The sequence below is a fragment of the Nocardioides caldifontis genome, assembly GCF_008087345.1.
In the GTDB taxonomy this organism is placed as follows: domain Bacteria; phylum Actinomycetota; class Actinomycetes; order Propionibacteriales; family Nocardioidaceae; genus Marmoricola_A; species Marmoricola_A caldifontis.
Genome location: NZ_VHIB01000017.1, coordinates 1 through 85,995 on the forward strand (window position 1 = coordinate 1; position 85,995 = coordinate 85,995).

The following is an 85,995-nucleotide window of genomic DNA, read 5'->3' on the forward strand; positions in this document are numbered from 1 at the left end:
GCCGTCACAATCAAGGCCTCGGAGAACCCGGCGACTACAGCGCCGGCGGCCATCCATGCCCCGGCCGCAGATCCGACCCGGACGTCGCACTCAACGACTCAACCCACAGCCAAAAGAAAGTTCGAGGTTAGTTCTCGGAGCCGCTCCTTGCGCGCACGCCGTCGTGCAGCGCGCAGTTCTCGTTTACGCGCGTCGGGATCCCCTGCAGCCGATGGCGTCGCATCTGCCATGACAGGAAGGGTAGTCGAGGAGCATTGCATCGGCCGTTGAGCCGGGGCGTCTCGTGAGGTTGCGACGCTCCTTCCGCCGCTTGTCAGCGCGGGGTACTGGCGCGTTGTCTTCGGAGGAGCCTTCAGCCGGGGCCAGCTAGGAGACTCTTTCGCCCTGCTGATGCCGAGGCGTCTGTGTCGCGTTCATGTCCCTCAGATCTGAGGAGTTGAGGCCGATTGGACGCCGACAGTCCCCCCAATCGCCGTAGTTGAGGATGTGCCATGTCGAAAAGGTTTCGGGCCCGCGCTGTCACGACCCTTTTCGCGCTTGCGGTGAGCTCGATGTGGGCGTTGACCGGCGCGGATGCAGCCGAGCCCGCTTCCTCGTTCAACGTGAGCGCCAAGCCCTCCTCGATGGCGGCTTCGCGCGGGGTGACCCTGACCGCTTCGGCGAAACAAGTCGAGGAGGGTGACCGATTCGCCCTGACCGCCGTCATCAAGTCCCCAGCCAAGGCTGCAACCGTGACGCTTCAGAGGTGGCATGTTCCCCCCTACTTTGGCGAGCCGTCGTGGCAGTCCGTGAAGACCCTTCGGGCAAAGCGCAAGAGCAAGGTGACCTTCAGAGCCGTCGCCACCGACCTCAACGACGCGCGGTACCGCGTCTCTCTTCAGTACAGGGACAACAGAAAGCGCTTCGTGTCGAACGCCACCGCCGTTACGATCTGGCGCTGGATCCCGCTCTCCGAGTACGACCCGTACTACGAGACCAGCGGGCTTCTCTTTGGTGAGGCCGCGATCAACGGCATCCGCTACGTCGGCTGGGGTGCTGCCTACTTCTCCCACGCCGGCACCTGGGAAGCCAGGTTCACCCCCGGGCGCCACTGCAAGGCCTTCAGCGGTGTCCTCGGCGTCGCTGATGTCTCCGACGACGGCTCGAGCGGCACCGTCAAGCTCACCGCAGACGACCAGGTCATCTACGAGTCGACCCCGCTGACGCCCGGGATGGACCTGCCTGTGCACATCCCGCTCTCCAAGCCCTACCGGATTGGGATCCAGCTGTTCGACACGTCACCGGATGCGATCGAGTCCTGGCCCGTCATCGGAGAACCCGAACTACTCTGCACCGGCGTCTAGAGGTCGCGCGCCCATACCCGTCCCGGATGAGCAGAACGCCTCGGCACGAGGCGGAACAGCATTGCGTCTAACCGCCGCCAGTCGGGCGCGCTCGCATTGCGCCTAAGCGACGATGCCGTTCGCAGCGGTGCCTGGGCGGACGCTCGCAGCGAGCAGCGCCGAGGCCGTGTAGCTGCGTTGAACGGGGGACCGTCGGAGCCGTCCGTAACGATGACACCGTGAGAGACGAGGAGTTCATCGCCCGCGTGCGCCGGCACAAGCCAAGCGCTCTACTGCCCTTGATCGCGCGCTTCGCCTCGACGCGAATGCAACCGGACGACTGGATGAAGGAAGGGCAACGCGGCCTCGGCTCGCCCTGGGCCCTCGCAGAGATTGCTCGGGTTTGCCTGGCCTACGGCAATCAGCACCGGAAGGACGCGACGTTCGCTGACCTGGTCGCGTGCAACGACGCCTACAACGAACTTGACGACCCGGAGATGGTTGAGGGGTTCAACGGTCTCGTGGCTGGGTTCTTCCTGCGGATCTCCGAGCAACTCGAGTATCAACTTCCGCTCCGCCACGAGATGACGCGCGCTATCGCACTCTTCAACTACACGGAGCCAAAGCGGCCCCTGCGGGTGATCCGCAACGGGTGGGACACCGAGCTCCTCGGAGCCGACCTAGTCACCTTCATCGCCGCCGGGGAGATGCTGCATATCGCGGCGAAGCCAAACCAGGGCCGGTTCAATCCCAAGTGGCTCGACCAGCCGAACTTCAGTTTTCTCCGCGACGTCACCGACCCCGATCTCTTGCGGGCCGCTTGGACCCGTAGCTACGTCATCGACGCTTCCGAGTTCGCCGCTCAGAACGGTCGGCCACGCCCATCAGTGTGGCGCCGTTACGGACACAACCCGCTGCTGAGCCGGCCCGCAGTGAGCGGACTTCACGAGGACTGGCTCATCCCCGTTCCCGCCCTCGTCGTGCGCCGTCTGAGCCCACTCGGCCTCTACTACGCCGGCATCAAACGATGGGACAAGGCCTTCGCGGATGATCTCGGCGACCTATTCGAGCCATACATCGGCTCACACCTGCGCCTCCTCGGACCCGATGTGGTCGAGCCCGGGTTTCGCTACGGTCGCGACAACCACGAGACAGTGGACTTCATCGCCACCCTGCCCGAGGTGGTCGTCCTGGTCGAGGTGAAATCGGTTCGACCCACGGCTCCCGTCCGGGCAGGCAACGAGCATGCGCAAGCAGAGCTAAAGCGGATGCTCAACAAGGGCGTCGAGCAACTCGAGCGAGCCGACCGGCTGATCGACGAGCACCACCCCGCCTTCGCCCACATTCCTCGAGACCGCCCTCGCGTCGGGCTGCTGGTGACCCTCGAGGACTTCCACGTCCTCAACAGCGCGTTCCACCGACCGCTGCTCGACCGCGAGCGCCCAGATTTTCCGATCGGGGTGACCTCAGCTGGTGAGGTCGAGCATTGGGTGACAGTGAAAGATTTGGCGCCTGGTCAAGTCATCCTCGATGCCCGCGCCGAGCAAGAGGAATACCCCTGGCCGATGGGCGCCGGCGTCGCGCTGAAGCAGCAACTGTACGGGCGCAAGCATCGACGGAACCCGATCATCGACCACGCGTGGTCAGTCGGTCCGTGGCAGCAGCTCGCGGCATTGCGATCGAGGGACGGCTAGCTCCTGACGTCTCGTCCGCCACGGCGAGAACCTGCTGGCGGGGCGTGGAGACGTCTGCCGCACATGTCGCTAGCGCCTGCCCCTTTCCGCTGGCTGAGACCGACGCTTCCTCCGAATTGGTCGCCCGATGCACGCGGGCGCGCTCGCCACGCTGCTCCCATCGCTGGCAGGCAGCTGAGCGCGGCCCTGAAGCCTTTGACTCGGGCGACGGTGCCTTCACCGTGCTGTCGCGTCACTGTTGCGTCGTGCTAGTACGCGCTGAGCCCGGTTGGCGTTCCGCATCGGGCGGGATCGGGCACGTGCGTCGCTGCGACTAGTCGCCCTTGACTTCAACGTCGTGCGGAGGTGGAGGCGGAGGCGGCTGGTTCTCGCGGATGTCCGGAATCACAGGATTGGGCAGGGGCTCCGGCCGCTCGGGCGGTGGCGGAGGAGCTTGATCTTCGTCGGCCACAAGGTCATTTCAACACGAGTCGAGCCAACAGAGCCAGAGACTCGACGGCCAAGGCCGCTACACCTATCGCAATGCTTGTCTGCATGCGGGCCAGCTTGGCGTAGTTATACGTGTGGTTGGCTTGGTGGCTCATCGCTGTGGAGTAGAGCATGTGATCGGGCCCTAGCCTCTGAGTGTGGCGATCGTCGAACCAAGCGTCGATTCGCGTAGCGCTGAGCTCGAAGTGAAACTTGCGCGGGAACAGTACGAAGAGTGCCGCCCCCGCTACAAGCACGAAGGCTAGCGCGGCCACGTAGCCGGTCGTATCGAGCGCCCGATCCCCCACGAATCCGAAAGACGCCGCTACGATCGATCCGAACCCAACAAGCCCAATAGCCCGGTCCCGGACATTGTGCACGCGCTCACTCTGTCGGTCGATCGATCGACGGGCTTCCTCGAGCATCAACTCGAAACCGGGTGTCCAGTACTCGTTCGTCATGGTCAAGACCGTAGGCCGGACTCGCCCGCCCGCTTGTGGCCCCTCATGAAGCCGACGTGCCGCGGCACCCGTCTCGGCGGCCGCCTGGTCCCGTGACCCCGGCGAACACCGTTGCGGGCGGGTCGCTGCGCGCGAACGGTGCGACCGCCGAGCTCGATCGTCATTCCTCGGCGGTCGTCGCCAGCACGGATCGTCGCAAGCGTTGGTCACGATATTCAAATGAGGGACGAGCACTTCATCTCCCGCGTGCGCCGGCCGACCGTCGATAAGGCGTGGTCAGCGGACCGTTCCACCAGCTGGCGCAGGCCATGGAGACAGCGGCTAGCTCCTGACCGACTAGTCGGCGAGGGCGCGGCCGTGCTGACTGGGCGTTACAAGTGCCGCAGGTGGTCGGTGCGGTCGTCCCCGATCACTGCGCTGGGACATGATTTGGGGGTAGGCCTGCCAGAGCAGCCCTGCCATTACGCCTCCGCATAGCGTGCCGAGCCACGGTTGGGTCTTTACCTCGCGCCTCCGCAACTGCGACCAGCTGGCGCAACCGACGTCCGGAGCCGACGCCCGCATCGTAAGTCCGGCCGTTCAGTGGAGGGTCACGCGCCGCCCGACGAAGTGCTGGGGTCGTAGGCGGCGACCGCATCGTACGTGGCTTCGTCCGACAGTTTGCGAACGAGAAAACTCACCCATGCCTCGGTATAGACGTACTGCTCGAAGGCCGGGTTCCACCTGCAGAAGTCGGCTCGTGTCGCCGCTTTATCCGCTGCACCGCTCGGTGGACGGGCTTTGAAGAAGCGCCAGGATTGTGTGTGCATGTGCATCGTGAACGGGCGAGCGATGGCCTCGGCGACCTTCGTCACCACCTGCGCGGGGCGGAGATTCCCGAGATCCGCGACCGGCACCTGCTTCTCACGGATGATGGTGCGCACCTGGTCCACCACCGCGTTCTGCTCATCGGTCAGATCGCCGGCGTTCACGTAGGTCATCGCCGCGTCGGCTTCGGTCTTCGGCCCCTTGTGCGGTATGAGGTAGATCCGAAAGTCGAAAGCCTGGTCCTCGGCGATGCTCGGCTCGATCGTGGCGTCGAAGTCCTGGATCCATTCGAGCACCGCCACCGGCACGTGACTGCGCACGCGTTTCACGGCCGCGACGGCGTCCTGCGTGATCGAGGAAACAAAGAGGGGAAAGCGCAGCTCGGATGCCAAGGCCTCGTCGGCACCGAACCACTCGACGAGGGTTCGCTCGAAGTTCAGGAGGTGCGCCTGGGTGCGTCCGGCGACCAGAGCGGCGATGTTGTTCTCGTGGCGGTGCTCCACACGGTTCCTTAGACCGGTGAAGAACTCGATGTTGACTTTGCGGGCGTCGTTGTCGGCGAAGTGCTCCTTGAGCAGTTGATTCGACGCCTTGTACCGCCAGTCCCCGTCCTCGTGCCGGACGCGCCGACCGGACTTGTCGCGGATGAACAGATCGCCGCCGGTTCTCTGAGTGTGTGCCTGCATCAGCTTGAGCCAAGCCATCGCCATATGGACGAGGAACGCCTCCAACTGCCGCTCGTTGCCCTGACGGTTGTAGAGATCGACGGCCAACCGAGCTTCATTCTTCGCGGCTTGCAGCATGTGCCACCAGCGTGGGCGGGGCGGCATCCGACGCTCCTTCCCCAGTCGTGGCCCGCCGAGCCCGGGCTCTCCCCGTGAGATTACGTGACGCTGGAACACGGGCGGGACGAGTCGCGGCGGCCTGCCCCAGAGCCGGTCACGTCCGAGCCCAAACAGCTTCAATATGAGCCGAGTGGTCCGGGGCGAGCCGGCTCTTGTGGATGTAATGACTCTCGGCGATCTCACGTGTGTTGCCCATCTGGGCAGCGGCTGCCTCCGCGCCGGCAGCGTTGGCGACGACGGTTCCGGTCGCGGACCGCAGCAGTCGGAGCTCGAACCACGTGCCGACCTCAGTGTCCTTCAAGATGCGGTCCCGCAGCCGCGTGTTGATGTTGTTGAGCGACATCCAGTTCCCGGTCCGGGTGGCGAAGACGGCGTCGTTCTCGTTCGGCGGGGCAGCCATTAGCCGCTCTCGCAGCATCGAGGCCACGAAGGACGGGACAACCAGGGTGCGGTCGCCGGCGCCGCTCCCCTTCGTGTGCGGCTGGCGGGTCAGCTTGCCGGTCGCATCGTCAACCACGACGGTTCCGGTGATGTGAACGACCGGCCTGGTCACGCCGGGTTCTACTGGATAGGCGAAGTCGACGTCCTCATGTCGCACGGCGAGCGCCTCACCGGGACGGCAGGCGGTACCAGCGATGAACAGGACGAGGTCGCGGTACACCGTGCTGGGTCGCGGCCCTGGCCGTTCCGCCGTCATCCACGCCTCTATTGCTTCCAACACGGCGGTCAGGTCGGAAGCCGTCACTTCTCGATCCTTGGACCGCCGCTGCACGTCCTTTCGCTGGTAGCTCTGGATGTTCGCAAGGGGGTCGGTTCGTAGCGCCCCTTGGACCACGAGCCATCCGAGGAAGCCGTGGAGGACCTTGCGGACGTCGGGGTAGCGGCTTGGGGGCACGTCCCTGCGGAAGTACCCGTCGAGCCGCCCCGGGGTCAGGTGGCGGACCTGAAGCTCCCCCAGGATCGGAACGATCCAGTTGGTCGCTACCGAGCGATAGATCTTGATGCTGCGCGGGTTCGCCCGGCCCACGCCGTTCCGGGCATCTTCCAGTCGGCGCTCGAGGTACGTCTCGATCGCGAGACGCACAGAGGTGCTCGGCCCGACCTCACCGGCGGAAGTCTCGGCCTCGAGCCGTTCTCTCAGCTCATCCATCAGTGCCTGTCGTGCTGCAGCCGCGGTGCGCCCCTTCTTGCGGCACCTGGCCCGCACGCCCGCGTGGTCGCGGTAGACGGCACCGGCCTCCCATCGGCCGGGTCCGAGCTGCGTGGCGGTGATCTTCCCGATCTCGCCGGGGTAGAGAGACGTTCGTGCCATGCGGTGGTCCTTGGATCACGGGCGCCGGCTGGGCGGCAACCGTTCGGATGCCGCCGTCAGGGCGCTGCTTGGTCTGTATGAGAGCGCTGGCGAGCGATCTGAGCTGGTCGACGCTGTCGAGTCAGGCTCGGCAGCTCGGCCGGGGAGCCCTTGCCGCGCTTGGACGCCTCCACCCCATCGGGAAGGTGGCCGTCGTCGGTCTCCGTGTGGTCGTCGATCCACGCAAGGAGGTCGACCAACCGGTAGCGGACGCTGCCGCCGACCTGGACGGCTCGCGGGCCGTAGCCGCGGCGTCGGGAGCGCCACATCCGGAGGGTGGCGACCGGGACGCAGAGGACAAGGGCCGCCTCGTCAGAGGTGAGCAGACGGTAGGCGGCGAGGTCCTCCGGGAGGCCGCTGGCGGAAGGAGCGATGTGGCTGGACATGGCGCAAGCCAGGTACGCCTGAGACCCCTGTGACGGCGCTCCGTCAGGGCCCTACGCAGCCCCAAAGTTGTCGCAAAGTTGTCATTAGCGGGGCTTTGGGTCGAAACAGAAGAACCCCGCCTGACGCGTTTCCGCAGGCCAGGCGGGGTTCCGTGGCTCCCCCGGTTGGACTCGAACCAACAACCCTCCGGTTAACAGCCGAATGCTCTGCCAATTGAGCTACAGGGGATCGGCCGCGGCTCGAAGCCGCAGCCCCGACAGGTTAGCAACTGCCCCGGAACGACGCACATCGAAGGGGTGACACGTGATCGGGGTAACCGTGACGCACCTGGTAGGTCAAGGGCTCCCCGAACTCTGGTCACAACAGCCCGAGGGACTCCTGGGCGTCGCGCAGCGCCTCCTCCGCGGCGGCGGCCACGTCGGGATCGGCGGTATCGATGCCGCGGTCGAACTGGTACGCCCACGTCACCGTGCCGCCCGCCGGTGGCCGGCGGGCGATGACGATCAGGCCGCGCTTCTTCTCGATCGGCACCCGCCGCTGGAGCAGCACGGAGGCGCTTACCCGCTCCCGGAGCAACGGCACGAGACCACCCGGTTCCGGCAGCACGAAGGACCACGCGGTGGTCGGCTCGCCGTACTCCTCGACACGTTCGACGGTCAGCGTCGAGGTGTCCTGGTCCCAGTCCCCACGGAGCACCCGCTCCCAGCGCAGGCACACCGGGTCGTCCCCGACCACGAAGAGGGCGTCCCGGGTGCCGACCAGCCAGGTCCCGTCCTCCGCCCGCGCCGACGCCAGCGGCCGACCACGCACGGCGGCCCGCACCTCGGCCGGCAGCTCCGCGCCACGTCCGAAGAGCCGCATCAGCCCGCGGCCCCGATCGCCTTCTCCCGCAGCGTCCGCCGGTGGCTCTCGAGGGCGACGAGCTCGCCGAACATCCGGTTGTACTCGGTCGCCTCGTCCACCGGGTTGGTCCGCTGCAGCTTCGACTTCAAGTCGTTGATCCGGCGCATCGCGGTCAGCTCGAGGAGCCGGTAGACGTTCGCCGCGGCGTAGGTCGGATCGGGGTCCCGGGCGCTCAGCACCGGTTCCACCGCCAATGCGTTGAGCACCTGCGCCGCGGAGGGGTCCTGGCCCGCACCGGACAGCGCGTCGCGCAGCTTGCCGACCCAGACCTCCGGCTCCGGCGCGCCGGCGGGGCCTCCGTGCGCGGCGACCGCGTCCCACACCGCGCGGTAGCTGGGATGCGTGAAGTCGTTGCCGCCGAGGTCGGCCGAGATCGGCGCCACCAGCTGCGGGTGCTGGACGACGAGCTTCAGCGTCTCCCGTTCGAGGGCGAACCGGGGGTCGCGGAGGTCGGGCAGGTCGGTCCGCCTGGGCGCGGCGGCTGCGGGTGCGGCGGGCTCACGTCCCGACGGCGCCCGCCCGGACGCTCGGCGTACCTCCGCGCGCGCCTCCTCGATGTCCACGCCGACCATGCCGGCGAGCTCGCGCGCGAACGCGTCGACCTTCGACCGGTCCCGGATGCTCGAGACCAGCTTCGCGGCCTCGCGGAGCGCGTCGATCCGCCCGTCGGCGCGATCGAGGTCGTAGCGCTGCACCACGTTGCCGAGCACGAACCGGTAGAGCGGGATCCGCCGGGCGACCAGCTCGCGGACGGCCGCGTCCCCGGACTTCAGCCGCAGGTCGCAGGGGTCGAGCCCGTCCGGCTCCACCGCGACGTACGTCTGGCCGACGAACTGCTGGTCGCCGCCGAACGCCCGCAGCGCGGCCTTCTGCCCCGCCTCGTCGCCGTCGAAGGTGAAGATCACCTCGCCACGGAACTCCTCGTGGTCGTGGAGGAGCCGCCGCAGCACCCGGCCGTGGTCCTCGCCGAACGCCGTCCCGCAGGTCGCGACCGCCGTGCCGACGCCGGAGAGGTGGCAGGCCATCACGTCGGTGTAGCCCTCGACGACCACCGCCTGCGACGACCTGGCGATCTCCCGGCGCGCGAGGTCGATGCCGTAGAGGACCTGGCTCTTCTTGTAGATCGGCGTCTCGGGGGTGTTGAGGTACTTCGCCTCGATCCGGTCGTCGTCGAAGATCCGCCGGGCCCCGAACCCGATCGTCTCCCCCGAGGTCTCCCGGATCGGCCAGAGCAGCCGGCCGCGGAACCGGTCGTAGTGGCCTCGCTGGCCCTGGGCGACGAGCCCGGCGGTGACCAGCTCGGCGTCGCTGAACCGCTTCTGCCGCAAGTGCTTGTAGAGCGCCTCGCCGTCCCGTGGCGCGAAGCCGAGGCCGAAGGTGAGCGCTGCCTGCTGGTCGAACCCGCGCTCGGAGAGGAACTGGCGGGCGGCCACCGCGTCCGGGCCGCCGAGCTGGTCGGCGTAGAACTCCTGGGCGAGCTTGTGCGCCTCGACGAGCCGCTGGCGGCCGGGCCCCTTCGGCCGCGGCGTGTGGTCGTCCTCCTCCGTACGACGCAGCTGCACGCCGGTGCGGTCCGCGAGGTACTCCACCGCCTGGGCGAACGCCAGCCCGTCGTGCTTCATCAGGAACGAGATGACGTCGCCCCCCTCGCCGCAGCCGAAACAGTTACCCGTGAGGATGTTGTCCTCGAGGACGAAGGCGTGCCCCTCCTCGACCTCCGCACAGAAGACCTCTTCCTCGCGTTCGGTCTCCTCTACCGACTGCACCACCCATCCCCGTCGCGCAAACTTCTTCTGAGCAGCGACGAAGCGCTCGCGGTGCTCGGGGATGAGGAAGAAGTCCGGTGGGAGGTCGTCGTTGACGAAGTGGATCCTGTGGAGGTCGCTCGGCTCGCGCCCCTCGAACCCGACCCGCGACTGCGTTGTGACCCCGTAAGTGGCGATGCCCAGGCGTGTGCACAGGAGTCGCACGAACTCGAGGTCCTCGCGCGACGCCGAGTTGAGGATGACCGTCCCGTCCTTGGCCACACAACCGTCCGCCGCGAAGTAGCCGGCGAGCCATCCGAGGAGGTAGGACGCCGACTCGTCGAGCGGCGGGCGCTCCTTGAAGAACCCCGGCAGGTGGTGGACCAGGAGGTTGGGCCCGGATGCCGACGTGACGCTGTTGGGGAAGTACTTGAGGATCGCCTCGTCCTTCGGAGGGCAGATCAACGCCATCGAGCCGCGGTGCCGAGTCCTGGTGCCGTCTCCGAAGGTGAACCCGTGGGCGACGCCGAAGGGCGATGCGACGGTCTGCGAGATGCGGGAGCCAGGGAAGACGTAGCAGAGCCGGTCGCCCGCCTTCAGCCCCGTGGTCACGACCTCACGCCGCGATGACTGGTCTTTGCCCGCCCGGACGAACCAACGGTGGCCGTCGGTCGCGTAGATCTCCTTGACCTGTCGGTTCCGGGTCAGGGTGAGCTTCCACAATCGCTGGACGCCGTACGACTTGAAGGGCGCCCAGTGCCACCGTGCGTCCACACCGAGGATCCGGTGGACGCCTCCGGCAAGCTCGCGGATCGGCTTGGTGCCCTCCCAGGTCATCACCCGCGTCTCACCAGCCAGGCAGTGGAAGCCGCGACCGGGACGGACGTGGAAGGACGGACTCTTCTCGTCGTGGAAGGGGCAGAGCCCCTTGAACGCTCCCCCGCCGGCGGGCTTGAGGGTGACGTACTGCCGGACGATCTCGACGAGGTCGGCGCGCTCGCGCACCAGCGCGATGTCCTCCTCGCGGATCAGCCCAGCCACGGGCCGCAGTCTATGTCGCGCCGGGGAGCGGCTCGCCGCCCCTCAACAGGGCGTGCGGTCCGGGCGTTCAGCCCGCTGGTCGACACAGCCGCGCGTGCCATTCCCAGGCGCTGGCGTCGGTGAGGCTGGCCACCTGGTCGACGACGACCCGGAGCCGGGCCGCCTCGTCCGGAGCCTCCTCGAGGTCAGGGCGGAACCGCGGCTCGAGCAGCTCCGGCCCGCCGCCGACGAGCGCCTCGACGAGCTGCCGGACGACCTCCTGCTGGCGGGCGAGGAGCTTCATCCGGTCCTCGGCGCGCATCACCAGGTGTGCGGCGACGCCCTTGAGGACGGTGATCTCCAGCAGCGTCTCGTGGGGCACGACGAGGTCCGCGGCGTACCTCGTCAGCGGGTCGCCCCCGAACTGCTCGTGGGTGGCCTCGGTCGTCGCCCGGCAGAACCGGCCGATGAGGTCGGAGGTGAGGTTCTTCAGCGCGGCCAGGTCGCCGCGGCTCCCGTCGTACGCCGAGGTGGGCCAGCCGGGCTCGGAGGCGAGCCGGTCGAGGGCGGCGTCGAGGGCGGCGGGCTCGGCGGACGGGAGATACCACTCCTGGACGGTCCGCCAGACGTCGCGCCGCAGCCCGGGATCGCCGAGGGCGAGCAGGTCGACGCGGCCGGCGACCACACCGTCCTCGACGTCGTGCACCGAGTAGGCGACGTCGTCGGCAAGGTCCATGACCTGGGCCTCGAGGCAGCGCCTCCGAGGCGGCACGCCCTCGCGCAGCCAGGCGAAGACCTCCACGTCGTCGTCGTACACCCCGAACTTGGCGACCGAGCGCGGGGTGCCGTCGGCATGCGCCCCGACCGGGGGTGCCGCGTCGCGGCGCGGCCAGGGGTACTTCGTCGCCGCGTCGAGGCTGGCCCGGGTCAGGTTGAGCCCTGCGCTGCGGCCGTCCGGCGTGGTGCTCTTCGCCTCGAGCCGCGTGAGCAGCCGCAGCGTCTGGGCGTTGCCCTCGAACCCGCCGGCCGGGCCGGAGACCTCGTCGAGCGCCCGCTCCCCGTTGTGGCCGAACGGCGGGTGGCCGAGGTCGTGGGCGAGCGCGGCGGTCTCCACGACGTCGGCGTCGCAGCCGAGCTGGCGGGCCAGGTCGCGGGCGACCTGCGCGACCTCGAGGGTGTGGGTGAGCCGGTTGCGGACGAAGTCGTCGCTCTGCGGGCCGACCACCTGGGTCTTCGCAGCGAGCCGGCGGAGGGCGGCGCTGTGCACCACCCGGGCGCGGTCACGCTCGAAGGGGGTGCGCGTCGAGTGCTTGCGCGGCTCGTCGACGAAGCGGGCGCGCGCCGCGTCGTCGTACCTCTCCGTCGACCCCATCGGGAGCGACCCTAGCCACCAGGACCGACGAACCGCCCCTCGTGAGCGGCACGAGGGGCGGTTCGGTGCGGCACGAGGGGCGGCTCGACGCAGGCGCTGGGCGCCGGGAGCGTCAGTAGACCGCCACGTGGACGTGGTCGTAGTGGTTGGCGGTGACCGACCCACGGTCGGACATGTAGCGCCACCCCTCCGACGCCCGGTCCGGGGTCCAGATCCTCTGCGAGTAGATGATGTCGCGGATCTGCAGCCGGGAGGCGTTGGCACGGAGCCACTCGGCGATCTGCCAGCCGACCTCGCCGGAGATCATGATGTCGATCGCCCGCCCGTCGACGTGCTCGCCGTGCGGGTCCAAGCCGCCGTACGTGGTCGGCTGCGGGAAGGCCGCGCAGACCGCGCGGTAGACCACCGTCGCCGTCGAGGTCAGGCCGCCCTCGATCTCGGAGCCGTCGGGGCACGGCGCACTGGAGACGCCGGCCTCCGGTCCGGTCTCGGGCTTCGGCTTCTCGTCGGCGAGGTACTCCGCGTTGACCCAGCGGACGAGCTCCTTGCCCTTCGGCCCCGTCAGCAGCACCTCGGCCCACCCACCGACGACCTGCCCGGTCACCGCGACCTTGGTGCGCTCCTCGAGGACCCCCACCTTGGGCCCCTTCTCCCGGGGCTGCTTCCAGATGTTGAGGGGCTCGCTCGCGAACTTGTGGTCCACCGGCTTCGGTGCCAGGGCGACCCGTCCGGCGGTGCGCTGGGCGGAGCGCGAGACGCGCTGCTCCTCGCGCGACGCCTGGAGCGCCTCGATGGCGCCCGCGGAGGCCGCGGCGTTCGTCGCCGTGTCGCCCGACGGGGCGAGGTCCTTGTCCGAGGCTCCGGTCGCCAGCCCCACCGTCACGACCATGGCGGTGACCACGGAGGCGATCCCGGTGACCCGGGCGAGGCTGGTCCTGCGGAGGAGCGCGGCGGGTCGGGCCGTGGCCCGGTGTCGCGCTGAAGGCATAGGGGTGCTCCTACGTGTCGACTTCAGGACTTCAGTCCGGCAGTGAAACACACGAGGCCACTCTGAGCCGCATTCAGGTCCAGCCCTGTGGACAGCGTCACAGCGCCTTACCACGTATCCGCAGGAACGTCCGTTTTGCGCTACCGGATCGGTAGCGATCGGCCGGTCAGCCGCCGGAACCCGACCAGACGTCCTCGGGTGCGCTGCACCCCACGCCGTCGCGGTCCGCGAGCCACCCCTCCGGCAGCACCACCCGCCGCGGGCTCCCCTGCCGGCCGCGCGGTGTCCCGAGCTCGGCGACCGGGAACGGCGCCGTCGGGTCGAGCTGCGCGAGCAGCCGGTCGAGGGTCTCCAGGGTGTCGACGAGGGCGAGCTCGCGACGGAGGTCACCGCCGGCGGCGAACCCCTTGAGGTACCAGGCCACGTGCTTGCGGAACTCCTTGCACCCCCGCTCCTCCCCCATGTGGTGGACGAGCAGCTCCGCGTGGCGCCGCATCATCGCGGCCACCTCGCCGAGGTCCGGCAGGGTCGCCACCTGCTCGCCGGCGAACGCGGCGGCGAGGTCGCGGAAGAGCCACGGGCGGCCGAGGCAGCCGCGGCCGACCACGACCCCTGCGGCGCCGGTCTCCCCGACCATCCGGAGCGCGTCGCGCGCCTCCCAGATGTCGCCGTTGCCGAGCACCGGGATCGAGACGTGGGCGACGAGCTCGCCGATCGCGGTCCAGTCGGCGGTGCCCGAGTAGGCCTGGGCGACGGTCCGGCCGTGCAGCGCGATCGCCGCGACGCCGGTCTCCTCCGCGATCCGGCCGGCGTCGAGGTAGGTCAGGTGGTCGTCGTCGATCCCCTTGCGGGTCTTCATCGTCACCGGCACGCCGTACGGCTCGGCGGCCTGCACCGCGGCAGTGAGCACGGCGGCGAGCAGGCTGCGCTTCCAGGGCAGTGCCCCGCCCCCGCCCTTGCGGGTCACCTTGGGCACCGGGCACCCGAAGTTGAGGTCGATGTGGTCGACGCCGTGCTCGGCGCAGAGGAGCTCGGCGGCCTTCCCGACGTACGCCGGGTCGGTGCCGTAGAGCTGCACCGACCGGGTGGTCTCCCGCTCGTCGAAGACGAGCATCTGCAACGTCGTGGCGTCACCCTCGACCAGCCCGCGGCTGGTGATCATCTCGCAGACGTAGAGCCCGGCGCCCTGCTCGCTGCAGAGCCGCCGGTACGCCGCGTTGGTGATCCCGGCCATCGGGGCCAGCACCACGGGTGTGGCCACCCGGAGGTCGCCGAGCCGCAGCCCCGGGTGCGGGAGAGCGGGCGTCGCGCTCATCCGGAGGCGGCCCGGCCCTTCCCGCCGCGCTTGCCCTTCTTCTCCTTCGGCGTCGTGACCTCACCGCGCCACTCGATCGGGACGAAGTCCTCGGTGGGACGGTAGGAGACGCCCTCGAGCGACCCCTTGTTCGGCGACAGGAAGACCAGGCAGGTCTTGAAGGTGTCGCCCGGCTTGAAGGCGGCCGGGAGGTTCTCGGTCGGGCACTTGTTGAACGCCGAGGTGAACTGCACCGCCTGGAGCAGGGTGTTCTCCCCGCTGATCCCCCACAGCGGCACGGCGACGTCGCCGAACGGCTCCTCGCCGGCGTTCCTCACCGTCACGCGGACGTAGAAGTAGTTGCCGCGCTTCTTGTACGGGTCGTCGAGCTCGAACCCGGCGAAGTCCTTGATCGTCCCCTGGACCGCGGAGTCGACCCGCATCCGGAGCACCCCGCCCTGGCGGCCGGCCTCGTGGGCGACCGTGGCCGGCTGGCGGAACTGCAGCTGGGTGCCAGGCTCGGTCAGCTCGACGTCGTCGGGCACGTCCACGGTCGTCGTGGGGCTGGGCGACGCGCTCGCCGCGTCGGCCTCGGCGCCGTCGCCGCCGTCCTCACCGCCGGCATCGTCGGAGCAGCCGGCCAGCGCCAGCGCGGCGGTGGCGACGGCAGGGACGACGAGGCGACGGAAGCGGGGCATCTCGGACACCGCTCCATTGTGCCGTGCGGAGCCACGGGAGCCCGGCAATCGGCACGGCATCCTGCTCAGCAACCCGGCAGCCTCTCGGCGATCCAGCCGCGCACGGAGTCCAGCGAGACCCGCTCCTGCTGCATGGTGTCGCGGTCGCGGACCGTCACGGCCTGGTCCTCGAGGGTGTCGAAGTCCACGGTCAGGCAGTACGGCGTGCCGATCTCGTCCTGGCGGCGGTAGCGGCGGCCGATCGCACCGGCGTCGTCGAACTCGACGTTCCAGTACTTCCGCAGCTCGGTGGCGAGGTCCTTGGCCCGCGGGGTGAGGTCGGCGTTGCGCGACAGCGGCAGCACCGCGACCTTGACCGGGGCCAGCCGCGGGTCGAGCCGGAGCACGGTCCGCTTGTCCACGCCGCCCTTGGTGTTCGGCGCCTCGTCCTCGGCGTACGCGTCGACCAGGAAGGTCATCAGGCTCCGGGACAGCCCGGCCGCCGGCTCGATGACGTAGGGCGTGTAGCGCTCGTTCTTGGCCTGGTCGAAGTACGACAGGTCCTGCCCGGAGTGCTTGCTGTGGGTCGAGAGGTCGAAGTCGGTGCGGTTCGCGATGCCCTCGAGCTCGCCCCACTCGGTGCCGGCGAACTCGAAGCGGTACTCGATGTCGACGGTCCGCTTGGAGTAGTGCGACAGCTTCTCCTGCGGGTGCTCGTAGTGGCGCAGGTTCGCCGGGTCGATCCCGAGGTCGACGTACCACTGCGTCCGCACGTCGATCCAGTGCTGGTGCCACTCCTCGTCGGTGCCGGGCACGACGAAGAACTCCATCTCCATCTGCTCGAACTCGCGGGTGCGGAAGATGAAGTTGCCCGGGGTGATCTCGTTGCGGAAGCTCTTGCCGATCTGGGCGATGCCGAACGGCGGCTTCCTGCGGGCGCTGGTCACCACGTTGTTGAAGTTGAGGAAGATCCCCTGCGCGGTCTCCGGGCGCAGGTAGTGCAGCCCCGACTCGTCCTCGACCACGCCGAGGTAGGTCTTGAGCAGCCCGGAGAACTGGCGCGGCTCGGTCCACGCGCCGCGCGTGCCGCAGTTCGGGCAGGCCACCGTGGTCAGGTCGACGTCGTCGGGGTTGTCACGGTGCCCACTCTTCTTGGCCTTCTTCTCCGCTTCCTGCTCCTGCAGGTGGTCGGCGCGGAACCGCTTGTGGCACGACTGGCACTCGGTCAGCGGGTCGGTGAAGGTGTCGACGTGGCCGCTGGCCTCCCAGGTCTGCCGCGGGAGGATCACGCTGGAGTCGAGACCGACGACGTCGTCGCGCTGCTGCACCATCGAGCGCCACCACTGGCGCTTGATGTTCTCCTTCAGCTCGACACCGAGCGGCCCGTAGTCCCAGGCGGACCGGGTGCCGCCGTAGATCTCGCCGCACGGGTAGACGAAGCCTCGACGCTTCGCGAGGCTGACGACGTTGTCGACCTTGGCCCCTGGCTTGGTGGTCACGATCTCTCCCTTGATCTGCACACGGTCCACCGACTGGCTGGCGGCGGAAGGGTCAAGACTATCCGGGGGTCGTCAGCCGTTCTGCCGCGGCTCTGACCGGTTGAGCTCCTCCCCGGGACGCACCACCTCGTAGGCGCTGGGCTCGTCGATCGCCTGCCCCAGCAGGCTCCACGCCCGCATCTTCACGTCGTACGACGAGAGGGCGCGACGGTAGGCACCGGGCCCCACCCACTCGGTCTGCAGGACCCACAGGGTCGGGTCGTCGACGTTGCGGCCCACCACTCCGCGGACGTAGCCGCGCTGGGTGGAGAGCACTTGGAGCGCCTCGGCGAGCTGCTCGCCGAGGGCGAGGTCGCCGACGTCACCACGGAACCGCGTCACCACCAGCACCCCGACAGGCTAGCCCGCACCTTTTGACAACGGTTCTCATTCCGGCTGAGAATCGTTCTCATCATGACGCGACGACTCCTGCTCCCCCTCGCCTTGCTCGCCCTCCCCCTCACCGCGTGCGGCGACGACGGCACGTCCGGGGACGGCGGCGTCTCGGTGGTGACCTCGATCTACCCCGTCCAGTTCGTCGTCGAGCGGGTCGCCGGCGAGCACGCGACGGTCACCAACCTCACCTCCCCCGGCCAGGAGGCGCACGACCTCGAGCTCGGCATCGAGCAGACCGCCGAGCTCACCGACGCCGACCTTGTGGTGCACGGCAGCGGGTTCCAGCCGGCCGTCGACGAGGCGGCCGAGCAGAACGCCGAGGGCACGGTGGTCGACGCGATGGAGCTGCTCGAGACCCAGGGCATCGCCCTCCCCGACGGGGCGCCCACCGAGGTCGCCCCCGACGACCCGCACTTCTGGCTCGACCCCAACGCGATGGCGCTGCTCGCCCGGGCGGTCCAGGACGAGCTGAGCAGGCTCGACCCCGACCACGCCACGGACTACGGGACGAACGCGGACGCGCTCGTCGACGACCTCGCCGCGCTCGACGAGGAGACCTCCGCCGCCCTGGCCGACTGCGAGCGACGCACGGTCGTGGTGAGCCACGACGCGTTCGGCTACCTCGGCCGCCGCTACGACCTCGAGCTGGCGCCGATCGCCGGGCTCTCCCCCGACGCCGAGCCCTCCCCGGCGCACCTCGCCGAGCTCCAGGAGCTGATCGAGGAGGAAGGGATCACCACCGTCTTCTCCGAGACGCTCGCCAGCCCGAAGATGGCCGAGACGCTCGCCGACGACCTCGGCCTCGCCACCGCGGTGCTCGACCCCGTCGAGGGGCTGACCGAGGACACCGAGGACGAGGACTACCTGTCGCTGATGCGTCGCAACGTCGAGGCGCTGCAGGAGGCGAACGGATGCAGGTGAACCCGGTGATGGCCACGGAGGTGGACCCGGTGGTCCTCCGCGTCACCGACGGCTGCGTCGAGCTCGGCGGCCGGCCGGTGCTCCGTGGCGTCGACCTCACCGTGACGGCCGGCGAGGTGGTCGCCGTCCTCGGCGCGAACGGCTCCGGCAAGTCGACCCTGGTGCGCACCGTCCTGGGGCTGGCGCCGCTGCGTCGGGGCAGCGTCGAGCTCTTCGGCGCTCCCGTCGACCGGTTCCGCGACTGGCGCCGGGTCGGGTTCGTCCCGCAGCGGGTGACCGCGACCGCCGGCGTGCCTGCGTCGGTGTGGGAGGTGGTCGCGTCGGGGCGGCTGGCGCACCGCCCGCTCGTCGGCCCGATGCGGCGCCGGGACCGCGAGGCCACCCGCGACGCCCTGGAGGCGGTGGGGCTGGCCGACCGTGCCCGCGACGGCGTCGCGACCCTCTCCGGCGGCCAGCAGCAGCGGGTGCTCATCGCCCGCGCGCTCGCCGGCCGTCCGGAGCTGCTGGTCCTCGACGAGCCGACCGCCGGCGTCGACCTGGCCCAGCAGGACGCCTTCGCCGGCATCCTCGGGCGGCTGGTCGAGCGGGGCACCACCATCGTGCTCGTCGCCCACGAGATGGGGCCGATGGAGCCGCTGGTCGGCCGGACGGTCGTGATGCGCGACGGCCGCATCGCCTACGACGGCGCACCGCTGGAGTCCTTCGAGGACGTCCCCCACGCGCACGCCCACCACCCGCCGAGGCCGGCGGTCGACTACTCCCCCGCGCTCGCCGTGCCGCTCGACCGCGCCACCTCTCCCGACGAGGAGCACCCGTCGTGAGCTACCTCGCCTACGACTTCGTCCAGCGCGCGCTCATCGCGGCGTTCGTCACCGGGCTCGCCGCCCCCGCGGTGGGCACCTACCTGGTGCAGCGGCGCCAGGCCCTGATGGGCGACGGCATCGGCCACGTGGCGGTGACCGGCGTCGCCCTCGGCCTCGTGACGAACACCTCACCCACCGTGACCGCGGTCGTCGTGGCCATCGCAGGTGCCCTGGTGATCGAGGTGGTCCGCCAACGTGGCGGCGCGAGCGGCGACATCGCCCTCGCGCTGCTGTTCTACGGCGGGATCGCGGGAGGGGTGTTCCTCACCGGGCTCGCCGACCAGAGCGCGACGACGCTCAACACCTACCTGTTCGGCTCGATCACCACCGTCGACATCGGCGACCTGTGGGTGACCGGGGGGCTCGCGGTCGTCGTGGTCGCCGTCGCCGTCGGGCTGGCGCCGCGGCTCTTCGCGGTGGCGCAGGACCCGGAGTTCGCCAAGGTCGCCGGGATCCGGGTGACCGCCTACAACGTGCTCGTCTCCGTGCTGGCCGCCGTCACCGTGACCGTGGCGATGCGCACCGTCGGGCTGCTGCTGGTCAGCGCGCTGATGGTGGTGCCGGTCGCGACCGCGCAGCAGCTCACCCGCGCGTTCCGCGACACGTTGCTGCTCGCGATGGCGCTGGGCACCGCCGCCTCGGTGGGCGGGCTGCTGGTCTCGGCCGAGATCGACGTCGCGCCCGGCGCCACGATCGTGCTGCTCGCCCTCGCCGGGTTCGCCGCGGCCTGGCCGGTGGGCGCGTGGCTGCGGAGGAGACGCCGGGTCACCGCGCCGTTCGCGGCACCGGTGCTGGCGCGCGAGGAGCCCCACACCGTCGTACCCGAGGAGCACGAGCACGCGCACGGCCCCGACTGCGGCCACCCCGCGATCGTGCACGGGGACCACGTCGACTACGTCCACGACGGGCACCGGCACGCACCGCACGGAGGTCACTATGACGAGCACTGACGCCGGCGCCGCACGGACGGCGCGGCCCACACGGCAGCGCCGGGCGGTCGCCGAGTGCCTGCGCCGGTTCGACGACTTCCGCTCCGCGCAGGAGATCCACGACCTGTTGCGCCAGGGCGGCGACAACGTCGGGCTGTCGACGGTCTACCGCACCCTCCAGGCAATGGCCGACGCCGACGAGGTGGACGTGCTCCGCGCCGAGGACGGCGAGGCCCGCTACCGCCGGTGCAGCGACACCCACCACCACCACCTGGTCTGCCGCGGCTGCGGGCACACGGTCGAGGTGGAGGGGCCAGCGGTCGAGCGGTGGGCCACCAAGGTGGCCGAGGAGCACGGCTTCGCCGAGGTCAGCCACACCCTGGAGATCTTCGGGCACTGCCCGGACTGCGCCTGACCGCCCGGGGCCGGCTCCCCGGGACCACCTGCCAGGATTCGGCCCATGGATCTCGCGTTCTTCACCGTCGAGGGCGACGGCCTGGTGCCCACCCCGATCGCTCGCAGCATGTGGAAGGACGACCAGATGCACGGCGTCGCGCTCTCCGGCGCGCTGGCGCGGACCGCCGAGCGGTGCGCGCACGACGCCGGGCGTGACGACCTGAGCCCGGCGCGGTGGACCGTCGACCTCTTCCGGCCCGCGTCGATGGTCCGGTGCGACCTCTCCGCCGAGGTGGTCCGCGACGGTCCGCGGATCTGCCTCGTCGACGTGCTGCTCGAGCAGGACGGTCGGCGGGTGGCCCGGGCGAGCGCGACGTTCCTCAAGCAGACCCGCTCCGCCCCCGGCGAGGTGTGGACCCCCTCCGAGCGGCCGTCGCCGCCGCCCGAGGACGTCGTGCCACCCAGCGAGGAGCCGCGGGTGCCGTTCTTCCACAGCGAGGAGAACGGGTGGTCGCAGCGGTTCTCCGACCACCAGAACGCCTCACGGAAGCAGACCTGGCAGACCGGGCTGCCGATCGTCGTCGGCGAGCGGCCGACCGCGTTCCAGGTCGTGGCCAGCGTCGCCGACGCCACCAGCATGGTCACCAATTGGGGCGCCAACGGCGTGGAGTACATCAACACCGACATCACCCTCGCCCTGTCCCGACCGGCCGTCGGGCTCGAGGTCGGGCTGGTCGCCGCGGACCGGATCGAGCACGACGGCGTCGCGGTGGGGACGGCGACGGTCCTCGACCGGGCCGGAGTCCTCGGCTCCTCGATGGTGACGTCGCTGGCGAACGCCGAGCGCGTGGTGAACTTCGAGAACGTCGAGTACACCGAGAGCGGCGAGCGCAGGAGCGTCTGAGCCAGCGACGCGACCTCAGGAGTTCGGGAGCGCCCCGCCGTACCTGCGGTCCCGGCGCGCGTAGGCGTCGATCGCCTCCCACAGGTGGCGCCGGTCGACGTCGGGCCAGAGGACGTCGCTGAAGACCATCTCGGAGTACGCCGCCTGCCAGAGCATGAAGTTCGACAGCCGCTGCTCCCCCGACGTCCGCCAGACCAGGTCGGCGTCGGCGAGCTCCGGGACGTACAGGTAGCGCGCGAAGGTCTTCTCGTCCACCCGGTCGGCGTTCACCCGTCCCGCGGCGACGTCCTTGGCCAGGGCCCGCGCGGCGTCGGCGAGCTCGGCCCGGCCGCCGTAGTTGACGCACATCGTCAGCGTCAGCACGTCGTTGTCGGCGGTCAGCTCCTCGGCGACCCGCAGCTCCTTGATCACCGACCGCCACAGCCGGGGCGCCCGCCCGGCCCACCGGACCCGGACGCCCAGCTCGTGCATCTCGTCGCGCCGCCGCCGGATCACGTCCCGGTTGAACCCCATGAGGAACCGGACCTCGTCGGGCGACCGCGACCAGTTCTCGGTGGAGAAGGCGTAGGCCGAGACGGCCTTGACCCCGATCTCGATCGCCCCCTCGACCACGTCGAAGAGCGCGTGCTCCCCCCGCTCGTGGCCGGCGGTGCGCGGCAGCCCCCGCTGCTTCGCCCACCGGCCGTTGCCGTCCATGATCACCGCGACGTGCCGGGGCACGAGCTCCGGCAGCAAGGCAGGCGGCCGCGCTCCGCTCGGGTGCGGCTCCGGAGGGCGTACGGCGGTCCGCCGGCTCCGAGCCCCTCGCGACCGACTGCGCATGTCACCCGTTCCTCTCGTCGATTCCGACCTACACTCCGACCACCGGGGAAGGGTGGAGGGATCAGATGTACACCACTCAGATCGAGCAGCAGCTCACGATCCTCCTGAGGCGCGTCCAGCGGATCCACTTCACCACGTCGGGCGGCGAGGTCGAGATGGACCGTTCGGCGTACGGCATCCTGTGCCGGCTCGTCGACGAGGGGCCGCAGCGGCTGGGCTCCCTCGCCCACGCGTTCGGGCTCGACCCGTCCACGATCACCCGGCAGGTGCAGTCGCTGGAGAACACCGGCTGGGTCGCCCGCCACGCCGACCCCACCGACCGGCGGGCCTCGCTCCTCGACGTCACGGACGAGGGCCGGGAGGTGCTGGTCGCCACCCGCGACCGGCGGCGGGAGTGGCTGAAGTTCACGTTGCGCGACTGGACGCCGGAGGAGATGGACGAGTTCGGGCGGTTGATCGAGAAGTTCAACCGCTCCATCGAGCGGGTGGTCGAGGACTGGGAGAACGGCACCAACCAGAACGGCGCGCCTGCCTGAGTCGGCTCCGGCTTCAACGCTGGAGGTGGGTGAGCGACTTCAGCCCTCGCTCGAGGTGCCACGCCAGGTAGGCCGCGACCAGCGTGCTGGCCTCCCGCAGGTGGCGCTCCTCCGTGGCGCCGACCGTCGCCCAGTCGCCGGAGAGCAGCGCCCCCAGGACGCGGACGGTCTCGGAGGCGGGGCGCGCCGAGCCGGGCAGCCGGCAGTCGCTGCAGAGCATCCCGCCCGCCGACGGGTTGAAGGCGACGTGCGGCCCCTCGAGGCCGCACCGGGCGCACCCGTCGAACGACGGGGCGTAGCCGGCCACCGCGAGCGAGCGGAGCAGGAAGGCGTCGAGCACCTGCGCGGGCGGGCGGCCGGCGTCGCACATGGCCCGGAGCGCGCCGACCAGCAGGAGGTACTGCTGGACCGCGGGCTCCTTGTCCTCGGTCACCAGCCGCTCGGCGGTCTCGAGCATGACGGTGCCGGCGGTGTAGGCGGCGTAGTCGGCGCCCACCCGGCTCGCGTAGGGCTCCAGCGTCTCCGCCTGGGTGATCACGTCGAGGCTCCGCGCCTCCGCCAGCTGCACGTCGACGTGGCTGAACGGCTCCAGCCGGGCGCCGAACCGTGAAGAGGTCCGGCGTACCCCCTTGGCGACCGCGCGGACCCGGCCGTGCCGGCGGGTCAGGAGGGTGATGATGCGGTCGGCCTCGCCCAGCTTCTGGGTGCGCAGCACGACCGCCTCGTCGCGGTAGAGGGGCACCGACCCATTGTGCCCGCTCAGGCGTGGCGGAGCCGGGCCGCCACGTGGCGCGCCCCGGCCAGCTCCTCGGCGAGCATCCGGGCGTCGGCGGCGAGGTGCACCGGGGCGCGCGGGTGGCCGACGACCAGCGCGGGCGCGTCGATCGTCCGCCGCTGCCGGCTCGAGCGAGGTGCCACCGACGACGGCCTGCTCGGCGCCGAGGTGGTCGAGGAGCGCCACGACCTGCTCGGCCCAGGCGGGGACGGAGTACTCCTTGGGGTCCTCGGGACGGTCCGAGCGGCCGTGGCCCAGCAGGTCCAGCGTCACCACGTGCATCCCCGCCGCGGCGAGCACCCGTCCGAGCCGGTCGTGCATGGTCCGCGGCACCAGCTGGCTCTGGAGGAGCACCACCCAACGGTCGCCGCCGCCGAACGCGGTGTACTCCAACCGGTCGTCGTCGATGAAGAACTGGCCGACGCGCTCCGACACCAGCCGTGAGGTCGTCATGCGCCCACTCTGAGCGCACGGGGCGGGGTGCGCAGCCGCGGCGCCACCGGCTACAACGGGAGCATGGTCGAGCTCGTGCGCGTCACCCCCGACGACTGGGAGGAGTGGCGGGAGGTCCGGCTGCGGGCGCTCACCGCCGACCCCGACGCCTTCGGCTCGGCCCTCTCCCGCGAGCAGGGGTGGGGCGAGGCCGACTGGCGCCGCCGGCTCGCCGGCGGACGCGACCTGGTCGCCCGCGTCGACGGGGTCACGGCGGCGACCGCGGGCTGGTTCGTCCGGGAGCCCGGCTGGGGCGACGTCGTCGCGATGTGGGTCGCTCCGACCCACCGCGGCCAGGGGCTGGGCCGGCTGCTCCTCGACGCGGTCGTCGCCGACATCGGCGCGGCCGGGCTGCGCGCCCGGCTGTGGGTGGCCGACGGCAACGGCTCCGCCCGCCGGCTGTACGAGCGCGCCGGGTTCACGCCCACCGGGGAGCAGGCGCCGATCCGGCCAGGGGCCACCCTGACCAAGTCGCTGCTCGTGCTGGGCGGCTGAGGGGGACGGGCTCAGCCGGCGTCGGCGGCCCAGTGGTGGCCGCCGGACGTCCCCGGCGACCGCGGTCCGTCCAGCGGCAGCCGGACGATGAAGGTGCTCCCCCGGTCCGGCTCGGACTCGACCAGGATGGTGCCGCCGTGGGCTTCCACGATCGACCGGGTGATGGCGAGGCCGAGCCCGATCCCCTGGATGGCGCGGTCCTCGGCCTCCTGGCTGCGGAAGAACCGCATGAAGAGCCGGCCGAGGTCCTCCGGCGCGATGCCGATGCCGGTGTCGCTCACCTTGAGCCAGAGGTCCTCGTCGCCACCCTCGAGCTCGACGGCGACGCTCCCCCCGCTCGGGGTGTACTTCACGGCGTTCGTCAGCAGGTTGTCGACGATCTGACGCAGCCGCACCGGGTCGCCGTGGACCACCAGCCCGGGCTGGACCGAGTGGCGCAGCCCCAGCCCCTGCGCCTCGGCGCGAGGGGCGTTGTGGGCGAGCGACTCGCGGACGATCGTCGAGAGGTCCGTGGGCTCGACGTCGAGCGCGACGTAGCCGTCGTCGACCTGCGCGGTGAGCAGCAGGTCGCTGACCAGGTCGAGGAGCCGCTCGGAGTTGCGCTTGGCGACCTCGAGCTTGCGGCGGACGCCCGGGTCGACGCCCTCCTCGTCGTCGAGGACCAGGTCGAGGAACCCCATGATCGAGGTCAGCGGCGTGCGGAGCTCGTGCGAGACCGAGGCGACGAAGTCGTCCTTCACCTTCAACGCGGCCATCAGCGGGGTGATGTCCTTGTAGACGAGGACCGCGCCGTCCCGCTCCCCGGAGCCGTCCCGCACCGAGCGCGCGGAGACCGAGAGCGCGAGCTGCTTGCTCGGCTCGGCTCCGATCCAGATCCGGTGGTCGTCGAACTCCTCGCCGAGGAGCGCGCGGGAGGTAGGCATCTCCTCGGTGGTGAGCCGGGTGACCCGGTCGGCGGCGAAGACGTCACCGAGCTGGCCGGCCCGGCCCGCGTGCCCCGCGGGGAAGGCGAGCGCCATGAAGGCCGCTTGACGAGGGTTGATCGACTGGTAGGTGCCGTCGCGGTCCAGCGCGACCAGCCCGACGTCGACGGTGCCGACGATCGCGTCGTTGAGGGCCCGGTTGGCGAGCACGTCGTCGAGCGCGCGGGCGAGCCGGGTGCCCTGCTCCTCGAGCTCGGAGTTCTGCCGCACCCAGACCTGGCCGGTGCCGGCCACGATGAACGCGCACAGGACGGCGAGGATGCTCAGCACCAGCCCGCGCGACCACCAGGCCGGTTCGGGGCCGTAGTAGACCAACGTCGGGGCGACCACGAAGGTGGCGGTGCCGAGGAACGCCAACCCGACGCCCCGGAGCCGGTGGTCGGCGGCGAGCCACATCGCCGGGAGCACGGCGAGCGGGCCGAAGCCGTTGCCGTCGGGAGTGAGCCGCATCAGCCCGATGCCGACGAGGTCGAGCATGAGGGTCGCGGTCAACAGCCACAGCGGCGCCGCGCGGCCGCCGACGAGCGCGAGCAGCGTGGCGACGGCGACGACACCGAGGCCGGCCATCACGAACGTGTCGGTCAGCCCGACCCCGGCCCACCCCGCGAGCAGCGCCAGGTTCGCCAGCAGCGGCACGAGCAGCACGAGCTGGCGGATGACGACCTTGGGCACGGCCATCACCGCCTGCCGGACACCCTCCGGCTCGTTCGTCGCCTGCACCCTGCCGCCCCTGTGCCGCTGCTCGTGATCGCTGCTCTGATCGCCGCTTCGATCGCCGTTGATCGCCTGTGCTCGCTGCCCCCGGGTCCCATGGTCCCAGAGCACGCGGTTCTCCGGAGCGGTTTGGACCAGTTAGCCGCGGTTCACCGCCGAGACGACCGCCTTCAGCGACGCCGTGACGATGTTCGGGTCGAGCCCGACGCCCCAGAGGACCTGGTCCCCGACGGCGCACTCCACGTAGGCCGCGGCGATCGCGTCACCTCCGGAGGAAAGTGCGTGCTCGGCGTAGTCCAGCACCCGGACGTCGTACCCGAGCTCGTCGGTCAGCGCCTCCACGAACGCCGACAGCGGCCCGTTGCCGGTGCCGACCAGGGTGCGGGGCTCCCCGTCGACGTACACGCGGACGGTGAGCTGGTCCTTCTCCCCCGCCGCCGACGAGGTGTGCACCGAGTTGAGCTTCAGCGGCGCCTCGCGGTCGAGGTAGGTCTCGCGGAAGTACCTCCACAGCGCGTCCGGGGAGACCTCGCCGCCCTCCTCGTCGGTGTGCTGCTGCACGACCCTCGAGAACTCGATCTGCAGCCGGCGCGGCAGGTCGAGCTTGTGGTCGGTCTTCATGATGTAGGCCACGCCGCCCTTGCCGGACTGGCTGTTGACCCGGATCACCGCCTCGTAGCTGCGGCCGACGTCGTGCGGGTCGATCGGGAGGTACGGCGCCTCCCACGGGATCTCCGCGACCGGCACGTTCTTCGCCGCGGCCTGGCGGTCGAGGTCCTCCAGCCCCTTCTTGATGGCGTCCTGGTGGGAGCCGGAGAAGGCGGTGTACACCAGGTCCCCTGCGTACGGGTGGCGCGGGTGGACCGGCAGCTGGGTGCAGTACTCCACCGTGCGACGGATCTCGTCGATGTCGGAGAAGTCGATCTGGGGGTCGATGCCCTGGCTGAAGAGGTTCATGCCGAGGGTCACCAGGCAGACGTTGCCGGTGCGCTCGCCGTGGCCGAACAGGCACCCCTCGACACGGTCGGCGCCGGCCATCAGGGCCAGCTCCGTCGCCGCGACGGCGGAGCCGCGGTCGTTGTGCGGGTGCAGGCTGATCGTGGTGTGCTCGCGGCGGGTCAGCTGCCGGGAGAACCACTCGATCTGGTCGGCGTACACGTTGGGGGTCGCGACCTCGACGGTGGCCGGCAGGTTGAGGATGATCTCGCGGCCGTCCTCGGGCTGCCAGACGTCGCTGACCGCCTCACAGACCTCGAGCGAGAACGGCAGCTCGGTGCTGGTGAAGATCTCCGGTGAGTACTCGTAGCCGATGACGGTCGCGTCGAGGTGCGACTCGACGTACTTCATGACCATCTCGGTGCCGCGCACCGCGATGTCCTTGACCTCGTCCTTGCTGGCGCGGAACACGACGCGGCGGAAGAGCGGCGCGAGCGCGTTGTAGAGGTGGATGTTCGCGTGGTGGATGCCGACCAACGACTGCACCGACCGCTCGATCAGGTCCTCACGGGCCTGGGTCAGCACCGAGATCGTGACGTCCTCGGGGACCCGGTCCTCCTCGACCAGCTGCCGGACGAAGTCGTAGTCGGTCTGGCTGGCGGACGGGAAGCCGACCTCGATCTCCTTGTAGCCCATCCGCACCAGCAGGTCGAACATCATCAGCTTGCGTGCGGGCGACATCGGGTCGATCAGCGCCTGGTTGCCGTCGCGGAGGTCGGTGGAGAGCCACCGCGGGGCCTTGGTGATCGTGGCGTCGGGCCAGGTGCGGTCGGGCAGCTGGACCGGCGGGAAGGGGCGGTAGCGCTCGAAGGGCATGCCGCTGGGCCGCTGGGTGGTGTGGTGGCGGTCGGCCATGGTTCAGGTTCTCCTCGCTGGCTGGGGTGTCCGGAAGCAACCACGAACTCCGCAGCGAGGGGGTCCGGTCGGTGTCAGACCTCGCTGCGGCAGCGAAGGAGGAGGCTGCGACGCATCATCGTGGGCCACCATACCGGGTCCGGCCCGGCATGTCCGCCGGAGGGGCGGGTACGGCTCCACCAGGGCGCGACGCGTCCGGCACCCGTACCCGTTCACAGGAGGAGCAGGAATGCCCGCGAAGGACGAGATGCCCTCGACCGTGCAGCGTTCGCCCAAGAAGGCGCAGCGCACGTGGAGCAAGGCGCACGACGCCGCCGTCGAGGAGTACGGCGAGGGCGAGCGCGCGCACCGCACGGCGTTCAGTGCCCTCAAGCACTCCTTCGAGAAGGTCGGCGACCGATGGGAGGGCAAGGAGGGCGGCAAGAAGGGCCCTTCGGATGCCCAGGCGGCCCGCAAGGGCGGACCGGCCCGCAAGGGAGGCGGTACGTCGGAGGGGGTCGACGCGAACGCGACCAAGAGCCACCTCCTCGACGTGGCGAAGCGGCTCGACGTCACCGGCCGGTCGCGGATGACCAAGGCCGAGCTGGTCGAGGCCATCCGGAAGGCGAACGCCCGGAGCACCCGGAAGGCGCGCTCCTGACCCTCAGGAGCCGGCGCCGACCGAGAGCCGCTTGATCAGGTCGCCCACCTCGGCCGGCGGGATCGCCGGGCTCCACAGGTAGCCCTGTCCGGTGGTGCACCCGAGGTCGAGCAGGATGTCCTGCTGGTTCGCGGTCTCCACACCCTCGGCGATCGTGTCGAGGCCGACGGTCTCGGCGAGCGTCAGGATCGAGCTGGCCAGCGTCCGGGCCCGGGCGTCCTCGTCGCTGAGCGGCGCCACGAACGAGCGGTCGACCTTGAGGATCGACAGCGGGAGCGTCTGCAGGTAGCGCAGTGAGCTGTAGCCGGTGCCGAAGTCGTCGACCGCGAGCCGGAGCCCCTCGTCGGTCAGCCGGTGCAGGATGCGGCTGACCCGCTCCGGATCGCGCATGACCGCGCTCTCGGTGACCTCGAGGACCAGCCGGTCGGGCGGCACGCACCCGTCGCCGAGCGCCGACTCGAGGGCCGCCTGGAAGCCGCCCGGCAGGTCGAGGGTGGCGGCGGAGACGTTGACCGAGAGGTAGGCGTCGGCGGAGACCACGCCGGCGTCGCGGAGCGCCCGCATGTCCGCGCACGCGCGGCCCAGCACGAGCTCGTCGAGCCGGGAGGAATTCCCGGTGACCTCGAAGGCGGCCACGATCTCGTCGGGCCGGATCGCGCCGAGCGTCGGGTGGTGCCACCGCAGCAGCGCCTCGAACCCCTTCACGGTGCCCGTGGTCATGTCGATCAGCGGCTGGTAGTGCAGCCGGATCTGGTCGGACGGGACGTCGCGCCTCGCGAGCGAGGCGATCGCCCTCCGGCGACGGTGCCGGCGGTCGAGCTCGTCGTCGAAGACCAGGACCCCGTCGTCCCCGCACCGCTTCGCCTCGTCGAGCGCGATGCCGGCGTAGCGGAGCAGCTCCTCGGGCGCGTGCGGCGGCGAGATCGCGATCCCCACGGTCGCCGAGAGCGGGTGCCCCTCGACGGCCACCTGGAGGCCGCGGAGCGCGGCCCGGACCCGGGCCGTCACCTGCTCCACCTCGGGGAGGGTGAGGTCGTGCAGGACCAGCGCGAACTCGTCGCCACCGAGCCGCACTGCCGCGTGCGTGTCCCCCGCCAGCTCGCGCAGCCGCTCGGCCACCTCGATCAACAGCCGGTCGCCGCCCTCGTGGCCGTGGGCCTCGTTGACCGACTTCAGGTCGTCGAGGTCGAGCATCACGACGGCGACCCGGCCGCGGTCGCGGTCCCGCGCCGCCTCGGCGAGCCGCTCGGTGAGCACCCGGCGGTTGCCGAGCCCGGTGAGCGGGTCCTCCAGGGCCTGGCGGCGCAGCACCGCCTCGGCTCGCCGCTCGACGGTGACGTCGCTGAACATCCCGAGCGAGCCGAGGAACTCGCCCTCGGCGGTCACGTAGGGACTCGCCGAGATGCTCAGCACGCGACGGGAGCCGTCGGGGTGCGGGTAGTGGACGTCGTACTTCTCGGGGCCGCGCTGCAGCCGCTCGGCCAGCCCGGCGCGGCTGCGCTCGGCGTCGGCGGGCTCGAACAGCTCCGGGACGGAGAGGTTCTCGAGCTCCTCGACGGGGCGGCCGAGCAGCTCGCCCATGCGCCGGTTGATGAACAGCGGCTTGCCGTCGTGGCCGACCGCGAGGATCCCCTCCTGGGCGGCGTCGACGACGGTGCGGAGCCGGGTCTCGAAGTCGCGCGCGGCCTCCTGGGCCTGCACCTCGGCGGTCACGTCGCGCACCGTGACGACGAAGCCGCCGATGACCGTGTCGTGGAGCCGGTTGGTCAGGGTGCAGTCGAGCCAGTGCCAGTCGCCCTTGGCGTCGAGGCCGCGCAGCCGGACGGTGACCACCCGGGCCGGTGACGCGCCGACGTCCTCGAGGGCCTGGCGCATCTCGTCGCGGTCGTCGGGGTGGACGAAGTCGAACCCGACCCGGGCGAGGAGCTCGTAGGGCGCGTACCCGAGCATCTCCTCGATGCTGGGCGCCACGTAGATCAGGTGCGCCTCGCCGTCGATCACCACCGACACGTCGGTGCTCAGCTCGTGGAGGCTCTCCCAGAACTCGAGCTGCCGCTCGGCCCGGTGGCTGGGCACACCGGGCTGCTCCGGCGACCCGGCCGGCTCGCTCTCCCCCCGAGAGTCGGGAGCGCGCGACGCATCCATAGCCCTCAGGGCCCTCCCCGTGATGATCGTGTCTGTTGTCACAATACCCACTCGAGTCACGAAACGGACTATTCGCATGCGTACGACCGAGGATCGGTCCCGCGATGGTGGCCGGAGGAGGCGGTCGGAGGTGGGTCAGGCGGAGAGACGGGAGCGCGCCGCGCTGCGGTGCCGCTCGAGCAGCCGGTCGATCTGCTCGACCAGGCCCATCGGGTCGAACGGCTTCGAGATGACGCCGGCCACGGCCAGGTCGTCCCAGAGCCGGCCCTCGCCGACCTGCACCTTGGCGGTCAGGAGGATCACCGGGATGTCCCGGGTGCGGGGGTCCTGCTGGAGGAGCCGGAAGGTGCCCGGACCGTCGAGGTCCGGCATCATCACGTCGAGCAGCACCAGGTCGGGTTGCTCCTCGACCGCGAGCCGGACGGCGGTCGCACCACGGTCGGTGTCGACGACGCTCCAGCCACCCATGAGCTCCAGCGCAACGCCAGTGATCTCACGGATGTCGTCGTCGTCGTCGACGACCAGGACCTTGCGTCCGGGCACGGGAGCCTCCCCCCTAGGGTGTCCCTTCCACGGTAGGCCTTTGTTCGGGCACGCGCCGGGTTTCTCCAGATTTCTCGCGCTGGAACGGCACGGCGGCGTAGTAGGTCTGGGTGTCGACGGGGCGGACCTTGCCGAACTCTCCCAGCATCAGCTGGGCGACGTCGGCGAGCCCGACGACCTCGTCGTTGTAGGCGCAGATGTCGAAGGCACACATCGCGTCCTTGGCCAGCAGGTCCTCGGTGATCTGCCGGGCGAGGAGGCTGAACGCGTGGGTGCGCCGGCGGCCGGGGGCGACCATGGTGAAGCCGAGGTAGTAGATCGCGTCGCGCTCGGCGAACTCGGGGTACTGGTGGGCGAAGAACTGCGGGCTGACCCAGTGGACCGTCTCGAGGTCGTTGGTGAGCGTCAGCAGCCCGAGCGGCTCGGCGGAGTCGTCGTCGCGGACGAGGTACTTGTCGACGCGCTCGTCGTACATCGTCTCGAGGAACTCGTCCTTGTGGAACAGGTGCCGGTTGGCGGCCCGGATGGCGATGTCGCCGAAGGTCTCGAGGTACATCTCGTAGAGCCGTTCCGCCGTCGGCGCGTCGATGCGACGGACGACGTCGACGGACATCCCTGCGGTGCGTTGTGATCCGACCATGGGGCTCCCATCCCGTGTGCTCCCGACCCCCTGCGGGTCACCCTAAAGGGTGCACAACGCAACTGGTAGGACCGTGTGGTCACACCGTGTGTCCCGTTCGTCCCTCACACCGGGCGCGGCGCGACCCCGTCCGACGGTGCCTCGACCGGCGCCGGCTCGGCGCGCGGGAGCGTGAACCGCAGCACCGTCCCACGGCCGAGCTCGCTGTCGGCCCAGATCCGGCCGCCGTGCCGCTCGATGATCCCGCGGCTGATCGCGAGCCCGATCCCGGTGCCGCCCTTCTCCCGGGAGTCCGAGGAGTCGACCTGCTCGAACGGCTCGAAGATCGACAGCAGCTTGTCGGCGGGGATGCCGCGCCCCTGGTCGGAGACGACGAAGGTGACGTGCTCGTCGTTCTCGATCGACTCCAGCCTGACCGTTGCGCCGGCCGGGGAGAACTTGATGGCGTTGCCGACGAGGTTGGTGAGGGTCTGCACGATCCGGTCGGAGTCCGCGAGGACCCGGCCCGGGGTGGGACCGACGACGAGGCGGACCCCCTCGGACTCGGCGAGCGGCGCCATCTCCTTCGCCGTGGTCCGCATCAGCACGCCGACCTCGCTCGGCGCGATGTCCATCGGCAGCTTGCCGGAGCGGATCCGCTCGACGTCGAGGATGTCGTTGATCAGCCGGGAGAGCCGGTCGCTGCTCTGCACCGCGATCGAGACCATCCGCTGCGCCTGCGGCGTCAGCTCGACGAAGGTCCCGCTGCCGAGCATCCCGAGCGAGCCGCGGATCGAGGTCAGCGGGGTGCGCAGCTCGTGGCTGACGATCGAGAGGAACTCGTCCTTCATCCGGTCGACCTCGCGGCGCTGGGTCACGTCGCGGAAGGCCACCACTGCACCCGAGATGCGGTCCTCGTCGAGCAGCGGGCTGGCGGTCACCTCGACCGGGAACGTGGAGCCGTCGCGGCGCCGGTAGACGTCCTCCTCGGAGGAGACCACGCGCCCCTCCGCGATCGCGTGCCGGACGTAGCACGAGTGCCGCTCGTGGCCGGTGTCGCCGGGCTCGGCGCCGTGCAGCCGCTCGTGCGCGTCGTGGCCGAGCAGCTGCTCGGGTAGGAATCCCAGCGCGAGCGCGGCCGACGGGTTGGCGAAGGTGACCCGCCCCTCGAGGTCCACGCCGTAGATGCCGTCGCCGACCGAGTTGAGCATCACCTCGAGCTGGCGGGTGACCCGGCTGAGGTCCTTGGTCTTCTCACGGACCCGCTGCTCGAGCCCGCCGCGGAGCCGCTGGTTGTCGATGACGAGCAGGATCTGCCGGGCGCCGACCGCCAGCACGAGCACCACCCAGACCGCGGCGAGCGTCTCGGTGAGCGGGCCGCCCGGGGAGAGCGCCTGGACCGCCGCGGCGACCAGGAAGAGCGAGAAGACGAGGACCGTGCCCTGGACGTCGACCCGGCCGCTCGCCGGGCGCGGGGCGGAGTCCCGGGTTGCCGCCGGGTGCCAGGGGCAGGCGGCGAGGAAGAGGTACGCCGAGATCCACGGCACGTCGGGGAGACCGCCCGCGGTGTAGGCGTCCTGCACGTTGGCCACCGCGAACCCGAGGTCGCTGGCGGCCCACAGCACGTAGGCGAACGCCACGAGCCCGTAGAAGGACCGGTTCCCCTGGCTGCGGATCACCAGCAGCAGGGCGACCGTCGCCACCGCCACGTCGAGGACCGGGAAGACCAGCGCGCCCGGCCGCTCCGCGACCTCCCCGGACTCGACGATCCGGGAGAAGACGAGCACCAGCGCGATGATCAGCACCGCGCAGCCGGTGACGATCCCGTCGAGCCAGCTGACGACGAGCCGGGCTCCGCCGAATGGCGTGTCGGAGAGGTTGAGCAGGCCGAAGACGCAGACCACGAAGGCGCCGGCGATCAGCGCGTCGCCGGCGAGGCTGGGGTCCGCGACGGCGTCGCCGCCGAAGAGGCTCGTCACCACGTTGCCGGCGAGCACCATGGCGGCGGCGGTCGCGAGCACCCGCCACGCCTTCCGGCGTCGCCGGCCGGTGGCCCTGCGCGCCGCGACCGCGGCGCTGGCCATGATCGACACCCCGCCGAAGAGGAACCCCATCGCGCTCACGGTCTCGCGCGTCGAGTGCGGCAGCGGGCTCGAGAGCAGCAGCGCGAAGACGGCAGACAGCACCACCGCCGCCCCCAGTGCAAGGGGGAAGGCGCGCGAATGAAGGGCCGGAGCGGGGGCGCTCATGATGGGTCCAAGCGTAGGGAAACGGCCGTCCCCCATGTCCGTTTTGGCGTTATTGGCGGTGACGCGCACGCGGGGGCGGTGATACTGGCCACGTGGCGAAGCTGCTCGTGGTCCACCACTCCCCGACCCGGGGCACCGCCGCCCTGCTCGAGGCGGTCCTCGAGGGGACCCGCGACGACGCCATCGAGGGGGTCGAGGTCACGGCTCGCCCGGCGCTCGAGGCGACCGTCGACGACGTGCTGGCGGCCGACGGCTACCTCCTCGGCACCCCGGCCAACTTCGGCTACATGAGCGGCGCCCTGAAGCACTTCTTCGACTCCACCTTCCTGGCGGTCGGCGGCGCGCTGTCCGACGACGGGTCGGCCGGCGGCTCCGGAGGGCGGACCGCGGGCCGCCCGTACGGCCTGTGGGTGCACGGGCGCTACGACACCGCGGGCGCGGTGCGCAGCGTGCAGTCGATCGTCGGCGCGCTCGGCTGGCGGCAGTCCGCCGAGCTCCTCGAGGTGCGGGGCGACGTCACCGAGGAGCACCGCGACGCGGCCTACGAGCTCGGCGGGACGCTGGCAGCACTTCTCTCGTGACCCGCCCGCCGCGGCTCCGTCGCCGCGCCCGGGGCACCAGTACGGTGAGCGGGTTCCCGACCTGAGGGGTGGCCGGTGCTCCGAGCGGCAGCCGTGACCGGCGCGTTGGTCTGCGTCCTGCTCGCCGGGTGCACCGGCACCGCCGACGGCGAGGACGAGGAGCTCTCGCTGGACCCCCCCGAGCCCGGCGCCTGCCGGGCCCTGGAACCGGAGGACGTCGGGGCGAGCAGCGACGACTCCCCCACCGTCCCCTGCACCCAGGCGCACACGGCCGAGACCTTCCTCGTCGCCGCCCTCGAGCCGCCGCTCGCCGACGTCGGGCGCGACGACCCGCGGCTCGCGCAGGACGCCTACCGCCGGTGCAGCCGCGGGTTCCGGAAGCTCACCGGGGCCGACGACAGCCTCGCGCTCCGCACCGTCCTCTCGTGGGCCTGGTTCCGCCCGTCGGAGGAGCAGTGGGAGGCGGGCGCCCGCTGGTACCGCTGCGACGTCGTCGGCGGCACCGAGGAGTCGGCCTCGCTCGTCGGGCTCCCCCGCACCGCCGAGGGGGTGCTCCTCGGCATCCCGGCCGACCGGTGGATGGCGTGCGTGGACGACGAGGAGGTGGTCGGCGCCGTGCCGGTGCCGTGCTCCGAGCCGCACGGCTGGCGGGCCGCCACCACGATCGTCGTCGGCAAGGAGGGCGACCCCTATCCCGGGGACCGCGTCGTCGAGGTGCTCAGCCGGGACTACTGCTCGGACTCCGTGGGAGCCTGGTTGCACTATCCCCTGGACTACGAGTACGCGTACACCTGGTTCGGCGAGGCCGAGTGGGACGCGGGGAACCGGAGGAGCGTGTGCTGGGCGAGGACCGACCAGTGAGGCTCGCATGAGGGCCGGGGCACGGGCGGCCGGCCGGCTGGTCGCCGCCGCGCTGCTGGTCACGCTCGTGGCGTGCACCGGCGACGACGAGGCCGGCCCCGACGAGGACCGGACGTCGACCCCGACGGCCACCCGCACGCCCCCGCCCGAGCCCCCTCGGGTCGGGGAGTGCCGCCGGCTGACCCTGGACGACGCCGGGCTGCCCAGCAACGACGCCGAACCGGTCGTCTGCCACCGGCGACACACCGCCGTCACCGTCCTCGTCGGGGACCTCGCCTCGGTGGCGCGCGGCCGGGGCGGCGAGGTCGACGTCGAGGCGAGGCCCGTGCAGCGACGGGTCGCCGGACGGTGCCGCGGGGAGCTGCCCCGCTTCCTCGGCGGCGACGACGAGACCCGCACGCTCAGCCGGTTCCAGGTCGTCTGGTTCCTGCCCACGGCGGAGGAGCAGGAGGCCGGTGCCGACTGGTTCCGCTGCGACGTGCTCGCCCTCGACCGGGGCGAGCGGCTGATGCGGCTTCCACCGCCGGGCCGGCTGCGCGGCGTGCTGGACCGGCCCCGGGGGCTCGGCACCTTCGGGCTGTGCGGCACCGCGGCCCCCGGCGAGCGCGGGTTCGAGCGGGTGGCGTGCGCGCGCCGGCACAGCTGGGTCGCGATCGGCACGATCCCGCTCGAGGGCGGGCGCCGCTACCCCGGCGTGGCGACCGTGCGCGAGGCGGGCGACGAGCCTTGCGCGGATCGGGTCCGCGAGCGGCAGGGGTTCCCCACGGAGTTCCGCTACGGCTGGGAGTGGCCGACCGCCGAGCAGTGGGCGGCCGGGCAGCGCCACGGGTTCTGCTGGGCACCTGCCTGAGCCGCGCGCCGAGCGCTCAGAAGCCGAGCCGGCGCAGCTGGCGCGGGTCGCGCTGCCAGTCCTTCGCGATCTTGACGTGGAGGTCGAGGTAGACCGGCGTGCCCAGCATCGCCTCGATGCTGCGCCGGGCCTGCGTCCCCACCTCGCGGAGCCGTGACCCCTTGTGGCCGATGACGATCCCCTTCTGCGACGACCGCTCGACGAAGAGGTTCGCGTGGACGTCGAGCAGCGGCTTGTCCTCGGGGCGGTCGGGACGGAGCCCCATCTCCTCGACGACGACCGCGATCGAGTGCGGCAGCTCGTCGCGGACTCCCTCGAGGGCCGCCTCCCGGATCAGGTCGGCGACGATCGCCTCCTCGGGGGTGTCGGTGAGCTCGCCCTCGGGATACAGCGCCGGCCCCTCGGGCATCCGGGCCAGCAGCAGGTCGGCCAGCAGCTCCACCTGGTCACCCGCCACCGCCGAGACGGGCACGACCTCGGCCCAGTCGACACCGGTCTCGCGTCCCAGCGCGGCGATGTCGAGCAGGTGCTGCGCCAACCGGTCCTTCGGCACCAGGTCGGTCTTGGTGGCGATCGCGAACTTCGTCGACCGGCGCACCTTGGCCAGCTCGCCGACCAGGAACTTGTCACCCGGACCAATTCTCTGGTCCGAGGGGAAGCAGGCGGCGACCACGTCGACCTCGGCCCAGGTCGTCGTCACCAGGTCGTTGAGCCGCTCCCCCAGCAGCGTGCGCGGCCGGTGCAGCCCGGGGGTGTCGACGAGCACCAGCTGGCCGTCGCCCCGGTGCAGGATGCCGCGGACCACGGTGCGCGTGGTTTGGGGCCGCGACGACGTGATCGCCACCTTCGAGCCGACCAGCGCGTTGGTCAGCGTCGACTTCCCGGCGTTGGGTCGGCCGACGAAGCAGGCGAACCCGCTCCGGAATGGCTGCTCGTCGGCCACGCCGCTCAGCTCAACCAGTCGGGCCGCAGCGGGAAGTCCGAGCGGCCGTCCTCGTGGAGCTTCACCGCGAGCACCTGGTGGAGCTGGATGTCGTCGATCTCGAAGCCACGGCTGCAGCCCGAGAGGTAGAGCCCCCAGACCTTCGCGGTGCCCTCGCCCACCTCGGCGACGCACTCGTCCCAGTTCGCCGCGAGGTTCCTGGCCCACGCACGGCAGGTCAGCGCGTAGTGCTCGCGGAGGTTCTCCTCGTGGCGCACCTCGAGGCCGACGTCCTGGATCTCGGTGATGATCCTGCCCGAGCCGGTGAGCTCGCCGTCCGGGAAGATGTAGCGGTCGATGAAGGCGCCCGCGCTGACCGACCGGTTGTGCGGCCGGGTGATGCAGTGGTTGAGCAGCCGCCCGCCCGGGACGAGCTTGTCGCGCAGGAACGAGAAGTACGCCGGGTAGTTCTTGATCCCGATGTGCTCGGTGAGCCCGATCGAGCTGATCGCGTCGAAGTCACCCTCCGCCACGTCGCGGTAGTCCATGTGCCGGACCTCCGCGAGGTGGTCGAGCCCCTCGCGCTTGATCGCCTCCTGGGCCCACGTCGCCTGCTCGCGGGACAGGGTGACCCCGAGCGCCCTGACGCCGTAGTGCTTCGCCGCGTGGAGGACCATGCCGCCCCAGCCGCACCCGACGTCGAGGAGCCGCATCCCCTCGCGCAGCCCGAGCTTGCGGGCCACCAGGTCGTGCTTGAACTCCTGGGCCTCCTCCAGCGTCGCACCGGCGTGCGGGTAGCAGGCGCAGGTGTAGGTCATCGACGGCCCGAGCACCAGCTCGTAGAAGCGGTTGGACACGTCGTAGTGGTGGTGGATCGCCTCGGCGTCGCGAGTGCGGCTGTGCCGCGCGCCCTCGACGAGCCGGCGCCACCTCGGCAGGTGCTCCTGCGGGGGCGGCGGCGGCGGGACCAGGTGGCGGATGCCCAGCCCGCGCAGCAACCGCACCGCCTCGGCCGGCGACGGCGCCTTGAGCGTGAAGCGGCTCATCGCCAGCTCCATCAGCTCGTAGGGGTCCCCGGGGTGGATGCCCTCCAGCTCGAGGTCGCCGGCGACGTAGGCGCGGGCCATGCCCAGGTCGCCCGGCGCGGTCAGGATGTAGGAGAGGCCGCGCTCGTTGCGCAGGTGCACCCGCACCTTCGCGTCCTCGGGGCCGGCCGAGCTCCCGTCGTACGCCGTGAAACGGAACGGGATCCCGTGCTCGAAGAGCGTCTCGAGCGCGCCCGCGATCGTGATGTCGTGCGTGGTGGTCCCAGAGGTCATCGCGTCCTCACCGCCTTCTCGTAGAGCCCCGTCAGTCGTCCGTCCGGATCGTGTTCGCGTCGCACCTCGTCGAGGTTGGCGGTGCCGTAGAGCGCGTCGAACGTCGCGCGGTCGTAGTAGGCGTCGGAGTACAGCGACTTGTGGCCGCCGAGCTCGCTGACCTTCAGCTCGACCATGCGGTTCACGTCACCGTCGCTGCGCCCATCGGCGATCGGCACGGTCCCCCAGAACCCGACGTTGACGTAGGTCGTGCCCGGGTCGAGGGGGTACGACGGCCACGTGCGCGCCGCGAGCCGCGCACCGCCGGGGCCCTCGGCCTCACGGAGCCGCAGCGGGCAGAGCCACACCGGTCGCATCCCGACCTCGGCGTCGAACCACTCGACGAAGGCGCGGGTGCGGTCGGCCGGCACCTCGATGTCCTGGATGACGCGCTCGCGCCGGACCCCCTGTCGCCGGTCGCGCCAGGCGGAGAACCCGACCTTCGCGTCGAACCCGATCAACCGGTGGTAGACGTCGCTGCGCCGGTAGCGCCGGGGCCAGAGCCGGCGGACGCCGGGGCGGTGCAACCCGAACGCTCCGGAGCACCAGAACCAGTCGGTGTCCCAGCGCCAGAGGTAGTCGTGCATCGTGAGCCGGTCGCGGTCGCGCTCCTGGAGCGAGCGGTAGTAGATCCGCTCGCCGGTGTAGTCGCTCGTCGCCCCAGGTCGGTCGGACCAGGTGGCCAGCGTCAGGTAGCTCTCCTGCGGCGAGAACGCGACGCCGTCGAGCCCGTCGACCCGCTGCCCCTCCCACGCCCGGTCGGCGGTGATGCGCTCCACCGCGGCGGTCAGCTCGTCGAGGTCGCGGAAGCGGAGGTGGCGGAGCTCGACGTACGCCGGGACGCGCTCGAGCTCGATGCGCAGCCGCGTGGCGTAGCCGAGCGAGCCGTAGGAGTTCGGGAAGGCGTCGAAGAGCCGGTCCCCCGGCTTCACCGTGACGACCTCGCCGGAGCCGGTGAACACGTCCATCTCGAGCACCGACTCGTGCGGCAGCCCGTTGCGGAACGAGGTGGACTCGATGCCGAGCCCGGTCACCGCGCCGCCGAGCGTGATCGTGCGGAGCTGGGGGACGACGAGCGGGATGAAACCGTGCGGCAGGGTCGCGTCGACGAGCGCCTCGTAGGTGCACATCCCCTGCACGTCGGCGGTGCCGGCGGCGGGGTCGACCTCGATGACGCCGGTCAGCCCCGAGACGTCGAGCCCCTGCGTGCGGTCGTGCGCGCCGGAGCGGAAGAGGTTCGAGGTCCGCTTGGCCAGCCGGACCGGGGCGTCCTCCGGGATCGCGGCGTAGGAGTCCACCAGCCGCCGGACACCCTCCGCGTGCGTCTCCCACCCCACCACGCCAGTCACGGCCCTCAACTTACCGCCCGTGGGTCCCGGCGCTCCTCGGCCCCTCGTGCACGACGCCATGGCACAAGTGGCCCCGCCCGCCCAACCGCCAGGCGCCCCCGGTCCGTCTACGGTGCATGCACGCAGCGCAGCCCCTTCGAGAGGCGGTCGTGGTTCACGAGGACGAGGACGCGGAGTTCGACGAGTTCTTCCGCGCGACGTGGGCCCGCATGTTCCGGACGGCGTACGGCGTCGCCGGGGACCGGGCCACCGCGGAGGACGCGCTGCAGTCGGCGTACGCGAAGGCATTCGCCTCCTGGGGCCGGGTCCGGGCGGCGGGCCGGCCCGAGGCGTACGTCCGCCGCATGGTCGTCAACGAGGTGCTCGACGTCCGGCGCAAGGGGTGGTGGCGGCGGGAGCGGCCGCTCCACGACGAACGGCCGCCGGACGCCGCCTCGCCCGAGGTGTCGAGCACCGAGCGCGACGTGGTGTGGCGGGCCGTCCTCAGCCTCCCGCCGCGGCAGCGCGCGGTGCTCGTCCTGCGCTACTACGAGGACCTGAGCGAGGCCGACATCGCCGAGACCCTGGGCGTCACCCGCGGCACGGTGAAGTCGCAGGCCTCCGCCGCGCTCGCCGCGCTCCGCGCCACCCACCTCTCCGACCTGAAGGGGGAGCACTCATGAGCAGCCAGGACCGCAGCCCCGACACCCTGCTCGCCGAGCGCGTAGCCCGCCACCTGACCGACCACCTCGACGCCACCCCGGCACCGCCGGCCGACCTCGACGCCGTCCGGCGGCGCGGCCGTGCCGCCCGGGGGCGACGTCGGGTCTCCTCGCTGGTCGCGGTGGCGGCCGTGGGGCTCGGCGCCGCGGCGTTGGTCGCCACCGCGCCGTGGCAGGACGATCCGGCCGGCCGACCCGACGGACCGGACCTCGCGATCGGCGCGCTCGACCTCTCCGGCGGGTTGCGGGCCTACGGCTCCCCCGACGGACGGCTCTCCCTCGGCGGTCGCACCGTCGACCTGGAGCAGGCCGAGGACCTCGACACCGACGCGGCGGCGACGGCGTACGGCGTCGTCTTCTTCGACCGCGGCCGGCCCCACCTGCTCGGCGAGGACGGCACGGCCGAGCCGCTGGTCGCGGGGCTTCCGGCGGCCCCCCGCGACTTCCACCCCACCGCGAAGACGGACGCCGTCGAGCCGCGGGTGGCGTGGGTCGTCATGGAGGACGGCGACGCCCGGCTGCAGGTCTACGACCTCGAGCGGCGCGAGGTCGTCGCCTCGGACGAGGTGCCCTGCGGCGAGGAGGACTGCAGCGACGTCGTCGTCGACGGCATCGACAGCGGTGTGGTCTTCGTGCGGAACGCCGAGGCGACGTGGGTGTGGAGCATCGAGGAACGCACCTTCACCGAGCTCGCGGGGCCCGCGACCCGGGTTGCGGACGTCCGCAACCGCGTCCTGCTGTACGACGGGCCGCGGCCGACCCTGCCGCTGAGCGCCTGGCGCTACGTCGCCGGCGCGGTCGACGCCCAGCTGACCTTCGACGGCCGGCACGTCCTCGACTGGTCCGCGACCCTGCAGCCCACGGGCGGGGGCCGGCCGGTCGTCCTCGACGTGCCGCGGGACGTCATCTTCTTCACCTTCGACACCGACGGATCGGTGCTCGCGGCGACGACGGGGTCACCGGCCCGGTTCTACGACTGCGTGGTGCCCTCGGGCCGGTGCGAGCAGATCGGGGAGATGGAGATGGTCGGGGGCGACCCGCTCTTCATGGGCAACGACATGTAGCCGGGCGGCGGCTCACGGGCCGCCGAGCAGCACCATGAACACGACCGCAGCGACCACCCCGGCGGCCACGCCCACGGCCGCGCCGACCGCCGTGGCACGGGCCGGGCTGGCGTCCGCGCCGGCGATCCCCGGCAGCAGCCGGCCGACGACCGCGCCCAGGAGCGCCATCAGCAGCAGCTGCACGGGGACCACCCAGCCCTCGGTCGCGTCGCCGTCGAGGAAGGTCGCGACGACCGGGAGGCTGAGGAAGCCGGCGACCGCGAGGAGGACGACGGCCAGCGGGCGCTGGGCAGGAGCGGCTGCGGGACCGGGCATCGGGGCCTCCCTCGTGGACGGGACTCGGCTGGGTCGGCTGGAACCTACCGGGTGCCGGGCTCGCGCGCGCTGGGCACGACGGCGGCGGACGGCAGGAGCACGACCGCGACCACCAGCAGTGCCTCGAGCGTGCCGACCCGCTCGGCCACGAAGCCGAGCAGCGGCGGGCCGGCGAGGAAGGCGGCGTACCCGATCGTCGAGACGACGCTGACGCGGGCGGCGGCACGACGCGGGTCGTCGGCGGCCGCGCTCATCCCGACCGGGAAGCCGAGCGACGCGCCGAGCCCCCACAGGACGATGCCGAGCACGACCGGGACCACGTGGTCGCCGACGACGATCAGCACCACTCCCCCGGCGGCGGCCGCCATCGTCGCCCAGAGCACGCGGGTGCGCCCGTGGCGGTCGAGCAGCGCCGGCCCCCAGAGCCGCCCGGCGGTCATCGCGGTCACGAACACCGCGAAGCCGGCCACGCCGACCCAGTGCTCGACGTCGTAGCCGTCGACCAGGGCGAGGGCGAGCCAGTCGTTGGCGGTGCCCTCGGTGAGCGCGAGCGCCAGCACCATCAGCCCGATCAGCAGCGTGCGTGGTTCGGTCCAGGCGCCCCACGCGGACGGCCTCGGCTCCGCGTGGTCCACCGGAACGTCCGGCACGAAGGCGCGGGTGCCGACGAGCAGCCCGGCGAACCCGACCACCGCCGCCGGCACCAGGTGCGCCGCCGCGGGGACGCCCAGCCCGACGAGGGCCGCGCCGACACCTGAGCCCACGACCGTGCCGAGGCTGAACCCGGCGTGGAACCGCGGCATGACGGTGCGCCCGAGCCCCTGCTCCACCGCGGCGCCCTCGACGTTCATCGCGACGTCCCACACCCCGGTCCCGACGCCGTACGCGAAGAGACCGACGACCGCGGGCGCGACCGTCCCCGTCGCGAGCGCGACGGAGACCAGCGTCAGCCCCACGAGCGCGCTGGCGCCGGCGGCCCGGATCACCGGGACGGTGCCGAACCGCTCGATCGCCGGCCCGGTGGACGGCATCGCGAGCACCGACCCGGCCGCGATCGCCAGCAGGAGCAGCCCGAGCTGGCCGTTGCCCAGGTCGAGCGCCTCCCGGGCCTCCGGGATCCGCGAGACCCAGCTGGCGAACAGGAAGCCGTTGAGGAAGAAGGCCCAGCCGACGGCGTTGCGCGCAGCCAGCAGGCCGTGGGGCGACGCGGTCAGGACCGGACCGTCTCGAGCACCTGGCCCCGCGCGTCACCGCGCAGGACCGGGACTCCGGTGCCCGCGAAGTCGCGCACGACGGCGAGGTCGTCCTCGGCGACGGCGTCCGCGTCGCCGAGCACCGCCACGGCCTCGAGGCCGGCCGACCCGCTCGAGACCGCCATCGCGACGGCCACGGCCACCGCGGAGAGCTGCAGCGACGGCAGCGCGACGGTCGCGCCGGCGTAGGTGCGGCCGTCCTGGTCGCGGACGCAGGCGCCTTCGGCGGCGCGCGTGCGGGCGCGGACGGAGCGGGCGAGCGTGACGAGCTTGGCGTCCTCGGCAGACAGGTCAGGCATGCGAGTCAGAGTAGGAGTCGGTCTCCGCCTCCGGCTCCACCGCCTCGGTCTCGACCGGTGTGATGAGCACGGTGCCGATCCGGTTGCGCCGCCCCGCCGGTCCCTCGGCCTCGAACCGCAGCCCGTGCACCTCGACGACGGAGCCGGCGATCGGCACCCGCCCGAGGTGCTTGCCCATCAGCCCGCCGACGGTGTCGACGTCGTCGTCCTCGACGGCCACGCCGCAGACCTCCTCGAGGTCGTCGACGAGGAACCGGGAGCTCACCCGGAAGGAGCCGTTGGCGAGCTTCTCGACCTCGACCTCGGCCTGGTCGTACTCGTCGGTGATCTCACCCACGATCTCCTCGAGGACGTCCTCGATCGTGACCAGGCCGGCCGTGCCGCCGTACTCGTCGACGACGATCGCGACGTGCTTGCGCTCGGCCTGCATCTCGCGCAGGAGCTGGTCGATCGGCTTGGAGTCGGGGACGTACATCACCGGCCGGACGACCGTCTCGATGCGCTCGGTGGTCTCGGCCTCGTGCTTGTCGAAAACGCGTTTGGTGACGTCCTTGAGGTAGGCCACGCCGATGATGTCGTCGAGGTTGTCGCCGACCACCGGGATGCGGCTGAACCCGCTGCGCAGCGCCAGCGACATCGCCTGGCGCAGCGTCTTGTGGCGCTCGATGAAGACCACGTCGGTGCGCGGCACCATCACCTCGCGGACGATGGTGTCGCCGAGCTCGAAGACCGAGTGGATCATCTGCCTCTCGCCGGACTCGATCACCTGGCTGGCCTCGGCGAGGTCGACCAGCTCGCGGAGCTCCGCCTCGGAGGCGAACGGCCCCTCGCTGAACCCCTTGCCGGGGGTGATCAGGTTGCCGAGCACGATCAGCAGCTGCGGCAGCGGCCCGAGGATCCGGGTGAACAGCACGACGAAGCCGGCACTGAGCAGCGCCACCCGCTGGGCGTGGATCCGGCCGATCGTGCGCGGGCCCACGCCGATCACGACGAACTCGACGACGAGCATCGTCCCCGCCGCCACGAGGGCACCCACGAGGTTGTTGTCGAAGACGCCGATGAGCACCTCGGTCACCAGCACGATCGCGGTGATCTCGCACAGCATCCGCAGGAAGAGCGCGGTGTTGAGGTAGCGGGAGGGGTCCTCGGCGATGGTCAGCAGCCGCTTCGCGCCGCCCTTGCCCTCCTCGACGAGCTCCTCGGCGCGCACCTTGGAGAGCGAGGCCAGCGCGGCGTCGACCGACGAGAAGAACCCCGCGACGAGCACCAGCACCGCGGCGGCGGCGAGCAACCAGGGGTCGTTGTGGGTCATCGGGTCCCCCCGGCGGGCGGCGTGGTGCTACTCAACGGTCTCGCCCGACAGGACGGCCTGCCACTCGGCCAGCAGCCGGGCCTGGAGCCCGAACATCTCACGGTGCTCCTCGGGCTCGGCGTGGTCGTAGCCGAGCAGGTGCAGGATGCCGTGCACGGTCAGCAGGTCGACCTCGTCGGTCGCGCTGTGGCCGGCCTGCCCCTTCTCGCGGGCCTCCGCGGCCTGGCGCTCGGCCACCTGCGGGCAGAGCACGAGGTCGCCGAGCACGCCCTCCTCGGGGTCCTCGTCGGCCAGCCCCGGACGGAGCTCGTCCATCGGGAACGCCAGCACGTCGGTCGGCCCCTGCTTCTCCATCCACCGCTCGTTGAGCTCGGCGATGGTCCCCTCGTCGACGAGCTTGATGCACAGCTCGGCCTGCGGGTGCACCCGGAGCCGGTCCATGACGAAGCGGCTCAGCCTCACCAGGCGGCGGACATCGACGTCGTGGCCCGCCTCCTCGAGCACCTCGATGCTCATGTCGGTCGCGGTCCGCGTCGAGGACCAGGGCGGTCCTGCTCGTCGCGCGCCTCGAAGGCGTCGTACGCCGCCACGATGCGGCCGACCAGCCGGTGGCGTACGACGTCGTGGCTGGTGAGCCGGTTGAACGACACGTCCTCCACGCCGTCGAGGATCTCCTCCACGACGCGCAGCCCGCTGCGGATCCCGCTCGGCAGGTCGACCTGGGTGACGTCGCCGGTGACCACGATCTTCGAGCCGAACCCGAGCCGGGTGAGGAACATCTTCATCTGCTCCGGCGAGGTGTTCTGCGCCTCGTCGAGGATGATGAAGGCGTCGTTGAGGGTCCGGCCGCGCATGTAGGCCAGCGGCGCGACCTCGATCGTCCCGGCGGCGAGGAGCTTCGGGATCGTCTCCGGGTCGATCATGTCGTGGAGCGCGTCGTACAACGGCCGGAGGTAGGGGTCGATCTTCTCGCTGAGCGTGCCGGGCAGGAAGCCGAGCCGCTCCCCCGCCTCGACCGCAGGACGCGTGAGGATGATCCGGTTGACGTTCTTCGCCTGCAGCGCCTGCACGGCCTTCGCCATCGCGAGGTAGGTCTTGCCGGTGCCGGCCGGGCCGATCCCGAAGACCACCGTGTGCTTGTCGATCGCGTCGACGTAGCGCTTCTGGTTGAGCGTCTTCGGGCGGATCGTCCGCCCGCGGTTGGACAGGATGTTGAGGCTCAGCACGTCGGCCGGGCGCTCCTGCGACTCCGCGCGGAGCATCGCGAGCGCGCGCTCGACCGTCTCGGGGGTCAGCCCCTGACCGGTGCGCAGGATCGCGACGAGCTCGTCGATCAGCCGCTCCGCGAGGGCCAGCTCGGCGGACTCACCGCGCAGGGTGACCCGGTTGCCGCGGACGTGGACATCGGCGTCGAAGCCGTTCTCGATGAGGGCGAGGTGCTCGTCGTTGGGGCCGAGCAGCGCCATCATGTTGATGCTGTTGGGCACGTCGACGATGTGCTGCGGCTGGTCCGAGCGGTCGCGACGGTTCGTGGTCTCTGACATAGCGGCCCGGAGGCCGGCCTCCTGGTGGGTGAGCGGAACGCCTCCATGCTACGGGAGGCGGCCACGGGACGCCCCTGACTAACCGGGGGGCCACCCCATCGGCCGCCCGCCCAGGACGTGGCCGTGCACGTGGAACACCGTCTGGTGGGCGTCGGGGCCGGTGTTGAACACCAGCCGGTAGTTCTCACCCAGCCCCTCCTGCGCGGCCACGGCGGCGACGGCGTTCACCAGGTCGACGGCGACGCCTGGCTCGTGCTGGGCCAGCGCGGCGAAGTTGGGCTGGTGCACCTTGGGGATCACCAGCACGTGGGTGGGCGCCTGCGGGTTGATGTCGCGGAAGGCCAGGGTCGTGTCGGTCTCGTGGACTACGTCGGCCTGGACCTGGCCGCCGACCATCGCACAGAACAGGCAGTCGTCACTCATGTCAGGGCACCTTAGTCGGCGTGTGAACCTCGGAGCCCCGGTGCGCGTGGAACTACCGTGACGCCAGTGATGACGGTCGCGGGCGCCTCGGCGGGGGCCACCGAGAGGTGGGACCCCGACGAAGCGGTCGAGCGGCTCTACGCGACCCACTACCGGGGGCTCGTCCGGCTCGCCGTGCTGCTGGTGCGCGACCAGGAGACCGCCGAGGAGGTCGTGCAGGACTCCTTCGTCGCGATGCACGGCCGCTGGGGGCGGCTGCGCGAGCCGACCAAGGCGCTGGCCTACCTGCGCCAGTCGGTCGTCAACCGCTCCCGGTCCGTGCTCCGCCACCGCGGCGTCGAGGCGAAGCACGCCCCGACGCTGGCCACCGGCACCGAGGCACCCGACCAGGTCGCCGAGCGGCTCCGCCGTGCCCACGTCCTCGACGCGTTGCAGACCCTGCCACGCCGTCAGCGCGAGGTCCTGGTCCTCCGCTACTACCTCGACCTCGACGAGGCGTCGATCGCCGAGACCCTCGGCATCAGCCGCGGCGCGGTGAAGAGCCACGCCTCGCGAGGCGCCGCCGCGCTCCGCCCCCTCCTGGAGACCCCGCATGACTGACCCGTACGACGGCCGGACCGACCACGACGCGCTCCTGAGAGCCACCCTCCACGACGCCGTCGCGGACGTGGAGCCCCGCCCCGCCCTGGACGCCGTCCAGGCCCGAACGAAGGTGACCCCGATGAGCAGCAAGCGCCCCTGGATCCTCGCCGCCGCCGGAGCGGTCGTCGCGGTGGCCGCCACCGTCGGCGTCGTCGCGGCGGTGACCGGCGACGACCCCGAGCGCACGCCGGTCGCCTCCCAGCCGACCGAGGAGCCGAGCGAGGAGCCCGACGGCGGGTCGGAGGAGTCGCCCTCCGACCCGACCGGGTCGGAGGAGCAGCAGGCCACGGTGCCGGTCTACTACGTGGGCGACCAGGGGGCCGGGCCACGGCTGTTCCGCGAGTTCCGCCAGGTCCCGAAGGAGGACGTCGCGGCCGCGCAGGTAGCCGAGGCGTTGCGCGCCGCGGTGGGCACCGAGCCGCTCGACCCGGACTACCGCACCCCCTGGCCCGCCGGCACGCAGATCAGGGGCGTGACCATCGACGGGACCGGGCAGGACGACGCGGTCTGGATCGACCTCTCCGGCGACGACGTCGAGCGGCGGCCTGGCGGGATGAGCGAGGAGGAGGCGACCCTCGCGCTCCAGCAGCTGGTGCACACCGCCCAGGGCGTCCTCCAGCAGCGCCAGCCGGTCGGCTTCCTCGTCGACGGCGAGGTGGGCCCCACCGTCCTCGGGCTCGGCACCACCGGCCTGGTCCAGGCCGCCGACCCCATGGAGGTGCAGTCCAGCGTCTGGATCATCAACCCGCAGGACGGTTCCGAGGTGGCCACGACCTTCACCGTCGAGGGGCGCGGCGCGTTCTTCGAGGCGGCGGTCAACTGGGAGCTGCTCAAGGACGGCGAGGTGGTCGACGAGGGGTTCACGATGTCCGAGGAGGGCATGACCCTGTCGCCGTACAGCTTCGAGGTGACCGCGGAGCCGGGTGACTACGTGCTGCGGGTGTTCGAGGAGGACATGTCCGGCGGCACCGAGGGGTTCGGCTCGCCGGAGGACACCAAGCGGATCACCGTCGTGGAGTGAGGGCGGTCAGCGCCAGCGGGTCCGGGCCAGCAGCGCGGCCGCCGCGGCCACGCCGGCCGTCGAGGACCGGAGCACCGACGAGCCGAGCCGCAGCGGCTCGGCCCCCACGGCGGCGAACGCCTCGAGCTCCTCGTCGCTGATCCCGCCCTCGGGGCCCACGACGATCACGATCTCGCCGCGGCCGGGCACCGGGACGTCGGAGAGCGGCCCCGAGGCGGCCTCGTGGAGCACCACCGGGACCGAGGCCTTCTCGAGCAGCGCGACGACGTCGTCGGTGGTCGCCATGTCCCCGACCGTCGGGAACCACGCGCGCCGGGCCTGCTTGGCGGCCTCTCGGGCGGTGGTGCGCCACTTCTCGAGCGACTTCGCCGCGCGGTCTCCCTTCCAGCGGGCGACCGACCGGGAGGCGGCCCACGGGACGATGGCGTCGGCGCCGACCTCGGTCAGCATCTCGACGGCCAGCTCACCGCGGTCGCCCTTGGGGATCGCCTGCACGACGACGAGCCGCGGCGGCTCGGCCGGGTGCGTGTCGACCGCGAGCACGGTCGCCTCGAGGGATCCCTTCGCCACCGACTCGGTGCGGCACCGCGCGACGGTGCCGGCGCCGTCGGTCAGCAGGAGCTCCTCGCCGACCTCGATGCGGCGGACCACCGAGGCGTGGTGCCCCTCGTCGCCGTCGAGCCGGACCGTGGCGCCGACCGTGGCCTCACCGGCCGTCGGCAGCACGAACATCGCCAGGCTCACCGCGGTCACCGCTGCCCGAAGGCGTCGCGCAGCCGGGTGAACACACCCTTGTGGTGCGTGGAGACCTGGCCGCTCGGCTTCTCCTCACCGCGGAGTGCGGCGAGCTGGCGGAGCAGGTCCTGCTGGCGGTCGTCGAGCCGGGTCGGCGTCTCGACCAGCACCCGCACGACGAGGTCGCCGCGCGAGCCTCCACGCAGCGACGGGACGCCCCACCCCTGCAGGGTCAGCTCCGCGCCGGACTGGGTGCCGGCCGCGATGTCGACCGAGACCTCGGTGGGAGGCGGCGTCACGAAGCCGGCCTCGGTCGCCGCGGCCTCGGACAGGTCCGACTCGAGCGTGGGCAGCACGACCGTGGTGCCGAGCGCCGCGGCGGTCATCGGGAGGGTGATCGTGCACAGCAGGTCACGCCCCTTGCGCACGAAGACCTCGTGGTCGGCGACGTGCAGCTCGACGTAGAGGTCCCCAGCCGGGCCGCCGCCCGGCCCGACCTCGCCCTGCTCTGACAGCTGGACCCGGGTGCCGTCGTCGACGCCCGCCGGGATCTTGACCGTCAGCGTGCGGCGCGACCGGACCCGGCCGTCGCCGGCGCACTCGCGGCACGGCTCGGGGATCAGCTGCCCGAAGCCGCGGCAGGCGGCACAGGGCCGCATGGTGCGGATCTCGCCGAGGAACGAGCGCTGGACGTGGAAGGTCTCGCCACGGCCCTGGCAGGTCTCGCAGGTCACCGGGTGGGTCCCCGGCGCGGTGCCCTCGCCGTGGCAGGTGGTGCAGAGCACGGCGGTGTCGACCTTGAGCTCGCGCGTGGTCCCGAAGGCCGCCTCGGCGAGGGACACCTCGAGGTGGATCAGCGCGTCCTGCCCCCGGCGTACGCGCGGCCGCGGCCCGCGTCCTTGGGACGCACCGGCCCCGCCGCCGAAGAAGGCGTCCATGATGTCGGTGAACGAGAACCCGGCACCGGCGCCTGCGCCGAACCCGCCCGACGCGAACGCGTCGCCGCCCATGTCGTAGCGGCGCCGCTTCTCGGGGTCGGACAGGATCTCGTAGGCCCGGGTCACGTCCTTGAACCGCTCCTGCGTCGCAGGGTCGGGGTTCACGTCCGGGTGCAGCTGCCGGGCGAGCTTGCGGTAGGCCTTCTTGATCGTGTCGGTGTCCGCGTCGCGGGCAACTCCCAGGATCTCGTAGGGATCGTGGCTCACGTGTGTTCTCGTCATCCTTCGTCGAGGATCTTGGACAGGTACTGGGCCACCGCGCGCACGCTCGCCATCGCTCCGGGGTAGTCCATGCGGGTCGGCCCGACGACGCCGAGGTTGGCCAGGGCCTCCGCTCCCGGACCGTAGCCGGTGGCCACGACCGAGGTGGACGCGAACCCCTCGTAGGGGACCTCCGAGCCGATCCGGACCGTCAGCGCCGAGGGCGAGGTCGCCTCACCGAGCAGCTTGAGGAGCAGGACGTGCTCCTCGAGTGCCTCGAGCAGCGGACGGATCGTCACCTCGAAGCTGTCGCCGAACCGGGCCAGGTTGGCGGTGCCGCCCACGACGACGCGCTCGTCGGAGCGGTGGTCGGACATCGCCTCGACGAGGGCGGCGACGAGCAGGGAGACCGCAGGCCGCTCGTGCGGCTCGAACTGCTCGGGCACCTCGGCGACCCGCTCGGCCGCCTCGGCGATCCGCTCCCCCATCGCCGCCCGGTTGACCGCGGTGCGGAAGGCGGCGACGCGCTCCTCGTCGAGCGCCTCGGGGAGCTCCACGACCCGCTGCTCCACGCGGCCGGTCGAGAGGATCAGGACCATCAGCAGCCGGGTGGTGCCGAGCGTGACCAGCTCGACGTGGCGGACAGTGGAGCGCGAGAGGGTCGGGTACTGCACGATCGCGACCTGGCGGGTGAGGCTGGCGAGCAGCCGGACCGACCGCTGGACGACGTCGTCGAGGTCGACGGCCCCCTCGAGCAGCGTGGTGATCGCCCGCCGCTCGGCCGCGCTGAGCGGCTTGACCTGGCTGAGCCGGTCGACGAAGAGCCGGTACCCCTTGTCGGTGGGGATGCGGCCGGCGCTGGTGTGCGGCTGGTGGATCAGCCCCTCCTCCTCCAGCGCGGCCATGTCGTTGCGGATCGTGGCGGGCGAGACGCCCAGCGCGTGGCGCTCGACCAGCGCCTTCGACCCGACCGGCTCCTGGGTGGAGACGTAGTCCTCCACGATCGCGCGGAGCACGGCCATCTTGCGTTCCTCGACCACGACCTGCTCCTTTCCGCGCGTTCTGGCACTCTGTCGACCGGAGTGCCAATGGTACAAGCACCTTGCCCGGCTAGCCTGGTGCGAATGCACGCCTCCGCCCCCGGTCCTGACGGCCGTTTCACCGAGGTCGCCGACCGCACCTGGGTCGCCCGGCACGCCTGGCTCGACGTCAACGTCACGCTCGTCGAGGGCGACCGCGGCCTGCTCCTCGTCGACACCCTGGGCTCCGAGCGCGCCGCCCGCGGGATGCTCGACGAGGTGCGCCGCGTCACCACGCGCGACGTCGTCGCGGTCGTCAACACCCACGAGCACTTCGACCACACCTTCGGCAACGGTGCGGTGCTCGCGCGCTGGCCGGGGGTCCCGGTCCACGCCCACGAGGAGGCAGCGGCCCGGACGGTGGACTCCGGCAGGACCGCCCAGGAGCAGTACGCCGGACAGGACGACGGCACCGACGAGCACCGTGACCAGCACCGTGACGAGCACCGTGACGAGGTGCTCGCCACCGAGCCGGTCCCGGCGACCGTCACGTTCTCCTCCGTGGCCGTGGTGGACCTCGGGGACCGGGTCGTCGAGCTGGTGCACCCCGGACGCGGCCACACCGCCGGTGACGTGGTGGTGCGGGTCCCCGACGCCGACGTGCTGCTCGCCGGGGACCTCGTGGAGGAGTCGGCGCCGCCGTCGTACGGGCCGGACTCCTACCCGCTCGACTGGCCCGCGGCGCTGGACTTCGTCGCCGACCTGCTGACGCCCGACACCGTGGTGGTCCCGGGCCACGGGGCGCTCGTCGACAAGGCGTTCGTCGCCGACCAGCGCGGTGACGTGGGGATGGTGGCCGAGGCGATCTTCGACGCGGCCTCGCGCTCGGTGCCGGTCGAGCAGGCCGCCCGGGAGGGCGAGTGGCCGTTCCCCGAGCGGACGGTGCTCGAAGCGCTGCGCCGCGGCTACGACCAGGTGCCCCGCGCGGCCCGCCGGCTGCCGCTGGTCTGACCCCAGCCGTGGTCCGCGGAGGCGTGGCGCCGCACCAGCGCCGGCCGCACCATCCAGGCGAAGGCGACCCAGGCGAGCAGGAGGACGACGAAGAACGGCACCGGCGTGAGCAGCGCCACCGCCAGCGACAGCGCGAGCGCGGGCAGCAGCGGGAACCGCGGGCGGCGCGGCCGGCGCGCCAGTGGCTGCACCGGCGGGCCGAGCGTGGCGTGCGGCCGCGGCAGGTCGCCGAACAGCACGGTGAGGTCGCCCGCGGTGCGGGCCGACCAGGCGGCCGTCGACCGCTCGTCGAACTCCTCCTGGCTGAGCCGTCCCGCGGCGTAGTGGTCGCCGAGCGCCTGGACCGCGGACTCGCGCTCCGCGTCACCCACCCGGAGCTGGGACGAGCGCGCCCAGGCGGTCAGGTCGGCGGCGAAGCCCGACATCCGGGGCATGCCCTGGTAGCTCGAGCCGGTCCACGAGCCTGCCCAGGAGCCCGAGTGGCGCTTCCCCCCGCAGCTCATGACTCCGGCTCCCCGTCGGCGAGCAGCCCGTAGAGCTTGCGGCGGGTCTCGGCGAGGATCTCGGCCGCCTCCGCCTGCTGCTGCCGGGTGCCCGAGGTGACGACCTGCCAGACCGCGGCCATCACCTGGCCGGCGACGGGCTTGAGGTCAGGGGTGGTGTCGGCGGTCGGCTCCTCCTCGAAGGGGCGCCAGGTCGCCGCGAGCTCGTCAGGGTGCTCCTCGACGTAGCGGACGCCGGCCTCGGTCAGCGTCAGCAGCCGGCGCCCCGAGCCCTCGGTGCCCTCGACCAGCCCCTCGTCCTCGAGCTGCTGGATCGTGGGGTACACCGAGCCCGGGCTGGGCTTCCACGCACCTCCGGAGCGCTCGGCGATCTGCTGGATGACCTGGTAGCCGTTCATCGGCTCGACCGCGAGCACGTCGAGGATCGCGCTGCGCACGTCGCCCCGACGTACCTTGGGGGTGCGGGTCGCGCCCTGCGCCATCCCGAGCAGTCCGAGCACCCACGGCGGCGGAGAGCCGTGCTTCCACGGTTGCGGGCCACCGGAGCCTCCGCCCCAGCCGGCGTCCCAAGGTCCGCGTCGCGTCATTCCGAGCACCTCCGGCGATCGATCCGTAACAAGACGATATATCGCGATGGTCGGCCCGGCCAGAGGGTTGTGACGCTCGTCTGGACCGGCGCGCCGGGGAGGTCCGGATCCGCGGCCGCCCGTACGGTTTCCGCCATGGTGTCCGGCTCCTTCGACCGCTACGGCAGCGACGTCCTCAACACCGACTGGCGGGCGCCGAAGCGGGGCCGGGCCGTCGAGATCGAGGCCGACAAGGGGCTGGTGGTCGAGGAGGTCACCACCGACTGGTGCGGCGAGATCGTCGCGGTCGAGCGCGACCTCGACACCGTCACGCTCGAGGACCGGCGCGGCCGTCGGCGTACCTTCCCGCTGGGCCCTGGGTTCCTGCTCGAGGGGGTGCCGGTGATCCTGCGGCCGCCGAGCCGGCAGGGGCCGAAGGCGCCCACGCGCACGGCCTCGGGCTCGGTCGCGGTGCCGGGGACCAAGGCACGGGTGGCCCGGGCGAGCCGGATCTTCGTCGAGGGGCGCCACGACGCCGAGCTGGTCGAGAAGGTGTGGGGCGACGACCTGCGCATCGAGGGCGTGGTGGTGGAGTACCTCGACGGCATCGACGACCTCTCCGAGCACCTGCGCGACTTCCGCCCCGCCGCCGAGCGCAAGGTCGGCGTGCTCGTCGACCACCTGGTGGCCGGGTCGAAGGAGAGCCGGATCGCCGCGTCGGTGGCGAAGAGCCCGATCGGCAAGCACGTGTTGATCGTGGGCCACCCGTTCGTCGACGTCTGGCAGGCCGTCAAGCCCGAGCGGCTCGGCATCAAGGCGTGGCCGACGGTCCCCCGCAACGTCGAGTGGAAGAAGGGCGTCTGCCAGAGCCTCGGCTGGCCGCACCGGGACCAGGCCGACATCGCCCGCGCCTGGAAGCACATCCTGTCGAAGGTCAGCTCCTTCAACGACCTCGAGCCCGCCCTGCTCGGCCGCGTCGAGGAGCTCATCGACTTCGTCACCGCCCCCTGACCGTGTCGAGCCGCCCCTCGTGGCGCGCCGGACTGTGTTGAGCCGCCCCTTCTGGCGTCGCGGAGGCGCCCATCGCGCGCCACGAAGGGCGGTTCGACACGGATCGCGCAACCACGAAGGGCGGTTCGACACGGGGAAGGTGGTCAGGGCAGGAGGTCGCGCACGACGGCGTCGGCGAGCAGCCGACCCCTGAGGGTCAGCACCAGCCGGTCGTCGTGGCGCTCGACGAGCCCGTCCGCCTCCAGGTCCGGGACCCTCGCGCGTCCCGCGTCGTCGAGCACCTCGAGGGACAACCCCTCCACCAGCCGGCTCTCGAGGAGGACCCGCTCCACCCGCCTGGTCTCGGCGTCCAGCACCTCGCGGCCGAGGGCCGGGCTGGTGCCCGAGGCGATCCGCTCGGCGTACGCCGCGGGGTGGCGGACGTTCCAGAACCGCGTGCCCGCGACGTGCGAGTGGGCGCCAGGGCCGACCCCCCACCAGTCGCCGCCGCGCCAGTAGAGCAGGTTGTGGCGGCACCGGGCCTTCTCGTCGCGGGCCCAGTTGGAGAGCTCGTACCAGGAGAACCCGGCGGCGCTCAGCAGCTCGTCGGCGATGAGGTACTTGTCGGCCAGGTCGTCGTCGTCCGGCGCCGGCACCACTCCACGGTTCACGCGCCGGGCGAGGGCGGTGCCGTCCTCGACGATCAGGGCGTACGCCGACACGTGGTCGGGCTCGCAGGCGAGCGCGGCCTCGAGCGAGGTCCGCCAGTCGTCCACGCTCTCGCCCGGCGTCCCGTAGATCAGGTCGAGGCTGACCTGCTCGAACCCGGCCTCCCGGGCCCAGCCGACCGCCCGCGGGACCCGCTCCGGGTCGTGGGTGCGGTCGAGGACGCGCAGCACGCCGGGGACCGCGGACTGCATGCCGAACGAGATCCGGTTGATCCCCCCGGCCCGCAGCTCCGCGAGCGACTCCGGGGTCACGCTGTCCGGGTTGGCCTCGGTGGTGACCTCCGCGTCGGGGGTCAGCCCGAACTGGTCGTCGACCGCCCGGACCAGCCGGACCAGGTCGCCGGCGGCGAGCAGCGTCGGGGTGCCGCCGCCGAAGAACACCGTCTCGGCGGGGCGGTCCACCCCGGCGAGCGCCTCGCGGGCGAGGCGGAGCTCGGCGGTCGCCGCTTCGGCGTACGTCTCGCGCGAGGCGCCGGGCGGTCCGCCGACCCGGCCGAGCTCGGCCGCGGTGTAGGTGTTGAAGTCGCAGTAGCCGCACCGCACCGCGCAGAACGGGACGTGGACGTAGACGCCGAGACCCCGCTCCCCCGCGGCGGCCACCGCCTCGGGGGGCAGGGCACCGTCGGGGGGCGCGGGGTCTCCGTCAGGAGGGGCGGATGGCACGCACCCCAGTCTGCGTCAGGAGGAGTAGAGCGCCTCGATGCGGTCCTTGTAGTTCTGCTCGACGACCTTGCGCTTCACCTTCATCGACGGCGTCATCTCGCCGGACTCGACCGAGAGGTCCTGGTCGAGCACGACCCACTTCTTGATCGTCTCCCAGCGGTTGAGCCGCAGGTTGAGCTCGTCGACGTAGTCGCCGACCATCTCCTGCACCTCGGGCAGGTTGACGATCTCGCTGTAGGAGAGCCCGGACTTGCCGTTGTGCTGTGCCCACCCGGCCATCGCGTCGGGGTCGAGGGTGATCAGCGCGACGCAGTAGTTGCGCTCCGCCCCGTGCACGAGGAACTGGCTGGCGTAGGGGCAGATCGCCTTGAACTGCGACTCGATCGCCGACGGGGCGATGTACTTGCCGCCGGAGGTCTTGAACAGGTCCTTCTTGCGGTCGGTGATCCGCAGGTGCTCCCCGTCGAACTCGCCGATGTCGCCGGTGTGGATCCACCCGTCGACGAGCGTCTCGGCGGTGGCTTCGGGGAGGTTGTGGTAGCCCTCCATGACGCCGGGGCCCTTGATCAGGATCTCGCCGTCCTCGGCGATCTTCACCTCGGTGCCCGGGAACGGAATCCCGACCGAGCCGAACTTGTAGTCGTCGGGGTGGTTCACCACCGCGCCCGCGGAGGTCTCGGTCATGCCGTAGCCCTCGAGGATGAGGATGCCCGCGGCGTGGAACCACTCGGCGACCTCGCTATTGAGCGCGGCGGCGCCCGAGATGAAGAACCGGACCCGGCCTCCGAAGCGCTCGCGGATCTTGCTGAAGACCAGCCGGTCGAACAGCGCGTGCTGCAGCTTCAGCGGCAGCGGCACCGACTTGCCCTCGCGCTTGAGCCGGTCGACCTTCAGCCCGACCTCGAAGGCCTTGTTGAAGATCTTCTCCTTCGCGCCGCCCTCCTCGGCCTGCATCGTGACGATGCGGCCGTGGGCCTTTTCGAAGATGCGCGGGGCCGCGCCCATGAAGGTCGGCTTCACGACGGCGAGGTTCTCGATGATCTTGTCGACGCGACCGTCGACCGCGGTCGCGAAGCCGCAGGCGAGCTGGGTGGAGAGCAGCACCTTGCCGAAGGAGTGCGCCATCGGCAGCCAGAGGAACTGCAGGTCGTCCTCGCTGAGGATGTGCTGCGCCTCGATGGCCGCGCCCTCGTAGGTCCAGGACTTGTGCTTCAGCCGGACGCCCTTGGGCCGGCCGGTGGTCCCGGAGGTGTAGATCAGGGTGGCGAGCGAGTCGCCGTCGGTGCCGTCGATGCGCTCCTGGACGGCCTCGGGGTTCTCGTTGAGCCGCTCCTCGCCGAGCTTCTCGAGCTCCGCGAGCGAGATCACCCAGTCGCCGTCGGTGGCGCCGTCGTAGGTGACGACCTTGGTGAGCAGCGGCAGCTCGCTGCGCCGCTCCTTGAGCTTGGCGATCTGGACGTCGTCCTCGGCGAAGACCACCCGGCTCTCGGAGTCGGCCAGGATGTAGGCAACCTCCTCGCCCAGGGTCGTCGGGTAGACCGTCGTGGTCGCGGCGCCGGCGCACATGATCGCGAGGTCGCTGAGGATCCACTCGTAGCGGGTGCCGGAGGCGATGCCGACCCGCTGCTGGGGCTCGACGCCCAGCGCGATCAGCCCGGCGGCGTACTTCTTGACGCGGTCGCCGGTCTCCTTCCAGGTGATCGACTCCCACTGGTCCCCGACCGGGAACCGGTAGGCCTCACGGTTCCCGCTCTTCGCGACCCGTTCCATGAACTGCTGGCTGACCGTCATGGGACGGTTCTCGACAGCGCTCATATCTCTCACCACCGGGGACACGTGCCACCTCCACCTCGCTCGCGCCACGGCCGGATCGGCCCGTGGTCACGGATTCGGGGATCAACCTAGCCGCCGTCGCTACCGGTCGGTACTCCCACCCGTGTCACAGGTCACGAATTCAGGTCACTCTCAGGTCCGGCCGTCGACGTACGCCTGGGCGCGGTCGTAGACGTGCGCCGGCAACCCCTCGACCTCGAGCAGCAACGGGAGCAGCGCCGGCTCGGTGGTCAGGGCGCCGAACATCGCCGCCGCGGTCAGGCCGTGGTCCGGGCGGTCCACGACGTCGATCGGGTCCCCCGCCGCGATCCAGCCCGGCTCGAGGATCGAGAGGAAGACGCCGGGGCGGCCGCGCTCGACGAACCGCTCGGGCCAGGTTCGAGCGTCGACGCCGTTGACCCCCATCCACCGCCCGAAGGTCTCGCACGGCACCCGGACCGAGGTCACCTGGAGCCGGACGGTGCCCACGAGCCACTGCTCACCGATCACGCAGCCGTTGAGGTCGAGGTCGCGGGTGGTGAGGTTCTCGCCGAAGAGCCCCGGCCGCACGCCGCGCCCCGAGGTGCCGTGGAGCTCCGTGCCCCACCACTCGAGGTCCTCGAGCGCGTAGGCGTGGACAGCCTGGTAGGTCCCGCCGTGGTTCCGCTGGTCGCCGACCTCGTCGCCCTGGAGCGAGCGGCCGTCGACCAGCACCGGTCCGTGCACCGGGAGCTTGTCGATCGCCGAGACCAGCAGCGGCTTCTGCTCGAGGGTCCTGGCGCGTCCGACGTTGACCGACGCCACGGTGGGGTAGCCCATGGCGTCCATCATTCCTGGACCGCCTTGGCGACCGCGACGTTGGCCGTGATCCAGCCGCGGTCGGGCGCCCGCTCGTCGAGCTCCCAGACGGCGTTGAGCACCACGCGGAGCACCGCCCAGTCGCGGGCGCGCTCCTCGTCGAGCCAGGCGGTGTCGACGATGGTGTGGAACCGCCGCCGCACCGTGCCCCGGACGTCTCCGGAGGCGACCACCTCGTCCCACCGGTTCCACAGCATCGGCGCGGGCTCGAAGTGCGGGTCGCCGTTGAGCGGCTTGGGGTCGATCACCAACCAGGGCTCGCGATCGGCGCGCAGCACCTGGGCGTAGTGGAGGTCGCCGTGGAGCAGCCGCGCGTCCGTGTCGGGGTCGGCGGCGAGCTGACGGGCGAGCGACGCCGCCTGCTCGACCATCCGGTGCGGGACGGGCGCCCCGCGCGGCACGGCGCGCAGCCGCTCCTCCCAGCGCGCACAGAGCCGGGAGAGCGACCGGAGGCGCGCCAGCGGGGCGAGGTGCAGCCGTGCGTACGCCGAGGCGACCACCTCGCACGCCTCGACGTCGTCGACGGTGATGAGGTCGTCAGGGCCGGCCCGCTCCAGCAGGAGCGCCCGGCGGTGCGGGTCGGCACGCAGCAGCCGCACGGTCCCTTCACCGTGCCAGTGCTGCAGTGCGAGGTGCTCGTGGGCCGACTCGTCGTCGGGGAAGCCGAGCTTGAGCACCGCATGCTCCCCCGCCGAGACCACCGGCAGGACCAGCGAGCAGTGCCCGTGGGCGGTGCCGCCGTCCGGGCGCAGCTCCCACTCCTCCAGCAGCTCGCCGACCAGCGCCGGGAGCCGGGCGACCCAGGCGGCCCACGCCTCTCCGCGGTCAGCCATCGCGAGCACGCCCGAGGGCAGCGTCACGGCGCTCACCGGTGCCCGCCGACTGTCGTCATGCCGCCCATTCCCTCATGGGCGCCGCTCCTGTCCACCCGCACCCCGAGGAGCCGCCGTGACCGACGACAGTCCCGTGCTGGTCACCGGCGCCTTCGGCAACGTCGGCCGCCACACCCTCCGCGCGCTGCTCGCCGACGCCGCCGCCCTCGACGAGCTCGTGTCGTCGGTGGCTCCGCGGGCGGTGCTCCACCTCGCCGCGATGATCCCGCCTGCGACGTACCTGCGCCCGGAGCTCGCCGCCGCGTGAACCTCGGGGCCACCGCCGGGCTGGTCACCGCCGTCGGACGGCTCGACCGGCCGTGCCGCCTGGTGGTCACCTCGAGCGTCGCCGTCTACGGCTCCCGCAACCCGCACGCCGTCAACGGCCGCGACGTCGGGCTGGCCTTCTCCCGTGCCGTCGACGCCCCGTGCAGCCACCGCACGCTGCTCGTCGCCGGCGACGACTCCACGCGGATGACCCAGCTCGAGCTGTCGCGGTCGGTGACCGGCGCGCTGGGGCTGCGGGACGTGCTGCCGCCCGGTCGCACGGGCGACCCGACGGACGACGCGGCGTGGTTCAAGGTCGACTGGATGGACACCGAGGAGGGCCACGCCCGACCCTGGGAGGGGATCCGGCGCCTGTGGGGCGACGGCGCGCTGGTGGAGCCGGCGCCGGAGGGCTAGCTCACTCCCCCTGCCGCCCGTACGACGCCCGCCGCGCCGCCCTCCGCAGCGTGGCGAGGACGGCCGGACCCAGGACCACGATCCCCACGGCGTTGGTGATCGCGCGGCCGGTGTCCCAACCGCCGGTGGACGTGAGCAGCGTGAAGATGCCGAAGCGGTGCAGGTTCTCCAGCAGCGGCGCGCCCGGGACGAACGACAGCGACCCCTCGTGGCCGGGGACCTCGATGCCGAGGAGGAACGGCCACGAGGAGAGGTTCATGATCAGTCCGAAGAGGTAGGCGCAGAGGACGCCGTACACGACGAGCATCGCGATCTCCGCGCGACCGGTGATCGCACGGCCCGCGAACGAGCGGGGCAGCAGGCCGGCCCCCAGGCCGATCCAGGCGGAGGCCAGCATCTGGTAGGGCAGCCACGGCCCGACGCCCGCGGTGAGCAGCGCGGACGCGAACAGCGACGTGCACCCCATCACGAAGCCGAACCCCGGCCCGAAGACCCGCCCGGCCAGCACCAGCAGGAAGAACACCATCTCGATGCCGGCGAGCCCGCCGCCGAGGGTGCGCATCGCGGAGTTGACGGCGGTGAGCACGCCGAGCATCGCGAGCGCCTTGGCGTCCATGCCACCCTCGGTGAGCTCGACGAGGACCACGAGCACGACGACCGGGAGCAGGGTGAGGAAGAGGAACGGCGGCGCGACGGTGTCGACGCCCTCCTCGGGCACGAGGAGCAGCGGCCAGGCGAACATCAGCAGCCCGGCCAGGGACGCCAGCGCCAGGACCAGCGCCGAGCGGGGCCCCACCCGGACCGCGCTGTCGTTCGGGCGCACGAGCGTGGTCACACCAGCACCTCCCGGACCTGGTCGACGGTGAGCCACCCGGGCCCGAGGATCTTCGACATCTGCGGCGCGAACGCCGGCGACTCCGCGAGCACCCGGTCGACCGGACCGGCGGAGACGACCTCGCCGCCCGCCATCACGACCACCTCGTCGGCGACCCGGGCGACGAACTCGACGTCGTGGCTGGCGACCAGCACGCCACGCCCCTCCGCCACCAGCTGCCGCACGATGCGGCCGAGCATCTCCTTCGCCTCGTAGTCCAACCCGCGGGTCGGCTCGTCGAGCGCGACGACCCGGGGGCGGGCGGTCAGCACGAGGGCGAGCACCAGGGCGAGCTGCTGCCCCTCGGAGAGGTCGCGCGGGTGGTGGTCCCCGTCGATCCCGGGCGCGAGCCGGTCGAGGAGGTCACGGCAGGTGCCGTCCGGCGCCTCGGACTGCCGGTCCGCGGCGCGGCACTCCTCATCGACCGACTCGAGGTAGAGCAGGTCGGCGGCGGTCTGCGGCACCAGCCCCACCAAGGACCGGGCTCGCGCCGGCGTGGCACCGCCCGGGTCCTCCCCCAGCACCTCGACCGTCCCGGCGTCGCGGCGGCCGGTGCCCTGGAGGGCCCAGAGCAGCGAGGACTTCCCGGAGCCGTTGCGCCCCATCACCCCGACCACGGTGCCGGCGCCCACGGAGACCGACACCTCCCGCACCGCGACCGTCCGCCCGTAGCGGACGGTCACGCCGTCCGCGCGCAGCAGCGGCCGGCCGGCGGGCGGCCGCACCGCCGCCGGAGGCGAGCCCAGCGCCTCGGCGAGCGCCCGGCTGCGGCGGCGGGCGTCACGCACCGTGACCGGCAGCGGCGCCCAGCCGGCGAGCCTGCCGAGCTCGACGACCGGCGGCGCCACCGGGGAGGTCAGCAGCATCTCCCTCGTCGGGCCGGCGGTGACCTCGCCGTCCTGGACTACCAGGAGCCGGTCGGCGAACGGGATCACACGCTCCATCCGGTGCTCGGCCATCAGCACCGTGAGCCCGAGGTCCTCGACGAGCCTCGCCAGGGTCCCGAGCACGTCCTCGGCGGCGGTCGGGTCCAGCGCCGACGTGGGTTCGTCGAGCACGAGGAGCCGGGGGTGCATGGTGAGCACCGAGCCGATCGCCACCCGCTGCTGCTGGCCGCCGGACAGGGTGCGCAGCGCGCGGTGGCGCAGGTCGGCGATGCCGAGCAGGTCGAGGACCTCCTCGACACGGCGCCGCATCGTCTGCGGCTCCAGCCCGAGCTGTTCCATCCCGTAGGCGAGCTCCTCCTCGACGGTGTCGGTGACGAAGGTGCGCAGCGGGTCCTGGCCGACGTAGCCGACGAGGTGGGCGAGCTCGCGCGTCGTGTGGTCGCGGACGCTGCGCCCGCCGACGAGCACGTCGCCCTCAAGCAGCCCGCCGGTGAACCGCGGCACCAGGCCGTTGACGGTGCGCAGCAAGGTCGACTTGCCGGTGCCGGTCCGGCCGGCGACGAGCACCAGCTCCGACTCGGCGACCTCGAGATCGACCCCGCGCAGCGTCGGCTCGGGGGCGCCTTCGTAGGTGAAGGTCAGGTCGTGCCAGCGGACCATCGTGGTCACGCGGCCACCTCCTCGCGAGCGGCCGGTTCGTCGGCGGCGTCGGTGCGGGCCTGGTCGGCCGGGAGCGGGGTCGCGAAGGCCGGCACCACACCGAGGAGCACCGCGACGAGGGCGAGGCCGGAGAGCGCGGGCCAGGTGGCCGGGTCGGTGTAGGCGACGTCGGGGCGCTGCCGGAGCGCGACGGTGGCCAGCACGGCGACCGCGATGCCCGTGCCGGCGGTGAGCAGCTCGGCCGGGCGCCAGCGGTCCGGGCGGTACCTCGTCCGGGTCACCCGCCGCCCGGCGGTGACGAAGCCCGCGACCGCCAGCACGACGCCGCCGACCAGCATCGGCCAGGCGAGCACCTGCGGCGCCGTGGAGTCGAGGAAGGCGTAGCTGCCGACGCAGAGCCCGACGAGCCCCGCGACCAGCAGCGTGCCGGTGACGCGGCGCCAGGGTGCGGACAGGTTCCCGCTGCGGCCGTAGCCGCGCGCGTCCATGCTCGCGGCCAGGGCGAGGGACCGCTCCAGCGCGTCCTCCAGCACGGGTACGACGATCCGCCGCAGCGCCCCGATGCCGCGGCCCGGGTCCCCCCGCAGCCGCCGGGCCCGGCGCACCCGCTGGACGCTCTCGGCGAGCTGGGGGAAGAGCGAGAGCGCGATGACGACCGCGGTGCCGACCTCGTACAACGCCGGCGGGAGGGAAGCGAGCAGCCGCTTCGGGTTCGCCAGCGAGTTGGCCGCCCCGACACAGACGAGGAGGGCACCGAGCCGCATCCCGTCGTACAGCCCGAAGAGGAGGGACTCGCTGGTCACCGGCCCCAGCAGGGTGATGCCGGCCGCGAAGTCCGGCAGCGGGATCTCGGGCAGGTCGAGGAGCACGGTGTCGCCGTACTGGCCGCCGAGGAGGACCCGGAAGACCACGCGGAGCACCACGACGACCAGCGCGACCACCAGGTAGAGCCGGAAGGACAGCGCCCACGGCGCGTCGGAGCGCCGCGCCACCACGGTCAGGCAGGCGACGAGGGTCAGCAGCACGAGCAGCACCGGGTTCGTCGTGCTGCTGGCAGCGACCGCCAGCCCGAGCGCCCAGATCCACCAGGCCCCCGGGTGGAGGTCGCGCGGGAGGACAGCGATCGTCAGCTCCTCCGTCGCCAGGCGGTCACACCTGCCGCCGCGCCGAGGACGAGCACCGCCGCACCAGCGAGCAGCAGCATGGACGTGTCGCCGCCACCGCCGTCCACGTCGTCCGAGACCGGCGCGGCCGCGTCGCTGAGCTCGTCGCTCTCCTCCGCTTCCGGAGTCGCACTGGCGCTCGGCGGGTCGTCCGGCCGCTTCCCGCCCTGGGCGTCGTTCTTCTCCCGCTCCTCGCGGTCGCTCTGACGCCCGGCGGCCTTCGGGGACGGCTCGACCGAGGGCCTACCGGCTTCGGGCGTCTTCGAAGCGTCGGGAGACGGCGTGCTCGACGGCGGGACCTCGACGGCGTCGTCCTGCTGGCCGCCACCTCCGCCTCCGCCTCCGCTTCCCTTGCCCGGCGTCCGGTCCTTGTCGGGCTGGGGCTCCGGCTTCGGGTCCGGCTTCGGCGAGGGTTCCGGCGCCGGCTCGGACGTGGAGCCGCCGTTCGGGGCGGCGGACGGGTTGTCGCGCGACCCGCCGTTCTGCCAGCGCCAGCCGACCGACCCGCCGGCCGGCACCTTGAGACTGCTCGCCCCGAGGCTGGAGTAGGTCCAGCCGCCGTCGCCGTCGGACCAGAAGAGCCCCCAGTAGGCGTCCGTCGGAGGCGTGCGCTGGCACGGCTCCGACGAGGGCTTGCCGGCGACCTTGCAGACGAAGCCGGGCTGGCTGGCCACGAAGTCCAGGGAGAAGCCCGCCCGCTCGGTGACGTCGCTGGCCCGGCTCCCCGCGCCGCCGGCGTCGCAAGCGACCTTGGTGCCGCCACCGAGCGGTCCGAAGTCGACGACCACGGTGACACCGGTCCCCGGCTCACACGCCGCGGCGTGCGCCGGAGCGGCCGGCAACGCGACCGTGGCGGCGGCGCCCAGCACGGCTGCCGGCAGCACCCCGAGGGCCCGGAGGGCCCGGATGCTGCCTTCCCGGGCGACGAGCGTCATCGCCGGGCCGTGCGCAGAGCGTCCAGCCCGACCATCGCCTGGGCCGTCGCCCGACGCCACTGGTCGGCGGTCTCGGCCACGATGCCGTCGGTCCGCCCGGCCTGGAACGCCGCCGCGTCGTAGGCCACAGCTCCGGTGTCGCCGGCGAGGGGCGTGCCGTCGGCCTTCGCCGCAGTCACCTGGTGCCCACGGATCCATCGGGCGGCCTTCAGCGCGGCGCGCCGGTGCGGCTTCTGCTTGCTGTCAGCGAGGACCCACGCCGCGAGCCCCGTGGTGTTGGTGTTGGCGACCCCGTTGCCGACGAACGCGCCGTTCGGGCGCTGCCGCTTCACCAGCCAGTTCCGAGCGTCCCGGATGTCGTCACCGAGTCCCTTGACGCCGGCACGACGTGCCGCCTCGAGCCCCATGACCGCGATCGCGGTGGCGTCCACCGACGGGGCGCTCTGCCCCTTTCCGCGCCCGGCCTGACAGGTGAAGTCAGACGACACGACGTCCTCACGGAAGAACCCGGCCTTGCACTGCTGCTTGAGCAGGAACGCCGTGGTGGGTCGGAGGTACTTGCCACGCCCGGCGAGGGCGAAGGCCTGCACGACGTACGACTGGCCGATGGTCTTGGTGAAGTTGCCGTACTGGCTGCGGTCCACGGCGCGCCCGGCCTGCTTGCCCTTGACGCGGATGCGGTCCTGGAGCCGCTTGAGGTACTTCCCCGAGCCGTACTGCGACGGCCGGACGCCGGCCTGCTGGACGGCGGTGAGCAGCTTGCCGAGCTGGGCGGCGTAGGACTCCTTGCCGGTGCCGACGTAGCTGCCTGCGAGCGGCTCGACAGCGTCGACGATCTGCTTCCGGACGGCGGGCCGCACCTTGAGCTCCTGGTAGCCGAGCAGCACGTCGAGGGTCAGCCCGATGTCGTCGAAGTCGAACTGGTCGTTGTGGACGATCCCGTTGTCGAGCTCGCGGGCCACCCAGTCGACCGCGGCCTTGCTCTGGGGCGAGACGGCGGCGGTGGCCGGAGCGACCGTGCCTGCGACCATGGTGGCCGACGTGGCGATCGAGGTAAGGCCGAGCAGCACCCGGCGGCTGAACGGAGTCATGCGGTTCCTTCCCTGCTGCTAGACAGGAGGGCTTCCGCGAGGAGACCCACCTGTGTTCCGCGACAGCGTGGTGTCAGGTCGCCCAGCAGCAGGCGTTCCGGCTCCCCTCACGGAGGAGGGCTACGGTTGCGGGTCAGCGCCGGACTTCGACCGGCTTCCCCTGGTCCGCTGGGCAAGAGTGGTTCGCCGCCGGTCGGCGGCTGCTGCAATCTACCACCGCAGCAGGGCGGCCTACTTCTTGTCCTTGCCCCCGGACTCCCCGGTGGAGAGCGCGGCGATGAAGGCTTCCTGGGGGACCTCCACGCGCCCCACCATCTTCATCCGCTTCTTGCCCTCCTTCTGCTTCTCGAGCAGCTTGCGCTTGCGGCTGATGTCACCGCCGTAGCACTTGGCGAGCACGTCCTTGCGGATCGCGCGGATCGTCTCGCGGGCGATCACCCGGGAGCCGATCGCGGCCTGGATGGGCACCTCGAACTGCTGGCGCGGGATGAGCTCCTTCAGCTTGCTCACCAGCGCGACGCCGTAGTTGTACGCCGCGTCCTTGTGCACGATCGCGCTGAAGGCGTCGACGGTGTCCCCGTGCAGCAGCACGTCGACCTTGACCAGGTCCGCCGCCTGGTCGCCGGTGGGCTCGTAGTCCAGGGAGGCGTAGCCCTTCGTCCGCGACTTCAGGTTGTCGAAGAAGTCGAAGACGATCTCGGCGAGCGGGAGGACGTAGCGCATCTCGACGCGGTCCTCGGAGAGGTAGTCCATCCCCTGCAGCTGCCCGCGCTTGGCCTGGCAGAGCTCCATGATCGTGCCGATGTAGTCGCTCGGGCTCAGGATCGTCGCCCGCACCACCGGCTCCCGGACCTCGGCGATCTTGCCGGAGGGGAACTCGCTGGGGTTGGTGACGGTCAGGTGCGTCCCGTCGTCGAGGGTCACCTCGTAGACCGCATTGGGGGTGGTCGAGATCAGGTCGAGGTTGAACTCGCGCTCGAGCCGCTCCCGCACGATCTCCATGTGCAGCAGCCCGAGGAAGCCGCACCGGAACCCGAACCCCAGCGCGCCGGAGGTCTCCGGCTCGTAGGTGAGCGCGGCGTCGTTGAGCTGCAGCTTGTCCAGCGCCTCGCGCAGCGTCGGGTAGTCGTCGCCGTCGATCGGGTAGAGCCCGGCGAACACCATCGGGTTCGGGTGCTTGTAGCCACCGAGCGGCTCGGTGGCGCCGTGGGTCTGGGAGGTCACCGTGTCACCGACGCGGGACTGGCGGACCTCCTTCACGCCGGTGATGAGGTAGCCCACCTCGCCGACGCCGATCTCCTGCGACTTGATCGGCTCGGGCGAGATCACCCCGACCTCGAGCATCTCGTGGACGGCGCCGGTCGACATCATCTTGATCCGGTCGCGGTGCGTGAGCTTGCCGTCGACGACCCGGACGTAGGTGACGACGCCGCGGTAGGTGTCGTAGACCGAGTCGAAGATCAGCGCCCGCGGGGGTGCGTCGGCGACCCCCACCGGCGGCGGGGTCTGCCGGACGATCTCGTCGAGGAGCTCGACGACCCCCTCGCCGGTCTTCGCCGACACCCGGAGGACGTCCTCGGGGTCGCAGCCGATGATCCCGGCCAGCTCGGCGGCGTACTTCTCGGGCTCGGCGCCCGGCAGGTCGATCTTGTTGAGCACCGGGATGATGTGGAGGTCCGCCCCGAGCGCGAGGTAGAGGTTCGCGAGGGTCTGCGCCTCGATCCCCTGCGCGGCGTCCACCAGCAGCACCGCCGCCTCGCACGCCTCGAGCGACCGGGAGACCTCGTAGGTGAAGTCGACGTGGCCCGGGGTGTCGATCATGTTGAGGACGTAGGTCCTGCCCGCCTCGTCGCCCGAGCGCGCGGTCCACGGCATCCGCACCGCCTGCGACTTGATGGTGATGCCGCGCTCCCGCTCGATGTCCATGCGGTCGAGGTACTGCGCGCGGGCGCTGCGCTCGTCCACCACCTCGGTGAGCTGCAGCATCCGGTCGGCCAGCGTGGACTTGCCGTGGTCGATGTGCGCGATGATGCAGAAGTTCCGGATCACCGAAGGGTCGGTGCTGCCGGGCTGAGGGGCGAGGGGCTTCGACATGGTGCCGGCCATTCTCCCAGCCGACCCGAGGTCCGGCTAATCAGCCCGCCGCCCGGGCCCTGCTCGGCCTCCACGGCCTCGGGGCCGGCGCGTGGTTCGATGACGCGCATGCACCAGCCGCTGCCGCTCTCCGAGGCGCGCCCGGTCCCCCACGGGGCGACCGCCCGTCGGATCGTGTGGCCGCAGCTCCCGGTCGTCGTGCGGCGCCGGATCGAGGAGCGGCTGGGATCGCCGGTGGCGGAGGCACGCACCCAGGACTCGGGGTTCACCCCCGGCTTCGCCTCGCGGCTCACCGCGGAGGACGGCCGCCGGGTCTTCGTCAAGGCGGCCAGCCTGACGGCGCAGCGCCGGTCGGCGGCGTCGTACGCACGGGAGGCGCGGACGCTCGCGCTGCTCCCCGCCGAGCGGCTGCCGCTCGCGCCGCTGCTGTGGTGCGAGGAGGTCGAGGGGTGGTACGTCGTCGCGCTGGCCGACGTCGAGGGGCGCCCGCCACGCCGCCCCTGGGTGGAGGACGACCTGCGCCGGTGCCTCGACGCCCTGGCGGCCGTGCACGCGGCGACCAGCGGCGCCCCCGCGGGCGACCTCGGGCTGGCGCCGCTCCACGAGGAGGTGCCGACGCTGGTCACCGGGTGGGACGAGGTGGCCGCCGCGGCCCCGGAGTGGCCGCACCTCGCCGAGCTCCGCCAGCTCGCCCGGGCGTTCGCCGCCCTGCCCGACGCGGACCACTTCGTGCACGCCGACGCCCGCGACGACAACTTCCTGCTCACCGACGACGGCGGCGCCGTGATCTGCGACTGGGGATGGCCCGGGCTCGGCCCCCGGTGGGTCGACGCGGTGGCGCTGCTGGCGAGCGCCCGGGCCGAGGGGGTCGACGCCGGGACCGTGCTCGCGGAGCACCCCCTGACCTCGGGGGTCCCGGCGGAGGACGTCGATGCCTGGCTGGCAGCGCTGTGCGGGTGCACGGTCGAGTCCGACCTCAGGCCGGTGCCCACCTCCTCGCCGTACCTCGGGGTGCACCGCCGGTGGCAGGCCGCGGCACTCTGGGACTGGCTCGCCGAGCGTCGCGGATGGGCCCCGTCGCACGATTTGGGCGGGCCGGACCGCCGCTGGTAGAGTGGTCCGTCGCGTGGCTGCCGTTCCGGCCTGCCCGCTTCCCGATCCTGACACCACCGCATCCGAGAGACACCGAGGCCTGCCCCGTGGCGAACATCAAGTCCCAGATCAAGCGCAACCGGCAGAACGAGCGTGCGCACCTGCGCAACAAGTCCGTGAAGTCGGCGCTCAAGACTGCGGTCCGCAGCTTCCGGGAGGCCGCCGAGGCCGGCGACTCCGAGAAGGCGCGCGAGCTGGCCCGCGTGGCCGGACGCAAGCTCGACAAGGCTGCCTCCGCCGGTGTCATCCACAAGAACCAGGCGGCGAACCGCAAGTCGGCCATCGCCAAGCGGGCCGCGGCGCTCTGACGCCGGCCCGCAGCCACGAAGGCGCCTCCCCTCCGGGGTCGAGGCGCCTTCGTCAATTCCGGGCCTGACCGGCCTCGCCGGGCGCGGTCAGCGCTCGACCCGGGCCCGACTGACGGTCAGCACCATCCGCTCGAGCGCGTAGGCCGGGTCACCACCGGCCCCCTTGACGTCGGCGTCCGCCGAGGCGACCGCCCGGATCGCGGTCGCGAGCCCCTGCTCGTCCCACGCCTTCGCCTGGTCGCGCAGCGTCCGGAGCTTCCACGGCGGCACCCCCACCTCGCGGGCGAGGTCGGCGTCGCGCAGCCCGCGCGCGGCCGCCTTGTAGCGAGCCAGCTGCCGGACCGCGGAGGCGAACGACGCCGTGACGTAGGGGCCGCCCACGCCGGTGTCGAGCGCCCAGCGGAGCTCTTCGAGGGCCTGGCTGGTCCGGCCGTAGAGGGCGTGGTCGGCGATCTCGAACCCCTTCACGTCGGCCCGCCCCGAGAAGTAGCGGCGGACGAGGTCGAGGTCGAGCCGGCGGCCCGGGAAGTCGTGGGCCAGCTGGTCGACGGCGGCGGCGAGCGCGCGCAGGTCGCCCCCGACGGCCTCGACGAGGGCGTCCGCGGCCTCCGGCTCGAGGACCGCCCGGTGGGTGCCCGCCTCGTCGACCGCGAACTGCGCGAACCCGCGCCCCTTGACCGCCTCGGACTTGTGCTCGTGGACGGTGGGCAGCTTGCGGAGCCGGTTGAGCAGCCCGCTCCCCCGCTGCCCTCCGGAGTGGACGAGCACGAGCGCGACGTCGGGGTCGGGCGAGGAGGCGTAGTCGACCAGTCCGTCGTGGACCTCGTCGGGGGCGTCCTCGAGCCGGTGGACCGCCACGCAGCGGGTGCTGGAGAAGAGGGACGGGGCGGCGAGCTCGCCGAGGGTCGCCATCGTCAGCTGCTCGCCCGCGGTGTCGTGGGACTCCGCCTCCGGGTCGGCCTTGAGCACCGCGTTACGCGCGGCCCGCACCACCCGGTCGTTGAGGAGCTCCTCCGGGCCGGTCACCAGCGTGACGGAGCCCAACGGGCTCGGGGCGGGGGCGGAGCGAGGTGCCTGTCGGGGTGCCATGGTGGCGTCAGGATTCCACACGGCTCCGACAGCCTCACGCTGGCGGGTGTGGGCGACCAGGGCGCGGGTATTATTGAAAGGTCAACCGATCGCACCCGCCTCTCGAGGAGCCCTTCCGCATGCAGAGACTCGCCGTCGTCGTCGCCAGCACCCGCCCCACCCGCGTCGGCCTCAAGGTCGCGGAGTGGTTCGAGGCCCAGGCACGGAAGGACGGCCGGTTCGAGGTCGACCTGGTCGACCTCGCCGAGGTGGGGCTGCCGTTCATGGACGAGCCGAACCACCCGCGGCTGCGGCAGTACGTCCACCAGCACACCAAGGAGTGGAGCGCCCGGGTCGACGCCGCCGACGCCTTCGCCTTCGTGGTCGCGGAGTACAACTACGGCATGCCGGCGCCGCTGAAGAACGCGCTGGACTACCTGGTGCACGAGTGGGCGCACAAGGCCGCCGGGATCGTGTCGTACGGCGGCGTCTCGGCCGGGCTGCGCTCGGCGGAGATGACCCGCAGCGTGCTCACCGCGCTGCAGATGCACCCGGTCAAGGCCGCGGTGAGCATCCCGATGGTCACCAACCTGCTCGACGAGGACGGCGAGCTGCACGCGACGCAGCTCATGGACGAGGCCGCGACCGCGCTGCTCGACGACGTCGCCCGGGTCGACGCCGCGCTCCGGGTCCTGCGGGAGCAGGCCGGCTGACCTGACCATGGGCGGCCCTGTCACCGCCGGGTCACCGGCGGTCACCGGCTCGTCACCACCCGCAGCTCGTCGCCGCGCAGGACCACGGCGACGTCGCCCCGCTCGTCGGTGCGCCAGGTCCGGACGCCGGCCTCCTCCAGGAGCTCCAGCGTCCGCCCCGACGGATGGCCGTAGTCGTTGTCCTCCCCCACCGAGACCAGCCCGACCCGGGCGCCGAGCCCGGTGAGCAGCCGGGCGTCCTGGTGGGCGCTGCCGTGGTGCGGCACCTTGAGCACGTCGATCCTGCCGACCGGCTCGCGGAGCAGGGCCGCCTGCGAGCCGGGCTCCACGTCGCCGGTCAGCAGCAGCCGGACGCCGTGGGCCTCGACGAGCAGCACCAGCGAGGCGTCGTTCGGGTTCTCGGAGAGCACCCGTCGCGGAGCCAGGACCTGCCAGGTCACCGGTCCGACACCCGCCCTCTCGCCGTACGCCGGGACCCGGAGGGGCACCTGCGCCGCGGCCGCCCACCGCTCCACCTGGGCGGCACCCGCCTCGGGCTCCCGGAGCCCCGTCACCTGCACCTCTCCGACCTGGCGGCCCGCGAGGACACCGGGGAGCCCGTCGACGTGGTCGGCGTGGAAGTGGGTGAGCACCACCGCGGGGAGCCGCCGCACCCCGAGCCGGTCGAGGCACCGGTCGACGGCGGGCGGGTCCGGGCCCGCGTCGAACAGCACGGCGGCCCCGTCCCCGGCCGCGACCACGACGGCGTCTCCTTGGCCGACGTCGCACATCGCCACCACCCACCCGTCGGGTGGCCACCCCGACCACCACCCCGGCGCCGGCAGCGGCCGGACCACGACGGCGGCGAGCAGGACGAGGACCAGCGACGAGGCGCGCCGGCTGCGCAGCACCCTCGGTGCGAGGAGCGTCGCGGTGACGGTGAGCACCACCAGCAGGGACAGCCCCGCGGGGCCGGCCGGCCACGCGGTCGACGCGGTCGGGAGGTCCGCGGACCAGCGGGCGACCAGGACGATCACCTGCGCCGACCAGCAGCCGACGGTGCCGAGCAGCGCCCCGACCGGCGGCACGAGGAGCCCCACGACCCCGCCGACCAGCCCGAGCACGGTGGCCGGGCCGACCGCCGGGGCGGCCACCAGGTTGGCCGCCACGGCGACCAGGCTGACCTCCTCCGACAGCGCCGCAACCACCGGCGTGCAGGCGAGCTGCGCCGCCAGCGGCACCGCCACGGCCTCGGCCACGGGGCGCGGGAGCCAGCCGCCCATGGCGTCGCGCAGCACGGGGCCGACGAAGAGGATCCCACCGGTCGCGAGCGCCGAGAGCGCGAACCCGGGGGACCCGGCGAGCCACGGGTCGAGGAGCAGGAGCAGCAGGACCGCCGCCCCGAGCGACCGGACGCCGGCCGCACGGCCACCGGAGCCCATCCCGAGCAGCGCGACGGTGCCCATGGCCGCCGCACGGACCACCGACGGCTCCGTGCGCGCGATCAGGACGAACCCGACCACGCCGACCAGTCCGACCACCACCAGCCCGCGGCCGCGCACCCGGCACCACCGCGCGAGCAGCAGCAGGAAGGCCAGCAGCAGCGTCAGGTTGGTCCCGGACACCGCGGTGAGGTGGGTCAGCCCGGCATCCTGGAAGTCCTCGACCACCGACTCGTCGAGGGCCGCGTCGTCACCGGTGACGAGGGCCGGCACGAGCGCGGCGGCGTCGTCGGGGCCGTCGGACGCCGCCCGGCGCACCGACGCGCGGACCGCCTCGGCGGCGTCGAGCGGCTTCGGCGGCGGAGCCAGCAGCACCGGCTCCCTGCCCACGCTCAGCACCCCCGCGAGCCGTGCGTCGTCGGCCGGAGCGAGTCGCCCCGTGAGCCGTACGACGGACCCGAGCCGCACCTGCTCGAACCCGGGCCGGGCGAGGACCAGCACCGTGGCCCCGGTGGCCCGCGTCTCTCCCCGTGACGTGGCCTCCTTCATCCGGACCTCGGCGACGACGTAGTCGCCGAACTGCCCCTCGCGGAGCACCGGGTCTGTCCGCACCGTCGCCGTCCCGGTGACCACCGTCCGGTCCTCGGCCCAGCGAGCCACCGGGCTCGCCGCCGTGGCCGCCACCCGCAGCCCGGCCGACCCGGCGAGCACGACGGCCACGAGGAGGGTCGCGAGCACCATCCGCGGCGCCCCGGCGACGAGCGCGACGGCCGCGGACACCGTGACCGTCACGAGGGCTCCCACCAGCCACCAGCCCCCGACATGGAGCCCCGCCAGGGCGCCGCCCCAGGCGGCCACCGCGAGGACGGAGGTCCGCAGGTCGGCCGGGGTGATCGCCGCAGGCTCGGGGCCGGGCGACGTCACAGGGTGACGAACGGAGTGAGCTCGGCGAGCGTCGCCTCACCGATCCCGGAGACCTCCAGGAGCTCCTCGACGGCGGTGAAGCCGCCGTGCTCGGTCCGCCACTGCAGGATCGCCGCCGCGGTGACCGGCCCGACCCCCGGCAGCGTCTCCAGCGTGGCCTGGTCGGCGGTGTTGAGGTTGACCAGCGTCGTGCCGCCGGTCGTGGTGCCCGGTGGCGCCGATCCCGTCGTTCCGGTGCCCGTCGGGGGCGGTGTCCCTCCCGCCACGCCGATCAGCACCTGCTCCCCGTCGGTGAGGAGCCGGGCCAGGTTGAGCGACGTGCGGTCGACGCCGCGGCGCAGCCCGCCCGCGGCCCGGACGGCGTCCACCACCCGGGAGCCGGCCGGCAGGACCGCGATGCCCGGTCGGCGTACCTTCCCGACGACGTCGACCACGAGCTGACCCTCCCCGCCGGCCGCGACCGGGGTCTCCGCCGCACCCGGCGACGGGGCTGCCGACGGGGTCGGCGGTGCACTCGCGGTGGGGGTGCCGGTCGACGCGACCACCGGAGGCGCCACGACCTCGCCGCCGGCGCCCGAGGAGCGCACCAGCCACCACGCCCCGCCCAGCAGCCCGAGCGCCAGCACGACGAGGACCACCCCCATCTGCGCCGCCCCGAGGTGCGGCCTCGCGCGGAGCGTGACCGGCAGCCGGTCCCCCAGCCACCCGACGAGCCGGTCGCCGGCGCCGAGCGGGCGCCTCGCGTGGCGCCCGACCTCGGGCGGCTCGGGCACCTCGTGCGGCTCCGCACGCGGCGGCTCCACGCGAGGCAGTGGCGCCGGCTCCGGCGACGTCGGCGCCGCCGTCTCCACGGGGTCGACCGGCTCACCGCGCGCGGCAGCCAGCTCGGCACTCAGGGCGGCGAGCCGGCGTCGGGCGACGTCGGCGGCGCGGTCGTCCACGGGGTCTCGGCGGCGCATGGGCGCACGCTAGGAAGGTCGGCGGTCGGTCCGCCAACGGCCGGGCGCGAGCTGTGGAGAACCTGGCGGGTCGTCCCGTCGGGGGCTCACCGGGTGTTCAGCGGGGCGCGACCACGACCCCGACGAGCCCCGGCCCGACGTGGGCCCCGAGCACGGCGGGGACCTCGGTGAGCTCGACGTCCCGTCCGCCCAGCCCCTGCTCCAGCCGGGTCGCCAGCTGGCCGGCCAGCGCCTCCGCCTGGTCGCGGGCCGCCAGGTGGCAGACGGCGAGGTCGATCTCCTGGTCGCCCGCGGCGTCGACCGCGAGCTCCTCCAGCCGCGCCAGCGCCCGCCCGGCCGTGCGTACCTTGCCGAGCGGCGCGACGCGCCCCTCGACGACCTGCAGGATCGGCTTCACCGCCAGGGCGGAGCCGAGCAGCGCCGAGGCCGCGCCGACCCGCCCGCCGCGACGGAGGTGCTCCAGGGTGTCGACGTAGAAGAGCGAGACCGCCGAGTGCGCCCGGCGGCGGGCCACGTCGGCCGCCTCGAGGCCGGTCGCACCGCCCGCCACCGCTGCCGCCGCGCTGACCGCCGCGAACCCGGTCGCCGCGCCGATCTGGCAGCTGTCCACGGTGTGCACCGGCACCGGCGACTCCTTGGCCGCCAGCTGCGCCGACTCCAGCGTCGCGCTCACCTGCGACGAGACGTGGACCGAGACGATCTCCTCGGCGCCGGCCTCGGCCGCCCGCTCGTACGCCTCGAGGACCACCGCGGGGCTCGGTCGCGACGTGCTGACCGGGAGGAACCGCTTCAGCGCCTCGGCGATCCGGTCCGGCGCGCACTCGGGGTCGACGCCGTCGTCGTAGGAGTGCGCGCCGACGACGACCTGCAGGGGCACGACCGTGATCCCCCACCGCTCCGCGACCTCCGGCCGCAGGGTCGCCGTGGAATCGGTGACCACGGCCACCCTCGGCGACGCTCCGGACGACTCGGACATGGGCGAAGGATACGAGCCCTATGGCGCGACGACGTTGACGAGGTTGGGCTCGCGCACGATGACCTTCCGCACCGTCTTGCCCTCCAGGAACCGCACCACGGCGGGGTCGGCCAGGGCCTGCTGCTCCAGGTCGGCGGCGCTGATGGAGGGCGGGACCTCCAGCCGTGCACGGACCTTGCCCTGCACCTGCACCACGGCGGTCACGGTGTCCTCGACCAGCAGCGACTCGTCGACCTGCGGCCACCCCGCGCGGGCCACGGTGGGCTGGTGGCCCAGCCGCTCCCACATCTCCTCCGCGGTGTACGGCGCCACCAGCGACAGCAGGATCGCGACCGCCTCGACCGCCTCCCGCACCGCCGGGTCCTCCGGGCCGCAGCCGGAGTCGATCGCCTTGCGGGTGGTGTTCACCAGCTCCATGATCCGCGCGACCATCACGTTGAACCGGCGGCTCTCTACCAGCTCGGCGGCCTCGTGGACGGTCCGGTGGGTGACCCGGCGCAGCGCCTCGTCTCCGGCCGTCGGGTCGACCCCCGGCGCGGAGGCCACGTCGCCGGACAGCCGCCAGGCGCGCTGCAGGAACTTCAGCGAGCCGCCCGGGGACACGTCGGCCCAGTCGATGTCGTCCTCCGGCGGCCCGGCGAAGACCAGGGTCAGCCGGACGGCGTCGACGCCGTACTCGTCGATGACCTCGCCCAGGTTGACGCCGTTGCCCAGCGACTTGCTCATCGCCTTGCCGCGGTTGATGACCTGGCCCTGGTTCATCAGGGTCGAGAACGGCTCGACGAAGTCGACCATCCCCATGTCGTGCAGCACCTTGGTGAAGAACCGGCTGTACAGCAGGTGCAGGATCGCGTGCTCGACGCCGCCGACGTAGATGTGCGCGGGCATCCAGCGCCGCACGTCCTCGGGGTCGAACGGGCCGTCGGTCAGCCCCGGCGAGCAGTAGCGAAGGAAGTACCACGACGAGTCGACGAACGTGTCCATCGTGTCGCTGTCGCGCTTCGCCGGCCCGCCGCACTGCGGGCACTCGGTGTTGACCCACTCCTCCGCCGCGGCCAGCGGGGAGACGCCCTTGGGCTTCAGGTCGACGCCGCGCAGGTCGGGCAGCTCGACCGGCAGCTGGTCGTCGGGCACGGCGACCTCGCCGCAGGAGTCGCAGTGCACGACCGGGATCGGGCAGCCCCAGAACCGCTGCCGTGACAGCAACCAGTCGCGCAGCCGGAAGTTGACCGTGCCCTTTCCGCGCCCGTCGGTCTCCAGCCGCTCGATGATCCGGCCGATCCCGGACTCCTTGTCGGTGAGCCCGTCCAGGTCGCCGGAGTTGACGTAGACGCCGTCACCGGTGGTCGCGACGCCGGACTCCTCCGGGTTGTCCTCGCCGGTGTCGATCACGCGGCGCACCGGCAGCCCGAAGGCGCGGGCGAAGTCCAGGTCACGCTGGTCGTGCGCCGGGACCGCCATGATCGCGCCGGTGCCGTAGTCGGCCAGCACGTAGTCGGCCGCCCACACCGGCAGCTCCTCGCCGTTGACCGGGTTGACCGCGACCACGCCCAGGTCCACGCCGGTCTTCGGCCGCTCGGTCGACAGCCGGTCGATGTCGGTCTCCTTGCGGACCTCCTCCAGGTAGGCCTCCAGGGCCTCCCGGCGGTCCGGCGCGCACACCTCGGACGCCAGCTTCGCGTCCGCGGCGACGACCATGAAGGTGGCGCCGTACAACGTGTCGGGGCGAGTGGTGAACACGCGAACCGTGCGCACGGGGTCGGGCTCGGTGGTGCCGTCGGTGCCCGGGTGCAGCTTCACGTCGAAGTCGACGTGCGCGCCCTCGCTGCGGCCGATCCAGTTGCGCTGCATCGCCAGCACCCGCTCGGGCCAGCGTCCCTCCAGCTGCTCCATGTCGTCCAGCAGCCGCTGCGCGTAGTCGGTCACCTTGAAGTACCACTGCGACAGCTCGCGCTTGGTCACCTCGGCGCCGCACCGCTCGCACATCCCCTGCACGACCTGCTCGTTGGCCAGCACGGTCTGGTCGTTGGGGCACCAGTTGACCGGGCTGTGCTTGCGGTAGGCCAGCCCCCGCTCGCGGAACCGCAGGAACAGCCACTGGGTCCACTGGTAGTACTCGGGGTCGGAGGTGTGCAGCCGGCGCGACCAGTCGAACGAGATGCCGTAGCGCCGGAAGGACTCGGCCTGCGTCTCGATGTTGGCGTAGGTGTACGTCGCCGGGTGCTCGTCACGCTTGATCGCGGCGTTCTCCGCGGGCAGCCCGAAGGAGTCCCACCCGATGGGGTTCATGACGTCGTACCCGCGCTGCCACCAGTACCTCGCGACGACGTCGTGCAGCGCCATCACCTCGGCGTGGCCCATGTGCAGGTCGCCGCTCGGGTAGGGGAACATCGTGAGCGCGTAGCGACGCTCCTTCGAGCCGTCGTCCGCGGCCTGGAAGGGGTTCAGCTTCTCCCAGACCGGTCGCCACTTCTCCTGGGCGGCGACCACGTCGTACGCCGCACGCTCGCGCTGCTCGTCCATGTCTCCGGCTGTCTCTCGGTCTCGTCTCTTGGTTGCTGGCGGGTCACTTCTCCGAGGCACAAAAAAACCCTCCACGCAGGAGGGTCGCCGCTCCGCGGCAGTCGGCGGTGGCCGACCGCTCAGAGCGGCTGGCGAAGAAGCAGGGTGGTCCGCACCGCTCCAGGGTAACGCACGCCGCCGCGTGACCGGCTGCCGCGGCGGCTAGGGTTCCGCACCATGACGTGGATGGTGACCGGAGGCGCGGGGTACATCGGGGCGCACGTCGTGCGCGCGTTCGTGGAGGCCGGTGTCGGCGCCGTGGCCGTCGACGACCTCTCCAGCGGCCACCGCGACTTCGTGCCCCAGGACGTCCCGTTCGTCCAGGCGACGATCCTCGACACCGACGCGCTGCGCCGCTGCCTGGAGGAGCACCGGGTGACCGGCGTCGTACACCTCGCCGGGTTCAAGTACGCCGGCGTCTCGGTGTCGCGCCCGTTGCACACCTACGAGCAGAACGTCACCGGGACGGTCTCGCTCCTGCAGGCCATGCAGGACGTGGGCGTCGACAAGCTGGTGTTCTCCTCCAGCGCCGCGACGTACGGCACCCCGTCGACCGACCTCGTCACCGAGGAGAGCCCGACGATCCCGGAGTCGCCGTACGGCGAGTCCAAGCTGGTCGGCGAGTGGCTGCTCGCCGACCAGGAGCGCGCCGTCGGGCTGCGGCACACCTCGCTGCGCTACTTCAACGTGGTGGGCTCCGGCACCGACGAGGTCTACGACAGCAGCCCGCACAACCTGTTCCCGCTGGTGATCGAGGCGCTGCTCGAGGGGCGCACCCCGCGGATCAACGGGACCGACTATCCCACGCCGGACGGCACCTGCGTGCGCGACTACGTGCACGTCGCCGACCTCGCGGTGTCCCACGTCGCCGCGGCGCGTGCCCTCGAGGAGGGGCGCACGCTCGAGCGGGTCTACAACCTCGGCAGCGGCAGCGGGCTGTCGGTGCGCGAGGTGATGGACGCGATGGCGAGGGTCACCGGCGTCGACTTCGAGCCCGAGGTCCACCCACGCCGCCCGGGCGACCCGGCGCGCATCGTCGCCTCCGGCGAGCTCGCCGCGCGCGACCTCGACTGGCAGATGCGCCACGACATCGACGCGATGGTGGCCAGCGCCTGGTCCGCCCGCCGCGCCCACCTCTGAACCGACCCTCCGAAGGAGCCCTCCGTGACCGTGCTCGACATGTTCCGCCTCGACGGCCGTGTGGCGATCGTGACCGGCGCCTCGTCCGGTCTCGGGGTGACCTTCGCCCAGGCGCTCGCCGAGGCCGGTGCCGACGTGGTGCTCGGCGCGCGGCGGGTCGACCGGCTCGAGGAGACCAAGGCGCTCGTCGAGCGGACCGGCCGACGTGCGGTCACGGTCGCCACCGACGTCGCCTCCCCCGAGGACTGCCAGGCGCTGGTCGACGCCGCGATGGCCGAGCTGGGCCGGGTCGACGTGCTGGTCAACAACGCCGGCGTCGGCACCGCCGTGCCTGCGACCCGCGAGACGCCCGAGCAGTTCCGCCAGGTCATCGACGTCAACCTCAACGGCTCCTACTGGATGGCGCAGGCCTGCGGCCGCGTGATGGAGCCGGGCAGCAGCATCGTCAACATCTCCTCGGTGCTCGGCATCACCACGGCCGGGCTGCCCCAGGCCGCGTACGCCGCCTCCAAGGCCGGCGTCATCGGGCTCACCCGCGACCTCGCCCAGCAGTGGACCGGCCGCAAGGGGATCCGGGTCAACGCGCTCGCGCCCGGCTTCTTCACCAGCGAGATGACCGACCAGTACCCGCCCGGCTACCTCGACGCCCAGCAGCCCCGCATCCCCGCCGGCCGCAAGGGCGACCCGATGGAGCTCGCCGCCGCCCTGGTCTTCCTCGCCAGCCCCGCCGGCGGCTACGTCACCGGCCAGACCTTCGCCGTCGACGGCGGGCTCACCATCACCTGATCGGCCCCCCGCCGAGCCGTCGCATCTTCACGCCCGGACCCCGCCGAGCCGTCGCATCTTCACGCCCGGACCCCGCCGAGCCGTCGCAACTTCATGCCCGGGCCCCGCCGAGCCGTCGCATCTTCACGGCGGGGCCTTGAGCGCGGACAGAACCGAAAGCGCCCGACGAGCCCCTCGAGCCGGGACGAGACCTCGGCGAGGTCGGCAGCGGCCTGCCGGGAGTCGTCCACCGACTCGCTCGTCGACCGGGCGGCCGCGGCGACGGCGCCGATGCTCTCGGCGATCTGCTCGGAGCCGGTCGCGGCCTCGGCGATGCTGCGGTTCAGCTCTGCGGTGGTGGCCGTCTGCCCCTCGACCGCCGAGGCGATCGTCGTCTGGTAGTCGCTCATGGTGACGATCACCGTCGACACCTTCGAGACGTCACGGAAGCTGATCACCCGGTCGTGCACGCTGCCGCGGAAGTTGATCGCGTACCGCTGCTTGACGCTGTTCAGGTCGTTGATCGCGGTGAGCCGGTCCCGATGGACTCCACCAGCACGATGCCGAGCCCGGTGACGATCAGCATGATGAACACGACGACCAGGAATCCGAGGCCGAGACGGCGGCCGATCGGCGGTTGGCAAGCGGCACGGGCTCCTCCGGGTTCACGCGCGCAAGACGTCGCGCGTCCCGTCGGCAGCCGCGCCCGAGGCCTGAGGGGTTGTCACCCGTCGCGAGCCGGCGCGTCCTGCCTGTCGTACGACGCCGAACCGGCGCGTCTTACCCGTGAAGATGCGACGACTCGAGCCCGTTCGGGCTTGAAGATGCGACGACTCGGCGTCAGGGGGTCGGGAGGGCGGAGGTCAGCGGAAGCACCAGCCGGAGCTCGGTGTCCTCGTCGACCAGGTCGCCGGCGACGGATGCCTGGAGCGCGCCGCTGACGAAGTTCCACAGGCCACGGGCGGCCTCGCTCGGGGTGACACCGGCGTCCACGAGGACCCGGACGGCGCGCAGCTGGGCCGCCGCGGCCTCGCGCACCCGGCCGGAGAGCTGGACCGCCCAGGTGGCCGAGTGCATTGCCGGTGCCCAGCCCCCGAGGGCGCGGGCGTCCTGCGCGGCCTGCTGCAGCCGGGCCCAACCACGGTCGTCGAGCCTCGAGAGCCGGTCGAGGAGAGCCACCACCTCGGGTTCGCAGGGGCCCAGCCCCAGGGCGCGTCGAGGCAGGAGCTGCTGCGCCGCGGCCCACGGCTCCACGAGCTGCTCGCTGAGACCGGACCGGAGGGTCGGCGCGTGGAACGCGGCGACCACGGCGTCGCAGACCACCTCGGCGGCGGCCGCCGCGACCTCGTCGGCGCCGACCTCGAGCACCTCGTCCCGGACGAAGGTCATCAGCTCGGGCAGCCCGGCCATCGGCGCGGTCTCGAGGAGGTGCAGCGCCTCGGTGACCCGTCCGCCGGCGACGAGCCGCGACATCTCCCCCATCGCCGCGACCATCGGCGAGCGCTCCAGCGCGTCGGAGACCTCGGCGCGGTCGGCTCCGGACAGCAGCCCCAAGGGTTGCGCCTTGGCCAGCAGCGGCAGGTCGTCCGCGGTGAGCGCCATCGCCTCCACGAGCAGCGACGCGACCGCCCCACCCCCGGACCGGCGTACCAGGTCGAACCCCAGCACCGAGGCCCCCAGCAACGTGTACATGACTCCCCCTCGTCGATCCCCCGACCAGCATGCACAACGGTGGTCTGGACCGGAAGTCCCGGGAGTCCCGGAAAACGGGAGGAACCCGGCACTACGAGGGGCGGCTCAACGCAACTACGCGCGCCATGAGGGGCGGCTCAACGCCACCCACGCGCGCCACGAGGGGCGGCTCAACGCAACTACGCGCGCCACGAGGGGCGGCTCAACACCACCCACGCGCGCCACGAGGGGCGGTTCGACCTAGGAGGGACAGCTCAGCCGAGGACGACGAACGAGAGCCGGCCGCCGCCGTACCCCTGGATCTCGACGGCGAGATCGAGCCGGCCGCCGAGCGAGCGGACGCAGTTGGAGATCTCCACCGGCGGCAGGTTCCCGGGGGCGTACATCTGGTAGAGCCGCAGGTGCGGCATCCCCTCGGCGTTGAGCAGCGACGCCGAGATGTTCAGGACCTCGTAGAGGTTCTCCTCCAGCGTCTGCGGGAGCAGCTTCTCCTCGAGGGCCGCCTCGGCCGCGTGCGCCGGCACGAGGCCGATCGCTGCGCCGGCGTACGCCGAGAACGGCAGGTCGGCGACCACGACCGCGCGGACGATCGTGGCGTCGTCGACGTACACCGCCAACGTGCCGGCGTCACCGTGCTGCGGGGCGTACGGCGCGGTGGTGGAGACGTCGACGTTGCGGCCGAGGAGGTCGGCCAGCATGTCCCGCACCGGCTTGGGGACCGGGACCCGGGGCCTGGTGGTGGTGTACATCAGACGAGCACCGGGTCCAGCTGCGCGCGGAACGACTCGGGGGTGAACGGCTTGGTGATCACGAAGAGCGCGCCGCCCTGCTCGGCCCGGGAGACCATCTCGGGGGTGCCCTCGGAGGTGACGAACCCGAAGGGCACCTGCTGCCCGTTGGCCCGGAGCGCGGTGAGGAACTCGATGCCGGTCATCTCCGGCATGTTCCAGTCGGAGAGCACGAGGTCGGGCGCGTGCTGCGCGACGGCGTAGAGCCCCTCGCGGCCGTTGGCGGCCTCCACGACGTCGTGCCCGTCGAGCCCCGCCTGGCGAAGGGTGCGGATCACGATCTGCCGCATCACACGGCTGTCGTCGACGATGAGGATCCTCATGGGGTGCGAACTTCCTTTGCTGCTCGTACTCGTACCGGGCCGGTCAGCGCGCGGTCGACCAGACCCGGATCCGGATCGGGGTGCCGGCCCAGGTCAGCTCGACCCGGTAGTGCTCGATGGTCGAGGCACCGGCGGTGCAGAGAGGTGCCCTGATGACGATCGGCAGCCCGAGCGTCGAACCTGAGGGCAGGAGCGACTTGATGTTGCCGCCGATCATGTTGACCAGCTCACCCAGCGCGTCGGTGACGTCGACCTCCTCGACGGCGTCGAGGTGGAGCATGGTGCGGGCGGCGGTCTCCGCGGTGGCCGGCGCCATCTCGAGGGTGACGGTGCCGGTCCAGTCGCCGTGGATGGCGACGGAGGCCTGCACGAGCTCGTCGGTGGGCGAGGCCTCCTCGAGGGTCACCGGGGACCACTCGAGCGGCCCGTAGGTCGCGAGGAAGGAGGTCCACACGTCGTCGGTGACGACGCGGATGTCCTCCAGCTGGAGGTCGAGGGTGGTGGTCACTGCGCGGCCCTCTCCGGGAGCAGCCCGAGGAGCTGGAGCTTGTCGGAGAACGCCTCCGGGGTGAAGGGCTTGATGAGGTACTCGTGCGCCCCGGCGGCGAGCGCCCGGACGATCTGGTCGTACTCCGCCTCGGTCGTGACCATCATCAGCGACATCGAACGCCACTCCTGGCGCGTCCGGACCCGCTGGACGAAGGTCAGCCCGTCCATCACCGGCATGTTCCAGTCGACGGTGGCGAGGACGGGCACGTCCGCGCCGGCCTGATCCATCACCTCGAGCGCCTCCTGGCCGTTGCCGGCCTGGAGGGTCTCGTAGCCGAGCGCGACGAGCTGTCGGCTCAGCAGCGAACGCATCGTCCGCGAGTCATCGATCACGAGTGCGCGCACCGTGGTCACCTGCCTTCTGCTGCGGCTGCCCACCTCGGGGGCAGCACGGTCGTCGTGAGAGGAGCGGTCGCGACCGGGGGGTTCGCGCCTGGGGTCGCCGCCTGGGGGCGGTAGAGGGTGAAGCGGCCGATCGTGGTGCGGCCCCAGCTGTCGTCGATGCCGAGCGTGGTCTCGGCGCCACCGAGGAACAGGTAGCCCTGCGGGCTGAGCACCTGGCGGACCCTCTGGAGGATCGCCTTCTTCGTCGGGGCGTCGAAGTAGATCAGCACGTTGCGCAGGAACACCACGTCGAAGACCGGCAGCGGCGGGAACGGCGTGGCCAGGTTGATCCGCTGGGTCCGCACCATCGCGCGGAGCTGGTCGGAGACCTGCCACTGCGTCCCGGCCCGCCGGAAGTGCTTGACCATCATCGGCGCGGGCAGCCCGCGGCCGATCTCCAGCTGGCTGTAGGCGCCGGCCTTGGTCCGGTCGAGCATCTCCGTCGACAGGTCGCTGGCGAGGATCTCCGCCTTGCGGCCCTGACCGTGGTCGGCGAGGAGCATCGCGATCGTGTAGGCCTCCTGGCCGCTCGAGCATGCCGCCGACCAGATGTTCAGCCGCCGCGTCGGCGGGGTGCTGCTCAGCAGCTCGGGGAGCACCGTCGACCGGAACACCTCGAACGGCTCGCCGTCACGGAACCACGACGTCTCGTTGGTCGTCAGCGCCTCGACGACCGCCATCCGCTGGGTCGGGTTGCCGCTGCGCTGCAGGGAGGAGACGTACGCCGACACGTCGGCCGCACCTGCCGCGCGGGCAAGGGGGAGCAGCCGGGCCTCGACGAGGTACTCCTTGCCGGGGCCGAGGACGATCGCCGCCTCCCGGCGCACGAGGTCGCTCACGTAGGCGAACGCCTGCGGACTGAGCGTCACAGGGCGGTCCTTTCAGGGGTGCGGGCCGGAGCGGTGCCGGTCGTGGGGAGGGAGACGGGACGGTGGCCGGAACCGCGGCCGAGGATCCGGGCCGACACCGCAGCGGCCACCTCGCCGAGGGGCAGCTGACGCGCGGCGAGTCCTGCGGCCGCGACCGCGCCGGGCATGCCCCACACCACGGAGGACGCCTCGTCCTGGACGAACACCGAGCCGCCGGCGCGGACGATCTCCGCCGCACCCCGTGCGCCGTCGGCACCCATCCCGGTCAGCACCAGGCCGAGCACGCCGCCGCCGTAGGTCTCGACGACGGAGCGGAAGAGCACGTCGACCGCCGGGCGGCAGTAGTTCTCCGGGACGCCCTGGTCCAGGAAGGCGTGCACCCGCCCGCCCGTCGTACGCACGCGCAGGTGGAAGTCCCCGGGGGCGACCAGCACGTGCCCCGGCAGCAGCGCCATGCCGGCCTCGGCCTCACGCACGGTCAGCAAGCACCGGCCGTCGAGCCGGGCCGCGAACTGGCGGGTGAAGACGGGCGGCATGTGCTGCACCACGACGACCGGCACCGGCAGCGACGCGGGCAGCGCCGACAGCACGGTGGACAGGGCGTCGGGCCCCCCGGTCGAGGCGCCGATCGCGAGGAGCTCGACCTTGCGTCCGGTGTCGACCGGCGACGGCCGGGCACCCACCACGGGCCGGGCGACCGGCGGCAGCGCCGGAGCCGTGGGCCGCAAGCGGCTGCAGAGGGCCACGATCTTCGGCACCAGCTGGCTGCGCACCGCGTCCATGGAGGCGGTGACGCTCCCGACGTTCGCCGGCTTGGCGACGTAGTCGTTGGCACCCCGCTCCAAGGCGTCGAGGGTGACGGAGGCCCCGCGGTCGGTGAGCGTCGAGAACATGATGACGGGCAGCTTCGGATAGTCCTTGCGCAGCTCGCGCAGGGCCGTCAGCCCGTCCATCACCGGCATCTCGACGTCCAGGGTCACCAGGTCGGGGTTGACCTGAGGGATCTTCGCCAGGGCGACCTTGCCGTTCGCCGCCGTCCCGACGACCTCGATCCGGGGGTCGGAGCTGAGGATGTCGGTGACGAGCCGGCGCACGACGACCGAGTCGTCCACGACGAGCACGCGGATGCGCGACACGTTGCCGGCCATCTGGTCGCCTCTCTCTGCGGTGGGTGGGTAGGGGTGCTCAGTAGCGGAACCGGCCGACGAGGGCCTGCATCTCCGCAGCCATCCGGGCCAGCTCGTCCGCAGCCTGGTTCGTCGACTGCGCCGCCGCCCCCGTGTCCGCCGCAGTCCGCGCCACCCCGGTGATGTTCACCGCGATGTCCGCCGACCCCGTCGCCGCCTCCGCCACGTTGCGCGACATCTCATTCGTCGTCGCGGTCTGCTCCTCCACCGCCGACGCAATCGTGGTCTGGG

The 85,995-nt window shown here is 72.2% G+C and carries 84 protein-coding genes, 1 tRNA gene and 3 pseudogenes; 26 read left to right on the forward strand and 62 right to left on the reverse strand.

Features of this window, described 5'->3' with window-relative positions:
• Positions 1 to 491: 491 nt before the first annotated feature.
• Positions 492 to 1,343 (forward strand): hypothetical protein, encoded by an 852-nt coding sequence (locus FIP57_RS21490; protein WP_148575643.1) that lies wholly within the window; start codon positions 492 to 494, stop codon positions 1,341 to 1,343.
• 218 nt (positions 1,344 to 1,561) lie between these two features.
• Complete coding sequence (locus tag FIP57_RS21495; protein ID WP_148575646.1) at positions 1,562 to 3,016, forward strand: hypothetical protein; 1,455 nt, start codon at positions 1,562 to 1,564, stop codon at positions 3,014 to 3,016.
• 455 nt (positions 3,017 to 3,471) lie between these two features.
• Here the strand turns inward: FIP57_RS21495 and FIP57_RS21500 are convergent, their stop codons facing one another.
• From FIP57_RS21500 to FIP57_RS21560, 14 genes and pseudogenes are all read right to left on the reverse strand, one after another.
• Entirely contained in the window at positions 3,472 to 3,945 is a 474-nt protein-coding gene (locus tag FIP57_RS21500; protein WP_148575648.1) for a hypothetical protein, read from the reverse strand.
• 590 nt (positions 3,946 to 4,535) lie between these two features.
• Positions 4,536 to 5,555: a DUF3644 domain-containing protein gene (locus tag FIP57_RS21505; RefSeq protein ID WP_162529922.1), complete on the reverse strand. Its 1,020-nt coding sequence runs from the start codon at positions 5,553 to 5,555 to the stop codon at positions 4,536 to 4,538.
• 136 nt (positions 5,556 to 5,691) lie between these two features.
• On the reverse strand, positions 5,692 to 6,747 hold the full coding sequence (locus FIP57_RS21510; RefSeq protein ID WP_148575652.1) for a tyrosine-type recombinase/integrase: 1,056 nt from the start codon (positions 6,745 to 6,747) through the stop codon (positions 5,692 to 5,694).
• Between the two features lie 218 nt (positions 6,748 to 6,965).
• On the reverse strand, positions 6,966 to 7,334 hold the full coding sequence (locus FIP57_RS23815; protein ID WP_203231399.1) for a helix-turn-helix transcriptional regulator: 369 nt from the start codon (positions 7,332 to 7,334) through the stop codon (positions 6,966 to 6,968).
• A gap of 153 nt (positions 7,335 to 7,487) precedes the next feature.
• A tRNA-Asn gene (locus tag FIP57_RS21520) sits at positions 7,488 to 7,563 on the reverse strand.
• A gap of 129 nt (positions 7,564 to 7,692) precedes the next feature.
• Complete coding sequence (locus tag FIP57_RS21525) at positions 7,693 to 8,196, reverse strand: hypothetical protein (protein ID WP_148575654.1); 504 nt, start codon at positions 8,194 to 8,196, stop codon at positions 7,693 to 7,695.
• Positions 8,196 to 10,820, reverse strand: coding sequence for a DNA primase (dnaG, locus tag FIP57_RS21530; RefSeq protein WP_420846724.1), 2,625 nt, complete (start codon positions 10,818 to 10,820; stop codon positions 8,196 to 8,198). Before dnaG ends, FIP57_RS21525 begins: the two co-directional genes overlap by 1 nt.
• A 21-nt stretch (positions 10,821 to 10,841) precedes the next feature.
• Positions 10,842 to 11,024: pseudogene (locus tag FIP57_RS24575) on the reverse strand (CHC2 zinc finger domain-containing protein); the annotation flags it as partial.
• A gap of 67 nt (positions 11,025 to 11,091) precedes the next feature.
• Entirely contained in the window at positions 11,092 to 12,375 is a 1,284-nt protein-coding gene (locus tag FIP57_RS21535; protein ID WP_148575658.1) for a deoxyguanosinetriphosphate triphosphohydrolase, read from the reverse strand.
• Between the two features lie 112 nt (positions 12,376 to 12,487).
• On the reverse strand, positions 12,488 to 13,363 hold the full coding sequence (locus FIP57_RS21540) for a VldE C-terminal domain-containing protein (protein WP_148575660.1): 876 nt from the start codon (positions 13,361 to 13,363) through the stop codon (positions 12,488 to 12,490).
• Positions 13,364 to 13,529: 166 nt separating this feature from the next.
• Positions 13,530 to 14,678, reverse strand: coding sequence for a tRNA dihydrouridine synthase DusB (dusB, locus tag FIP57_RS21545; RefSeq protein ID WP_148575663.1), 1,149 nt, complete (start codon positions 14,676 to 14,678; stop codon positions 13,530 to 13,532).
• Positions 14,675 to 15,364: a hypothetical protein gene (locus FIP57_RS21550; RefSeq protein ID WP_148575665.1), complete on the reverse strand. Its 690-nt coding sequence runs from the start codon at positions 15,362 to 15,364 to the stop codon at positions 14,675 to 14,677. The genes dusB and FIP57_RS21550 overlap by 4 nt, the downstream gene beginning before the upstream one ends.
• A gap of 56 nt (positions 15,365 to 15,420) precedes the next feature.
• Positions 15,421 to 16,863 carry a glycine--tRNA ligase gene (locus tag FIP57_RS21555; RefSeq protein WP_420846722.1) on the reverse strand — a complete coding sequence of 481 codons (1,443 nt, stop codon included), beginning with the start codon at positions 16,861 to 16,863 and terminating at the stop codon, positions 15,421 to 15,423.
• A gap of 42 nt (positions 16,864 to 16,905) precedes the next feature.
• Positions 16,906 to 17,223, reverse strand: a complete 318-nt coding sequence (locus tag FIP57_RS21560; RefSeq protein ID WP_148575669.1) for an antibiotic biosynthesis monooxygenase family protein — start codon at positions 17,221 to 17,223, stop codon at positions 16,906 to 16,908.
• A gap of 63 nt (positions 17,224 to 17,286) precedes the next feature.
• On the opposite strand from FIP57_RS21560, the gene FIP57_RS21565 reads away from it, so the two are divergent.
• The 5 genes from FIP57_RS21565 to FIP57_RS21585 are packed head-to-tail and all read left to right on the forward strand — an operon-like array spanning position 17,287 to position 21,281.
• Positions 17,287 to 18,189: a metal ABC transporter substrate-binding protein gene (locus FIP57_RS21565; RefSeq protein ID WP_148575671.1), complete on the forward strand. Its 903-nt coding sequence runs from the start codon at positions 17,287 to 17,289 to the stop codon at positions 18,187 to 18,189.
• On the forward strand, positions 18,180 to 19,010 hold the full coding sequence (locus tag FIP57_RS21570) for a metal ABC transporter ATP-binding protein (protein WP_148575673.1): 831 nt from the start codon (positions 18,180 to 18,182) through the stop codon (positions 19,008 to 19,010). Before FIP57_RS21565 ends, FIP57_RS21570 begins: the two co-directional genes overlap by 10 nt.
• Positions 19,007 to 20,002 (forward strand): metal ABC transporter permease, encoded by a 996-nt coding sequence (locus FIP57_RS21575; RefSeq protein ID WP_148575675.1) that lies wholly within the window; start codon positions 19,007 to 19,009, stop codon positions 20,000 to 20,002. The genes FIP57_RS21570 and FIP57_RS21575 overlap by 4 nt, the downstream gene beginning before the upstream one ends.
• Complete coding sequence (locus tag FIP57_RS21580; protein ID WP_148575677.1) at positions 19,989 to 20,396, forward strand: Fur family transcriptional regulator; 408 nt, start codon at positions 19,989 to 19,991, stop codon at positions 20,394 to 20,396. The genes FIP57_RS21575 and FIP57_RS21580 overlap by 14 nt, the downstream gene beginning before the upstream one ends.
• A 45-nt stretch (positions 20,397 to 20,441) precedes the next feature.
• The gene (locus FIP57_RS21585; protein ID WP_148575679.1) at positions 20,442 to 21,281 is read left to right on the forward strand and encodes an acyl-CoA thioesterase domain-containing protein; all 840 of its coding nucleotides are present in this window, start codon (positions 20,442 to 20,444) and stop codon (positions 21,279 to 21,281) included.
• A gap of 15 nt (positions 21,282 to 21,296) precedes the next feature.
• Here FIP57_RS21585 and FIP57_RS21590 read toward each other — a convergent pair whose 3' ends face one another.
• Positions 21,297 to 22,103, reverse strand: coding sequence for an isoprenyl transferase (locus FIP57_RS21590; RefSeq protein ID WP_148575681.1), 807 nt, complete (start codon positions 22,101 to 22,103; stop codon positions 21,297 to 21,299).
• Positions 22,104 to 22,168: 65 nt separating this feature from the next.
• Between FIP57_RS21590 and FIP57_RS21595 the strand changes: the two genes are divergently transcribed.
• Positions 22,169 to 22,639, forward strand: a complete 471-nt coding sequence (locus FIP57_RS21595) for a MarR family winged helix-turn-helix transcriptional regulator (RefSeq protein ID WP_148575683.1) — start codon at positions 22,169 to 22,171, stop codon at positions 22,637 to 22,639.
• Positions 22,640 to 22,652: 13 nt separating this feature from the next.
• Here FIP57_RS21595 and recO read toward each other — a convergent pair whose 3' ends face one another.
• Both recO and FIP57_RS24460 read right to left on the reverse strand, forming a co-directional pair.
• Positions 22,653 to 23,381, reverse strand: coding sequence for a DNA repair protein RecO (recO, locus tag FIP57_RS21600; protein ID WP_148575804.1), 729 nt, complete (start codon positions 23,379 to 23,381; stop codon positions 22,653 to 22,655).
• A 174-nt stretch (positions 23,382 to 23,555) separates the two neighbouring features.
• Positions 23,556 to 23,867: pseudogene (locus tag FIP57_RS24460) on the reverse strand (alpha/beta fold hydrolase); the annotation flags it as partial.
• 63 nt (positions 23,868 to 23,930) lie between these two features.
• On the opposite strand from FIP57_RS24460, the gene FIP57_RS21610 reads away from it, so the two are divergent.
• Positions 23,931 to 24,401: a GNAT family N-acetyltransferase gene (locus FIP57_RS21610; protein WP_148575685.1), complete on the forward strand. Its 471-nt coding sequence runs from the start codon at positions 23,931 to 23,933 to the stop codon at positions 24,399 to 24,401.
• Positions 24,402 to 24,412: 11 nt separating this feature from the next.
• On the opposite strand, the gene FIP57_RS21615 is transcribed toward FIP57_RS21610, so the two are convergent.
• Positions 24,413 to 26,104, reverse strand: a complete 1,692-nt coding sequence (locus tag FIP57_RS21615) for a sensor histidine kinase (RefSeq protein ID WP_148575687.1) — start codon at positions 26,102 to 26,104, stop codon at positions 24,413 to 24,415.
• A gap of 132 nt (positions 26,105 to 26,236) precedes the next feature.
• Positions 26,237 to 27,949 (reverse strand): 2-isopropylmalate synthase, encoded by a 1,713-nt coding sequence (leuA, locus tag FIP57_RS21620; protein WP_148575689.1) that lies wholly within the window; start codon positions 27,947 to 27,949, stop codon positions 26,237 to 26,239.
• A 229-nt stretch (positions 27,950 to 28,178) separates the two neighbouring features.
• Here leuA and FIP57_RS21625 point away from each other — a divergent pair, with 229 nt between their 5' ends.
• Positions 28,179 to 28,589 carry a ChaB family protein gene (locus tag FIP57_RS21625; RefSeq protein ID WP_148575692.1) on the forward strand — a complete coding sequence of 137 codons (411 nt, stop codon included), beginning with the start codon at positions 28,179 to 28,181 and terminating at the stop codon, positions 28,587 to 28,589.
• Between the two features lie 3 nt (positions 28,590 to 28,592).
• Here FIP57_RS21625 and FIP57_RS21630 read toward each other — a convergent pair whose 3' ends face one another.
• The 4 genes from FIP57_RS21630 to FIP57_RS21645 all read right to left on the reverse strand — a co-directional run bounded on the left by FIP57_RS21630 (position 28,593) and on the right by FIP57_RS21645 (position 34,145).
• Complete coding sequence (locus tag FIP57_RS21630) at positions 28,593 to 30,665, reverse strand: putative bifunctional diguanylate cyclase/phosphodiesterase (RefSeq protein ID WP_162529923.1); 2,073 nt, start codon at positions 30,663 to 30,665, stop codon at positions 28,593 to 28,595.
• Between the two features lie 204 nt (positions 30,666 to 30,869).
• Positions 30,870 to 31,277: a response regulator gene (locus FIP57_RS21635; protein WP_148575696.1), complete on the reverse strand. Its 408-nt coding sequence runs from the start codon at positions 31,275 to 31,277 to the stop codon at positions 30,870 to 30,872.
• Between the two features lie 13 nt (positions 31,278 to 31,290).
• Positions 31,291 to 31,917, reverse strand: coding sequence for a hypothetical protein (locus tag FIP57_RS21640; protein ID WP_148575698.1), 627 nt, complete (start codon positions 31,915 to 31,917; stop codon positions 31,291 to 31,293).
• 104 nt (positions 31,918 to 32,021) lie between these two features.
• A complete protein-coding gene (locus FIP57_RS21645) occupies positions 32,022 to 34,145 on the reverse strand; it encodes a sensor histidine kinase (RefSeq protein WP_148575700.1) in 2,124 nt (707 codons plus the stop codon).
• Between the two features lie 92 nt (positions 34,146 to 34,237).
• Here FIP57_RS21645 and FIP57_RS21650 point away from each other — a divergent pair, with 92 nt between their 5' ends.
• From FIP57_RS21650 to FIP57_RS21660, 3 genes are all read left to right on the forward strand, one after another.
• Complete coding sequence (locus tag FIP57_RS21650) at positions 34,238 to 34,726, forward strand: flavodoxin family protein (protein ID WP_148575702.1); 489 nt, start codon at positions 34,238 to 34,240, stop codon at positions 34,724 to 34,726.
• A 75-nt stretch (positions 34,727 to 34,801) separates the two neighbouring features.
• On the forward strand, positions 34,802 to 35,587 hold the full coding sequence (locus FIP57_RS21655) for a septum formation family protein (protein ID WP_148575704.1): 786 nt from the start codon (positions 34,802 to 34,804) through the stop codon (positions 35,585 to 35,587).
• A gap of 7 nt (positions 35,588 to 35,594) precedes the next feature.
• Complete coding sequence (locus tag FIP57_RS21660; protein ID WP_148575706.1) at positions 35,595 to 36,437, forward strand: septum formation family protein; 843 nt, start codon at positions 35,595 to 35,597, stop codon at positions 36,435 to 36,437.
• A gap of 16 nt (positions 36,438 to 36,453) precedes the next feature.
• Here the strand turns inward: FIP57_RS21660 and era are convergent, their stop codons facing one another.
• The 3 genes from era to FIP57_RS21675 are packed head-to-tail and all read right to left on the reverse strand — an operon-like array spanning position 36,454 to position 40,066.
• Positions 36,454 to 37,380, reverse strand: a complete 927-nt coding sequence (era, locus tag FIP57_RS21665; RefSeq protein WP_238993657.1) for a GTPase Era — start codon at positions 37,378 to 37,380, stop codon at positions 36,454 to 36,456.
• Positions 37,381 to 37,385: 5 nt separating this feature from the next.
• Entirely contained in the window at positions 37,386 to 38,678 is a 1,293-nt protein-coding gene (locus FIP57_RS21670; RefSeq protein ID WP_148575708.1) for an SAM-dependent methyltransferase, read from the reverse strand.
• Positions 38,675 to 40,066: an FAD-binding oxidoreductase gene (locus FIP57_RS21675; protein ID WP_238993658.1), complete on the reverse strand. Its 1,392-nt coding sequence runs from the start codon at positions 40,064 to 40,066 to the stop codon at positions 38,675 to 38,677. Before FIP57_RS21675 ends, FIP57_RS21670 begins: the two co-directional genes overlap by 4 nt.
• 149 nt (positions 40,067 to 40,215) lie before the next feature.
• Between FIP57_RS21675 and FIP57_RS21680 the strand changes: the two genes are divergently transcribed.
• Positions 40,216 to 40,728 carry a SigE family RNA polymerase sigma factor gene (locus tag FIP57_RS21680; RefSeq protein ID WP_238993659.1) on the forward strand — a complete coding sequence of 171 codons (513 nt, stop codon included), beginning with the start codon at positions 40,216 to 40,218 and terminating at the stop codon, positions 40,726 to 40,728.
• A complete protein-coding gene (locus FIP57_RS21685; protein WP_148575714.1) occupies positions 40,725 to 41,831 on the forward strand; it encodes a hypothetical protein in 1,107 nt (368 codons plus the stop codon). The genes FIP57_RS21680 and FIP57_RS21685 overlap by 4 nt, the downstream gene beginning before the upstream one ends.
• Positions 41,832 to 41,843: 12 nt before the next feature.
• On the opposite strand, the gene FIP57_RS21690 is transcribed toward FIP57_RS21685, so the two are convergent.
• From FIP57_RS21690 to FIP57_RS21720, 7 genes are all read right to left on the reverse strand, one after another.
• Positions 41,844 to 42,146, reverse strand: a complete 303-nt coding sequence (locus FIP57_RS21690) for a hypothetical protein (RefSeq protein ID WP_148575716.1) — start codon at positions 42,144 to 42,146, stop codon at positions 41,844 to 41,846.
• A 44-nt stretch (positions 42,147 to 42,190) separates the two neighbouring features.
• Positions 42,191 to 43,360: an MFS transporter gene (locus FIP57_RS21695; protein ID WP_338039944.1), complete on the reverse strand. Its 1,170-nt coding sequence runs from the start codon at positions 43,358 to 43,360 to the stop codon at positions 42,191 to 42,193.
• The gene (locus FIP57_RS21700) at positions 43,357 to 43,698 is read right to left on the reverse strand and encodes a cytidine deaminase (RefSeq protein ID WP_148575720.1); all 342 of its coding nucleotides are present in this window, start codon (positions 43,696 to 43,698) and stop codon (positions 43,357 to 43,359) included. The genes FIP57_RS21695 and FIP57_RS21700 overlap by 4 nt, the downstream gene beginning before the upstream one ends.
• Positions 43,691 to 45,010 (reverse strand): hemolysin family protein, encoded by a 1,320-nt coding sequence (locus FIP57_RS21705; RefSeq protein WP_148575722.1) that lies wholly within the window; start codon positions 45,008 to 45,010, stop codon positions 43,691 to 43,693. Before FIP57_RS21705 ends, FIP57_RS21700 begins: the two co-directional genes overlap by 8 nt.
• A 27-nt stretch (positions 45,011 to 45,037) precedes the next feature.
• Positions 45,038 to 45,526 (reverse strand): rRNA maturation RNase YbeY, encoded by a 489-nt coding sequence (gene ybeY, locus FIP57_RS21710; protein ID WP_148575724.1) that lies wholly within the window; start codon positions 45,524 to 45,526, stop codon positions 45,038 to 45,040.
• Entirely contained in the window at positions 45,523 to 46,554 is a 1,032-nt protein-coding gene (locus FIP57_RS21715) for a PhoH family protein (RefSeq protein WP_148575726.1), read from the reverse strand. Before FIP57_RS21715 ends, ybeY begins: the two co-directional genes overlap by 4 nt.
• A 78-nt stretch (positions 46,555 to 46,632) precedes the next feature.
• Positions 46,633 to 46,977: an HIT domain-containing protein gene (locus FIP57_RS21720; RefSeq protein WP_148575728.1), complete on the reverse strand. Its 345-nt coding sequence runs from the start codon at positions 46,975 to 46,977 to the stop codon at positions 46,633 to 46,635.
• A gap of 69 nt (positions 46,978 to 47,046) precedes the next feature.
• Between FIP57_RS21720 and FIP57_RS21725 the strand changes: the two genes are divergently transcribed.
• Complete coding sequence (locus FIP57_RS21725; protein ID WP_148575730.1) at positions 47,047 to 47,577, forward strand: SigE family RNA polymerase sigma factor; 531 nt, start codon at positions 47,047 to 47,049, stop codon at positions 47,575 to 47,577.
• Positions 47,570 to 48,640 (forward strand): Gmad2 immunoglobulin-like domain-containing protein, encoded by a 1,071-nt coding sequence (locus tag FIP57_RS21730; protein WP_148575732.1) that lies wholly within the window; start codon positions 47,570 to 47,572, stop codon positions 48,638 to 48,640. Before FIP57_RS21725 ends, FIP57_RS21730 begins: the two co-directional genes overlap by 8 nt.
• 6 nt (positions 48,641 to 48,646) lie before the next feature.
• On the opposite strand, the gene FIP57_RS21735 is transcribed toward FIP57_RS21730, so the two are convergent.
• From FIP57_RS21735 to hrcA, 3 genes are read right to left on the reverse strand one after another with little or no spacing between them, the layout of a single operon-like run.
• Positions 48,647 to 49,384, reverse strand: a complete 738-nt coding sequence (locus FIP57_RS21735) for a 16S rRNA (uracil(1498)-N(3))-methyltransferase (protein ID WP_148575734.1) — start codon at positions 49,382 to 49,384, stop codon at positions 48,647 to 48,649.
• A gap of 5 nt (positions 49,385 to 49,389) precedes the next feature.
• Positions 49,390 to 50,580 carry a molecular chaperone DnaJ gene (dnaJ, locus tag FIP57_RS21740; protein WP_148575736.1) on the reverse strand — a complete coding sequence of 397 codons (1,191 nt, stop codon included), beginning with the start codon at positions 50,578 to 50,580 and terminating at the stop codon, positions 49,390 to 49,392.
• An 11-nt stretch (positions 50,581 to 50,591) separates the two neighbouring features.
• Positions 50,592 to 51,614 (reverse strand): heat-inducible transcriptional repressor HrcA, encoded by a 1,023-nt coding sequence (hrcA, locus tag FIP57_RS21745; RefSeq protein WP_148575738.1) that lies wholly within the window; start codon positions 51,612 to 51,614, stop codon positions 50,592 to 50,594.
• Between the two features lie 84 nt (positions 51,615 to 51,698).
• Between hrcA and FIP57_RS21750 the strand changes: the two genes are divergently transcribed.
• Positions 51,699 to 52,604, forward strand: coding sequence for an MBL fold metallo-hydrolase (locus tag FIP57_RS21750; protein ID WP_148575740.1), 906 nt, complete (start codon positions 51,699 to 51,701; stop codon positions 52,602 to 52,604).
• On the opposite strand, the gene FIP57_RS21755 is transcribed toward FIP57_RS21750, so the two are convergent.
• Complete coding sequence (locus FIP57_RS21755; protein WP_148575742.1) at positions 52,559 to 53,107, reverse strand: DUF1707 SHOCT-like domain-containing protein; 549 nt, start codon at positions 53,105 to 53,107, stop codon at positions 52,559 to 52,561. The genes FIP57_RS21750 and FIP57_RS21755 overlap by 46 nt on opposite strands.
• Positions 53,104 to 53,694, reverse strand: a complete 591-nt coding sequence (locus tag FIP57_RS21760; protein ID WP_148575744.1) for a PadR family transcriptional regulator — start codon at positions 53,692 to 53,694, stop codon at positions 53,104 to 53,106. The genes FIP57_RS21755 and FIP57_RS21760 overlap by 4 nt, the downstream gene beginning before the upstream one ends.
• Positions 53,695 to 53,829: 135 nt before the next feature.
• Here FIP57_RS21760 and FIP57_RS21765 point away from each other — a divergent pair, with 135 nt between their 5' ends.
• The gene (locus FIP57_RS21765) at positions 53,830 to 54,684 is read left to right on the forward strand and encodes a DUF3097 domain-containing protein (protein ID WP_148575746.1); all 855 of its coding nucleotides are present in this window, start codon (positions 53,830 to 53,832) and stop codon (positions 54,682 to 54,684) included.
• A gap of 143 nt (positions 54,685 to 54,827) precedes the next feature.
• Here the strand turns inward: FIP57_RS21765 and hemW are convergent, their stop codons facing one another.
• The 4 genes from hemW to FIP57_RS21785 form a co-directional block, all read right to left on the reverse strand.
• Entirely contained in the window at positions 54,828 to 56,054 is a 1,227-nt protein-coding gene (gene hemW / locus FIP57_RS21770; protein WP_148575748.1) for a radical SAM family heme chaperone HemW, read from the reverse strand.
• Between the two features lie 15 nt (positions 56,055 to 56,069).
• On the reverse strand, positions 56,070 to 57,845 hold the full coding sequence (locus FIP57_RS21775; protein ID WP_238993661.1) for an AMP-dependent synthetase/ligase: 1,776 nt from the start codon (positions 57,843 to 57,845) through the stop codon (positions 56,070 to 56,072).
• A 174-nt stretch (positions 57,846 to 58,019) separates the two neighbouring features.
• On the reverse strand, positions 58,020 to 58,685 hold the full coding sequence (locus FIP57_RS21780) for an MOSC domain-containing protein (RefSeq protein WP_238993662.1): 666 nt from the start codon (positions 58,683 to 58,685) through the stop codon (positions 58,020 to 58,022).
• A gap of 8 nt (positions 58,686 to 58,693) precedes the next feature.
• A complete protein-coding gene (locus FIP57_RS21785; protein WP_238993663.1) occupies positions 58,694 to 59,584 on the reverse strand; it encodes an aminoglycoside phosphotransferase family protein in 891 nt (296 codons plus the stop codon).
• Positions 59,585 to 59,672: 88 nt separating this feature from the next.
• On the opposite strand from FIP57_RS21785, the gene FIP57_RS23820 reads away from it, so the two are divergent.
• Both FIP57_RS23820 and FIP57_RS21790 read left to right on the forward strand, forming a co-directional pair.
• Positions 59,673 to 59,864, forward strand: coding sequence for a hypothetical protein (locus FIP57_RS23820; RefSeq protein ID WP_203231401.1), 192 nt, complete (start codon positions 59,673 to 59,675; stop codon positions 59,862 to 59,864).
• Positions 59,861 to 60,280 carry a hypothetical protein gene (locus FIP57_RS21790; protein WP_203231402.1) on the forward strand — a complete coding sequence of 140 codons (420 nt, stop codon included), beginning with the start codon at positions 59,861 to 59,863 and terminating at the stop codon, positions 60,278 to 60,280. Before FIP57_RS23820 ends, FIP57_RS21790 begins: the two co-directional genes overlap by 4 nt.
• A gap of 1 nt (position 60,281) precedes the next feature.
• On the opposite strand, the gene FIP57_RS21795 is transcribed toward FIP57_RS21790, so the two are convergent.
• From FIP57_RS21795 to lepA, 6 genes are all read right to left on the reverse strand, one after another.
• A complete protein-coding gene (locus tag FIP57_RS21795; RefSeq protein ID WP_420846723.1) occupies positions 60,282 to 61,115 on the reverse strand; it encodes an ECF transporter S component in 834 nt (277 codons plus the stop codon).
• The gene (locus FIP57_RS21800) at positions 61,112 to 62,701 is read right to left on the reverse strand and encodes an ABC transporter ATP-binding protein (protein WP_148575810.1); all 1,590 of its coding nucleotides are present in this window, start codon (positions 62,699 to 62,701) and stop codon (positions 61,112 to 61,114) included. Before FIP57_RS21800 ends, FIP57_RS21795 begins: the two co-directional genes overlap by 4 nt.
• A 5-nt stretch (positions 62,702 to 62,706) precedes the next feature.
• Positions 62,707 to 63,846 carry an energy-coupling factor transporter transmembrane component T gene (locus tag FIP57_RS21805; RefSeq protein WP_238993668.1) on the reverse strand — a complete coding sequence of 380 codons (1,140 nt, stop codon included), beginning with the start codon at positions 63,844 to 63,846 and terminating at the stop codon, positions 62,707 to 62,709.
• Positions 63,828 to 64,799 (reverse strand): hypothetical protein, encoded by a 972-nt coding sequence (locus FIP57_RS21810; RefSeq protein ID WP_148575757.1) that lies wholly within the window; start codon positions 64,797 to 64,799, stop codon positions 63,828 to 63,830. The genes FIP57_RS21805 and FIP57_RS21810 overlap by 19 nt, the downstream gene beginning before the upstream one ends.
• Positions 64,796 to 65,890 (reverse strand): prenyltransferase/squalene oxidase repeat-containing protein, encoded by a 1,095-nt coding sequence (locus FIP57_RS21815; protein WP_148575760.1) that lies wholly within the window; start codon positions 65,888 to 65,890, stop codon positions 64,796 to 64,798. The genes FIP57_RS21810 and FIP57_RS21815 overlap by 4 nt, the downstream gene beginning before the upstream one ends.
• 231 nt (positions 65,891 to 66,121) lie before the next feature.
• Positions 66,122 to 67,984: a translation elongation factor 4 gene (gene lepA, locus FIP57_RS21820; protein ID WP_148575762.1), complete on the reverse strand. Its 1,863-nt coding sequence runs from the start codon at positions 67,982 to 67,984 to the stop codon at positions 66,122 to 66,124.
• A gap of 108 nt (positions 67,985 to 68,092) precedes the next feature.
• Here lepA and FIP57_RS21825 point away from each other — a divergent pair, with 108 nt between their 5' ends.
• Together FIP57_RS21825 and rpsT are read left to right on the forward strand one after the other, a co-directional pair.
• The gene (locus FIP57_RS21825) at positions 68,093 to 69,097 is read left to right on the forward strand and encodes a phosphotransferase family protein (protein WP_162529924.1); all 1,005 of its coding nucleotides are present in this window, start codon (positions 68,093 to 68,095) and stop codon (positions 69,095 to 69,097) included.
• Between the two features lie 86 nt (positions 69,098 to 69,183).
• Positions 69,184 to 69,444, forward strand: coding sequence for a 30S ribosomal protein S20 (gene rpsT / locus FIP57_RS21830; protein WP_148575772.1), 261 nt, complete (start codon positions 69,184 to 69,186; stop codon positions 69,442 to 69,444).
• Positions 69,445 to 69,531: 87 nt separating this feature from the next.
• Here the strand turns inward: rpsT and holA are convergent, their stop codons facing one another.
• Positions 69,532 to 70,470: a DNA polymerase III subunit delta gene (gene holA, locus FIP57_RS21835; protein ID WP_238993664.1), complete on the reverse strand. Its 939-nt coding sequence runs from the start codon at positions 70,468 to 70,470 to the stop codon at positions 69,532 to 69,534.
• Positions 70,471 to 70,652: 182 nt separating this feature from the next.
• On the opposite strand from holA, the gene FIP57_RS21840 reads away from it, so the two are divergent.
• Positions 70,653 to 71,225, forward strand: coding sequence for an NADPH-dependent FMN reductase (locus FIP57_RS21840; protein WP_148575776.1), 573 nt, complete (start codon positions 70,653 to 70,655; stop codon positions 71,223 to 71,225).
• Between the two features lie 41 nt (positions 71,226 to 71,266).
• Here the strand turns inward: FIP57_RS21840 and FIP57_RS21845 are convergent, their stop codons facing one another.
• The 4 genes from FIP57_RS21845 to leuS form a co-directional block, all read right to left on the reverse strand.
• Positions 71,267 to 73,570 (reverse strand): ComEC/Rec2 family competence protein, encoded by a 2,304-nt coding sequence (locus tag FIP57_RS21845; RefSeq protein WP_238993665.1) that lies wholly within the window; start codon positions 73,568 to 73,570, stop codon positions 71,267 to 71,269.
• Entirely contained in the window at positions 73,567 to 74,529 is a 963-nt protein-coding gene (locus FIP57_RS21850) for a ComEA family DNA-binding protein (RefSeq protein WP_238993666.1), read from the reverse strand. Before FIP57_RS21850 ends, FIP57_RS21845 begins: the two co-directional genes overlap by 4 nt.
• A 97-nt stretch (positions 74,530 to 74,626) precedes the next feature.
• The gene (locus FIP57_RS21855) at positions 74,627 to 75,505 is read right to left on the reverse strand and encodes a DegV family protein (protein WP_148575778.1); all 879 of its coding nucleotides are present in this window, start codon (positions 75,503 to 75,505) and stop codon (positions 74,627 to 74,629) included.
• 18 nt (positions 75,506 to 75,523) lie between these two features.
• The gene (gene leuS, locus FIP57_RS21860; protein WP_148575780.1) at positions 75,524 to 78,028 is read right to left on the reverse strand and encodes a leucine--tRNA ligase; all 2,505 of its coding nucleotides are present in this window, start codon (positions 78,026 to 78,028) and stop codon (positions 75,524 to 75,526) included.
• A 216-nt stretch (positions 78,029 to 78,244) separates the two neighbouring features.
• Between leuS and galE the strand changes: the two genes are divergently transcribed.
• Positions 78,245 to 79,207 carry a UDP-glucose 4-epimerase GalE gene (gene galE / locus FIP57_RS21865; RefSeq protein ID WP_148575782.1) on the forward strand — a complete coding sequence of 321 codons (963 nt, stop codon included), beginning with the start codon at positions 78,245 to 78,247 and terminating at the stop codon, positions 79,205 to 79,207.
• A gap of 24 nt (positions 79,208 to 79,231) precedes the next feature.
• Positions 79,232 to 79,993: an SDR family NAD(P)-dependent oxidoreductase gene (locus tag FIP57_RS21870; protein WP_148575784.1), complete on the forward strand. Its 762-nt coding sequence runs from the start codon at positions 79,232 to 79,234 to the stop codon at positions 79,991 to 79,993.
• A gap of 59 nt (positions 79,994 to 80,052) precedes the next feature.
• Here the strand turns inward: FIP57_RS21870 and FIP57_RS21875 are convergent, their stop codons facing one another.
• From FIP57_RS21875 to FIP57_RS21915, 9 genes and pseudogenes are all read right to left on the reverse strand, one after another.
• Entirely contained in the window at positions 80,053 to 80,430 is a 378-nt protein-coding gene (locus FIP57_RS21875) for a methyl-accepting chemotaxis protein (RefSeq protein WP_148575786.1), read from the reverse strand.
• Between the two features lie 382 nt (positions 80,431 to 80,812).
• On the reverse strand, positions 80,813 to 81,664 hold the full coding sequence (locus FIP57_RS21880) for a hypothetical protein (protein WP_148575788.1): 852 nt from the start codon (positions 81,662 to 81,664) through the stop codon (positions 80,813 to 80,815).
• Positions 81,665 to 81,918: 254 nt separating this feature from the next.
• A complete protein-coding gene (locus tag FIP57_RS21885) occupies positions 81,919 to 82,413 on the reverse strand; it encodes a hypothetical protein (protein ID WP_148575790.1) in 495 nt (164 codons plus the stop codon).
• Positions 82,413 to 82,775, reverse strand: coding sequence for a response regulator (locus tag FIP57_RS21890; protein WP_148575793.1), 363 nt, complete (start codon positions 82,773 to 82,775; stop codon positions 82,413 to 82,415). The genes FIP57_RS21885 and FIP57_RS21890 overlap by 1 nt, the downstream gene beginning before the upstream one ends.
• Positions 82,776 to 82,818: 43 nt before the next feature.
• Positions 82,819 to 83,283, reverse strand: coding sequence for a chemotaxis protein CheX (locus FIP57_RS21895; RefSeq protein ID WP_148575795.1), 465 nt, complete (start codon positions 83,281 to 83,283; stop codon positions 82,819 to 82,821).
• Entirely contained in the window at positions 83,280 to 83,669 is a 390-nt protein-coding gene (locus FIP57_RS21900; RefSeq protein WP_148575797.1) for a response regulator, read from the reverse strand. Before FIP57_RS21900 ends, FIP57_RS21895 begins: the two co-directional genes overlap by 4 nt.
• Positions 83,670 to 83,674: 5 nt before the next feature.
• Positions 83,675 to 84,577 (reverse strand): CheR family methyltransferase, encoded by a 903-nt coding sequence (locus tag FIP57_RS21905; protein ID WP_148575799.1) that lies wholly within the window; start codon positions 84,575 to 84,577, stop codon positions 83,675 to 83,677.
• Positions 84,574 to 85,725 (reverse strand): protein-glutamate methylesterase/protein-glutamine glutaminase, encoded by a 1,152-nt coding sequence (locus FIP57_RS21910; RefSeq protein ID WP_148575801.1) that lies wholly within the window; start codon positions 85,723 to 85,725, stop codon positions 84,574 to 84,576. The genes FIP57_RS21905 and FIP57_RS21910 overlap by 4 nt, the downstream gene beginning before the upstream one ends.
• A gap of 37 nt (positions 85,726 to 85,762) precedes the next feature.
• A pseudogene (locus FIP57_RS21915) lies at positions 85,763 to 85,995 on the reverse strand (methyl-accepting chemotaxis protein); the annotation flags it as partial.

Excerpts from the sequence above, each read along its gene's own strand:
- galE (WP_148575782.1), top strand. The coding sequence starts at position 78,245 with ATGACGTGGATGGTGACCGGAGGCGCGGGGTACATCGGGGCGCACGTC.
- FIP57_RS21765 (WP_148575746.1), top strand. The coding sequence starts at position 53,830 with ATGGTGTCCGGCTCCTTCGACCGCTACGGCAGCGACGTCCTCAACACC.
- FIP57_RS21595 (WP_148575683.1), top strand. The coding sequence starts at position 22,169 with ATGTACACCACTCAGATCGAGCAGCAGCTCACGATCCTCCTGAGGCGC.
- FIP57_RS21700 (WP_148575720.1), bottom strand. The coding sequence starts at position 43,698 with ATGCCTGACCTGTCTGCCGAGGACGCCAAGCTCGTCACGCTCGCCCGC.
- FIP57_RS21490 (WP_148575643.1), top strand. The coding sequence starts at position 492 with ATGTCGAAAAGGTTTCGGGCCCGCGCTGTCACGACCCTTTTCGCGCTT.
- FIP57_RS21505 (WP_162529922.1), bottom strand. The coding sequence starts at position 5,555 with ATGCTGCAAGCCGCGAAGAATGAAGCTCGGTTGGCCGTCGATCTCTAC.
- FIP57_RS21525 (WP_148575654.1), bottom strand. The coding sequence starts at position 8,196 with ATGCGGCTCTTCGGACGTGGCGCGGAGCTGCCGGCCGAGGTGCGGGCC.
- FIP57_RS21880 (WP_148575788.1), bottom strand. The coding sequence starts at position 81,664 with ATGTACACGTTGCTGGGGGCCTCGGTGCTGGGGTTCGACCTGGTACGC.
- FIP57_RS21705 (WP_148575722.1), bottom strand. The coding sequence starts at position 45,010 with ATGACCCACAACGACCCCTGGTTGCTCGCCGCCGCCGCGGTGCTGGTG.
- FIP57_RS21825 (WP_162529924.1), top strand. The coding sequence starts at position 68,093 with ATGCACCAGCCGCTGCCGCTCTCCGAGGCGCGCCCGGTCCCCCACGGG.
- FIP57_RS21645 (WP_148575700.1), bottom strand. The coding sequence starts at position 34,145 with ATGAGCGCCCCCGCTCCGGCCCTTCATTCGCGCGCCTTCCCCCTTGCA.
- FIP57_RS21690 (WP_148575716.1), bottom strand. The coding sequence starts at position 42,146 with ATGCCCGGTCCCGCAGCCGCTCCTGCCCAGCGCCCGCTGGCCGTCGTC.
- FIP57_RS23815 (WP_203231399.1), bottom strand. The coding sequence starts at position 7,334 with ATGTCCAGCCACATCGCTCCTTCCGCCAGCGGCCTCCCGGAGGACCTC.
- FIP57_RS21760 (WP_148575744.1), bottom strand. The coding sequence starts at position 53,694 with ATGACGCGACGCGGACCTTGGGACGCCGGCTGGGGCGGAGGCTCCGGT.
- FIP57_RS21660 (WP_148575706.1), top strand. The coding sequence starts at position 35,595 with ATGAGGGCCGGGGCACGGGCGGCCGGCCGGCTGGTCGCCGCCGCGCTG.
- dusB (WP_148575663.1), bottom strand. The coding sequence starts at position 14,678 with ATGAGCGCGACGCCCGCTCTCCCGCACCCGGGGCTGCGGCTCGGCGAC.
- FIP57_RS21510 (WP_148575652.1), bottom strand. The coding sequence starts at position 6,747 with ATGGATGAGCTGAGAGAACGGCTCGAGGCCGAGACTTCCGCCGGTGAG.
- FIP57_RS21815 (WP_148575760.1), bottom strand. The coding sequence starts at position 65,890 with ATGACTCCGTTCAGCCGCCGGGTGCTGCTCGGCCTTACCTCGATCGCC.
- leuS (WP_148575780.1), bottom strand. The coding sequence starts at position 78,028 with ATGGACGAGCAGCGCGAGCGTGCGGCGTACGACGTGGTCGCCGCCCAG.
- FIP57_RS21610 (WP_148575685.1), top strand. The coding sequence starts at position 23,931 with ATGGTCGAGCTCGTGCGCGTCACCCCCGACGACTGGGAGGAGTGGCGG.
- FIP57_RS21840 (WP_148575776.1), top strand. The coding sequence starts at position 70,653 with ATGCAGAGACTCGCCGTCGTCGTCGCCAGCACCCGCCCCACCCGCGTC.
- FIP57_RS21890 (WP_148575793.1), bottom strand. The coding sequence starts at position 82,775 with ATGAGGATCCTCATCGTCGACGACAGCCGTGTGATGCGGCAGATCGTG.
- FIP57_RS21625 (WP_148575692.1), top strand. The coding sequence starts at position 28,179 with ATGCCCGCGAAGGACGAGATGCCCTCGACCGTGCAGCGTTCGCCCAAG.
- FIP57_RS21850 (WP_238993666.1), bottom strand. The coding sequence starts at position 74,529 with ATGCGCCGCCGAGACCCCGTGGACGACCGCGCCGCCGACGTCGCCCGA.
- FIP57_RS21730 (WP_148575732.1), top strand. The coding sequence starts at position 47,570 with ATGACTGACCCGTACGACGGCCGGACCGACCACGACGCGCTCCTGAGA.
- FIP57_RS21570 (WP_148575673.1), top strand. The coding sequence starts at position 18,180 with ATGCAGGTGAACCCGGTGATGGCCACGGAGGTGGACCCGGTGGTCCTC.
- FIP57_RS21885 (WP_148575790.1), bottom strand. The coding sequence starts at position 82,413 with ATGTACACCACCACCAGGCCCCGGGTCCCGGTCCCCAAGCCGGTGCGG.
- FIP57_RS21755 (WP_148575742.1), bottom strand. The coding sequence starts at position 53,107 with ATGAGCTGCGGGGGGAAGCGCCACTCGGGCTCCTGGGCAGGCTCGTGG.
- FIP57_RS21590 (WP_148575681.1), bottom strand. The coding sequence starts at position 22,103 with ATGCGCAGTCGGTCGCGAGGGGCTCGGAGCCGGCGGACCGCCGTACGC.
- lepA (WP_148575762.1), bottom strand. The coding sequence starts at position 67,984 with ATGTCGAAGCCCCTCGCCCCTCAGCCCGGCAGCACCGACCCTTCGGTG.
- FIP57_RS21855 (WP_148575778.1), bottom strand. The coding sequence starts at position 75,505 with ATGTCCGAGTCGTCCGGAGCGTCGCCGAGGGTGGCCGTGGTCACCGAT.
- dnaG (WP_420846724.1), bottom strand. The coding sequence starts at position 10,820 with ATGACCTGGGAGGGCACCAAGCCGATCCGCGAGCTTGCCGGAGGCGTC.
- FIP57_RS21715 (WP_148575726.1), bottom strand. The coding sequence starts at position 46,554 with ATGTCAGAGACCACGAACCGTCGCGACCGCTCGGACCAGCCGCAGCAC.
- FIP57_RS21565 (WP_148575671.1), top strand. The coding sequence starts at position 17,287 with ATGACGCGACGACTCCTGCTCCCCCTCGCCTTGCTCGCCCTCCCCCTC.
- FIP57_RS21535 (WP_148575658.1), bottom strand. The coding sequence starts at position 12,375 with ATGGGGTCGACGGAGAGGTACGACGACGCGGCGCGCGCCCGCTTCGTC.
- FIP57_RS21775 (WP_238993661.1), bottom strand. The coding sequence starts at position 57,845 with ATGACGGTCAGCCAGCAGTTCATGGAACGGGTCGCGAAGAGCGGGAAC.
- FIP57_RS21585 (WP_148575679.1), top strand. The coding sequence starts at position 20,442 with ATGGATCTCGCGTTCTTCACCGTCGAGGGCGACGGCCTGGTGCCCACC.
- FIP57_RS21580 (WP_148575677.1), top strand. The coding sequence starts at position 19,989 with ATGACGAGCACTGACGCCGGCGCCGCACGGACGGCGCGGCCCACACGG.
- FIP57_RS21800 (WP_148575810.1), bottom strand. The coding sequence starts at position 62,701 with ATGGTCCGCTGGCACGACCTGACCTTCACCTACGAAGGCGCCCCCGAG.
- FIP57_RS21725 (WP_148575730.1), top strand. The coding sequence starts at position 47,047 with ATGACGGTCGCGGGCGCCTCGGCGGGGGCCACCGAGAGGTGGGACCCC.
- FIP57_RS21540 (WP_148575660.1), bottom strand. The coding sequence starts at position 13,363 with ATGCCTTCAGCGCGACACCGGGCCACGGCCCGACCCGCCGCGCTCCTC.
- FIP57_RS21810 (WP_148575757.1), bottom strand. The coding sequence starts at position 64,799 with ATGACGCTCGTCGCCCGGGAAGGCAGCATCCGGGCCCTCCGGGCCCTC.
- FIP57_RS21640 (WP_148575698.1), bottom strand. The coding sequence starts at position 31,917 with ATGGTCGGATCACAACGCACCGCAGGGATGTCCGTCGACGTCGTCCGT.
- FIP57_RS21685 (WP_148575714.1), top strand. The coding sequence starts at position 40,725 with ATGAGCAGCCAGGACCGCAGCCCCGACACCCTGCTCGCCGAGCGCGTA.
- FIP57_RS21720 (WP_148575728.1), bottom strand. The coding sequence starts at position 46,977 with ATGAGTGACGACTGCCTGTTCTGTGCGATGGTCGGCGGCCAGGTCCAG.
- ybeY (WP_148575724.1), bottom strand. The coding sequence starts at position 45,526 with ATGAGCATCGAGGTGCTCGAGGAGGCGGGCCACGACGTCGATGTCCGC.
- FIP57_RS21500 (WP_148575648.1), bottom strand. The coding sequence starts at position 3,945 with ATGACGAACGAGTACTGGACACCCGGTTTCGAGTTGATGCTCGAGGAA.
- FIP57_RS21670 (WP_148575708.1), bottom strand. The coding sequence starts at position 38,678 with ATGACCTCTGGGACCACCACGCACGACATCACGATCGCGGGCGCGCTC.
- FIP57_RS21750 (WP_148575740.1), top strand. The coding sequence starts at position 51,699 with ATGCACGCCTCCGCCCCCGGTCCTGACGGCCGTTTCACCGAGGTCGCC.
- FIP57_RS21910 (WP_148575801.1), bottom strand. The coding sequence starts at position 85,725 with ATGGCCGGCAACGTGTCGCGCATCCGCGTGCTCGTCGTGGACGACTCG.
- FIP57_RS21780 (WP_238993662.1), bottom strand. The coding sequence starts at position 58,685 with ATGGGCTACCCCACCGTGGCGTCGGTCAACGTCGGACGCGCCAGGACC.
- leuA (WP_148575689.1), bottom strand. The coding sequence starts at position 27,949 with ATGGCCGACCGCCACCACACCACCCAGCGGCCCAGCGGCATGCCCTTC.